Here is a 110,914-nt window from a genome sequence, read left to right on the forward strand (position 1 = left end):
AGCATTCGGCGGTTCGCTTGAACCGTCGAAGGCTCAAGACCTTCGCTTAGGATTAGACCATTCGGCTTCCCGACCTCGGACCTACCTCAGCGCCGAATGGTCTAGTCATCGAAGAGGGGAAGCAGCGTCCTGGGGTCGTCGATGCGGAGCGAACGCCAATCGGCGGCGGAACGCGTGGGGACGATCCGTCACAGGACGGGCTCGAAGGCCTCGCCCCGGCCTCAGCACTCCGGCGCGGCGCTGACGCGGCGGATGGTGACCTGTTCGTCGATGGTGGAGCCGCCGGCGCGTTCGATGCGGCGCTGGTTCAGGCTGATCACGCGGCCGTCGCGGCTGGAGACGACGGCGTCGGTGGTGAAGTCCTGCTGGACGCCGGACGTGCCGCCGACCGCGGCGCGGGTCACGCGCACCGTGCAGCCCGCCTTCAGCACGCGGATGTCGGAGAGCGCGCGGCCAGGCGGGCTCCTGCGATGGTCCACGACCACGTTCGAGCCCAGCGGGGCGGCGCCCTTCGGCTCCATGATCGCCATCAGCCGCACGTCGCCCAGCACCATGTCCTGCGCCGCGTACAGCGGCTCCTGGGCGAAGCGCTGGTGGTAGGTGTTGCGGATCGTGTCCTGCGGCGGCAGCGCCCGGTCGACGCCGGCCAGCACGCGGCTCTTGAACTCGTCCCAGTTGTCCAGGCCCGTCAGCATGCCGTCGCCGCGCAGGCGGAAGTCGAGCGGCGCGCCGATCAGCGCCTTCAGCGCCGTCTCCATGGCCGGGCCGGAGCTGTCGGTGAGGCTGACCTCCTTCAGCGTGTAGCGGAGCCTGAGCGCGTCGGCCGCGACGCCCAGCACCTCCACCTCGAACACCTGGGTGTTGTGCTGGCTGGCCTGCCCGTCCGCGGTCTTCTCGGCGTACTTCGCCTCGCTCCTGAAGCGGTAGACGTCGCCGACGGCGTCGGCGCGCGTGCGCACCTCCACCGTCTCCACCTTGCCGTCCTTGGACGTATCCTGCGCCGCGGCCGGAACCGCGGCGAGGAGGGCGAGTGCGACGAGGGCCCGCTTCACCGGCGGCTCATCGCCCGACGAAGTCGCCGACGCGGCGCTCGGCCACCGAGCGCACGCCCTCGGCGTAGTCCTGCGTCTTGCGCAGCCAGGCCTGCTCGGCGGCTTCCTTGTCGGTCTGGGCGCGCACGGCGGCCGCCAGGTCCGCGCGCAGGGTCTTGCGCGTGGAGACCAGCGCCAGCGGCGCGTTCTCGGCGATCTCCCTCGCCAGCGTCAGGGCCGCGGCGCGCAGCGCCTCCAGAGGCACGACCTCGTCGACCAGGCCCCAGGCCAGGGCGTCGTCGGCCTTCACCCGGCGCGCAGTCAGGAACATCAGCTCGGCCTTCGAGGGGCCGATCAGGCGCGGCAGGGTGTGGGTGAGGCCGAATCCGGGGTGGAAGCCCAGCTTCACGAAGTTGGCCGCGAACTTGGCGTCGGGCGAGGCGATCCGGAAGTCGGCGACGACCACCAGCCCCAGGCCCGCGCCCACCGCCGCGCCCTGCACCGCCGCCACGATCGGCTTCTGCGCCGAGAACAGCCGCACCGCCTGGTCGTAGAGCGGGTTCACCGACCCCAGCCCCCCCTCGCCCTCGGTCCGCACCAGGTCGGCGCCGGCGCAGAAGTTCTTGCCTTCCGCCTGCAGCACCGAGCAGCGCACGCCGGGCTCGGCGTCGATGGCGTCGAACGCGTCGGCCAGGTCCTTCATGAAGTCGACCGACACGTGGTTGTGCGGCGGCCGGTCGATGGTCACCACGGCGACGTGGCCGTCGACCGCGATCTGAACGTGATCGCCGAATTGTGTCTGCATCATCGTCTCGTCCCCAACAGGTTCCTGGCCACGACCCACTTATGCACCTCGCTGGGGCCGTCGTAGATCCGCATCGTCCGCAGCTTCGCCTGCATGAGCTGCAGCGGGATTTCCTTGGTCATGCCCATGGCGCCGAACGCCTGCATGGCGCGGTCGACCGTCTCATAGGCCATCTCGGTGGCGAACCACTTGATCATGCTGATCTCGGAGCGGACGTCGCGGCCGTTGTCCAGCTTCCAGGCGCAGTCGTAGGTCATCAGCCGCGCCGCGTGGATCTTGGTCGCCGCCTCGGCCACCCAGAACTGGATCGCCTGGCGCTCGCTGAGCGGCACGCCGAACGTCTTCCGCTGCGGCGCGTAGTCGATGACCATGTCCAGCGCCCGCTGCGCCATGCCCACCGACCAGGCCGCCATCTGGATGCGCCGCGTGCCCAGCCGCGTCTGCATCGGCGCGAAGCCCGCGCCCTCCTGGCCCAGCAGCTTCCAGCCCTCGACCCGGCAGTCCTCCAGCGCCACCTCGTAGGTGTAGGCCCCGCCCACCATCGGGATGCGCCGCAGCACGTTGAACCCCGGCGTCCCCTTGTCGACCAGGAACGCCGTGATCCCGCCCCGCGCCCGCTTCTCGGGGTCGGTCACCGCCATCAGGATGGTGAAGTCGGCGTCGGCCGCCCGCGAAATCCAGATCTTCCGGCCGTTGATCACCCAGTCGTCGCCGTCGCGCACGGCCCGCGTGGTCATGCCGGCGGGGTCCGACCCCGCGCCGGGCTCGGAGATGCCGATCGCCGAGACGGTCTTGCCGGCGACGTAGGGGGCCAGGTAGGCGGCCCGCTGACGCTCGTCCACCGTCTGCATCAGCATGCGCAGGTTGGGCGAATCCGGCGGCAGGGTGTAGGGCGTGACGCAGCGGCCGATCTCCTCCTCGACGCCGACCATGGCCAGCATCGGCAGGTCCGAGCCGCCCACGTCCTGCGGCGCGTCCAGGCCGAACAGGCCCAGCTCGTGCGCCTTGGCGTCGAGGCGGGCGTGGTCCTCGGGCCCGATGCCCAGGCCCTTGCCCTCGGCCTCGCGCTGCATGACGCCGGCTTCCAGCGGCATCAGCTCGTCCTTCACGAACCTCGCGACGAGGTCCTTGAGCATGCGGTGCTCTTCGGCGAGCTCGAAGTGCATGGCGTTCCCTCTTGGTCTTGCGGCCATTGAACAGGCCCGCGCGAACGGATACTAGGCCTTCCGGCATTCGCCCATATGTGGATGGAATTTCCACATATGTGTTTTCTGAGCCATCGACGGGGAAGCAGGTGACCGACAGCGCGGTCAAGTCGGCGAAGCGGGCGCTGGAGATCCTGGAGGTCTTCGCGCGCCATCGCCGGCCGCTGGCGCTGAAGGAGATCCTGGACGAGCTGGGCTATCCCACCTCGTCCGGCTCGGCGCTGCTGAAGTCGCTCGTCCAGCTCGGCTACCTCGACTACGACCGCGAGCGGCGGACCTACTTCCCCACCATGCGCATCTCGGTGCTGGGCGCCTGGGTGCCGCAGGCGCTGTTCGGCGACGGCCAGCTCCTGCCGGCGCTGGAGGGCCTGGCCGCCCGCACCGGCGAGACGGTGATCCTGGCGGTGCAGAGCGACCTGCATGCGCAGTACGTCCACCTGATCCATTCCGCCGAGCCGCTGCAGGCCAGGGTCCAGCCCGGCACGCTGAGGCCCCTGGCGCGCTCGGGCCTCGGCCTCGTGCTGCTCTCCGGCAAGACCGACGCCGAGATCGAGCGCCTGCGCCGGCGCATCAACGCCGCGGGCGAGAGCGGCGGCCAGAGCCGCGAGGAGCTGATGAGCCGCGTGGGCGAGGTGCGCGCCCGCGGCTACGCCTTCTCCAGGCACGCCATCTCGCCCGGCGTCGGCATCATCGGCGCGGCGCTGCCCAAGGGCCCGTTCGGGCGGATGAGCGCCGTGGGCGTCGCCGGCGCCGTGCCCCGGCTGGAAGACAGGGAAGACGCGATCGTTGCCGAACTTCGGGCCACGGTCCAAAGGCTCGAACAGGCGTAAGGGAGGAAGCGGGATGACCAACACCATGGGCGCGAAGGCCACGGGACCGCTCGCCGGAATCCGCATCCTGGACCTCACCAGCGTGGTGAACGGCGCCTACGGCACCCAGATCCTCGCCGACCAGGGCGCCGACGTGATCAAGCTGGAGGACCCCGGCTCGGGCCGCGGCGACGGCGGCGACATCATGCGCTGGGCCGGCCACCTGCCCGAGGGCGCGCCGCGCGGCATGGGCCCCATCTTCCTCAACATCAACCGCAACAAGCGCTCGATCCTGCTCGACCTGAAGAAGGAGAGCGCCAGGCGGGCGCTCGCGAAGATCATCCGCTCCTGCGACGTGGTCGCCTCGTCCATCCGCTACGAAGGCATGAAGCGCCTGGGCCTCGCCTACGAGGACGTGGCCGCCATCAAGCCCGACATCGTCTTCGTCCACGCCGCCGGCTACGGCTCGGACGGCCCCTACGCCGGCGAGCCGGCCTACGACGACCTGATCCAGTCGGCCTCGGGCTGCGCCGACCTGCTGCCCCGCACCGACGGCGACCCGACCCCGCGCATCCTGCCCACCCTGGTGGCCGACAAGGTCTCGGGCCTCTTCCTGTCGCAGGCGGTCACCGCGGCCCTGCTGCACAAGGCGCGCACCGGCGAGGGCCAGTTCGTGGAAGTGCCGATGTTCGAGTGCGTGACCAGCTTCCTGCTCGTCGAGCACCTCTACGACCACACCTTCGACCCGCCGACCGGCCAGTGGGGCTACCAGCGGGTGGTCAACCCCAACCGCAAGCCCTTCGCCACCAAGGACGGCTACATCGGCCTCCTGCCCTACACCGACAGGCAGTGGGACCAGTTCTTCGACGCCGCCGGCTTCGGCGAGGCCGTGAAGTCCGACCCCCGCTTCGCCGACTACGCCACCCGCGCCAGGCACACCCGCGAGCTCTACGGCATGATCGAGCAGGCCGCCGCCACCAAGACCACCCAGGAGTGGCTGGACATCCTCAAGCCCCTGTCGATCCCGGTGGTGAAGACCAACACCCTGGACGACCTCGACGACGACCCGCACCTCAAGGCCGTCGGCTTCTTCCAGCCCTTCACCCACCCGGAGCTCGGGACCTACCGGCTGATGAAGCCCCCGGTGAAGTTCTCCAAGTCCCCCAGCAACCTGCGCCGCCACCCGCCCAGGCTGGGCGAACAGACCGACGAGATCCTGGCCGAGTTCGGCATCGCGGCCGAGGAGGCTTAGCGGCCGCCGTCGCCCAGGATGATGAAGGGCGCCCAGAAGCGCGGGTGGAGCTGGGCGCGGCCGGGCGGCGCGGCCAGGTAGGCGCGCTGGGCCTCGGCGAGGGCGGCGGCGGGTCCGGCCGCATCGGGGCCGGCGAGGCGCGCGAAGAGGCCGGAGACGACCGTCGCGCCGGTCTCGGAATTCACCGGCCACAGCGTGCCCATCACCCCGCGTACGCCCGCCTGGGCGAAGGCCGAGCTGAGCGCCGGCAGGTCCTGGGCGAGGCGGGTGAACTCCAGGTTCGCCGTGTTGCAGGCCGACAGCGCCACGAAGTCGGCCGGAAGCTGCAGGTCGGCGATCTCGGAGGCCGTGAGGAAGCCGTCGCCCCCCTCGCCGGGCGTCAGCACCAGGGCCGGTTCGTCCACCCCTTCGACCTCGCCGCGCATGACGCCATGGGTGGCGAACGACACGAGGCGCGCGCCGGGCGCCAGCGCCTCGCGCACGCGGGCCTCGGTCGCCTCCGCGCCGGTCAGGACCTGCGCCGTGCGGAACGGGCGGGCCGAGGCGGCCAGCTCCGTCGCCGTCTCCGGCAGCGGGCCCAGGCCCGCCTTGCGCACCGCCGCGGCGGCGGGACCGTCGAGCACGGGGTCGCCCACGCCCAGGAAGTCGCGGTCCGGCGGGCGGGACCGCGCCGTGCGCGCGGCGACGAGCGCGCTGGCCGAGCCCGCATAGCTGACGGCGTGCGCGCGCACGAACCACTCGGCGGCCGCCAGGTCCCAGCCCTCGCCCCGCCGCGGCGGCTCGCGCGGCAGCAGCGCGGCCAGCGGCAGGCCGCCCACGCTGACCAGCGGCGAGAGCCAGGTCACCCGGTCGCCGCGCTTCAGGCAGGGCTCGAACGGCCGCAGGAACACGTCGTAGAGCCGCACGGCCGCCGCGACCGGGAACTGGCTGTCGGCCGCCTCGTCCGGCGCATGCGTGGCCGACAGCGCGGCTTCGATCAGCCGCGCATCCAGGCTGACGCGGCTCGTGTCGGGCCGGGCCGTGACGAGCGTCATCCCCTCGCGCCGGACGCAGGCGTAGAGAAGCTCGCCCCCCACCGGCACGTAGGCCAGCGCGGCCTCGTCGGCGGCAAGCACGCCGCGCAGCTTCTGCAGCGTCACGAGGTTGGCGCCGGAGGTGGCGAGGCCGGCCTTGGCCAGCGCCGCGTCCGACGCCGCGAGCCGGGCGTTCAGGCCGCCCAGCTCCGCGAGGCGACCCGCGTCATAGGTGAAGGGCCGCGGCGCGCCGCCCGCCGCGCCCGCCGACCCGCCACGCCGGATCATCTCCGCGATCGACGCCTGCTCCTGCCGGTCCCGCCGGGCGCGCAGGCGCAGGCCGTCGTGGGCCAGCCGGCGCAGGGCCGGGTCGCGGGCCGAGGCGAGCAGCGTCATCGCGTCGGCGTCGAAGCCCGGACCGGCGCGGCCCGCGAGCTGGACGAGCGCGAAGGTCGTCTCCGGGTCGCCGCCCTGGCGCGCGGCCGGGATCAGCGACAGGCCGATCAGCAGGCGGTCGAGGACGCCCGGCCGGTACCACGACCCCGCCGGCCCGCCGTTGATCGCCGAAGCGGCGGCGCGGACCCGCCCGCCGAGCCGGACGAGCGCCGCGGCCTTCTCCGGGCCCGGCTGACGCGCCAGGGCCGCGCCGGCCAGCCGGTAGGCGTCGACGGCTGCGGCCTCGGCGGCGTCCGGCTCGAACCCCAGGGGGCCGCCCAGCGCCTGGGCCGCCACGGCGTCGGGCGTGCGCGCCCGCTGCGCCGCAACGGCGCGGGCCGCGAGGTAGGCGACCTCGTCCAGGCCGGCGGGCGCGCGGCCCGGCGTCCGGTAGAGCGCGGCCATCGGATGGTCGGCCAGCGCGCGCAGCCCGCAGTCGGGCGCGTCGCGGCAGAGCGCCGCCTTCATCCCGAGCGCCCAGCCCCGGACCCGGTCGCGCGTGTCGGGATCGAGCTCCAGCGTCGCCAGCCCGGCGAGCACCGCGTCCGTCTCCCGCGCTGCGCCCTCGCCGTCGTCCACCGCCTCGAGCAGGTCGGCCGCCGTCCGGTGGAGCAGCAGCGCCTCCGGCGTCCGGGCCGGCAGGGCGGCCGTGATGAACGCGGCGCTCGCCGCATAGAGCCCGTGCGCGCGCTCGTAGGCGCCCAGCTCGACGAGGATCGCCAGCACGTCCGCCAGCACCGTCGCCACCTCATAGGCCGCCGGCTCGGGTGCCTCCAGCGCGCCCACGATGGCCAGCACCTCGCCCGCGGCGCGCTCGGCCTCTTCGCGTGAGCCGGCGGCCCGCAGGATCTCGGCCCGGAGCGCGCGGCGGCGCAGCCAGGCCACGCCCGTCGCGGGCGTGTCCGCCGCCCACAGCCTGTCGGCCAGCGCCTCGTCCAGCGCCGCCTTCGACCCGATGGCCAGGCGCGTGGCGTTGACGTGGTAGTCGACCTCCAGCGCCCGCCGCAGCCGCTGCGCCGGGTCCGGCGACGGGACCACGGCGTCCACATAGGCCTGTGCATGCTCGGCGAGGCAGGCGTTCGCCCGCATCCGGCGGCAGATCTCCAGCAGGCTCGCCAGCGCCCGCGCCCGCGCCGCCGGGTCGTCGCGCGCCGCCTCGGCGAGGGCGATGAGCTGCGCGCGGGCCTTCAGGCCCTGGCCGTCGAAGAACAGCCGCGCCGCCGCGCCGATCTGCGCGTCGGGCGTGGCCGCACGCGCCGGCGCGACCCCGCCGAGAAACAGGCTTGCCGCGACTCCCAGCCCCGCTAGGCTTCGCAGCCGAAGTCCGGAGGGGAAGCCCAAGGCCATGAAATGGCTCCGAATCGCCGCGCTGACGGCCAGCTTGGCCATGCCATCATATGCCGCCGCCGCACCGCCGGAAGCCTACCTCGGCCAGCCGGCCGCCCATACGAAGGGTCCGCGCAAGCCGATGAAGCCCGCCGTCGCGCCGTCGGTCGCCGCCGGCGCGGCCGCCGCCCGCTCGGGCGCCGCGGTGAAGCGCTACGGCCAGGCGCTCGCCGGCCTCAGGCCCGACGCCCGGGCCGCCACGCGCGGCGCGGCCGAGACGCGGGTCTATGAACAGGCCTCGTCGTCGGTGGTGCTGGTGGTGACGCCCGATGGCCTGGGCTCGGGCGTGGTGGTGGGCGCCGACGGCCTGATCGTCACCAACCTCCACGTGACCGGCGACTTCGAGAGCGTCGGCGTCGTCTACAAGCCCGCCCAGGAAGGCGCCTCGGTCAAGGACGCCGAGGTCCACAAGGCCAGGGTGCTGCGCGTCGACGAAGTGACCGACCTGGCGCTGGTGAAGGTCGACGCCCTGCCGGAGGGCGTGAGGCCGCTGGCCCTGGGCGGCGTCGAGGCGGTGAGGATCGGCGCCGACGTCCACGCCATCGGCCACCCGACGGGCGAGGCCTGGACCTACACCCGCGGCATCGTCAGCCAGGTGCGCCGCGACTACGCCTGGACCGCGACGGGCGACCGCTACGAGCACAAGGCGACCGTCATCCAGACCCAGACGCCCATCAACCCGGGCAACTCCGGCGGCCCCCTGCTGAACGAGAAGCTGGAGGTGGTCGGCATCAACAGCTTCAAGTCGGGCGGCGAGGGCCTGAACTTCGCGGTCTCCGCTGACGACGTGAGGGCCCTGCTGGCGGCCAAGGAGGATCGCCTGGCCAGGACGCGTTCGAACGCGCCGGGCGGCGTCTGCAAGCCGGCCGAGATCGACAGCCGCCCGTCCAGGGACCCGGTGGGCGTCGAATACCTGATGGACTCCGACTGTGACGACGCCGGCGACTTCACCATCGTCATCCCGACCAGCAGGCGCGAGGCGGTGATGACCCTCATCGACGCCGACCGCGACGGCCGGATCGACACCGTCCTGCTCGACAGGAACCGCGACGGCTCGCCCGAGATCGGCCTCTACGACACCGACGGCGACGGCAAGTTCGACCTGCAGGGCACGTTCCGCAAAGGCGAGGACGAACCCTACAAGTGGGAGAAGATCAAAGGCTGAGGCGCTGGACGTGCGGCCCCGCGCGCGGATCACTCCGCGGCCCGCCTGACCCGGCGCGAAGCGCCCTTTTCGAACCACCAAGTTCACCAAGGGCACGAAGTCCCGCCGCGAGGCCTGGCCGGGCCGGCGCGCCTTGGTGAACTTGGTGTCGTTGGTGGTTCATCCTGCTGCGGCTTCGCCGCTGACAGCGCCGGCATGTAGGGGGGCTTCGGCGGCCGCCTGCCGAAACGTCACAGCAGCGTTCCCTTGAGGATGACGAGGGCGACGCTGAAGTAGATCACGAGGCCCGTGACATCCACCAGCGTCGCGACGAATGGCGCCGAGGCGCTCGCGGGGTCGAAGCCGAGTCGCTTCAGGACGAAGGGCAGCATGGACCCCGACAGCGAGCCGAAGGTCACGATGCCCACCAGGCCGACGCCGACGGTGAGCGCGATCAGCGGCCAGTGCGGGCCGTAGTCGTAGATCCCCGCGACCTGCCACGCCGCGATCCGGGCCATCCCGACCGCGCCCAGGATGGCGCCCAGCGTCAGGCCGGTTGGGATCTCGCGGATCGCCACCCGCCACCAGTCGCGCAGCCGCAGTTGCCCCAGCGCCAGCGCCCGGATCAGCAGCGACGTCGCCTGGGACCCCGAGTTCCCCCCCGAGCTCATGATCAGCGGGATGAACAGCGTCAGCACGACCGCCTTGGCGAGCTCGTCCTCGAAATGCTGCATGGCGCTGGCCGTCAGCATCTCGCCGATGAAGAGCGCCGCGAGCCAGCCCGCCCGCTTGCGGATCATCCTGCCGAAGGTGATCTGCATGTAGGGCTCGGCGATCCCCTCCACGCCGCCGAACTTCTGCACGTCCTCGGTGCTCTCGGCGACGATGGCGTCGATGACGTCGTCGACCGTGACGATGCCCAGCACCTGGCCGCGATGGTTCAGCACCGGGACCGACAGCAGGTCGTGGATGGAGATGAGCCGCGCGACGTCTTCCCGATCCGTCTCGGGCTCCACGACGATCGGCGCCCGCCCGGGCCCCACCTCGACGATGGGCGTCGCGGGCTCGGCGGCGATGAGCTGGCGCAGGGTCACGATGCGCAACAGCGCGCGCGTCTTCGGTTCGAGCACGTGGATGGCGTAGATGGTCTCGCGCGTGCGCTCGACCTCGCGCAGGTGCCGCAGCGTCGTCTCGGCGGTGTAGGTGGCCGGCACGCTGACGAACTCCGTCGTCATGAGGCTGCCGGCGGTGTCGGGCGGATACGCCAGGAGTTGCTTCAGCCCGGCCGCGGTCTCGAAATCGAGTCGGGTCAGCAGCGCCGTTCGGTCCGCCCCGTCGAGCTCGCGCAACGCCGCGGCCGCGCGGTCGGCGGACATCGCGGCCAGCAGGCCGCCCGACGCCGTGCCGGGAAGTTCGAGAAGCAGCTCGCCGGGCCGGTCGAGTTCGGGCCGGTCGAGGACTTCGACCGCGCGCTCGAACGGCAGGTGCGCGAGCACGCCGGTGGCGCGCTCGAGCGTCTCGTCGTTGAGGCGCGCGACGATGTCCGCGATGTGCTCGCCGACGAGTTCGGCGAACAGCACGGGGTCCGCCGCCGGGACCTTGGGGGTATTCTGCATGGCTCACCTCGTTTCCGCCGGCGCGGCGGACGTGGCGAGCCGACCCGGCCGGGTCAGGCCACGCGCGGCCGCGACGACGCGTACAATCGACTGTGACTGTCGCTGGGCATGGGGTTCATGGGTTCCTGTGACGTCGGCTCGCCGAAACGGTCCGATCGGACGGCGAGATGATCCTCGGGGGCCGGGCTGTCAAGCTGAAGGGCGCCCGTTCCGGCATGCGTTGGCCGTGGACCGCGAAGCGCCCTTCGGGTTGAACCGCGGAATACGCGGAATGACGCGGAAAGAGGGAAGACGGACGACCGTCCCCGGCCTCACCGTCGCGCGGCGGCCCTTCCGCGTATTCCGCGGTTCCATATTCTCGCGGCTTCGCCGCGGACAGCGCCGGCATGTGGTAAGGGCCTCGGCCATGCGGATCGCGGCGGTCGGGACATCGGGGTCGGGGAAGACCAGGTTCGCGCGGACGCTGGCGGCGCGGCTCGGCGTGCGCCACATCGACCTCGACGCGGTGACCTGGCAGCCGGGCTGGACGGCGCTGCACGAGACCGACCCCGCCGAGTTCCTCCGCCGCTGCGCCGAGGCGATGGCGGACGAGGCCTGGGTGAGCTGCGGCAACTACATCACCTCGCGGCCGCCGCTGCTGGCGCGGGCGACCGACCTCGTGTGGCTGGACTATCCGCGGCCGCTGGTGATGGCCCGCGTGATCCGCCGCTCGTTCGCCCGCGCGTGGGGGCGCGAGGAGCTGTGGCCGGGCACGGGCAACCGCGAGGACTTCGCCCGCTGGCTCGACAAGGGCCACCCCATCCGCTGGGCCTGGGACACCTACGACCGCAGGAAGCGCCAGTACGAGGCCCTGTTCGCGGCGCTGGAGGGTTCCGGCATCCGCACCCACCGCGTGACCCGGCCCTGGGAAGCGCAGGCGCTGATCGCGAAGCTGGCGGCGGAACGCTAGCTAGGCCGGCGCGAAGACCGGGACGGGCGGGCCGCCTTCGGTGGGCTGGAACTTCACCTTCACGCGCATGCCGATCCTGAGGCCGTCGGGCGCCACGTCGACGAAGTTGGTGAGGAGCGAGATCCCCTCGTCGAGCGTGACGTAGCCGATGGCGTAGGGGCCGGACGGCGAGCGCCACATGACCGAGTAGGTGTAGATCACGCCGGTCCCGGGGCTCTCCTCCCAGACCGTGCGGTCGGAGTGGCAGTAGGGGCAGATGGCGCGCGGATACCAGTGGGCCTCGCCGCAGGCGGTGCAGCGCTTGATGGTGAAGCGGCCTTCGGCGGCGGCGTCGAAGAAGGGCCTGGTCTCCAGGGAGACGGCGGGCGCCGGGATCGGGCGGGTCATGAGTTCGGACATGGGTTCAGCCCTCCCGTTCCATGATGACCGTCGCCGAGCCGTGGCGGACGCCCAGCGAGCCGCCGGTGCCGTGGGCCAGCGCCAGGTCGCAGTTGGGGACCTGCACCTTGGGGTGGGCCTCGCCGCGGAGCTGGCGGACGGTCTCGATGATCTTGGTGATGCCGCCCCGGTTCGTCGGGTGGTTGTTGCAGAGGCCGCCGCCGTCGGTGTTGAACGGCAGCTTGCCGACGCCGGAGATCAGGGCGCCGTCGGCCACGAACTTCCCGCCCTCGCCCTTCGCGCAGAAGCCCAGGTCCTCCAGGGTCATCAGGACGGTGATGGTGAAGCTGTCGTAGATCGAGGCGTACTTCATGTCGGCGGGCGTGACGCCGGCCTCGGCGAAGGCCTTCGGCCCCGACCAGGCGGCGGCGCAGGTGGTGAGGTCGAGGGCCTTGCCGCCCATGGGCGTCTTCGGCGCCTCGGCCGCGCCCAGCACCTTCACCCTGGGCCGGTTCAGCGACCGGGCCACCTCGGGCGAGGTGACGATGACCGCGCCGCCGCCGTCGGTGACGACGCAGCAGTCCAGCAGGTGCAGCGGATCGGCGATCATGCGGGAGTTCACCACCTGCTCGACGGTGACCACGTCCTTCAGGAAGGCGTGGTCGTTCCACTGGGCGTGGTGGCTGGCGGCGACCTTGATCCAGGCCAGTTGCTCGGAGGTGGTGCCGTACTCGTACATGTGGCGCATGGCGCACATGCCGTAGGTGTTGTGGGTCGAGCCGCCGTAGACGCTCTCGAAGCCCTGCTCGGGCGCGCCGTCGACGAGGCGGCCGTCCTTGGGCGCGCTCCCGCCCGGGATGCCGGGCCGTCCGCCGCCGTTGCGCGGCCGGCCGGCGAGCGTGATCAGCGCCACGTTCACCTTGCCCTCGGCGATGGCCTGGCAGGCGTGGTTCAGGTGGACGAGGTAGGACGAGCCGCCGGTCTCGGTGGTGTCCATGTGGCGGACGTTCCGAAGGCCCATGTAGTCGATCATCGACATGGCCCCGAATCCCGGCGCGTCGCCGGCGCAGAAGTAGGCGTCGACGTCGTCGAACGAGAGCCCGGCGTCCTCCAGCGCCCCCCTGGCGCTTTCGGCGTGGAGCTGCGCGGTCGTCTTGTCCGGGGCGTCGCGCGTCGGATGCTCGAACGCGCCCATCACGTAGGCCTTGCCCTTGATGCTCATGCGCCTCCCCTAAGCCGGCGTCTTCATGGCGGCGATGCGCGCGTCGCGCAACGCCGTGCGGCGCACCTTGCCCGCGTCGTCGCGCACCGCCTCGTCGACGAACTCGTAGCTGCGCGGCTGCTTGTAGGTGACCAGGCGGTCCTTCACGTGGGCCTTCAGGTCGTCGGCGGTGACCTCGCCCCTGGCGTTGACGATTGCGTGGATGCGGCTGCCCAGGTCGTCGTCGGGCAGGCCGATGACTGCGCAGGACTCCACCGCCGGGTGTTCCTGCAGCGCGCTCTCGATCTCGGCCGGATAGACGTTGGAGCCGCCGACCAGGATCATGTCGGTGCGCCGGTCGGCCAGGTAGAGGTAGCCCTCGGCGTCGAACGAACCCAGGTCGCCCAGGCTCTCCCAGCCGCCCTCCAGCGCCTTCGCCGTGGCGCCGACGTATCTGTACGTCTCGGGCGTGCCGGCGGCGCGGCGCATGTAGATCTCGCCCACCTCGCCGGGCGGCAGCTCGGCGCCGTCCTCGCCGCAGACCTTCATCTCGCCGATCGCCACCCTGCCGACCGAGCCGCGGTGGGTGAGCCACTCGGTCCCGGTGATGATGGTGACGGCCTGGGCCTCGGTGCCGGCGTAGAGCTCCATCACCTCGCCCGGCGCGATCCAGTGGATGAAGGCCTCCTTCAGCCAGGCCGGGCACGGCGCGGCCATGTGCCAGAGGATCCCGACGCTGGAGAGGTCGTACTTCGCGCGGACCTCCTCCGGCAGGTGCCAGATGCGGTTCATCATGGTGGGCACGAGGTAGACCCAGTCGGCCCTGCGCGCCTGGATCTCGGCCAGCGTCCCCTCCGGGTCGAAGCGCGGCGTCAGCACCACGTGGCAGCCGCTGGATGTGCCGCTGGTCATCATGCCGAACGGGGCGTTGTGGTAGAGGGGCGCGGGGATCAGCATCGTGCCGCCGGGCGTGATGCGGAAGGCCCCGGTGTCGGCGGGCGTCACCTTCGGCGCCACGGCCGGCTGGCCCGCCAGGATCAGCTTCGGCCGCCCGGTGGAGCCGCCGCTGGTGGGCGCCTTCAGGATCGGCGCGGTGACGTCGGGCAGGTCTGCGTCGTCGCCGCTGAGCGCCTCGAGGTCGGCGATCCTCAGCACCGGCACGTCCAGCACGTGGTCGAAGTCGGCGATCACCACGGGCGAGCCGGCCAGTTCCACGATCGCCGCCAGCTCGGCCTTCGGCAGGCGGAACGACACCGGCTGCGGCGTCGCCCCCAGCTTCCACACGGCGTAGGCGGCGGCGACGAAGCCGGTGGAATTGGGCAGGCCGATGGTGACGAGGTCGCCGTACTTCACGCCCTTGGTCGCCAGCGCGCGGGCGAGGCGGTTCGAGCGGCGGTGCAGCTCGGCGTAGGTCAGCGTCTCCCCGCCGCAGGTGACGGCCGGCGCGTCGCCCCGGGTCGCGGCGAGCTGGGCGAGCTTCGCGCCCAGCGAGATCATTTCGGGAAGGGCTTCGGACATGCGCATGCCTCGGATCGGGAGCTGGGCGCCAGTTGTCCGCATTGGCGCAACGGCAGGCAAGCTTGGCTGGATTTCCGCCGGCCGCGGCTCTTGTCTGTCGCAGCGTCAGCTTCCCACGTGCGGAGCGGCCCAACGATCCGGAGACGGCGAGCGATGATGGACGGCAACGTGGCGGCGGTGTTCGCCGAGCGGCAGCAGGGCACCCTGCCCGGCGAACTGGGGATCGAGTGGGCCGAGGTGGCCAACGGCCGCGCCAGCGGCGGCTTCACCGTCGGGAAGAAGCACATGGCGGCCAACGGCTTCATGCACGCCGCCTCGGTGGTGGCGCTGGTGGACTCGGCCTGCGGCTACGCCTGCGTGGCCTCGCTGCCGGAGGGCGCGAGCGGCTTCACGACGATCGAGATCAAGACCAACTACCTGGGCACGGCCAGGGCGGGCGAACGCGTCACCTGCGAGGCCCGCCTGGTCCACGGCGGCCGCATGACCCAGGTCTGGGACGCCGAGGCCACGAACGAGACCACCGGCAAGGTCGTCGCCGTCTTCCGCTGCACCCAGATGATCCTCTGGCCGCGATAGGCCTCGGAGCCAGGCCGGCCGAGGACGCCGAAGCCCTGCGCCGCGACGCCGCGCTTGCGCGATACCGGCGAGATGAGTAGAACGCCCGCTCGCTCAGCGGGCCCCCTTCGGGGACAGGCCCGCGCCGGCTCTGGAGAGGTGGCAGAGTGGTTGAATGTACCGCACTCGAAATGCGGCGTACGTGAAAGCGTATCGTGGGTTCGAATCCCACCCTCTCCGCCATTCAGGTCCAGCGACCGGTCTCCGGCCGCCGACGCCCTGGGAACCTCCGACATAACCGATAGCTGGGCTCGGACTTCCGTTCCTGACCAGCGGGCGATCGCGCGGTTTCAGTCGTGGATATCGCCCATTTCCCGGCCTCGTCTCCGCCCCCTGGAAGCCGTGACGGAACTGGCCTGATCTCAGGAACAGGGACTTTCCATTTTCCTGGGGCGCGCCGACGGACCCCATAGCTGGAATTTGCGGGAGAATTGCGCCGTAGCGCACCGTAGCAGGCCTCAAGAGGCAGGGACCAAGGTTCATCAGAACAGGGAAGCCAGGGACGGGCGACGCATCGCCACCCGCCACGACCGCACCGCCAGGAACTTCCTCTCTGCCGTGGCTCTCGCCGCAACCCTCAGCTTCCGGGCCAAACTCCATCTAGCCCGCATCGCCATCGCCTGACATCCTCGCCGCGAGTGGGGGGTGAGAGCATGGGACGTATCGCGGTCGGCGAAGCCATCGGCGCCGGGTTCGGGCTGATCCGGCGCGAGCCCCTGACCTTCCTGGCGTGGTGCGCGCTCTACTTCCTGGTCTCCGCCGCGCCGCAGGCGATCGTCTGGCCGCAGATGATGGAGATCTACCGGACGGCGGGGTCGGATCCGGCGGCGGCGCTGGCCACCCCGTCGAGCCTCGGCGCCTACCAGCCGATCGCCATCCTGCTGGGCCTCGCCCTGATGGTCGTGGCGCCCGCCGCGATCTTCCGCAGCGTCCTCTTCCCGGACGAGCGGCGCTTCTTCTATCTGCGGCTGGGCATGCGCGAACTCTGGACGACCGTCGTGTCGGTGGTCGTGGTGCTGGCCTGGCTCGTGGGGTTCCTCGCCTTCCTCATTCCGATCCTCGTCGTCACATTCGGCGCAGCGGCGGTCGGCGGCGCCGGCGGCGCCCTCTTCGCGGGGATCGTGGTCTTCCTGGGCTACGTCGCGGCGATCGTGGGCTCACTCTGGCTCCTCATCCGCCTCTCGCTCGGCCCGGTCATGAGCTTCGCCGAGAACACCTTCCGGCTGACCGAGTCCTGGCGTCTCACGAAGGGACACGCCTGGCGGATCTTCCTCGTGGCGCTCGGCCTCTTCGCCATGGTCGTCCTGCTGGAGGCGGTGCTGTTCGGCGGCGCGTTCGCGGTGTTCGCGTCCGGCAGCCCGAATCCCGCGCGGATCTTCAGCGAGCCCGGGGCGCTGCCCGCGCTGATGTCGCGGATCACCGTGCCGGTGATGCTGGTCGGCTATGCCGTCTTCGCGGTGTTCGGCGTCTGGAGCTACGTGATGGGCGCCGCCGCGTGGGCGAACATCTATCGCCAGCTCAAGCCGGAGCTGGCCGACACCTTCGCCTAGCGGTGCAGCGGCGATTGCCCTTGCATGGGCGCCTGCCTGGCGGCGTTGATGATGAAGGCGATGATCACCGCCACGGCCTCGTAGAGGGCCTCGGGGATCTCGCTGTCCAGCTCGATGGTCGACAGCGCCTCGGCCAGGGCCGGGTTGGCCTCCAGCGGCACGCCGTGCTCGCGGGCGGTGTCGATGATCCGCTGGCCCAGTTCGCCGCGGCCCACGGCCACCACCTTCGGCGCGCCGGGCGCCTCGTAGTGCAGCGCGACCGCCAGCGTGGGCTTCTCGGGCTCGCTCATGAGGTTCGGTCCACCAGGCGGCCGGGCGGGGGCGGCGGCGCGGGCGGCGGGCCGGGCCGGACGGTGACGTCGCCGCCGAGCGTCCCGGCCAGGCCGCCGGCCTGAGCCTGCAGCCAGGCGAAGCTGGCCGCGTCCTCGACCCACAGCACCGCGCCGCAGCGGCCGTCCTTCAGCCGCAGGTGCGCATGCACCGGCCCCAGCGGCGGGATGTCGAGGGCGAAGCGGGCGCGCCAGGTCGGGGCCGGCCGCTCGGCGCTCCCGGTGTCCTCGGGCGCGTCCCGCTCGATCGCGAACTGCGCCACGGCCGCGCCCTGCGGCGTGGCCACGGGCAGCTCGAACATCCAGCGCGCGCCGCCGGCCTCGTCCGGCAGGGAGGCAAGCTGGTGCAGCGCCTGGCGGGCCAGGGCCTGCTCGGTCTCCTCGCGCAGGGTCGCCAGTTGATACTCCGGCGCATCGTCGGCCCTGAGCAGGGCGACCCGCGCCGCCTGGGGCGCGACCGCACCACCCCTCGTGGGCGGCGGAGCGGGCGCCTTGGTGGCGCGCAGGCCGCCCGCGGCGCCGGCCATCACCAGCGCCTGCTGCAGGATCAGCAGCGCCGCTTTCATGTCCCGCGGCGGCGCGTTCGGCGTCTGCGCGAGCTGCGCCTCCAGGAAGAGGCCCGAGCGCGCCACGGCCGCCCTGAGAGCCGCGCCGTCGGGCGGCGCGCCGGTCGAGATCCCGAACCGCACCAGTTGCTGCACCGCCGCCTTGATCGCCGTGGGCAGGGTCCGCGACGCCAGCGCCGGCTCCGCGTCGGCGAGCAGGCCGCCCATCCCGGACTGCCGGATCGCCGCATCGGCCTGCGCCGCCTCCACGGCCCGGACCGTCAGCGGCCGCACCGCGCCCACGACCTGCGACGGCGTGGCGACGGCCGCGGCCGGGTTCACCCCGGCGGCCTGCCCGGTGGCGAGCGGGCTCTGCGGCCCGCCCATCGGCGACGTCGGAGGGACGCTGCTCATGGCCCCAGTCTAGCGCGACCGGGTGAGTCGCGGACCAGCGTTACAGCTCGCGCCGCAGGATCCGGCCGAACTGGTCGGGATCGATGTTGCCGCCCGAGAGCACGAGGCCGACGGTCGTCCCGCCGAAGGTGTCCACCTTGCCGGCCAGCAGCGCCGCGAGGCCCGCCGAACCGCCCGGCTCGACCACCAGCTTCAGCACCGAGAAGGCGTAGCGCACGGCCTCGGCCACCTCGGCGTCGGTCACGACGGCCACGTCGGCCACGTGGCGTTGCAGGATCGGGAAGGTCAGCTCGCCGGGGCAGGGCGTCTCCAGCGCATCGCACAGGGTGCGGTGCGTCGGCGTCATCGGCGTGCGCCGGCCGGCCTGCAGCGACGTCAGCGTGTCGTCGTAGCCCGCGGGCTCGACGCCGATCAGCGCCGTCCCGGGCGAGAGCGCCTTCACCGCCGTCGCGATGCCCGAGAGCAGTCCGCCGCCGCTGGTGGGGCAGACCACCACGTCCAGCGTCGCGCCGCGGGCCTGCGCCTGCCGCACCAGCTCCAGCCCCGCCGTGCCCTGGCCGGCGATGATGTCCGGGTCGTCGAAGGCCGGCACGACGACCGCGCCGCGCTCGGCCGCGATCGCTGCGGCGATCTTCTCGCGGCTCTCGGTCAGGCGGTCGTAGACCTTCACCTCGGCGCCGTAGCCCCTGGTCGCCTCGGCCTTCACCTTGGGCGCATCGGCCGGCATCACGATCAGCGCCGGTATGCCCAGCAGCTTCGCCGCCAGCGCCACGCCCTGGGCGTGGTTGCCCGACGAGAAGGCCACGACGCCGCGCGCCCGCGCCTCGGGCGAGAGCTGGACCAGCCGGTTGTAGGCGCCGCGGAACTTGAACGCGCCGACCCGCTGCAGCGTCTCGGGCTTGATCAGCACGCGCAGGCCCAGCCGCTCGTTCAGCGCCGGGCTCTCGATCAGCGGCGTCTCGACGGCCACGCCCTTGATGCGCCCGGCGGCGGCCTCGATGTCGGCCAGGGTCACGGCCAGGTCGGTCATTTCGCGAACACCATCTCGTCGCGGGCGAAGGCCTTGAACTCCAGCGCGTTGCCCGAGGGATCCAGGAAGAACATCGTCGCCTGCTCGCCCGGCTGGCCCTGGAAGCGGATGTTCGGCTCGATGACGAACGCGGTCCCGGCGGCCTTCAGCTTGTCCGCCAGCGCCGCCCACTGCGGCGGCGTCAGGATCGCGCCGAAGTGGCGGACCGGCACGTCGTGGCCGTCGACGGCGTTGGTGGCGCGATGCCCCGCCTCGTCCGGCGACAAGTGCGCCACGATCTGGTGACCGTAGAAATCGAAGTCGACCCACGCCTCGCTCGACCGCCCCTCCGGGCAGCCCAGCAATCCGCCGTAGAAGGCGCGCGCCTCGGCGAGGTCGCGCACCGGGAACGCCAGATGGAAGCGCGGGATGTCCATGCGCCGCTGGATAGCGCGCATGCCCGCGCGGCGGAACCGCCAGTTGGCTCAAACCTCCCCACGGCTGTCATCCCTGTCTTCGCCTATGGCGAAACCGGGATTGACAGTTGAATTGGGCCTTGCCCGAAATCGGGCACGGGCCTTTCCTGCGCCCGATGCGTGACGCAAATCCACCGCCGATGTCGGATGCGGGCGACCTGGACGATCTCGTGGCCTACGTAGCCCGGTCCAGCGGGCTCGATCCGTCGCAAGCGAGGCGGATCGTCGATGACGTGCTCTCCTACCTGGCCGAAAGCCCGGCCGATTTCGTCCGGCGCCGGCACGCCGCGCTGCTCAGGCTGGGGCGCAGGAACGACGAGATCTACGCGCAGATCGCGGGCGAACTGGCCACGCGCCGCTTCCCCTCGCCCGCCTACTCGATCCGCCAGATCCGCCGGATCATCTACGGCTGAAGGAAAACGCTGATGTGCGGGATCGTGGGATACGTCGGGGCCCGGCCGGCGCTGCCGCTGCTGATGGAAGGCCTGCGCCGCGTGGAATACCGCGGCTACGATTCCGCCGGCGTGGCGGTGGCCGATGCGGGCGCGCTCGGCGTCTGCAAGCGCAGGGGCAAGGTGCGCGAGCTCGACGCCGCCCTGCCGGCGGCGGGCCTGCCCGGGACGACCGGCGTCGCGCATACCCGCTGGGCCACCCACGGCGAGCCCAGCGACGTCAACGCCCACCCGCACACCGACGCGGCCGGCCGCATCGGCGTGGTCCACAACGGCATCATCGAGAACGCCGCCGAGCTGAAGGCGGCGCTCGCCGCCGACGGCGTCGCCTTCCGCTCCGAGACCGACACCGAGGTGCTGGCGCACCTGATCGCGCGCCGGCCCGAGAACCGCCTGGCCGAGGCGGTCCGCGCGGCGCTGCGCCAGGTGAAGGGCGCCTACGGCCTGGTGGTGATCGACGCGGCGCGGCCCGAGGCGATCGTGGCGGCGCGCAACGGCGGGCCGGTGGTGATCGGCGTGGGCGACGGCGAGATGTTCGTGGCCTCGGACGGCGCGGCGCTGATGGGCCACGCCAAGACCGTCGCCCACCTGGACGACGGCGAGATCGCCGAGGTCCGCGCCGACGGCTTCTCGGTGCTGACGCTGGAAGGGACCGAGACCGCGAAGGCCGTCCAGGCGCTGGAGGGCGAGACCACGGGCTTCGACAAGGGCGACTTCAGCCACTTCATGCGCAAGGAGATCGCCGAGCAGCCCGACGCGGTGCGCCGCACCCTGATGGGCCGGCTCGACGCCCGCTTCTCCACCGCCCACCTGGGCGGCATCGAGCTGGCCGCGCGCGAGATGCTGGACATCCGCCGGGTGAAGATCCTGGGCTGCGGCTCGGCCGGCTACGCCGGCGTGCTGGGCGCCCACCTGATCGAGACCCTGGCCCGCATCCCCGCCCACGCCGAGCCGGCGTCCGAGTTCCGCTACCGCAACCCGGTGATCGAGCAGGACACGCTCTACATCGCCGTCAGCCAGTCGGGAGAAACCTTCGACACCCTGGCCGCCATCCAGGAGGTGAAGCGCAAGGGCGGGCGCGTGCTGGGCGTGGTCAACACCGTGGGCTCGACCATCGCGCGCGAGTGCGGCCGCGGCGTCTACCTGCACGCCGGCCCCGAGGTCGCCGTCGTCTCCACCAAGACCTGGACCTCGACGGCGGTGGCCTTCGCCCTGCTGGCCCTGCAACTCGGCCGGGTGCGCGACCTGTCGGCCGCCCACGGCGCGCGCCTGCTGGCCGGCCTCTCGGCCCTGCCGGACCAGATCGCCGGGATCGTGGCCCGCGAGGACGAACTCGCGCCGCTCACCGCCCGGCTGGCGCGGAGCGAGCACGCCTACTTCATCGGCCGCGCCGCCCACTTCGCGGTCGCCATGGAGGGCGCGCTGAAGCTGAAGGAGATCAGCTACCTCCACGCCGAGGCCTACGCCGCTTCCGAGCTGAAGCACGGCCCGCTGGCCCTGATCGCGCCCGAGACGCCGACCGTCGTGCTGCTGCCCGACGACGACCTGCTCTCGAAGAACCTCTCCACCGTCGCCGAGGTGCGCACGCGCCACGGCCCGGTGCTGGCGATCACCCATCCCGGCGTGAAGGCCGAGGGCGTCGAGGCCGCGTTCGCCGTGCCGCGCTCGGAGCCCGAGCTGGCCCCGATCCTGATGAACGTGCCGCTGCAACTGCTGGCCTACCAGGTCGCCCGCGGCCTCGGCCGCGACATCGACCAGCCGCGCAACCTCGCCAAGTCGGTGACGGTGGAATAGGCGCGGGCGCTGCGGCCCGCTAGATTGCGGGCGAAGGAGTCTCCATGAACGCCCCAGCCTTCGTCCCCGGCGGGAAGATCGACGCCGCCAAGACGCTGAAGCCCGTGAAGGTCGCGGTGCTGACCATCTCCGACACCCGCGACGAGGAGAGCGACACCTCCGGCGACCTGCTCGCCGGCCGGGTCAGGGACGCCGGCCACGAGCTGGCCGCCCGGGGCATCGTCAAGGACGACGTCGAGGAGATCCGCGCGCAGATCCTGGCCTGGGTGGCCGAGGGCGTGGAGGCCATCGTCTCCACCGGCGGCACCGGCATCACCGGCCGCGACGTGACGCCCGAGGCCGTGCGGCCGCTGTTCGACAAGGAGCTCGACGGCTTCTCGGTGGTCTTCCACATGGTGAGCTACGCCTCGGTCGGCCTCTCCACGCTCCAGTCCCGCGCGCTGGCCGGCCTCGTGAAGGGCTGCTTCGTCTTCTGCCTGCCGGGCTCGAACGGCGCGGTGAAGGACGGCTGGGACAAGGTGATCTCGGCCCAGCTCGACAGCCGCCACGGCCCCTGCAACATGGTCGAGCTCATGCCGCGCCTGATGGAAGCCTGACGTCGCTTGAGCAAGTTGACCCACATCGACGAGACCGGCCGCGCCCGCATGGTCGACGTCTCGGACAAGGCCGTCACCGCCCGCGAGGCGGCAGCCGAGGGCTTCCTGCGGATGAGCCCGGAGACGCTGACGCTGGCCCTGTCCGGCGAGGGCAGGAAGGGCGACGTCCGCGCCGTGGCCGAGATCGCCGGCGTCATGGCGGCCAAGAAGGCCTCCGACCTGATCCCCATGTGCCACCCGCTGCCGATCTCGCAGGCCGAGGTGCGCGTCGAGGCGGCCGAGGGCGGGCTCGCGGTCACCGCGCGGGTGAAGACCACCGGACAGACCGGCGTGGAGATGGAGGCGCTGACCGCCTGCTCCGTCGCCCTGCTCACCCTCTACGACATGCTGAAGGCGGCCGAGAAGGGCATGGTCATCGAGGCCGTGCGCCTGGTCTCCAAGACCGGCGGCAAGAGCGGGGACTGGTCGCGTTGAAGCTGCTCCCTGTCGACGAGGCCCGCGCCCGGATGCTGGCCGAGGTCTCCGCCCTGCCGTCCGAGACTGTGGCGATCGCCTCGTCGATCGGTCGCGTGCTGGCCGAGGACGTGACCGCCGTACGCGACCAGCCCCCGTTCAACGCTTCGGCGATGGACGGCTGGGCCGTGCGCGCCGCCGACGCGCCGGGCGCCCTGCGGATCGTGGGCGAGAGCGCCGCGGGCCACGCCTACGAGGGTGCGGTCGGCGCGGGCGAGGCGGTGCGGATCTTCACCGGAGCGGCGATCCCGGCCGGCTGCGACGCCATCATGATCCAGGAGGACGCGACCCGCGACGGCGAGACGGTCACCGTGCCGGAGGTGAAGCCGGGCCACCACGTCCGACCCGCCGGCGGCGACTTCGTCCGCGGGCAGGTGCTGCTGGCGCGCGGCCGAAGGATCGACCCCTGGCGGCTGTCGCTCGCCGCCGCCGCGGGCCGGGCCGAGCTGTCGGTGGCGCGCCGACCACGGGTGGCGCTGTTCTCCACCGGCGAGGAGATCGTCGAGGCGCCGGCCGTCCCGGGGCCGTTCCAGATCTACGACTCGGGGTCGCGCGCCCTGGCGGCGCTGGTTCAGGGCTGGGGCGCGGAGGTCAGCCGCGCCAAGCCCGTCCGCGATGACCTCGAGACCACGATCCAGGCCCTGCGCGATGCTGAGGGCGATCTCGTCGTCACAGTCGGCGGCGCCTCAGTTGGCGACCACGACCTGGTCCGCGCAGCGGCCGAGGCGCTGGGGCTCGACCTGAAGGTCGCGAGCGTCAACGTGCGGCCCGGCAAACCCACCTTCTTCGGCGTACTGGGCGACGGCCGCCGCCTGCTGGGCCTGCCCGGCAATCCCGCCTCGGCCCTGGTCTGCGCCGAGCTGTTCCTTCGCCCGCTGATCGCGGCCTTCCAGGGGGCCGATCCCACGCTTCGCACGATCGGAGCGAGGCTCTGCCGGCCGCTGCCGGCGAACGGCTCGCGCGAGCACTGGATGCGAGCGAAGCTCGGCCATGAGGATGGCGCGGTGATGGTCGAACCGTTCGCCGATCAGGATTCTTCGCTGATCGGCGTCTTCTCGGCCTCGAACGCCCTGCTCCGGCGGCCCGCCGATGCGCCGCCGGCCGCAACGGGCGACATCGTCGAGGTGGCGCCGCTCGCCCGAGCGTAGCGGAGCGCGGTGATCTCGCCGATCACCGAGACCGCCACCTCGAACGGCGCCTTGCCGCCCAGGTCGAGCCCGATCGGCGCGTGCAGCCGCGCCAGGGCCGATTCCGGGAGCCCGAAATCCTCCAGTTCGGCGACCCGGCCCGCCAGCCGGCGCCGCGCGCCCAGCAGGCCCACATAGCCCGCAGCCGACGGCAGCGCCGCCTTCAGCGCCTCGCGATCGGTCTCCAGGTCGTGGGTCGCCACCGCCACGTAGGTCCAGGGATCCAGGCCCACCGCCGCCAGCGCCACGGCCGGCTCGTCGCGGCGATAGACGACACCCGCGATCGGCGGCGGCGTCGCCGGCCCCTTCGGCCGCACCAGGGTCGTCTCGAAGCCCGACTTCGCGCCCAGCTCCGCGATGGCCAGCGCGGTCGGGTCGCCGCCCACCACCACCAGCCGCGGCGTCGGCTCGTAGGCCTTCACGACCGCCGCCTTCGGCCAGGGCGACAGGTCGGGCGCGCAGGCCCGCACCTTCCCGTCGCTGACGTAGGTCACCGGCCGTCGCCCGGCCTCGGCCGCCAGCAGTTCGGCCAGCGCGGCGTCGTCGGCGCCGACGCGCTCCAGGAAGATCTCGATCCGCGCCCCGCACAGCAGGCGGATGTCGGGCCAGGGACTGCCCTCGCCGTAGACGAGGCGGCGCGATTCGCCGTCGTTGAGGCATGCCCAGGCGTGCCCGGCCACGTCGCCCTCGACACAGCCCCCGGAAAAATAGCCGGCCAGCACCCCCGGCGCGAACACCATCTGGGCGCCCTCCGGCCGCGGCCCGCCCCCCTCGACGGCGACCAAGGTCGCGAGAACACAGGACTTTTTCTCCGCCACGATGCGGCGCAGGGCCGGGCGCACGTCCTCGTCCATGCCGAACATCGGCCAGTCGGGCAGCGGCTCGCCGGGACCGGGGACGTCAATCAAGCCTGGATACGCCTTCTTAGCTTTCCCGCGACAAAATGATCTCGGACACCGATTTCACCAAGCCTGTCAGCCGAGTTCCCCCGCCCGCATGACCACGTCCCTCAGCAAGCTCGGTCTCGGAACCGCCCAGTTCGGACTGGACCAGCCCCCCGGCGCGCGAGGACGTCCCCGCGAGGCGGAAGCGCGCGACATCCTGTCCACGGCCGGCCGCTCGGGCATGAGCGTGCTGGAGGTGGCCCGCGGCTCGGCCACCGCCGACACCCTGCTGCGCAGCGCGCTGCCGCAGCCGAACCCGTTCCGCGTCACGCTCACCAGCATCCGCCCCGACCGCGGTCCGGACGTCCTCGAAGCCGAGCTTCGCGCCCAGATGACGCGCCTGGGCGTCGAGCGCGTCGACACCGTGATCGCGCCGTCGGCCACGGACCTCCTGTCGCCCCAGGGCCCGGTGCTCTGGAACAAGCTGCGCGAACTGAAGGACGCCGGCGTCTGCCGGCGCATCGGCGTGCCGGTCTACGCCTCGGACGATCCGGTGGGCGTCGCGCGCCGCTTCAAGCCCGACGTGGTGCAGGCCCCGGCCTCGCTGCTCGACCAGCGCCTGCTGATCGACGGCTCGCTCGCCACCATCGCGGAGATGGGCGTCGAGGTACACCTGCGCTCGATCTTCCTGAACGGCGTGCTGTTCCTGCCGCCCGACCGCGCGCCCAGCCACCTGAAGGCCGCCGCCGGCCGCATCAGCCGCGCGCGCCGCCTGATCGCCGAGGGCAAGTCCGACCCGCTGCAGGCCGCCCTGGGCTTCGCGCTCAGCCGCCCCGAAGCGTCGGCCGTGCTGGTCGGCGTGACCTCGGCCGCCGAGATGAGCGCCGTCGTCGCCGCCGCCATGAGCCCGCCGCCCGACCTCGACTGGGACGAAATGGCCATCGACGACCCCGACGCCCTGAGCTGGGCCGCGGCCTAGCCCCACCGCCACGACGCGGCGCCTTCCGATCCAATGAACCGCGGCGTCGGCGCAATTCCGCGTCCTTCCGCGTATTCCGCGGTTCATATGACGATGCCTCCGCTGACGCGGAGGCTAGCCGACCGGCTTCTCGATGCTCGGCTGCGGTTCCGTGAACCAGGCGGCGCCGTCCTGCGTGACGTGGAAATGGTCCTCCAGGCGCACGCCGAAGGCGCCGGGGACCACGATCATCGGCTCGTTCGAGAAGCACATGCCGGGCTGGAGCGGGGTCTTGTCGCCGCGCACCAGGTAGGGCGCCTCGTGGATCGAGAGCCCGATGCCGTGGCCGGTGCGGTGCGGCAGGCCGGGCAGGTCGTAGTCGGGGCCGAAGCCCTCCGCCGCCAGCACGCGCCGCGCCACGGCGTCGATCTCCTCGCACGGCACGCCCGGCCTCACGGCGGCGAAGGCGGCGGCCTGGGCCTTCTTCTCCACGGCCCAGACGCGGGCCATCTCCTGCGTCGGCCGGCCGAAGACGTAGGTGCGGGTGATGTCGGAGTTGTAGCCCTGCACGCGGCAGCCGGTGTCGATCAGCACCAGGTCGCCGTCCTTCAGCGCCTGCTCCCCCGGCACGCCGTGCGGATAGGCCGAGGCGTCGGCGAACTGCACCGCGCAGAACGACGAGCCGTCGTCGGCGCCCAGCGCCCGGTGCGCCTGGTCGATGAAGCGGCGGACCTCGGCGGTCGTGATCCCCTCGCGCAGGATGCGCGCGGCGCGCCGATGGACCTCCAGCGTCATCGCCTTCGCCTGGGACATCAGGGCGAGTTCGGCCGGCGACTTGATCATCCGGCAGCCGTCCACCACCGGCGCCGCGTTCGCCATCGCCACGTCGGGCGCGGCGAGCCTGAGCGCATCGAACATCGCGAACGCCAGCGCCGGGTCGACGGCGAGCGACGTCGCGCCCAGTTCCGTCAGCACCTCGGCCGACAGGGCGTAGGGGCTCTCGTGCTCCTCCCAGAGCCGCAGCGGCGCCGCGATGCCGAGCGAGGCCCTGAGCGAGCCCTCCTCGAACCGCGGGCAGATTATCACCGGGCCGCCCCGCTTCGGCAGGATCATCGCCACCAGGCGCTCGGTGGCGTTCCAGCCGACGCCCGCGAAATAGCGGAGCGACGCGCCGGCCCCAACGATCATCGCGTCCGTGGTCATCAGCGCCTGCGCCTTGGCCAGCCGCGCCTCGCGCTCGGCCCGCGCGATGGGCGCCGCGGGGTGCGGCCAGGGCTTCAGCTCGCCTAATTCGCGGTCCGCACTCGACCCGCCGACGCCGTTCATGCACGCTCCTCCTGCGCTCGGGTGCGTGTATAGGCTGGGGCATGGCCGGGAGTCAGGATTTCGCCGCCGATCCGCGGAACGCGGACCTGCGCATCTACGTGAACGGCGACCTCGTCCCGCGGGCCGAGGCCAAGGTGTCGGTGTTCGACGCCGGCTTCGTGCTGGGCGACGGCGTCTGGGAAGGCCTGCGCCTGCACCACGGCCGCCTGCTGTTCCTGGAGGCGCACCTCGAGCGGCTGTTCCAGGGCCTCCGCGACATCGCGCTCCCCCTCGGCCTGACGCCGGCCGAACTGACCGCCGAGATCCAGCGGACGCTGGACGCCAACGGCATGACGCATGGCGCGCACCTGCGCCTGATGGTGACCCGCGGCGAGAAGGCGGCGGTGAACCAGGACCCGCGCAACTGGCTGGGCAGGCCCACCCTCGTCATCACCGCCGAGTACAAGGCGCCGTCGCCCGCGATCCTGACCAGGGGCCTGGCGCTCGCCACCTCCGAAATCGTCTGCACGCCGCGCGAGATGTTCGACATGCGGCTGAACTCGCACAGCCGGCTGGCCCTGATCCGCGCCCTGCTGGACGCCATCGGCAAGGGCGGCGACGAGGCCCTGATGCTGGATCCCAACGGCTATGTGTCGAGTTGCAATGCAACGAACTTCTTCTGGGTGAAGGACGGCCGGGTGATGACCTCCACCGGCGACTACTGCTTCAACGGCGTGACCCGCGCCAACGTCATCGAGCTGTGCCGCCGGCACGCCATCCCGATCACGCTGGGCGACTTCGAGCTGGCCGACGTGGCCGAGGCGGACGAGGCCTTCGTCACCGGCACCTTCGGCGGCCTCACGCCGGTCAGCAGCATCGACGGCCACCCGCTGGCCGAGGCGCTGCCCGGGCCGATGACCGTGAAGCTGCGGGCGCACTACGAGGCGCTCAAGGACGAGGACGCCCGGGTCGAGGGGGGCGGCGAATGACCATCCGCATCGCCATGTGGTCGGGTCCCCGGAACATCTCCACGGCGATGATGCGCAGCTTCGAGAACCGCTCGGACTGCGAGGTCGTGGACGAGCCGTTCTACGCCGCCTACCTCGCCGGGACGGGCCTCGACCACCCCATGCGCGACGAGGTGCTGGCCGCCCAGCCGCAGGACTGGCGCGCCGTGGTCGTCGAGCTCGACCGCATCGAGGCGCCGCTGGTCTACGAGAAGCAGATGTCCCACCACATGCTGCCCGGCTTCGGGCTGGAGTGGGTGGAAGGCCGGCGCAACGCGTTCCTGATCCGCGACCCTGCCGAGGTGCTGGCCTCCTACGTCCGGAAGCGCGGCGAGGTCACGCTCGACGATATCGGGATCGTGCAGCAGCGGGCGCTGTTCGACCGCGTCGCCGACGAGCTCGGCCGCCCGCCGCCCGTGGTGCGCGGCGCCGACGTGCTGGCCGCGCCGGGCGCCATGATCTGCGCGCTCTGCGACGCCCTCGACATCCCGTTCCGCGAGCCGATGCTGAGCTGGCCCGCCGGCCCGCGCGACACCGACGGCGTGTGGGCGCCCGCCTGGTACGACGCGGTCGAGCGCTCCACCGGCTTCGAGGCGCCGGAGCGGCGGGCCTACCCGCCGCTGCCGGACGACCTGGCGCGGATCGCGGACGCCGCCCGGCCCCACTACGAGGCCCTGGCGGCGCACCGCCTGCGGGTGGTCGAGCCCGCGTCGCTCGCCGTCAGTTTCGGAACCTGACGCCCACGTAGGCGGCGATCCCGGGCTCGCGGTAGCCCAGCACCTCCTCGAACCGCTTGTCGGTGAGGTTCTCGACCCGCGCCGTCACGCTGAGCTGCGCCGTCACGTCGTAGGCGCCGGCGACGTCGGCGGTGACGAAGCCCGGGCGCCGGGCGCGGCTGAAGCCGTCGCGGGCGGTGTCGGCCTGACTGGACTCGCCCCGCACCGTGACCGAGGCCGACCACGGCCCCTCGTCCCAGAACACCGCCGCCGAGCCCGAGTGGTCGGGCACGCGCAGCAGGCTGCGGTCGGTCGAACGGTCGATGGCGTCGGTCCAGGCGTAGGCCAGCTTCACCCGCAGGCTCTCGCTGACCCTGGCGTCGAACTCGGCCTCGAGGCCGTTCGAGCTGGTCTTGGCGATGTTGACGTAGCGGCTGGCGACATAGGCGATCTGGTCGCGGACCAGCAGGCGATAGGCCGTCACCGACGTCGAGATCCGGTCGCTGGCCCAGCCGAGGCGCAGGTCGTAGCCCTCCGCCTTCTCCGGCCGCAGCGGCACGGGCGGCGCGAAGCAGAAGTCGCAGACCACCTGGCTGACCGTCGGCGTCTTGAAGCCGGTGCCCGCCGAGGCGACGGCGTTGAAGCCGAAGCCCAGGTCGACCGCGGCGGCGAGGCGGCCGGTGGTCTTGGCCTCGTAGGCCTCCGGGTCGTCGCGGCGGACGCTGCCGGTCAGGGTCAGGCGCTCCCACTTCGCCTGGCCCACCGCGAAGACGGCGGTGTTCGAGAGGTCGCGGGAGAGGCCGGTGGAGAGGTTGGCGTCGCTCTCCTGCCGCTCGGCGCCGATCACGAACAGGTCGCCCTTCGCCGCCGTCCAGCGGATCACCTGGCGGTCGGCGTCCACGACGGACGGGAACGAACTGATGTTCTTGCGGCGCAGGTCGTAGGCGCTGAAGCTCAGTTCGTGCGTCAGGCCCAGCGCGTCGACCGTGGCGCGGGCGAAGCCCTGCCAGGCGCGGCTCTTGGCGCGGTCGGGCGTGTCCCCCAAGGCGAACGTCGGCGGCGGGAAGCCGTCGATGTCGATGGTGGCGCGGCTGTAGCGCAGGCGCGCGTCCAGCTTCACCTGCTCCGAGACGTTGAAGCGGCCGGAAAGGTTGCCGGTCCACGTCTTGAAGCCGTCCTTCTCGGTCCCCGTGTCGGCCTTGGAGATTCCGTCGGTGCGGAAGGCGGTGACGCTGGCCGACAGCGCATACCGGTCGGCCTTCGTCCCGGCGCCGGCGAACCCGCGCGCCGTGGCGAACGAGCCGCCCTCGGCGGCGACCTCCAGCCCGTCGAGCTCGCGGGTGGTGAAGCTCACCACGCCGCCGATCGCCTCCGAGCCCCAGAGCGAGCCCTGCGGGCCCGAGAGCACCTCCACGCGCTCCAGGTCGCCGGTCTGCAGCGAGGCCGGGTCGTAGTCGCCGTTCGGCGCGCCCGCGTCGCCCACCGGCACGCCGTCGATCAGCACCAGGGTCTTGTCGGGGCCGGCGCCGCGGATGCGGATCGCCGCCACGCCGCCGAACGCGCCGGTGCGCGCGACGCTCACGCCCGGAATGGTCGAGAGCAGGTCGGCGGCGAAGCTCACGTTGCGCGCCTCGATCTCGGCGCGGTCGATCACGTGGGCGCCGGTGATCACCTTGGGGTCGGTCGGCAGGCGCGCGGCGGTGACCACGAGCTCGTCGACGGGGGTTTCGGCATGAGCAGGCAGGGCCGAAAGCGCGGCGAGCGCCGCGGCGGCCGGGAGGCAGGTTCGCATAGGTCAGACTCCATCTTCGGAGTCGCGGCGTCAGAGCTTGGCTCTGCCGGTCGTTGGCCTGGTCCCGGGCCGCGGACGAGCGACGGAAGAAGACGGCAGGTCTCCTGGCTTGCGGGTCGCCGGGCCTCGTCCTCGCCTTCCCGGGATGGCCGCCGCGGCGGTCTTCCCAGTGACGCCCTCCGGGCTTGCCGGAGGATATGGACGCGGCCCTCGCCGCTCACAGTTGCGGGCACAGCCGGGGATTTTCACCCCGGTTCCCTCTTGGCCCCCGTCAGGGGGACCGCCTTCACGCGCCGCCTATTGCTACGGTTCCGCGACGGGGGCAAGGCCGCCGCGCTGTCCCGAAGGCCGCGGAGCGGCGCCGTCCGATTCAGGGAACCGCGGAATACGCGGAAGAACGCGGAAAGCGCCGGCCCTTCTTCTTCCGCGTCCTTCCGCGTATTCCGCGGTTCGAAAACGACCGAGCCTCCGCGGCCGCGAAGGCTCGAAGCGAGGGCTTCTCGGCCTTAGACGAGGTTCGCCTTGTAGAGCGTCGTCAGCTCGGCCCAGGCCTTCTCGGCGCTGGCCTCGTCGTAGACGGCGCTGCCCTTGACGCACCAGCCGTGGTTGGCCGGGTAGACCTCCACCGTCGCCGGCCGCTTCGCCTCGGCGAACGCGGCCTTGAGGATGTCCTTGGAGTCCGGCTGGGCCTTGTCGTCGTTCTGGGCCACGCAGACCAGGTAGGCCGCCTTGGTCTGCGGGATCAGCAGGTGCGGGCTGTCGGGGGTCTTGGTGGTCAGGCCGCCGCCGTGGAAGCTGCCCACCGCGCCGATGCGGCCCGGGACCGCCGCGGCCGTGCGGAACGAGAGCGGGCCGCCCATGCAGTAGCCCTGCACGCCCGCCTTCTTCTTCCTGTTCACCTGCGGCTGGGCGTCGAGGAAGGCGACGTAGGCGACGGCGTCGCGGTCGACGCCCTCGTTGGTCATGGCCCCGCGGTAGCCCATCAGGACCTGCCGGTTCTCGGGCTTGGAGAAGTCGAACTCGGCCGGAACCACCGGCGCCTTCTTCGAGCGATAGAAGGGGTTCGGCACCAGCACGACATAGCCCTGGGCGGCCAGCCTGCGGCCCATCTCACGCATCACCGGGCGCAGGCCGAAGATGTCGGGCCAGATCACCACGGCCGGCCACGTCCCCTTGCCCGACGGATAGATCAGCGCCGAGTCCGACACGCCGTCGGGCGTCTTCACCTCGACGTCCTTCTCCACGACGTCGGCGGCGTAGGCCCCCGTGGCCGCGCCCGCGGCCGCCACCGTCAGCAGGCCGAAGCTGCGCCGGGAAACGGTCGGATCCCTGACCTGGCCAACGTGGATTTCGTCGTCGCACATGGGGAGCCTCCCTGCTCGCTCTGGTCTCTCGCCGCCCAACCCTCACCCGGATTGTTGCGGCCGGATTTCGCGCCGAGCGAACCACACCTGCGCGCCGATTGCACGGCACTCGCGCTATCAGGCGCCCATGACCTCGCCCGATCGGATCGCGCGCGCCGACCGCCTCGTCCCCTACTTCGAGGTCCAGTTGCGGCTGGCGGGCCGGATGGCCGAGCTCACCGGCGCGCCGCTCGGCGAGGTGGCGCTCGGCCACACCAACATCCACCGCCGCCTGGGCCTCGGCGTCTGGCGCGACGGGCCGCCCGCCGCGGGCTGGGCGCCCTACGCCGAGGCGCTCGAGGCGGCCCGCGGCCTCGCCGCCCGGGTGGCGCTGACCCGCGAGGCCTTCGTCGCCGCGCCCGACGAGGTGCTGCCGCATCCCGGCCAGACCGGCTTCGGCTGCTTCGCCCACGATCCGGCGGGCGACGACGGCGTGGTGCGCATCCATTTCCACAACTTCGACACCGACGCCGAGGGCGGCCCGCTGGCGAGCGCCAAGGTCCCGCGCCGCCGCGCCGAGCTCCGCGCCCTGGTCGCCGGCGTCCGCGCGCGGCATCCGCAGGCGCGGACGATCCGCGGCGGCTCCTGGCTCTACAACCTCGAGGCCTACCGCCGCCTCTTCCCGCCGGACTATGTCGCCTCGCGCATCCCGCACCCGCCGCCCATCGGGCTCCGCGGCACGGCCACCTGGGGCCAGGTCATCGACAGCCGCGAGGCGATCCGCCCGCACGTCCGCGACGCCGTGGTCGCGAACCTGCCGGCCATGGACCCGCAGGCGCCCTGGCGGGTCTTCCCCTACCGGATGCTCTCCGTGGAGGCCCCGATCGAGAGCTTCGCCCGCTTCTACGGCGCCTGACGCCGGCCCGGGGGGCGGCGCCCCGGAAGCGCGGCCGGCGTCACCCGGGGCTGCGGGTTGCGCCGGTCGATGCGCCGCAGCTCGGCGAAGGTCGTGTGCGGATGGGTGCGGGTCAGCTCGCGCAGGCGTCCCGCCGCCACCGGCGCGTAGGCCGCCAGCACGCCCACCGAGTCGCCCATGACGTCATGGAGCGACATCTCGCGGCCGACCAGCGCCTGGGCGACCTCGCTCGCCGCGCCGAGGGCCACCATCGCCAGCGCGATGTCCGCCGCCCGCGAGCGCGGCAGCGCCGCCGTGGCCGCCAGCGTCAGGCCGTAGAAGAGCAGCGCGTGCGCCACCGTGTCCGGGAACGGCAGGCCGAGGTCGCCGTAGCGGAACGGCCCGGTCAGCGCGACCACGGCCGCAGCGGCCGCCAGGACGGCGCCGAAGCGGCACGCGTGCGTCAGACGGTGGGGTGTGAGGCGCATCGCATTCTGCTCGGCCGGAACGGGCGCCGAACATGCCCGGTCAGGGTGAAGACCGGTTTGAGAGGCGTGGTTTAGGAAGTCCTGCCGGCGAGCGTGCGGGTGACGCCCAGCGCGATCAGCGCCTGGCCGCCGAAGTAGAGCCCCCAGACCGCCAGCCCCATCGGCAGGATGTCGAGCCCCGGCCGCCCCGTCCGCACGAAGATCAGCAGGTCCGACACCGCGAACATGATCGCGCCCGCCGCCGTCAGCGCCCGCGGGAAGCGGCTCAGCCACGCCGCCGCCGCCATCGCCGAGAGGCCCGCCGCATAGAGGGCGATCAGCCCCGCGCCCGCCCGCTGCGGCGGCAGCAGGTAGGCGATGACCGGGATCGCGACGAGCAGCGCGCCGGCCACGGCCCAGTCCGCCGCGCCGAGGGGCCGGCGGTTCTTCAGGTAGAGGCCGATGGCCGTCAGGTGCCCGGCCAGGAACGCCAGAGCCCCGGTCACCAGGCCGTGGGTCTCCAGCAGCACGTCGCCCAGCGCCCCGAACGCCATCACCACGGCGAGCAGCCAGCCGTCGGCGCCCTTCGCCTGCGAGGCCGCGTAGAGCGCCAGCAGGCCGACGCCCGCGCCCTTCCAGGCGATCCCCGCCGCCGCCGGCAGCGGCAGGAACCACGAGGCGATGTAGCTGACCCCCGCGACCACCGCCGCGATCAGGAGGACGCGGGACAGGGTCATTCGAAGCCCCGCAACTCGCACCACACGTCCATCGGATCGCGGCTGGCGCGCATCGTGTTGATCGGATGCGCTTCGTCCCGATAGCCCAGCGCCATGCCGGAGAAGAGCATGTGGTCGTCCGGCAGGCCCACGAACTTCGCCACCGTCTGCGGATAGCGCGCCCAGTATTCCTGCGGGCAGGTGTCGAGCCCGCGCTCCAGCGCCAGCAGCATCACGTTCTGCATGTACATGCCGAGGTCGGCCCACTGCGGCGGGCCGAGCTTGCGGTCGAGGCAGAAGAAGACGCCGACCGGCGCGCCGAAGAACTCCCCGTTCCTGGCGAGCTGGCGCAGGCGGGCCGGCTTGTCCTCCCGCGGGATGCCGATGGAGGCGTAGAGGTCCTCGCCGTTCTGGTACCGGCGGGTGCGGAACGGGTCCCAGAGGTTCGGCGGATAGACGTCGTACTCCGGCGTTTCGCCGAAGGGGTTCGCCGCAACGGCAGCTTTGAGCTCCGCGAGCGGCTGGCCGGCCAATGCATAGATCCGCCACGGCTGCAGGTTGCCGCCCGACGGCGCGCGCGCCGCGCGCTCCAGGATCTCGGCCACGACGGCGCCGGGCGCCGGGTCGGGCTTGAAGGCGCGGATCGACACCCGCCGCTCGATCGCTTCCGAAACCTGCATCCCTGCTGACCCCCGTAGCCCGACGTTGACCGACTCTGGCAGACTCGCGCCTAGCATCCACACCCTAGGTCAGGACAAGCGGCGTGGCGAAGCAGGGCAGGAAGGGCGGCGGCCTCTGGGGGCTCGTCAAGGCGGTGATCGTCGCGGGGCTGATGATCTTCGTCATCGGCCCGATCATCGTGGTGGCGGTCTACCGCTTCGTCCCGCCGCCGGTCACCTTCCTGATGGTGCAGCGGGTGTTCGAGGGCCATGGGCTGGAGCGCCGATGGGTCCCCATGCGCCGGATCTCGCCCAACCTGGTCCGCGCCGTCATCGCCGCCGAGGACGCGCGCTTCTGCGAGCACCGGGGCTTCGACGTCGAGGCCATCGAGAAGGCCATGGCCGCCAACGCCGCCGGCAAGGCGCTGCGCGGCGGCTCCACCATCAGCCAGCAGACCGCGAAGAACGTCTTCCTGTGGCCGGGCCGCGACTGGGTCCGCAAGGGCCTGGAGGCCTGGTTCACCGTCCTGATCGAGATCGGCTGGGGCAAGGAAAGGATCATGGAGGTCTACCTGAACTCCATCGAGTGGGGCCCGGGCGTCTACGGCGCCGAGATGGCCGCGCAGAGGAACTTCCACGTCCCCGCCAGCCAGCTCACCGTGCAGCAGTCGGCCCGCCTCGCCGCCATCGTGCCCAAGCCGCTGTCGTGGAAGGCCGCCAGGCCCGGGCCGTACATGAAGCGCCGCGCCGGCAGCATCAACCGCAACGCCCGCGCGGTGCGCCGCGAAGGCCTCACCGCCTGTGTCCTCTAGCGGCTGTCCAAGCCGCAGGCTGACGGACGCGCGCCAGAGGATTCCGGTGGATCGGCGACCCTCTCTGCGTGTCTCCGCGATCTCTGCGGTTCATGAATCGGGCGGACGAGCCGCCCACAATCCATATGCGATCGCCCTGCCCGTCAGGGGAGGGGCCAGGGGTGGGGGTGCTCGCCGTTGGTCGCCTCGCCGTCCCGTGCCAAGCTGAGGCCCTGGCGCCGGGGACGGTCATGGATTTCGACGCACTCATCCTGTCGCGGCTGCAGTTCGCGTTCACGATCGCGTTCCACATCATCTTCCCGAGCTTCACGATCGGGCTGGCCAGCTACCTCGCCGTGCTCGAAGGGCTGTGGCTGGTCACGAAGCGCGACGCCTTCAAGACGCTCTACCTCTTCTGGGTGAAGATCTTCGCGATCTCGTTCGGGATGGGCGTCGTCTCGGGCGTGGTGCTGAGCTACCAGCTCGGGACCAACTGGAGCGTCTTCTCCGCGGTCGCGGCGCCGGTGATCGGGCCGCTGCTGGCCTTCGAGGTGCTGGCCGCCTTCTTCCTCGAGGCCTCGTTCCTGGGCGTGATGCTGTTCGGGTGGAAGAAGGTGGGGCCGGGCCTGCACCTGACGGCCACGACGCTGGTCGCGCTCGGCACGCTGATGTCGGCCTTCTGGATCGTCTCGGCCAATAGCTGGATGCAGCACCCGACCGGCTTCGCCCGGTTGCCGGACGGCACGCTCCGCGCCGTCGACTGGGTCCAGGTGATCTTCTCGCCGACGTTCCCGGAGCGGTTCGCCCACATGGTGATGGCGGCCTACCTGACGACCGCCCTGGTGGTCGGCGCCGCCTCGGCGTGGCGGCTGCTGAGGAAAGGCCGTGAGGACGAGTCGGGCCTGGCGCTGCGCATGGCCATCGGCATGTTCGCCATCGTCGCGCCGCTCCAGCTCTTCGTCGGCGACCTCTCGGGCAAGGAGGTCGAGCGGCTGCAGCCCGCCAAGCTCGCCGCCATCGAGGCGTTCTGGGAGACCCGCACCCACCAGCCCTTCCACATCCTGGCCTGGCCCGACCGCGAAGCCGAGGGCAACCGCTTCGAACTCTCCGTCCCGGCCCTGGGCAGCGTCCTCACCGCCGGCTCGGCCTCGGCCGAAGTGAAGGGCCTGAAGGCCTTCGCGCCCGCGGATCGGCCGCCGGTCTTCATCGTCTTCTACGCCTTCCGGATCATGGTCGCGCTCGGCGTGGCGATGATCGGGCTGGGCGCCTGGGGCGCCTGGCTGATGTGGCGGACGCCGGGGCCGGAAGCCAACCGCTGGTTCCTGCGCGCCGCGGTCGCCATGGGGCCGGCGGGCTTCGTGGCCGTGATCTGCGGCTGGATCGTCGCCGAGGTGGGCCGCCAGCCCTACGTCATCTACGGCGTGCTGCGCACCGCCGACGCCGTCTCGCCGGTGGGCGCGGGCCAGGTCTCGGCCTCGCTGCTGGGCTTCATGATCGTCTACGCGGTGATCTTCACCGTCGGCGTCCTCTACATCCTGCGTCTGATCGCCCAGGGCCCCGAGCGCATCGCCGAGGCGCCGCTCGACCCCAACCGCCCGCCCGGCTCCGCCATGGCCGCCGCACCCCGCGAGGCCGGCCGATGAGCCTCGACCTGCCCCTCGTCGCCGCCGGCGTCATCGCGGTCGCCGTGCTGATGTACGTGCTGCTGGACGGGTTCGACCTCGGCATCGGCATCCTCTTCCCGTTCGCGAAGGCCGAGCGCGACCGCGACGTGATGATGGACACGGTCGCCCCCGTCTGGGACGGCAACGAGACCTGGCTGGTGCTGGGCGGCGGCGGGCTCTTCGCGGCCTTCCCGTTCGCCTACGCGGTGCTGATGCCGGCGCTCTACCTGCCGATCGTCGTCATGCTGCTGGCGCTGATCCTGCGCGGCTGCGCCTTCGAGTTCCGCCATCGGGCGCGCGCCCGCGGCAAGGCCTTCTGGACCGCCGCCTTCGCCGGCTCCTCGCTGGTCGCGACGCTGGCGCAGGGCGCGGTGCTGGGCGGCTTCATCCAGGGCGTGAAGCTGAACGGCCGCGCGTTCGGCGGCGGCCCGTTCGACTGGGCCACGCCCTACAGCCTCCTGGTCGCCGTCGGCCTCGTCGCCGGCTACGCGCTGCTGGGCGCCGCCTGGCTGGTCTGGCGCACGGAGGGCGAGTTGCACGGCCAGGCCCGCCGCTGGGCCTGGATCTCGGCCGCGGCCACCGCCGCTCTCCTCGCCGTCGTCAGCCTCGCCACCCTCTTCGTCCACCCGCGCATCGGCGGCCGCTGGGGCTTCCACGGCGACGGCTTCGACATGGCGGCCCTTGCGCCGTTGCTGCCCATCCCGCTCGTGGGCCTCGCCGGCCTGCTCGTCGCCGCCTGGGCGCTGCGAAACCCCGGGCGCCACCACGCCACGCCCTTCATCGGCGCGTGGATCGTCTTCCTGTCGGGCTACGCGGGCCTGGCGGTCAGCTTCTTCCCCGACATCGTGCCTTACGGCCTCAGCTTCCGCGACGCCGCCAACGCCGACAACGCGCTGGCCCTGGTGCTTACGGGCGTGGCGCTCCTCCTGCCGTTCGTCCTGGGCTACACCGTCTGGGTCTACTGGCTGTTCCGCGGCAAGGTCGGGCGCGATGCGGGATATCATTGAACGACCGCCCGAGGCCGACGCGCCCCTGCCGCCGCTCTGGAAGCGGCTCGCCTGGTTCGGCGGCCTCGCGCTCACCGGCGCGCTGTCGTGCGCGGCCATCGCCTACGGGTTGCGGCTGCTCCTGAGATAGGGTCCAAGGCCGGGATGGCCGAACCGCTCTGCCGCCTCTACCTGATCACCCCGCCCAGCCTGGACGACCTGGCCGGCTTCGGCCGCACCCTGGCCCACGCGCTGGACGCCGGCGACGTCGCCGCCCTGCAGATCCGCCTGAAGGACGCGCCCGACGACGTGATCGCCGCCGCCGTCGACGCGCTGTCGCCCATCGCCCAGGCCCGGGGCGTCGCCGTGATCCTCAACGACCGCCCCGATCTCGCCGCCAGGCTCGGCTGCGACGGCGTCCACGTCGGCCAGGGCGACACGCCGCTGAAGGAGGCCCGCCGCATCGTCGGCCCGGACCGCATGGTCGGCGTCACCTGCCACGACAGCCTGCACCTCGCCATGGAAGCGGCCGAGGACGGCGCGGACTACGTGGCCTTCGGCGCCTTCTTCCCGACCGCCACCAAGGACGCGCCCACCCGCGCGGACCCCGAACTGCTCACCGGCTGGCAGGCCGACATGCTGGTCCCCTGCGTCGCCATCGGCGGCATCACCGTCGCCACCGCCCGCGGCCTCGCCAAGGCCGGCGCCGACTTCCTGGCCGTCAGCGCCGGCGTCTGGGCCCACCCGGACGGCCCCGCCGCCGCCGTGAAGGCCTTCAACGCCGAAATGACCGCGGGCGCGGCGGAGCGCTAGCACTTCCTCTCCCACGGGCGCGCAGTGTTCAGACCGGGGACATTGAGGCAGCGCGAAGAAGGGAGAGGAAGGTCAGTCCTCGCGGACGCGCTTCTTGCGGAAGCTGGGGTTCAGCACCTTCTTGCGCAGGCGGATGGACTTGGGCGTCACCTCCACCAGCTCGTCCTCCTCGATGTAGGCGATGGCCTGTTCGAGGGTGGGGCGGCGCGGCGGGGTGAGGCGCACGGCCTCGTCCTTGCCGGAGGCGCGCACGTTGGTGAGCTGCTTGGCCTTCATCGGGTTCACGTCGAGGTCGTCGGACCGCGAGTTCTCGCCGATGATCATGCCCTGGTAGGTCTTCTCGCCGGCGCCGACGAACATGAAGCCGCGCTCTTCCAGGTTCCACAGCGCGTAGGCCGCCGTCTCGCCGTCCGAATTCGAGACCAGCACGCCCTTGCGGCCCGCGTCGATGGGGCCCTTGTAGGGCTCGTAGTGGCTGAAGACGCGGTTCAGCACGCCCGAGCCGCGGGTGTCGGTCAGGAACTCGCCCTGGTAGCCGATCAGCGAGCGCGACGGGCTCATCAGGCTGATGCGGGTCTTGCCGGCGCCTGACGGGCCCATGTCCTTCAGCTCGGCCTTCCGGGCGCTGAGCTTCTCGATGACGATGCCGCTGAACTCCTCGTCGACGTCGATCATGACGTCCTCGATCGGCTCCAGGCGCTCGCCGGTCTCGGGGTCTTCCTGGAACACCACGCGCGGCCGGCTGATGGAGAGCTCGAAGCCTTCGCGGCGCATGCTCTCGATCAGGACGCCCAGTTGCAGCTCGCCGCGGCCGGCCACCTCGAAGGCGTCCTTCTCGGACGTCTCGGTCACGCGGATGGCGACGTTGGCCTCGGCCTCCTTGATGAGGCGCGCGGCGATCACGCGGCTCTGCACCTTGTCGCCCTCGCGGCCCGCGAGCGGGCTGTCGTTGACGCTGACGGTCATGGAGATGGTGGGCGGGTCGATGGGCTGGGCCGGCAGCGCCTCGGTGACCTCCATGGCGCAGAGGGTGTCGGCGACCGTGGCCTTCGAGAGCCCGGCGATGGCGACGATGTCGCCGGCCTCGGCGTCGTCGATCGGCTGGCGCTTCAGGCCGCGGAAGGCCAGGACCTTGGTGATGCGGCCGCGCTCGATCTCCTTGCCGTCGCGGCTGAGCGCGTGGATCGCCATGCCGGGCACGGCCTTGCCGCTCTCGATGCGCCCGGTGAGCAGGCGGCCCAGGAACGGGTCGTTCTCGATCAGCACCGAGAGGATCTGGAAGGGCTCGTCCTTGCGCTGCTCGGCCTTCGGCGGCGGCACGTGGTCGACGATCAGGTCGAACAGCGGCGCCAGGTCGGCGTTGGGCTGGGCGAGGTCCAGCGTGGCCCAGCCGGCCTTGCCCGAGGCGTAGATGTGCGGGAAGTCGAGCTGCTCGTCCGTCGCGCCCATGGCCGCGAAGAGGTCGAAGGCGTCGTTGTGGACGCGGTCGGGGTCGGCGTGGGGGCGGTCGACCTTGTTGAGGCAGAGGATCGGGCGCAGGCCCATCTTCAGCGCCTTGCCCAGCACGAACTTGGTCTGCGGCATGACGCCTTCCTCGGCGTCCACCAGCAGCACGCAGCCGTCCACCATGCCCAGGATCCGCTCCACCTCGCCGCCGAAGTCGGCGTGGCCGGGCGTGTCGATGATGTTGATGCGGGTCTCGCCGGCCTTCCCGTGCCAGAGCACGGAGGTGCATTTGGCCAGGATGGTGATGCCGCGCTCGCGCTCCTGGTCGTTGGAATCCATGGCGCGTTCGACCGTCGCCTCGTTGGCGCGGAAGACGCCCGACTGGGCCAGGAGCTGGTCGACGAGCGTGGTCTTGCCGTGGTCGACGTGGGCGATGATGGCGATGTTGCGGAGCGACATGTGCGGAGGCGGCTTCTCTTGAGGGCGCGCGCTTGTACGGGAAGCCGCGCCGGACCGCTAGGGCGTTGTGCGACGCACCCAAGGCGAGGGCCTGCATGCCGTAACGTGATATTCTGTTTTCGCTTATAAAACAGCGATCCGTCACCCGGGTGCGTCAAAAGATTTCAAGGAACGCCTTGCGCGTTTGTGCGCCGCACACTAGCTTGAGGATGCCCTTTGGGGCGTTTCCTCCCTATGAACTGGCCGCGCCTCGTGCGCGGCTTTTTTTTCGCGTCCCCTCCCCCTCGTGGGGAGGGAAGAGCTAGGTCAGCCCTCTCCGGGCCGCCGCCAGCGCCGCTTCGGCGCGGCTGGTGATGTGGAGCTTCTGGTAGATCACCTTCACGTAGCCGGCGACGGTCTGGGGCTTGAGCCCGATCACGCGCGCGGCCTCCGGGGCCGAGAGGCCCTTGGCGATGAGGGCCAGCACCTCGGTCTCGCGCGCGGACAGCCCTGCGTCGTCCGGCGGCGCGCTGGGCGCCTTGGGCCGCAGCTTCTCCAGCATGCGCCTGGCGATGGACGGGGAGAGGGGCGGTTCGCCCGCGTCGATGCGCTGCAGGCAGGCCGCGACCGCGTCGGGCGCATCCTGCTTCAGGATGTAGCCCTGGGCGCCGGCGGCGAGGCTGTCGAACAGGTGCGTGTCGTCGTCGTAGATGGTGGCCACCACCGACAGCGCCCCGGGCGCGTCGCGGGCGAGGTCGGCCAGGAAGTCGACCCCCGAGCCGTCGGGCAGGCCCAGGTCGACCAGCGCCAGGGCGAGATGGAACGCCGGCGCCTCGACATGGCCCTCCAGCCAGCGCCGCGCGTCGCGGAGCGTGCCGGCGGCGACGACCGCCATGTCGGGAAAGGCGTCGGCGACCACGGCCTCCATCCACTCGCGCGTGTCGGGGCGGTCCTCCACGACGAGGCAGCCGCGCCGCACAGGCGTCGTATCGGATGCGTCGTCGGGGGCCATTACGCGTGCAACCACGGGCTGGAAAACGGGCGAACGATAGCCACGCGTACTGGCGCGGGCCAATGATTCCCTTAATGATCGGCCCGCGCCGTCCTGGACGGCGGCGCGGGGGACGGGAGCGTATGGCCGGGAGTGCGGTCGCGCAGGCTGGCGTGATGCGCCCGGCAGGTTTCGGCGTCACGCCGATCCGCATGCTCGCGTTCGCGCTGGCCGTCGCCGTGGTCGTCATGGGCGGCGCGATCGCCGCGGCCGTGTCCCAGCCCTGGCTCGGCCTCGACCTGCGCTACAATGAGGCCGCCCGCGGCTTCATGGTCGTCGGCTCGGCGGGCCCCTCCGAGGCCATCCCGACCGGCACGGTGATCGTGGCGCTGAGCGCCGGCGGCGAGCGGCTCGTCCCCGCGCGCAAGGACCTGACCGGCACCGTCGACGGCAGCTTCGGGCCCTTCGCCGAGTACCAGGCCTTCATGGCCAAGCAGGGCGTCTACGCCACCATGATGCGCCAGCCGACCATGACGCTGACGGACGACAAGGGCCGCGACTGGACCATACGCCCGGAACAGGGCGGGCGGCCGATAACCTCGCTGGGCATCGACTTCTGGATCGGGATCGTCACGGGCGCCTTCTCGTGGCTGATCGCGGCGGCGATCTTCGCCTTCAGGCCCGGAGAGGCCAGCGCGCACTGGGTCTTCGTCAGCGGCGTCTCGTGCCTGCTCTTCATCCCGATCGGACCGATCTACACCAGCCGCGAACTCGGGCTGCCCGAGACGATGTTCTACATCGTGAACGGCATGAACGCCCTGGGCGGCACGATCTACGCGGCCGCGTTTTCCTGCCTGCTCCTCTACTATCCGCGCAAGCTGGCGCCCCTGTGGGTGGGCTGGGCCATCCTGGCCCTCTACATGGTCTGGTACGCGGCCCAGGCGGTCGGCATGTTCCCGAACCTCACGTTCGCGCGGCGGATCCCGGCCCTGACCGGCGTGGCGGGCGCCGCCGCGCTGTCGGTGGTCCAGTGGATGAAGACAGGGCGCGATCCCGTCGCCCGCGCGGCGCTGGGCTGGTTCCTGGTCACCTGGGTCGTGCTGGCGGTCGTCTTCGTGCTGCTGATCCTGGCGCCGCAGATGTTCGGCGTGGATACGGGCGCGGCCGAGCCCTACGCCTTCCTGCTGTTCCTGCTGACCTTCGTGGGCCTGGCGGTCGGCATCATGCGCTACCGCCTGTTCGAGCTCGGGGCCTGGTGGGCGCGGATCATGGTCTGGATCGGCGCGCTGGTGCTGCTGGCCGGCCTCGACATGGTCTTCCTCGTGGTGCTGCGGTTCTCGTCGGAGGTGTCGCTGTCGCTGGCCCTGCTCGTCTGCGGCATCGCCTGGTTGCCGCTGCGGGGGTTCGTGGCCGAGCGGATGGTCCGGCGCCGCAAGGTGGACGAGCGGGCGACCTTCGAGGGCGTCGTGCAGATCGGCCTGACGCCGCAGGGCGGCGACCAGCTCGCCCAGTGGACCGATGTGCTGAAGGGCCAGTTCGATCCGCTGCAGATCGACATCGCGCCTGCGCCCGCCGACGCGGCGCGGATCGAGGAGGACGGGCTGGCGCTGGTGACGCCGCAGGTCGCGGGACTGCCGTCGCTGAGGCTCGAATACGCCCACGGCGGGCGGACGCTGTTCTCCCCGGCCGACGTGGCGCAGGCCCGGGCGCTCTCCGACATGCTCCGCTTCGTGGTCGAGAGCCGCGACGCCTACGCGCGCGGCGTGACGGTGGAGCGTAAGCGCATCGCCGGCGACATCCACGACAACCTGGGCGCCACGCTGCTCAGCGCGCTGCACAGCCGCGACGGCGAGCGCAAGGACCGCTTCATCCGCGAGACGCTCGCCGACCTGCGCAGCATCGTCACCGAGCCCGCCGGCGACGGCGCGGGCCTGGTCGAGATGATGGCGCGCAGCCGCAAGGAGATGTCCGAGCGCCTGGCCGCCCGCGGGATCGCGCTCTCGTGGCCGCTGGAGGGCGCGCCCGGCGAGGGCGTCGACTCCAGGGTCGCCCAGTCGCTCCGCGCCATGCTGCGCGAGATCACCAACAACATCCTGAAGCACGCCCGGGCCACGTCGGTGAAGGTGGCGCTGGGGGAGGCCGACGGGGCGCTGGTCCTGACCGTGGAAGACGACGGCGTGGGGTTCGACGCGCAGACGGTCACGGCGGGCGCGGGCCTGGGCGGGCTCCGCGAGCGCGCGGCCGGGCACGGCGGCGATGTCGCCTGGTCGACGGGCGAGGGCGGCCACGGGACGCGCGTCACCGTCCGCATCCCGCGCGGTTGAGCCGCCTCAGCTCGCCCGGAGCGCCGACCAGTCGGCCTTGGCCAGGGTCTCGGTCAGGGCCTCGATGTGCGCCTTCAGGGCCGCGAAGCCCGAGGTGGGCGAGAGCGTCGCCTCGTCGAGGTAGAGGCCGCGGTTGATCTCGATCTGCAGGGCGTGGGCGCGCCGGCCCGGCCGGCCGTAGTGCTCTGTGGTGTAGCCGCCGGCGTAGGGCGTGTTTCGCGCCACGCGATAGCCCATGGCCTCCAGCTCGCGCTCGACGCGGCCGGGCAGCAGGCCGGCGCAGGCCGCGCCGAAGCGGTCGCCGAGCACGATGTCGCAGGGCCGGTCGCGGCCCGCGTGCCGCGCCGCCGCCGCCGGCATCGAGTGCCAGTCGATCAGGATCGCGAACCCGTGCGCGCCCTGCGCCTCGGCGAGCAGTTCGGCCAGCGCCGCGTGGTAGGGCCTGTGCGCGCCCTCGATCCGCGCGTGGGCCTCGGCGTAGGTCAGCTTGCGCCGGTAGATCTCCTGGCCTTCCGAGACGACGCGGGCGATGGCGCCCAGGCCCGCCGCCACCCGCGCGGTGCGGCTGCGGGCGAACTCGGGCAGTTCGTCGGCGAACATGTTGGGGTCCAGCTCGAACGGCTCGCGGTTCAGGTCGATGTAGGCGCGGGCGAAGCGGGCGGCGATGACGGTCGCGCCGTGCGCGGGGGCGCCCGCGACCAGGTCGTCGACGAAGGCGTCCTCGGAGCGGCGGATCGAGACCGCGTCCAGCGCCGCGGCGCTCATCATGTCCTCGGGATAGACGCGGCCCGAATGCGGCGAGGCGAACACCAGCGGCGTCGGCGGCGGCTGGCCCTTCGGCGCCGCGCGGAACAGCTCGAACGCCGGGCCGGCCAGATGCGCGGGCGCCAGCTCCTGCGGCGCCTTGGGGTCGATGGCGTTCATCCGGCGCATAGAACGCCGCGCCGGGACATGGGTCAAAGCCCTTCGGCTTTCATGGCGCCTTTACGGGTTGGAAAGTAAGGTGGGCGATCAAGGACGCGTATGCCCATGTCCAGAATCCTGCTCGCCGAAGACGACGACTCCCTGCGCGGCTTCCTGGCCCGCGCGCTCGAACGCGCCGGCCACGAGGTGACTGCGTGCGCCGACGGCGAGGAGGCGGTGACCTTCCTCGACGAGCCGTGGGACCTCCTGCTCACCGACATCGTGATGCCCGGCCTCGACGGGATCGAGGTGGCGCGGCAGGCGGCGGCCAGGCACCCGGGCCTGCGCATCATGTTCATCACCGGCTTCGCCGCGGTGGCGCTGGCGGCCGGCGAGCAGGCCCCCGCGGGGTCGAAGGTGCTCTCCAAGCCCATCCACCTGCGCGAGATCGTCTCGGAAGTGGAGCGGATGATCGCGGCCTGAAGGCCGCGTCTGGCCCCGCTTGCTAAGGGCGCGGCCGGTCTATATATCCCCGCCTTCCCGACGGTACGGACGTGTAGCTCAGCGGGAGAGCACCTCGTTGACATCGAGGGGGTCACAGGTTCAATCCCTGTCACGTCCACCATCGCCCCCTCGGCGGGGCGCCCGCCCGGCAGCCTGGAAGTCCCGCTCAGGCGCCGCCTCTCAGCCAAGCCAAGTTGCATGCCTGCCCGACAGACAGGGCGTGAGCGAATCTCCCTTCCTCCTCGATGGAGGAAGGGCCGGGGATGGTGGTGTACGCAGGACGTCGACGGCTGGGCGCGAGAGGCGTCGACGCCACATGCGCCTGACGAACAAACGCCGCGGCCACACCACCACCCAACCCTCCTCTATCGAGCAGGGCAATCGCATATGGCTTGTGGGCGGCTTGTCCGCCCGATTCATGAACCGCAGAGATCGCGGAGATGCGCAGAGAAGCTCGCGAATCCACGGGAATCCTCTGCGTATCTCCGCGATCTCTGCGGTTCGACTGACGCCTTTCGGCCGCCCGCATCCTGCTCCATCGAGGAGAGCTTTCCGCTGGGCGACCCTGCTCAACTGTCCGGCAGTTCTCCCATGGCGCTCTGCAGGTAGTTCTGCTCGCCCAGGCTCTTCAGCAGGCTGAGCTGGGTTTCGAGGAAGTCGATGTGCTCCTCGGTGTCGCTGAGGATCTTCGCCAGCAGTTCGCGCGACACGAAGTCGCCGACGTTTCGCACAGCTTCACGCCCTCGATCAGCGTGCCGCGGCCGCCGACCTCGACCGACAGGTCCGAAGCCAGGCACTCGCCGACCGCCTCGCCCACCTTCAGCTTGTGCAGGTCCTGCAGGTTGGGCAGGCCGTCGAGGAAGAGGATGCGCTTGATGAGCTTGTCGGCGTGCTTCATCTCGCCGATCGATTCCTCATAGGTGATCTTGCCGAGGCGCCTCAGGCCCCAGTTCTCGTAGATCCTCGCGTGCAGGAAATACTGATTTACCGCGGTCAGCTCATTGGTGAGGACCGCGTTCAGCAGCTTGATGATCGCCTTGTCGCCTTGCATCGCGCGGCCTCCGTCCAATCGCTCGGCACGGGAATGCCTTCCGCAGGCCCGTGATGTCAAAGGCAATGTCTGCGAGTGATTTGCGGTTGCTGAAAAACCCGCAGATTTCTCTGCGAATGATTTTCGATCGCCGGAACGGCCGCCTATTCGGCCGCGAAACGCAGCGCCTCGCGCTCCTCGTCGAGCATCCTGCGCATGTCGCAGACGCAGCGGGCGCACTGGGGGGCCGAATCGCAGGCCTTGAAGATCTCAGCCGGCCGGCCGGCCCCGGCGGCGATCGCCGCACGGACCTGACGCTCACGAATGCCGTTACAGTTGCAGACGTACATGGGCGCGCGAGCGGCTCCTGGCTGGTCCTTCAGATGTAGCTTCCTGCAAATGCGTTTGCAAGTCGTTCGCAACGCCACGGGGGTCGCGCCTCAGTCCCTCGTGCAGCCTCGATATCCGGCCGTGTAGCGGTGGCCGATCATCACCTTGTGCCGGATGACCTCGATGCGATCCCCCACGCGGCACAGGTCGGCGCGGAAGATCCGCACGTTGACCTTCCGCTCTCCGACCTGGACCACGGCCCGCGGGGTCGCGCCGCGTTCATTCTGGACGTAGCCCAGGGACAGCACCTTGCCGTAGGTCGCCTCGGCCGGACCGACATCGAACCACAGCGGCGACAGGACGAGGCCCAGCCCCACGAGGAGACCGACGCCCAGCAGGAGGCCGACGAGGCCGCTGTGCTGCACGCCGGGCGCCGCATTCAGCTTACGAAGCTCGGCCTTCGAGACCTTGCGCGGCTCGTGCATCGGCGGCCCCTCCCGCGCTCAAGATGGGACGCCGCGGAACCCAAGGGAAGAACGGCGACGCTTGATGCGGCTGCGGCCGCCGGCGCCCAAGCCATCACGGCTCGCGCCGCCCTTGACCCGGCAACAGTGTTCCCTCAAACCGTCTCGCCTATGGAATAACCTCCCCCGAAGGATGCTCCCATGCGCGTCGGCGTGCCCCGCGAGATCAAGCCGGACGAGTACCGGGTGGGGCTCACGCCCACCGCGGTGCGCGAGTACGTGGCCCATGGCCACGAGGTGCTGGTGGAGACGGGCGCGGGCGAAGGGGCGGGCTACGCGGACGCGGCCTATGTGCGCGCCGGGGCGGAGATCGTCCCCGACGCCGAGGCGGTGTTCGCGGGCGCGCGGATGATCGTGAAGGTGAAGGAGCCGCAGGCGGTCGAGTGGGCGAGGCTCACCAGGGACCACATCCTCTTCACCTACCTGCACCTGGCGCCCGATCCGGCGCAGACCCAGGGCCTGATCGACTCGGGCTGCGCGGCCGTCGCCTACGAGACGGTGACCGACGACCACGGCGGCCTCCCGCTGCTGGCGCCGATGTCCGAGGTGGCGGGCCGCATCGCGGTCTTCTCGGCCGGCGAGACCCTGCTGAAGCACAACGGCGGCATGGGCCTGCTGATCACCGGCGTGCCGGGCGTGCCCCCGGCGCGGGTGTGCATCCTGGGCGGCGGCGTGGTGGGAGCCAATGCGGCGGTGATGGCGGCGGGCCTGGGCGCCGAGGTGGTGATCCTGGAGCGGTCGATCCCGCGCATGCGCTACATCGACGACATCTTCGCCGGCCGGGTGATCACCCGCTACTCGACCATCGACGCGGTGGAGGACGAGGTCCTGAAGGCCGACGTGGTGATCGGCGCCGTGCTGAGCGCCGGCGCGGCGGCGCCCAAGCTGGTGCGCAAGGCGCACCTGTCGAAGATGAAGCCGGGCTCGGTGCTGGTGGACGTCTCCATCGACCAGGGCGGCTGCTTCGAGACCAGCAAGCCCACCACGCACAAGACCCCGACCTACACGCTCGACGGCGTCGTCCACTACTGCGTGGCCAACATGCCCGGCGCCGCGCCGCGCACCTCCTCGGAAGCGCTGGGCAACGCCACCCTGCCCTTCGGCCTCCAGCTCGCCGACCAGGGCCTGGATGCGCTGAAGAAGAACCGGCACCTGGCCAAGGGCCTGAACGTGCTCCACGGCGACCTCACCCACCCCGCGGTGGCCGAGGCCCTCGGCAAGCCCTTCAAGGACCCCTACGGCGCCTGGGAATAGGCCCCGAGGCTCCGCGCAAGCGGAGGCTCAGTCATTCTGGAACCACGGAATACGCGGAAGAACGCGGAATTTGCGCCGGCGCCTTCCGGCGCAATCCGTGAAATCCGTGGTTTTCCAATTCTCGGGATAGGCGCCGCTTCGCGGCCTCACTCGATCTCCGCGATGCCTGCGGCGCCGTCCTCGTCGCCCCAGGCGACGCGTTTGGCGTCGGGCGAGAGGGCGAGGGCGGTGATCGCGGCGCCCTTCTCGGCCTTCAGCGGGACCATGCGCTCGCCCGACACCTCGGCGGCCCAGACCCGGCCGTCGTCGAGGCCGGCGGCGAGCCAGGGCCGGTCGGCGGCGGTGGCGACGCGGGTCGCCAGCGCCGAGTCGTCGTAGCCGATCTCGATCGCCTGCTGGCCCATCGGCCCGGCCGGGCCCAGGAACGGCCAGCAGACCGCGCCGTTGGCGCCCGACGTCGCCATCAGCTTGCCCTTCGACAGGAACGCCAGGCTGCGCACCTTCGAGGGATAGCCGCCCATCCGCATGTTCTTCTCGTCGGCCACGCGCCAGCCGTGGAGCTGGTTCTCCTGCATCGCGCTCATCAGGAACTTGCCGTCGGGGCTCCAGCAGACGCCGATGTGGCTGCCGGCCCACTTGAGGAACACCGGCTTCTGGTCGGCGATGCGGGCGTACCAGAGGGCGACGCCGCCATAGGTCGCCACCGCGATCCGCCGGCCCTTGGGGTCGAAGGCGACCTCGGCCACCGACTTGTCGTGCGTGAACACGCGGGCGAACGCGGCGTCGGCCGGGTCGCGCACGTGCAGGTCGCGGCCGGCGGAGAAGGCGAACAGCTCCGATTCGTCCGAGGCGGCGAGCGCGTCGATCCAGCGGCCGGGGACCTTGGCGAGCTCGCTCGCGCCCGCCGGCGTCGAGAGGACGACGCGGCCGTCGTCGCCGCCCGTCATGATCCCCTCGCCCTTCGGCGGCAGGCAGGCCGACAGCACGACGCCGTCCGGATGGGCCTCCACGGCCTCCCCGCCCTCGAAGCGGACGGTCCCGTCGCCCAGGGCGAAGGCGGCGCGGCCGGCGCGGTCGAAGAAGGCGGCCGTCACATAGGCGTCGAAGCTCAGCGTCATGGCCGCCCCTGTAGGGCGTCGGCCACCCCGCGGGCAAGCGCATCGCGAGAACGCCGTCCGCCGGATTCACGCTTTACAAGGGCTTGGCGGCTTGCCAATGGTCGCCACGAAGGCGCGGGATACGCGCCCGCAATTGGGTAAGGAACCAGGACGTATGGGCGCTAAGGTTGGCGGAGGGGGCGGCAGCAAGTTCGACCTCGGCCAGAACTCCGACATGAACGTGACGCCCTTCGTGGACGTCATGCTCGTGCTCCTCATCATCTTCATGGTGTCGATCCCGGCCGCGACGGTGTCGATCAAGCTCGACCTGCCGCCGGCGATCCCGCCGCCGCCCGGCACCAAGGTGAAGGAGCCCACGCTGATCAACGTGCAGCGTGGCGGCGCCGTCTTCATCGGCGAGGCCCCGACCTCGCTGGAACGCCTGACCGGCGACCTGACGACGCAGCTCCAGAAGGACGACCCGACCATCCCGCCGACCGAGCAGCGCGTGTACATCCGCGCCGACCGCGACGTGCGCTACGGCGACTTCATGAGCGTCATGAACACGCTGCAGGGCAACGGCTTCTACCAGGTCGCCCTGATCAACGAAGAGCTCTAGGCGCTTCGGACGAGACTGACGGAAGGGCGGCTGGAGCGATCCGGCCGCCCTTTCGCATGGGTCCTCTCCCGTCTTCGCCCGCGCGCCCGGGAGAGGGGAGGTCAGTCGGCCGAGCCGTACTTCACGCTGCAGCCGTAGGGCCGGGTGGCGGCCTGGGCGACGGCGCGGCCGGCCTTCACGTCGGCCAGCGCGGCGGTGACGTAGTTCGTCGCGCCCTTCAGGCTGGACGGATCGGCCGAGGCCTTGTCGTCGATGCCGCCCATGTAGACGAGCTTGCCGGCCTTATCGATGACGTACATGTGCGGCGTGGTCTTGGCGTCGTAGGCGCGGCCGACCACGCCCTTCGGGTCCAGCAGCACGTCGGTCGAATGGGCGCCGGCCTTGGCCTTCCAGGCCTTGGCGCCCGCGCCGTCGAGGTAGCCCTGGAAGCCGGGGGCCGAACTGATGACCGTCAGCCAGACGACGCCGTCGGCGGTCGCCTCCTTCTGCAGGCCCTGCATGTTGCCCGAGTTGTAGTGCTTCTGGACGTAGGGGCAGCCGTTGTTGGTCCACTCGAGGACGACGGTCCGGCCCCTGAACTCGGCGAGCGAGCGGGCCTTGCCGCTGGCGTCGACGGCGGTGAAGGCGGGCGCCGCCTGGCCCAGCACGGGCGCAGTCGCGGCGAAGGCGGGGGTGGCCAGGGGGGCGGCCAGGGCGGCCGTGGCGGCGAGGATCAGAACGCGGCGGTCGAACATCTTTCGGCTCCGTCGTGGGGGGTTTGATCTCTAGCTCCTGCCGGCGGTGTCCAGCGCCTTGACGACGAGGCCCTCGGTCAGGAGCGACGGCAGGATAGCGGGTTCACCCCCCTTCGCGCCATACACGAGGTAGAGCGGCACCCCGGCGCGGCCGAAACGCGCCAGCTCGGCGGCGATGGCGGCGTCGCGCCTGGTCCAGTCGGCCTTGAGGTAGACGGCGTTGTTGCGCTTCAGCGCCTCGGAGACGGCGTTGGTGGAGAGCGCGACGCGGTCGTTCACCTGGCAGCTCACGCACCAGGCGGCGGTGTAGTTCACCAGGACCGGGCGGCCCTCGGCCTGGAGCGCGGCGAGTTTCTCCGGGCTGTAGGCCTCTTCGCTGAGCTCGGCGGCGCCGGAGCCGGCGGCGGGGGCGAGCGCATAGGCCGGCCAGACGGCGCCGCCCACGACCGCGGCGGCGATCAGGACGGTCGCGGCGATCGCGAGACCCACATGGCCCTTGCCCTGGACGTGCTGGCGCTGGGCGGCGCCAGCGATCCAGAGCGCCAGCGCCAGGACGATCGCGGCGGCCAGGATGCGCGGCACGGCGTCGGCGCCGGCCTGCACGGTCAGCACCCAGACGAGCCAGGCGGCGGCGCCGTACATGGGGAAGGCCAGCACCTTCTTGAAGACGTCCATCCAGGGGCCGGGCTTCGGCAGCGCGTTGACCAGCGCCGGGACGAAGGCGACGGCGACGAACGGCGCCGCGAAGCCGATCCCCAGGGCGAGGAACACCGTGAGCGCGGCGGCCGGCGGCTGGCCCAGCGCCCAGCCCAGGGCCGCGCCCATGAAGGGCGCCGTGCAGGGGGCGGCCACGACCACCGCCAGCACGCCGGTGAAGAACGAACCGGCCAGTCCGCCCTTCGACGCCAGGCCCGAGCCCACGCCCTGCAGCGAGGTCCCGATCTCGAAGACGCCGGAGAGGTTCAGCGCGACGGCCAGCATCAGGAGCGCGAGCGCGGCCACGACCGGCGGGTCCTGCAACTGGAAGCCCCAGCCCACGGCCGAGCCGCCCGCCCGCAACGCGATCAGCAGGCCGGCGAGCGCCAGGAAGGTGACCAGCACGCCCGCGCCGAACGCCAGGCCCTGGCGCCGCGCCTCGGCGTGTTCGCCGCCGTGGCCGGCCAGGGAGGCGGCCTTCATGGCCAGCACCGGGAAGACGCAGGGCATCAGGTTGAGGATCAGCCCGCCCACGAGCGCGAAGGCCGCGGCGCCCAGCAGGCCCAGGTTCGCGGCGGCCGCCGGGACGGCGACCCTGGCCGGCGGCGGGCCGAGGCCCGCGGCGGCGGCGGGCAGCGGGCCGGGCGCGGCGGTGACCTCGTAGGCCTTGCCGTCGAGGGCCAGGACGCCGCCGATCGCCTTCGGGCCGCCGGTCTGGAACTCGTAGCCGGGGGTCAGCGTCAGGGTCAGGCCCTCGGGGCCGCGCTCGATCGCCTGCGGCTGGGCGTGGTCGATCACCGTGCCGGAGAACGGGAAGAAGTAGGCGCCGGCGAGGTCCGCGCCCTTGAGGACGGCGCCGGTGATCGCGAGCTTCACGGCCTGGCCCTGCGTCTCGAACGCGCCCGTCAGGCCCGCGGGCTTCGGCGCGTCGGCCAGCACCTTCCGGATCTTCGCGCCCCACTGCGGGTCGAGCGGCGCGGGCGCGGCGGTGACCGGGAGCGCGAGGGTGAGCGTCGCGTCCTCGGGGATGCAGACCTCGGCGCAGACGAGGAACTGGGCCTTGGCGGTCAGCGTCACGGCCTGGCCGGGCGTGGCGTCGGCCGGCGCGGTGACCGTGAGCGGCAGCAGGACCTCGCCCTCGTAGCCGTAGTTCACCAGCGGGCCGATCGGCAGGCGGTGCGGCGTGGGCCAGGTGAAGTCGGAGATGGTCCAGCCGGCGGGCAGCGTCCAGTCGGCGCGGGTCGCCTCGCCCGAGTCGCCGGCGTTGCGCCAATAGGTGTGCCAGCCCTTCCGGATCTGCTGGCGGAGCGCGATGGTGACGCTCTGGCCGGGCGCGACGCCCTGGGCGGCCGGGACCAGCTCGGCCTGGAGGTGGCCGGTGTCGACGGGCGCGGCCGCCGCAGCGTTCGCGAGGAGCAGGGCAGAGAGAAGGCCCAACAGGAACCGCATCGACACCTCAGGATCCGACCTTGCCGGGACTACCGGCGCTATATGGCGCGCGGATGTCCGCCACGCAAAGCGGCTCGACAGCGCGGCCCCGCCCGCCATGATCGGCGAATCCCGCTGGTCTCAGGAGACGCCATTGCCCGCTTCGTTCGACGACATCGAGATCGGCCAGGTGGTCGGCCTGGGGGCGTGCGGCGTCGACGCCGAGGCGCTGAAGGTGTTCGTGGCCGCCTTCACGCCGGGCTGGGCGCCGGACCGCGGCGCGCCCGACGCGATGGTCTACGCGCTCTGGGCGAAGCTGGACGCCGTGGCGGCGACCGACTGGCCGCAGACCAAGCGCCTGGGCGTCGACGCGCTGCGCTGGATGCGCAACCCGCCCGCCGGCGAGCTGCTGCGGGGCCGGATGACGGTGATGGCCAAGGACCCCGTGGGCGACGACAAGGGCATCGTCATCGCCCAGCACGACCTGCTCGACGAGGCGGGCCGGCTGGTTTTCTCGTGCCTGACCCGGAGCGTGTTCACGCGATGATTCCCTCCCCATCAAGGCAGGGCGATCGCATATGGATGCGGGCGGCCGAAAGGCCGTCAGTCGAACCGCAGAGATCGCGGAGATACGCGGAGGATTCCCGTGGATCCACGACCCTCTCTGCGTGTCTCCGCGATCTCTGCGGTTCAAGAATCGGGCGGACGAGCCGCCCACAGGCCATATGCGATTGCCCTCCCCATCAAGGGAGGGACTGGCGCCTTAGTTCATGTTCGCCGGGGCTTCCTGGGCGGCCTTGGTCATGGCCAGCGCGATCAGGCGGTCCCAGCCGACGAGGCTGTGGATGTGGGCGTAGATCTGGCCGAGCGCGCCGTTGTCGCGCAGCTCGATGAACTTGTCGGCCGGAACCTTGTTCAGCTTCTCCTCGGAGACGCCGAAGTACTCGGCGATCTTCTGGGTCTCGCCCTGGGTGCCGTCGGGGTTCGCCGGCGTGAAGGTGGCCTCTTTGGTCTCGAACAGGTCGAGGTCCTTCAGGAGCTGCACGAAGCTCATCGTGCGCTGCCGCTCGACCTCGAAGTTGTTGCAGAAGTCGATGCAGTTCTTCGTGTACTCGGTCGGCTCGCCATTGGCCTCGAAGAAGGCCATGTCGTAGCCCTTGTCGGTGATGAACTCGGCGGCGCGGTCGATGCACAGCACCATCTGCTTGTTCTGGTCGTCGTTGGCGAAGACGAACGGATAGCGGCGCACGTAGGCCGGGATGTAGATGCCGCTCTCGAACGTGCCGTCGTCCTTCACGAACATGTTCTCGCCCGCGTTCAGGCCCATGACCGCGATCGGCAGCTTCTCTTCGCCGACGAAGATAATCGGGCCGGTGACGGCGGCCAGCGGGAACTCGCCCACGGTCAGCGGGATGGCGTGGCCGGCCTTGGCGAAGCCGAACGGGCCGTCCATGCGCTTCACGCCGAGCTTGGAGTGCAGCTCCTTCGCGAGCGGCTCGGGCTTCGAGTAGAACAGCACGTTGCCGGAGAGCTGGCCGGGCGCCTGCGGGGTGGTGGTGGTCATGGGAAACCTTCGGAAAAGAAGTTCGGAATCGCGGCGGTACGGGCGGTCCCCTCGCACGCAAGGTCGCCTCCTCTAGCCGATCCGGCCTCTAGCGGCAAATGCAGGCGGGCGCTTGCGCCTGCGGCGTTCAGCCCTTTCAATCCGTGGCCCCGTGTCCGGGAGACGCCGACGTGATCCGCCCCCTCGCCCTCGCCGCCACCCTCGCGCTGCTCTCCGCCGGCGCCACCACCGCCGACGCGCTGCAGGGCGACGGCAAGGACGCCTCGATGGGGCCGGTCCCGACCCGGCTCGTGGGCTACCTGAAGGACGGCGTGCTGAACGGCGTGGAGATCCTGGGGCCGCCGCCGGCGGCGGACTCCCCGCACGGCCGGGCCGACCGCACGGTGTTCGAGGAGACCCGCGCGCTGGAGGGCACGGCCCGCTGGAAGACGGCGCAGCAGGACAACGACCTCTGGGGCGGCGGCGCGGTGAAGCGGTTCTCCTGCGCCATGGGCGTGGAGCTCTCGGAGAGGACCACGCCGGTGACCTCGCGGATGCTGCATCGGGTCGAGCTGGACGTGCGCACGGTGGGGAGCCCCGCCAAGGCCGCCTACGACCGCAAGCGCCCGCTGATCGGCAACGACGCGCCGCTCTGCGTGCCGCGCGAGGACTGGATGAAGACCAACGCGTCCTATCCGTCGGGCCACGCGATGACGGCCTGGTCGTGGGCGCTGCTGCTGACCGAGCTGAAGCCCGACCGCGCGACGGCGCTGCTGGAGACCGGCAAGGCCGGCGGCGACAGCCGCGTGGTCTGCGGCGTGCATTTCCCGTCCGACGTGGAGGCCGGCCGAACCCTCGGCGCGGCGATGATGGCCCGCCTGCATGCCGATGCGGCGTTCCAGTCCGACCTCAGGAAGGCCAAGCGCGAGATCGCGCGGACGAAGGCTCAGCCCGCGGGGTGCGAGGGGTAGCCTCCTCTCCCCCGAGCGCCACCGGCGCGAAGAGAGGGAGAGGGCAGGGAGAGGGCGGCTCTGAGGTTCGATCCTGGCCGGCGGTCGCCCGACGACTCTCGCTGAACCGCCCGGAGCGGCCCCGGCGGCCTGCGCCGCCCTCTCCCTGCCCTCTCCCTCTCCGCTTCGCGGGGGGAGAGGCGGTGGCTACGGCCGCCTCGCCGCGAACACCACGTGCGGGCGGAGCGGGTGGCCGTCGGGCAGGCCGGTGTGGGTGAAGTCGCGGCTGGGGTCGGGGGCCATGCCGATGCGGCGCATGACGGCCTGGGAGCGGACGTTGGTCGAGGCGGTCCAGGCGAGGATCTCGTCCGTGTCGAGGTTGGCGAAGCCCCAGTCGAGGCAGGCCCGGGCGCCCTCGGTCGCCAGGCCCGTCCCCTGCGCGGCGACGGCGAGGCGCCAGCCCAGTTCGATGGCGACGGGGGCCGGGCCGGTCAGGTTGCGGCGGATGCCGATCATGCCGACCAACCTGCCGTCGGCCCGGGCCTCGGCGGCGTAGAAGCCGAAGCCGTCGGCGGCGACCTGGGCCATCACGCGGTCCACGAAGGCGTCCGACTGCTCGCGGCCGAACGGGCCGCCCAGCCACTCGCCCACGCGCGGGTCGCAGTTGACCTCGGCCATCGCGTCGCGGTCCCGGTCGCGGAACGGCCGCAGGATCAGGCGGTCCGTCTCGATCATGCGGGCCTGGGGCCGGTCAGCGCGCCGTAGAGATCGGTGCGGCGGTCGCGGAAGAAGCCCCAGGCGGCGCGGTGGGTCGCAAGGAAATCGAGGTCGAACTCGGCGGACAGCACGCCCTCGTCCTCGCGGCCCAGCGCGGCCACCAGGTCGCCCCGGTGGTCGGCGATGAAGCTGGAGCCGTAGAACTGCTGGCCGCCGTTCGGGTAGCCGTCCCAGGGCTCGAAGCCGGTGCGGTTGGCGCCCACCACCGGGATCACGTTCGAGACCGCGTGGCCCTGCATCGCGCGCCGCCACGGCGCGGCGGTGTCGAGGGAGGCGTCGTGCGGCTCGGAGCCGATGGCGGTGGGATAGAACAGCACCTCCGCGCCCATCAGCGCCATGGCCCGCGCGCACTCCGGGTACCACTGGTCCCAGCAGATGCCGACGCCGATGCGGCCGAAGCGCGTGTCCCAGACCTTGAAGCCGGTGTCGCCGGGCCGGAAGTAGTACTTCTCCATGTAGCCGGGGCCGTCGGGGATGTGGCTCTTGCGGTAGACGCCCATCAGCGAGCCGTCGGCGTCGGCCATCACCAGGCTGTTGAAGTAGTGCGGGCCCTCGCGCTCGAAGATCGAGATCGGGATCACGACGCCGAGCTCGCCGGCCAGCGGGGCGAGCGCGGTGACGGCCGGGTGCTCGCGCCACGGCCAGGCCGTGGCGAACCAGCGCTCCTCCTGGGCGACGCAGAAATAGGGGCCCTGGAACAGCTCGCTGGGCAGGATCACCTGCGCGCCCTCGGCCGCCGCGGCGCGGACGAAGCCCTCGGTCTTCGCGATGTTGGCGGCCATGTCCTCGCCGTAGGCGGTCTGGATGGCGGCGACCTTGATCGTGCGGGGCATCAGGCCGGCTCCTGCTGGGTGATGCAGTGGAAGGACCCGCCACCGGTGAGGATGGCGATGGACGGCAGGCCGATCACCTCGCGGCCGGGGAAGATCTCCCTGAGCACGCCGACCGCGAAGTCGCCCGGTTGCTTCTCGTAGATCGGCACGATGACGGCCTTGTTGGCGATCAGGAAGTTCATGTGGCTGGCCGGGATGGGGCCAGCCTCCCCGTCGATCCAGCCGGGCGACGGGATGCGGACCACCTTCAGCGGGGTCCCGTCGGCGTCGGTCATGCCGGAGAGGCGCCTGGCGGCGTCGTCATAGGCCTCCGCGTTCGGGTCGCCGCGGCCCCAGGCGACGGGGACGGCCACGGTCGCGGGCGCGACGAAGCGGGCCAGGTTGTCGACGTGGCCGTCCGTGTGGTCGTTGCGCAGGCCCTCGCCCAGCCACAGCACCTTGCGCGCGCCCAGGCTCCGGGCCAGCGCCTCCTCGGCGTCGGCGGTCGTCCAGCCGGGGTTGCGGTTGGGGTTCAGCAGGCACTGGCCGGTGGTCAGCACCGTGCCGCGGCCGTCGTGGTCGACCGCGCCGCCCTCCAGGACGAAGTCGTGGGCGACCAGCGGCGCGCCGGTCATCTCCGCGATCTGGTGGGCGACCGTGTCGTCGTGCTCCAGCTCGTACTTGCCGCCCCAGCCGTTGAAGCGGAACGCCAGCGCCTGGCCGCCGGCGAAGATCGGGCCGGTGTCGCGCAGCCAGATGTCGCCGAAGCGGCCCTGCATCAGGTCGATGCCGTCCACCCCGCCCAGCAGCTTGCGCGCGGCGTGCTCGCCGCCGGGGTGGCCGGTCATCACCCGCACGCGCTCGCCGCCGGGGCCGGCCAGGGCGCGGGCCAGCGCCGCCACCTCTTCCTGCGCGGCTTCGAGATCGTCCTGCCACAGCTCGGCGTGGCTGGGGAAACCCAGCCACATGGCCTTGTGCGGAGCCCACTCGGGCGGAACGACGAAGCTCATCGGCAGGTGTCCCTTCCAGAGGCGTGCGCAGATGGCCCCGACGGACCCCTGCGTCAAGCACGCAACGAAAAGGGCGGCCCGCGAGGGCCGCCCTTCCGCAACTCAGGCCCTGTCGCCCCGCGCCTAGAACTCGGCGTGCAGGGTGGCGATCAGCGTCCGACGATAGCCCGGCTGGCCGAGGGCCGTACCGGTCAGGTTCGTCGAGATGTCGCCCAGGTAGCGCTTGTCGAAGGCGTTCCGCAGGTTCACCTGGAGGTAGGTGTTCTTGATGGTGTCTTCGAACATCCCGAGCTTGCTGATGTTGAACCGCACGTCGAAGTCCACCAGCTCGTAGCCGCGGAACTTCTCGGTGTTGACCAGGTTCGTCCAGCGGTCGCCGACCCACTTCACCTGGGCGCCGAGGCTCAGCCATTCCGCCGGATCGTACTGGACGCGGGCGCTGCCCTGGTTCTTCGGCGTCTCGTACAGCTCCTTGCCCTTGGTCGCGAGGATGCCCGCGGTGGCGTTGCGGATGTCCTGCCTGATCTCCGAGTCGACGTAGGCGTAGGCGAACGTCGCGCTCAGGTAGTCGGTGGGCTTCACGCCGAACTGGGCGTCGAAGCCGCGGAGGCGGACGTCGCCCACGTTCTGCGAGAAGGCGACGCCCGACGGTTCGTCCAGCACGCGTTCGATGCGGTTGTGGAAGTCCGTCTGCCAGACCGCCGCCTGGAAGATCACGAGCGAGCTCTGGTAGCGCAGGCCGAGGTCGTAGGCGTCGGTCTTCTCCGGGCCCGGATCGACCAGGATCTGGTCGTAGAGGTCGTCCGTACGCGGCGCCGAGAGGGTCTTGGCGTAGCTGGCGTACACCGACCAGTTGTCGGTGATGTCGTAGCTGGCGCCGAGGTTCGGCAGGATGGCGTCGTACTTGCGCTTGAACGAGCGCGGGTTGCCATAGCGCAGCGTCGCGTTGGAGTTCAGCGTCGCGGCCGGGAAGGTGACCAGCGGGCGGCCCGTGCCGTCGTCGGTGCCCGCCACCGGCGTCGGCGTCTGGGTGGTGCAGTACGCGTTGAAGGTGTTCTGCTGGTAGCAGTAGTTGTTCAGGTCGCGCTTGAAGAACGGGGCGCGGACGCCGATGTTGACCAGCAGCTTGTCCTCCAGGAACCGGCCCCGGTACTCGGCGGCGACCTGGTTCAGCATCGCGATCGAATAGCGGTCACGCCGGCGCAGGTTGGTGCCGTCGGGCAGGGTGACCTGGTCGCCGTAACCATCCTTGCCACCGAACACATTGGACGGCGTGCCGTCCTGGTCGACGAAGCCGGCGTCGCCGGTCTGGCGGTGCTTGGCGCGGTCGAAGGTGTAGGCGACTCGGACGCTCTGGTTGTCGGCGAACTTCCAGATCAGCGACGAGGTGACGCCGTAGCGGCGGGTGTTCGTCGTGTTCGGGCGGTACAGGTAGACGCGGTCCAGGATGTCGCCGTCGCCGTTCAGGTCGACGCCGGCCGCCGTGGAGTTGCCGCGGAGCTGCGGGTCGTTTTCCGGGAAGACCTGCACGCCGCCGCCGTTGGCCAGCACGTACTGGAACGACGGGTCGACCGTCAGCGTGACGGTGTCGGTCAGGTTCCAGCGCGACAGGCCGCGGATGTTGCCCGTGTTCGACGGGTTGATGTTGAAGTCGTAGTAGCTGGTCGGGCAGGTGAAGGCGCCCGAGTTGTCGACCTGGGCCGAGCCGGCCGCCGCCGTCGGACGCAGGCAGGTCGTGGGCGAGACCAGCGTCGTATCGGGAGCGCCGGCCGCCGTCACGCCCTGGCGCTGGAAGGTCGCCAGGTTGATGCGGTTGATGAAGTTGTTGCGGTTTTCGTTGTAGTTGAAGATCAGGCTGGCTTCGCCGAAGTCGCCGAATTCCTGGTCGATCCGGGCGTTGAACTGCTTCTTCTCGATCTTGCCCCCCGGCTTGATCGGCGAGTTGTGGGGACGGAACAGGTCGTTCTTGGTGTAGAGGCCCGAAATCCACATCTTCGTGCCGAAGGGCCCGATCGCGCCGCTTTCGATGGTGGCGTAGTAGCGCTGGTAGTTGTCGTCGCCGGCGCCGACTTCGGCGCGGACGCCGAACTCGTCACGGGCGCGCTTGGTGATGTAGTTGATGGTGCCGCCGGCGGCCGCCGCGGTGGGGCTGTCCACGTCGGTGGTGCCCAGGTTGACCGTGACGCGCTCGATCAGGTCGGAATCGAGCTGCTGGTTCGGGTAGATGGCGTAGTTGCCGCTGTCGTTCAGCGGAACGCCGTCCTGCAGCAGTGCGATGCGCTGGCTGTCGATGCCGCGGATGACCACGTCGCCGCCGGCCGAGCCGAAGGGGTCGTTGTTGGTGAAGTTGACGCCGGGCAGCAGGTTGATGGTGTCGAGCACCGTCTGGCCGGGCATCTGGCGGCTGATGAACTCTTCCGAGATCCCCACCCGCGACTTCGGCTCCTCGATCGCGACGATCGAACCACCGATGTTCCTCGGACCGTTGGAGCCGGTGACGACCAGCTCTTCGACGATCGCCGTACCGCTGGACTGCGCGAACGCCGCGCCCGAAATCAGCAGGCCCGTGGCCAGCGCCGTCGTCGCGCAGAGCGCGCGGCTCAGTTTCATGTGCATTCAGTAGACCCCTTCCCACAGACCCAACCGACGGGCGCCCCTCCGGAAACCCCTGAGTCTTGGCGGCCCTATAGCGCCAAAAACCCGGCTATGGGTGATGGTTTTGTGACACATCCCAAGAGAGTGTCGCAGTGCGGCTCAAACGCATCAGTCTTTGCCCAATTGGGCGTCAGACTCTAGGGTCCCCGCCCCTGGAGAAAAGGTGAAATGACACCGTTCCCGACCGGCCGCGACGCGGGCAGCGAGACGCGATCGGCGATGCTGCTCGTCCTGGCGCTGACGGTCGCGCGCATGCTCGCGCTCTTCTCGACGCCGCTGGAGCTCTATCCCGACGAAGCCCAGTACTGGCTTTGGTCGCGCACGCTCGACTTCGGCTACTATTCGAAGCCGCCCGTGATCGCCTGGGCCATCTGGGCGACGACGGCGATCGGCGGCGACGCCGAGGCCTGGGTGCGGCTATCGGCCACGCTGTTCCAGGCCGGCGCCGCGCTCACGGTCTTCCTGATCGGGCGTCGGCTCTACGGGGCGCCCACGGGGCTCGCCGCGACGGCGCTCTACGCCCTGATGCCGGGGGTGCAGCTCTCGGCCCTGGTGGCGGCCACCGACGCGCCGCTCCTGATGTTCCTGGGCCTGACGATCCTGGCCTACGTCGAGCTGCTCGAGGCCGAAGGGCGGCGCAGGCCGGGGCTGGCGGCCGCCATGGGCGCGGCGCTGGGGCTGGCGTTCCTGTCGAAGTACGCGGCGGTCTACGCCCTGGTCGGGCTCATCATCCATCTGGCGGTGTCGAGGCGGGCGCGGGCGGCCTGGACGCCGGCGGCGGCGCTGGCGGCCGCGGTCGCGCTCGGCGCGGTGCTCGCGCCCAACCTCGCGTGGAACGCATCGCACCACTTCGCCACCTTCCAGCACACCGCCTCGAACGCCGCCTGGAGCGGGGTGCAGTTGTTCAACCTGGCGGCGCTGGGCGCCTTCGCGGGCTCGCAGTTCGGCGTGTTCGGGCCGATCCCGCTGGGCGCGCTGCTGGCGGGGGTCGCCCTGGCGGCGCGCCGGCGCAAGCTGTCCGAGGCCGACCTGACGCTGCTCTGCTTCGCCCTGCCGCCGCTGCTGATCGTCACGGCCCAGGCGTTCATCAGCCGCGCCAACGCCAACTGGTCGGGGGCGGGCTACCTGGCCGGTTCGATCCTGGCGGCCGCGTGGCTGGTGCGCTGGCGGGCCCGGCGCTGGCTGACGGCGGCGGTGGTCATGCAGGGGGCGGTCGCCGCCTTCTTCCTCGCGGCGGTGATCTCGCCGCCGCTGGCCGACCGCGTGGGCCTGGCCAACGGCCTGAAGCGCGCCCGCGGCTGGAGCCAGACCGCCGACCTGATCCTCGACCGCGCGGCGCGCGAGCCGGGGCTGACCGCCATCGCCGTCAACAACCGCTTCCTGTTCTATGCGACCGCCTATTACGGCCGCGACCGGTTCGCGACGGGCGCGCCGCCTCTGACCGCCTGGCTCCTGATGGGCGCGCCGCGCAACCAGGCCGAGACCGCCGCGCCGCTGACGCCGCGGATCGGCCGGCGGGTGCTGATGGTCAGCTACGAGGGCTGGCGCCGCGACGAGATGGAGGCCGACTTCGCCCGCGCCGCCGGCCTGGAGATCGGCAGCGTCCGGCTGGACCGGAAGCACCGGCGCAAGATCGAGATGTTCGTGGGCGAAGGCTTCGCGCCGAAGCCGCGCGGCCCCGAGGGGCCGGAGCCCGCAGAGCCTTGACTTTCGATGGCGCGGCAGCGCCGTTTCGATTCAACCACGAAGCGCACAAAGACCACGAAGGAGCCAGGATGGGCTGAGCGCGGTGCGCCTCTCGACTCTTCGTGGTCTTCGTGCGCTTCGTGGTTGAAAATAGCGCGCCTGCGGCGCACGGCTGGCGCCCAGGATCGAGTGCGGGCGCCCGGCCGTGGATTGGCCCTAGTGGGCTTCCTTGCCGCCCCACACCGCCCGCAGCGCCTGGGGCCGGCCGCAGCCGATGCGGTAGCGCTCGTAGGCCGCCGGGTTCTTCTTGTAGTAGTCCTGGTGATAGCCCTCGGCGTTGTAGAACGGCGCGGCGTTGCGGGTGGCCACCGTGATCGGGGCGCCCAGTTCCTTGCCGTACTTCGCTTTGGCGGCCTCGGCGACCGCGCGCTCCTCGGCGTTCGCGGTGAACACCGCCAGCTTGTAGGATGGGCCCTTGTCGCAGATCTGGCCGTAGGGGTCGGTCGGGTCGATGTGGTGGTAGTAGCTGTCGACCAGTTGGGCGTAGCTGATCTTCGCGGGATCGTAGGTGACCTTCACCGCCTCCAGGTGGCCGGCGTGGTTCTCATAGGTCGGGCTCGTCGAGGACCCGCCGGAGTAGCCCGAGACGGCGGAGACGACGCCCGGCGTCGTCTCGAACCCCTTCTCCATCGACCAGAAGCAGCCGCCGGCGAAGACCGCGGTCTTCAGGCCCGAAGCGGCGGGCGCGGCGCCGGCGACGAACGCCGCGGCGGCGAGGGTGACGGCAAAAGCCTGGATCTTCATGGGTGACAGGATTCCTCATGCCTCGCCCGGGCGGCAAGCGCCTTCACGGGCAATACGTGAGGAACCCTGCGGCGGCTTCAAGGCCTTCCCCGCCCATCAAGCGAGGGACGTCTCGAACGGGGCCTCGGTCTTGGCCTTCACCTCGTCCAGCGTGACGCCGGGGGCGAGCTGGAGCAGCGTCAGGGGCTTCCGGCCCCGGCCGACGTCGAAGACGGCCAGGTCGGTGACGACCAGGTCGACCACGCCCTGGCCGGTCAGGGGCAGGGTGCAGGCCTTGAGCAGCTTGGGCGCGCCGGTCTTCTCGGTGTGCTCCATGACCACGACCACGCGCTTGACGCCGGCCACCAGGTCCATGGCGCCGCCCATGCCCTTCACCATCTTGCCCGGGACCATCCAGTTGGCGAGGTCGCCGTTGGCGGCCACCTGCATGGCGCCCAGGATGGAGAGGTCGATGTGGCCGCCGCGGATCATCGCGAAGCTGTCGGCCGAGCTGAAGTAGGACGATGACGGCAGCGCGGTGATCGTCTGCTTGCCGGCGTTGATCAGGTCGGCGTCGACCTCGGTCTCGGTGGGGAACGGGCCCATGCCCAGCATCCCGTTCTCGCTCTGCAGCGTCACGTGCATGCCGGCGGGGATGTGGTTGGCCACCAGGGTCGGGATGCCGATGCCCAGGTTCACGTAGAAGCCGTCGCGCAGCTCCAGCGCGGCGCGCGCGGCGATCTCGTCGCGGGTCCAGGCCATCTAAGCGGCTCCTTCCAGCTTGCGGACGGTGCGCTGCTCGATGCGCTTCTCGAACGCGCCCTCGAGCAGGCGATCGACGAAGATGCCCGGCGTGTGGATGTTGTCCGGATCGAGCCTGCCGGTCTCGACCAGGCGTTCGACCTCGGCGACGCAGACCTTGCCGGCGGTCGCCATCATCGGGTTGAAGTTCCGGGCGGTCATCCGGTAGGTCAGGTTGCCCTCGCGGTCGCCCTCGTAGGCCTTCACGATGGCGAGGTCCGCCGTCAGCCCGCGCTCCATCACGTAGAGCTCGCCGTCGAACTCGCGGACCTCCTTGCCCTCGGCCACCAGGGTGCCGACGCCGGTCCTGGTGAAGAAGGCCGGGATGCCCGCGCCGCCGGCGCGGATGCGCTCGGCCAGCGTGCCCTGCGGATTGAACTCCAGCTCCAGCTTGCCGGACAGGTAGAGCTCGGCGAACAGCTTGTTCTCGCCCACGTAGGACGAGATCATCTTCCTGATCTGGCCGCCGGCCAGCAGGATCCCCAGGCCGAAGTCGTCGACCCCGCAGTTGTTGGAGATCACGGTCAGGTCCTTCACGCCCGAGGCGCGGATCGCCGCGATCAGGTTTTCGGGGATGCCGCACAGCCCGAAGCCGCCCGCCATGATGGTCATGCCGTCGAAGAGCAGCCCTTGCAGCGCCTCGACCGCGTCCTTGCGCACCTTGTCAGCCATGCCCGCCTGATACGCCGCAAACCGCCGGTTGAGAATGGCCCGGCGAAAATAATTCATCGGATGATGATTTGAGACAGGAGGCCGGGGTTCGGGTCTAGAGTGGACGCCATGCCCGCCGAGTCCTTCCTCATCCAGGCCCTGGTCTACCTCGCGGCCGGCGTCATCTCGGTGCCGATCGCCAAGCGGCTGGGGCTGGGGTCGGTGCTGGGCTACCTCATCGCAGGCGCGGTCGTGGGGCCGTTCGTGCTCGACCTCGTGGGCGAGGCGGGCGACGTGATGAAGTTCGCCGAGTTCGGCGTGGTGATCCTCTTGTTCCTGATCGGACTGGAGGTGCGGCCCGCGCTGCTGTGGGAGATGCGCCGGTCGATCTTCGGCCTGGGCCTGATGCAGATGCTGTCGAGCGCCCTCGCGATAGGCGCCATTGCCCTCGCCCTGGGCGCCCCGCTGCCGGTGGCGACGGCCGTGGGCCTGATCCTGGCGATGTCGTCCACCGCCATCGTGCTCTCGAACCTGGAGGAGAAGGGGCTGCGGCAAGGGCCGGTGGGGCAGGCGGCGTTCGGGGTGCTGCTGTTCCAGGACCTGGCGGTGATCCCGCTGTTCGCGCTGTTGCCGTTGCTGGCGGCCGGAGGCGCCGCGCCGGCCGGCGCCGTGGCCTCGCCGCACGCGGGCGTCCTGGGCGGCCTGCCCGAATGGCTGCGCGTGCTGGCGACCTTCGGGGCGGTGGCGGTCGTGGTTGTCGGCGGCCGCTACCTGACCCGGCCGATGTTCCGCTTCATCGCCGCGGCGCGCCTGCGCGAGATATTCACCGCCTCGGCTCTGCTTCTGGTGGTGGGCGTCGCGGCGCTGATGGAGGCCGTGGGCCTGTCGCCCGCGCTGGGCGCCTTCCTGGCGGGCGTGGTGCTGGCCGAAAGCGAGTTCCGCCGCGAGCTGGAGACCGACATCGAGCCGTTCCGCGGCCTCTTGCTGGGCCTCTTCTTCATCACCGTGGGGGCGGGCCTGAACTTCGCGCTGATCGCCGAGCGGCCGGTCACCATCGTCTCGCTGACGCTCGCGCTGATGGCGGCGAAGTTCCTGGCGATGGCGGCCGTGGGCGCGGTGATGCGGAAGAACTTCCGCGACTGCGGGACGGTCGCCGTCTCGCTGGCGCAGGGCGGCGAGTTCGCCTTCGTGCTGCTGGCGTTCGTGACCCAGGCGCGGGTGATGACGCCGGAGGAAGCGGCGCTGGCGACGGCGGTGGTGGCGCTCTCGATGGCCCTGACGCCCCTCGCCTTCATCGCCTGGGAGCGGCTGGTGCTGGCGCGCTCGGCGGCGCTGGCCGAGCCCGAGCGGCTGCCGTTCGACACGGACACGCCGGACGCGATCGTCGCGGGTTTCGGGCGCTTCGGGCAGATCGCGACGCGCCTGCTCACCGCCAACGACTTCAAGGTGGTGCTGCTGGACAGCTCGATCGAGCAGATCGACACGCTGCGCCGCTTCGGCTGGCGGGTCCACTACGGCGACGCCGCGCGGCTCGACCTGCTGCGGGCCGCCGGCGCCGACAAGGCCAGGATGCTGCTGGTCGCCATCGACGACAAGGACAAGGCGGTCGAGCTGGTGAAGGCCGCCACCGAGTACTTCCCGAACCTCACCATCATCGCGCGCGCCTTCGACCGGCGGCACGCCTACGAACTGATCCGGGTGGGCGGCGACGAGGTGGTGCGCGAGACCTTCGAGAGCGCGCTGCTGTTCGGCAAGAAGGCGCTGCTGCGCCTGGGCCTCTCGGACCGGCGCGCGGGGCGCGCGGTCAGCCTGTTCCGCGAGCACGACCTGAAGCTCTTCAACAAGCTGGCGCCGGTCTACGGCGAGGAGGAGCAGTACGCGATGGCCGTCCGCGACAGCCGCGAGACCATGGAGAAGCTGCTGGGCGAAGAGATGCGCCGGCTGCGCAAGGAAGAGGCGGAGGAGGCCGACAACGACCGCGCCGCCCGCCGCCGCGCCGAGGCGGGATAGCCGCGGCGGTTGGAGCCGCAATAGGCCGGGTGTAGAACGCGTCCATGAGCCAAGCGCACCAGATCCAGGACCGGATCGAACCCGTCTCCTTCAGCCTTTTCTCGAAGGATTTCGACGCCTTCACCCGGAAGCTGGGCGACAGCTACGCCCGCTGGGGCTTCGCGGTGATCGCCGACCACGGCCTGCCGCAGGACAAGGTCGACGCCGCCATCGCGCAGATGAAGGCCTTCTTCGCCCTGCCCGAGGAGACGAAGAAGAAATACAAGCTCGGCGTCGGCGGGCAGCGCGGCTACACGCCCTTCGGCATCGAGACGGCCAAGGGCGCCACGCACTTCGACCTCAAGGAATTCTGGCACGTGGGCCGCGACCTGCCGCCCGGCCACAAATTCCGCGACCACATGGCCGACAACGTCTGGCCCGACGACGAGCTGCCCGACTTCCACGAGAAGGTGCAGTGGCTCTACGGCGCGCTGGACGCCATGGGGCTGAAGGTGCTGGAGGCGATCTCGTCCTACCTGGGCCTGCCGCGCCACTTCTTCGACGACAAGGTGGACGTCGGGAACTCGATCCTGCGCCTGCTGCACTATCCGCCGGCGCCCACGGACGGCCCGCACATCCGCGCCGGCGCGCACGAGGACATCAACGTCATCACCCTCCTGCTCGGCGCCGAGGAGGCGGGGCTGGAGGTGAAGGACCACGACGGCCGCTGGATCGCGATCAATCCGCCGCCGGGATCGCTGGTCTGCAACATCGGCGACATGCTGCAGCGGCTGGTGAACCACAAGCTGCCGTCGACGACCCACCGGGTGGTGAACCCGGCCCCCGAGCGGCGCGGCTTCCCGCGCTACTCGACGCCGTTCTTCCTGCACTTCAACTCGGACTACCTGATCGAGACCCTGCCGCAGACGATCGACGCGGCCCATCCGAACCGGTACCCGGAGCCGATCACGGCGGACGGCTACCTCCAGGAGCGGCTGAAGGAGATCAAGCTGGCGTAGCTTCCCTCCCTTAATGGGGAGGGACAGACCGCGAAGCGGTCAGGGTGGGGCAGTAGGGTGCGAAAACTCAGAGGTTGGGGTTAGCCCAGGCTTCCCCACCCTGCTCGCCGTCGGCGAGCTGTCCCTCCCCATTAAGGGAGGGAAGGGCCTCTCAGCTCACCACCCGCACTGCTGGCCCTTGTTCTGCTTCACGAGCCAGCCTTCCAGTGGCTTGAAGTATTCCACGACGGCGCTGGCGTCGGCGCGGCTTTCGCCGGTGAACAGCTTCAGCGTTTCCGGCCACGGCTGGCTCTGCCCCGCCTGGAGCATGGCGTTGAGCTTCTCGCCCACCGCCTTCTGGCCGTAGATCGAGCAGCGGTGCAGGGGTCCCTTCCAGCCGGCTTGCGCGCAGGCGGCGCGCTGGAACTGGAACTCGTAGACGTGGGCCATGAAGTAGCGGGCGTAGGGGACGCCGGCGGCCACGTGGTACTTCGCGCCGGGGTCGAAGGCGTCGGCGGGGCGCGGGCCGGGCGGGACGATGCCCTGGTACTGCAGCTTCAGCTTCCACCAGGCCTCGTTGTAGTGCGCCGGATCGACCGAGCCGTCGAACACCTGCCAGCGCCATTTGTCGACCATCAGGCCGAACGGCATGAAGGCGATCTTGTCGAGCGCCATCTTCAGCAGGAACGGGATGTCCTCGGCCTCGCCCGGCACGGTGTCGATCAGGCCGATCTGCTTCAGGTAGGTGGGGGTGAAGGCCGAGAGGCCGACGAAGTCGCCGATGGCCTCGTGGAAGCCGTCGTTCGCGCCGTTCTTGAACAGGAAGTCCTGCCCGGCGTAGGCGCGCTGGTAGAAGTTGTGGCCGAGCTCGTGGTGGACGGTCTGGAAGTCGTCGGCGTTCACCTTCGTACACATCTTGATGCGGATGTCGTTCTTGTCGTCGAGGTCCCAGGCCGAGGCGTGGCAGACGACCTCGCGGTCGCGCGGGCGGACGATCAGCGAGCGCTCCCAGAACGTCTGCGGCAGGGGATCGAGGCCCAGCGAGGTGTAGAAGCCCTCGCCGGTCTTCACCATCTTCACCGCGTCGTAGCCCTTGTCCGCGAGCAGCTTGTCGAGGCTGTAGCTGCTGGCGACGCCCCTGGGCTGGACCACGTCGTAGATCGAGCCCCAGCGCTGGGCCCACATGTTGCCCAGCAGGTCGGCGCGGATCGGCCCCTTCTTCGGCTGCACGGCGTCGCCGTACGTCTCGTTGAGCCGCGTGCGGACGTAGCAGTGCAACTGCCTGTAGAACGGCTCCACCTGCTTCCAGAGGCGGTCCTCCTCCGCGGCGAAGGCGTCGGGCTCCATGTCGTAGCCGGAGCGCCAGAGCGCGCCGGTGTCCTTGAAGCCCATGCCCCTGGAGCCCTCGTTCAGCAGGGCGGCGAGCCTGGCGTAGTCGGGCTTCATGACCGGGGCGACCGAGTGCCAGCCCTCCCAGACGGCCTTCAGCGCGGCCGGGTCGCGGCTCTGCGCCAGCACGTCCTCGGCGTCGTTGAGCGTCAGCGTCCTGCCGCCGTACCGGAACTTGCCGGTGGAGTAGATGCTGTCGAGCTTGGTCGCGAGGCCCGCCACCTCGGCGGCCGCGCCCGGGCGGTCGGGCGCGGGCAGCGACAGGTAGAGCTTGAGCAGCTTCAGCTTGCGCGCCGTGGCCGCGTCGGTGGCCACGCCGTCGAACGTCGCGGCCTCCTTGGCGAGCTTCGTGACGAGCTCCTTCTGTTCGCCGTTCACCTTGGCCTCGATCCACTGGCTGTCCTCGGTGATGAAGTTGGCGCGGATCCACTGGGCGCGGTTGGCGTACTCGTTCATCGCCGCGAGCCGGGTTTCGGCGCGCTCGATGAAGGCCTTGGCGTCCGCCGGCGTGGGCGCCTGGGCGGCGGCCGGTCCGGCGGTCCAAAGCAGGGCGGCCGCGCTGGCGGCCAGAAGCATTGATTTCATTGTTGTTTCCGAGCGATTCCTGGTCCGCGCCCTGAGCGCGGCGTGTAGCCCATGCAACGCCGGCAAAACCTTCGTCGTCAAGCGCCCGGCGCCCATTGACGGCGGCCCTGCTCAGCGGGTCCCATCGTTCGCGTAGCTGGTTCCCGGAGGGTGTCATGTCGGTCGGCGGCGGGTCGGATTCCGAAGGCTCGGCGCCGTCCTGGCGCGACCGCGTGCTCGGCGTGTTCCGGCGCCAGACATCGCTCGCCGTGGCGGGCTTCGTGGCGCTGGCCGCGTTCGGCGGCGGCGTGGCCGCGACTGTCGCAGTGAACGGTTTCGGCGCCCGGCCGGCCGCCGTGCAGGGCGATGCGTCGGCCGGGCCGTCCTGGGCCTTCTTCGGCAAGCCGCGCGGGGCCGACGCGCGACGCCGCGGCGTGCCCAGGCCTGCGGGCTTCGCCGTCTGGACCTCGCGCTTCGACGTGGCCGGCGACGAGCCGCGCGCCTGCATCCGCATGAGCCGGCCGCTGGATGCGGCGCGGCCCTACGGGGACTACGTCACCGTCTCGCCGGCGCTGGCGACGCGGCCCGCCGTGACCGTGACGGGCGACGAGCTCTGCGTGGGCGGCATCGGCTTCGTGGACCGCACCGTGACCCTGCTGAAGGGGCTGCCCGGCGCCGGCGACGCGAAGCTCGACCGCAACGTCGAGGTGGCCTTCGCCGCCAGCGAGAAGCCGCCCTACGTGGGCTTCGCCGGCCTGGGCGTGATCCTGCCGCGCGAGGACGCCGACGGCGTGGGCCTCGAGACGATCAACGTCAGCCGCCTGCACATCGAGGTGTGGCGCGTCGTCGACCGCAACCTGGTGCGCAAGTCGATCAGCGCGCCCGATCCGACCGGCGAGGGCGAGTACGCCGACACCTATGGCGAAGACACGCCGCGCGGCGAAGGCCGGCTGATCTGGAAGGGCGACGTGGCGGTGCGCGGCCGGCCGGGCGAGCGGGTGACCACCGTCTTCCCGCTGGGCGCGGTGCTGAAGGAGATGCAGCCGGGTGGCTACGTCATCAAGGCCAAGGACGCCTCGGGCCCGCGCGGCCTGAAGCGCGACGACGACGAGGACGGCTATGACGACGACCCGCCCGCCCAGGCGCGGCGCTGGGTGATGTTCACCGACATGGCGCTGACCGCCTACCAGGGCTCGGAGGGGCTCGACGTGGTGGTGCGGTCGCTGAAGTCGGCCAGGACGCTCTCGAACCTGCGCGTGGCGCTGGTGGCCGGCAACGGCGAGGACCTGGCCGAGACCCGCTCGGACGCCTCGGGCCGGGCGCGGTTCGACAAGCCGCTCCTGGAGGGCAAGGCCGCCGAACACGCCAGGATGGTGATGGTCTATGGCCCGCAGGGCGACCTGGCCGTCCTCGACCTCGACCGCGCGCCGGTCGACCTGTCGCGCGAAGGGATCGGCGGGCGAAACGACAACGGCGGCGGCGCCGGCCCGGTCGACGCCTACCTCTACGCCGACCGCGGGGTCTACCGGCCCGGCGAGACGGTGCGCCTGAACGCCCTGCTGCGCGACCGCGAGGCGCGCGCGGTCAAGGCGCGCAAGGGCTACATCGTCGTGCGCCGGCCCTCGGGCGTGGAGCTGATCCGCTACGGGTTCGAGAAGACGCCCTACGGCTCGGCCGCCGCCAGCGTGGTGCTGCCCAGGAGCGCGCCGCGCGGCCGCTGGCGCGCGACCGTCGAGATCGACGGCGTCGAGCAACCGGCGGGCGAACTCGCCTTCGCCGTCGAGGACTTCGCGCCGCAGCGGCTGGAGGTGACGGCCAAGGGCGACGAGCAGGTCCCCCTGCGCGGCGACGAGATCCGGGCGATCGCCGTCTCGGCGCGGTTCCTCTACGGCGCGGCGGGCGCGGGCCTGCAGACCCAGGGCGAGGCGCGGCTGCGCGTCGACCGCGATCCCTTCCCGCAGTTCAAGGGCTACCAGTGGGGCGACCAGCGGACGCCCTTCGACGAGCAGTTCCTGGACCTGGAGACCACGGTCACCGACGGCGAGGGCCGGGCGGTGGTGCATCTGTCGTCGGCCGCGGCGCAGGGGACGACCCAGCCGCTGGAGGCCGCCGTGGTCGCCTCGGTGTTCGAGCCGGGCGGGCGGCCGGTGCGCGAGGGTGTGACCTTCAAGGTGCGCCCGGCGGCCTACTACCTGGGCGCCAGGATCGACCAGGGCGTGGCCTCCGGCGGGACCGATCCGGTGGTCAGCGCCGACGTCATCGCCGTCGATCCCTACGGGCGGCAGCGCGCGCAGGGCGGGGTGACCTACACCCTGATCAAGGAGGCCTGGACCTACGACTGGTTCCAGCAGGACGGCCGCTGGCAGTGGCGCAGGTCCAGCCGCGACGTGGCGGTGCAGCGCGGGACGCTGAACATCCCGGCCAAGGGCGGCGCGAAGATCCAGCGGCGGCTGGGCTGGGGCGACTATCGCCTGGAGATGCAGGGGCCGGGCGGCGCGGTCAGCGTCATCCGCTTCGCCTCGGGCTGGGGCGAGCCGGCGAAGGACGTCGATGCGCCCGACCTCGTGCGCGTAAGCGCGGGCGTCAAGGCCTACAGGCAGGGCGACACGGTCGAGATCACCCTGAAGCCGCCCTATGCCGGCGAGGCGCAGATCGCCGTCGCCACCGACCGGATCGTCGACTTCAAGAGCGTGTCGATGAGCGCCGCGGGCGGGACGGTGCGGCTGAAGTCGACCGCGGCCTGGGGCGGCGGCGCCTACGTCCTGGTGAGCGTGATCCAGCCGCGCGACGCGGTGAGCTCGCCGAAGCCGGGCCGGGCGCTGGGCGTCGTCTACGTGCCGCTGGACCCCAAGGACCGGAAGCTGGCGGTGGATATCGGCACGCCGACGAAACAGCATTCGAAGGCGAAGCTGGACGTGCCGCTGACCATCAAGGGCCAGCCGATCGGCTCGAAGGTGCGCGTCACCGTGGCCGCGGTGGACGAGGGGATTCTCAGGCTCACCAAGTTCCAGAGCCCCGATCCGGTGAAATGGTACTTCGGCAAGCGGGCGCTGCGCGTCGACCTGCGCGACGACTACGGCCGCCTGCTGGACCCCAACCTGGGCGCGCCGGCCAACGTCAACTTCGGCGCCGACGAGATCGGCGGCGAGGGGCTGACGACCACGCCGATCCGCACCGTGGCCCTGTGGTCGGGCGTGGTGGAGACCGACCGCCTGGGCCGCGCGACCATCCGCCTGCCGGCGCCCGACCTGAACGGCGAGCTGCGGCTGATGGTGGTGGCCTGGACCGACGACGCGGTGGGCGGCGCCTCGAAGCCGCTGACCGTGCGCGAGCCCGTGGTGGCCGAGCTGAACCTGCCGCGGTTCATGGCCCCGGGCGACCGGGCGCTGGCGACGCTGGAGCTGCACAACCTCGAAGGCCGGCCGGGCGACTATACGGCCAGCATCGCGGGCAAGGGCGGGTTCCTGGCGAACCTCACGCGCCTCTTCCGCCTGCCGCTGGGCCAGCGCACGACCGAGCGCGTGGCGTTCGACGCGCCGCGGCGCGCGGGCGTCGGCGCGGTCAGCTTCCGCGTCACCGGCCCGGGCTTCACGACCGCCCGCGACCTGCCGATCCAGAGCCGGCTGGGCTGGGGCCGCGTCACCCGCACGACGACGACGCTGCAGCAGCCGGGCGAGGCCTATACGCCCGCCGCCGCGCTGATGGCGGGGCTGGCGGCCGGCGACGTGACGATGCAGGTGAGCTACTCGCCGTTCCGCGGCTTCGACCCGGCGCCGATCGCGGCCTCGCTGTCGCGCTATCCCTACGGCTGCACCGAGCAGCTCGTGTCGGGCGCCTATCCGCTGCTCTACGGCGCCGAGATCGACCCGAAGCTGAAGCGTGCGACGCCGGCGCTGAACACGGCGGTCGGCAAGCTGCTCGACCGCCAGAGCCTCGATGGGGCCTTCGGCCTCTGGAGCGTCGGCGACGGCGAGGCCGACCCGTGGATCGGCGCCTACGCCACCGACTTCCTGGTCGAGGCAAGGAAGCTGGGCGCGCCCGTGCCGCAGGCGGCGATGGACCGGGCGCTCTCGGCCATGCGCGAGGTCTCCAAGCCCGACGGCTATGCGAGCCTTTCCTACCGCATGGACTACCCCGGCTGGTGGGCCTCGACGCCCGAGCAGTCGGAGAAGGAGACGCGGGTGATGCGCCGGCGCGCCTCGGCCTATGCGCTCTACGTGCTGGCCAAGGCCGGCCGGGGCGACCTCGCCCGCCTGCGCTGGTGGAACGACGTGCAGATGAAGGACGAGGCCTCGCCGCTGGCCCGCGCCCAGGTGGCGACGGGCCTGGCGCTGATGGGCGACCGGGCCCGCGCCCGCGCCGCCTTCCGCGAGGCCGCCGCCGTGCTCGGCTACAAGGAGCGCTGGGACTGGTACCAGAGCCCGCTGCGCGACCTCGCCGGCGTCATCGCCCTGGCCTACGAGGCCGGCGAGCCCGGGATCGCGCGGTCGCTCCAGGCGCGCCTGGAGAACGCAGTGAAGGACCCCGACGCCCTGAACACCCAGGAGCAGGCGCGCCTGCTGCAGGCGGCGCACTTCATGCTGGCCGCTTCGGGCCGCCCGGCGATCCAGGCGAGCGGCGTCACCCAGATGCCCTCGGCGGGCGGCGCGCCGCGCTGGTCGGTCGGGCGGCTGGTCGACGCGCGGTTCGTGAACGCCGGCAAGGGCGGCGTCTGGCGGACGGTCACCGTCACCGGCGCGCCGATCGCGGCGCCGGCGCCCGCGTCCAACGGCCTCTCGGTGTCGAAGACGCTGTTCACCCTGCGCGGCCAGCCCGTGGACCCCGCGGCGGTGCGCCAGGGCGACCGGATCGTCGTGCGCATCGCCGGCCGCTCGCAGCAGGCCCGCGGCCTGCCGCTGGTGGTGGACGACGCCCTGCCGGCGGGCTTCGAGATCGAGACCGTGCTGGGACCCGACGACGCCAAGAGCGGCCCCTTCCCGTTCCTCGGCAAGCTGACGACGGCGTCGGCGCAGGAGGCGCGCGACGACCGCTACGTCGCCGCCGCCCAGGTGGCGGGGAACGGCGAGTTCGCCTTCGCCTACGTCGCCCGCGCGGTGACCCCCGGCGACTTCCTGCTGCCCGGCGTCGAGGCCCGCGACATGTACCGCCCCGGCGTCGCCGCCCGCACCGCGCCGCGCCGCACCTCGATCGCGCCGGGGGCGTAGTGCGACGGGTCAGCGTCCTGCGCGCCGCAGGCGCCCTGTTGCACCGCAGAGGGCGCGGAGGGTTTCCCGGAGGACGCAGAGGCGCACTGCCCTCCGCGACCTCTGCGCACGCCTCTGCGACCTCTGCGGTTGAAGACGGCGCTGGCGCGCCGACGACGGTTCGCCGGCTCGTGTTCGGCCTTCTTGGGCTGATGGCCTTCCAGACGGCCGTGGCGGCGGCGGACATCGCCTTGCCGCCGGACCTGACGCGGGCGGCGCGGTCGTCGCCGGTGGTGCTGGATCGGCGGGGCGCGTGGCTGCGGGCGCTGCCGGTGGAGGACGGGCGGTGGCGGCTGCGGGCGGACCTCGCGCGGACCGACCCGGAGTTCCTGCGCCGCGTGGTGGCGGCCGAGGACGCGCGGTTCTGGGTCCATCCCGGCGTCGACCCCGCGGCGCTGGCGCGGGCGGTGGGCTCGGCGGTGGCGCGGGGGCATGCGACGTCGGGCGCCTCGACGATCACCATGCAGACCGCGCGCCTGCTGGAGCCGCGGCCGCGGACGGTCGGCTCGAAGCTGATCGAGATGCTGCGGGCATTGCAACTGGAGGCCCGGTTCTCCAAGCGCGAGATCCTGGCGATGTACCTGACGCTCGCGCCGTACGGCGGGAACCTGGAGGGCGTGCGGGCGGCCAGCCTCTCGTATTTCGGCCACGAGCCCGAGGGGCTGACCGACGCCGAGCAGGCGCTGCTGATCGCGCTGCCGCAATCGCCCGAGGCGCGGCGGCCCGACCGGCGGCCAGCGGCGGCGAAGGCCACGCGCGACGCGGTGCTCGCGCGGTTCGTGCGGATGGGTCGACTGTCGGCGTCGACGGCGAAGGAGGCGAGCGCCGATCCGCTGCCGGGCCGCAGCGCCTTCCCGGCCCGCGCCTGGCATGCGGCGGGCGAGCTGGCGGCGGCCGCGCCGACGCTGACGCCGACCGTGGTCTCGACGCTGGACGCCCGGCTGCAAGCGCGGCTGGAGGCGCTGGCGGCCGAGACGGCGCGGGCCGAGGGCGGCTCGACCACGGCGGCGATCCTGGTGGTGGAGATCGACGGGCGGGCGGTGCGCGGGGCCGTGGGCTCGTCCGGGCGCGACACCCAGGGCGGCTGGATCGACATGACCCGCGCGCGCCGCTCGCCCGGTTCGGCGCTGAAGCCCTTCATCTACGCCTTCGCCTTCGAGGAGGGGATCGCCGCGCCCGACACCCAGATCGACGACGCCCGCGTGCGGTTCGCCGACTACCAGCCCGAGAACTTCGACCGCACCTTCCACGGCAAGGTCACCGCGCGCGAGGCGCTGACCCAGTCGCTGAACGTGCCGGCGGTGGCGACCCTGGCGAGCGTGGGGCCGGAAGCGTTCGAGGCGCGGCTGAGCGCCGCCGGCGTCATCCTGGAGCGACCGCGCGCCGAGACCCGCGCGCCGGGCCTGGCGCTGGCGCTGGGCGGCGTGGGGATCAGCCTGCGGGACCTGGCGGTGCTCTATGCGGCGCTGGGCGACGGCGGGGTCGCCAAGCCGCTGGCGTGGACCGAGCGGGACGCCGCTCGCGAGCGGCGCGAGGCCGGCCGGCGGCTGGTCCGCGCCGAGGCCGCGCGGCAGGTGATCGACATCCTGCGCGAGACGCCGCCGCCGGCCGGCGCCGGCCCCGCGGCGCTGCTGCGCGGGCGGCCGGCGATGGCGTTCAAGACCGGCACCTCCTACGGCTTCCGCGACGCGCTGGCGGCGGGCGTGGTCGGCGGCTATGCGGTGGTGGTCTGGACGGGGCGGCCCGACGGCGGCGCGCGGGGCGGCGTCACCGGCCGGGACTCCGCGCTGCCGCTGCTGTTCCAGGCCGCCGACGCGATCCAGGCCGCGCCCGCCGCGCCGCAGCCCATCGCGCCGCGCTCGGCCCCGCCGGCGCTGCGGACGCTGGAGGCGGCCGGCGAAGGTCCGAAACTGATCTTCCCGCCCGACGGCGCGGCGGTGCAGGTCGACGGCTACGGCCCCGGCGCGCGCGGCCTCTCGCTGGCCGCCAGCGGGGCGCGGCTCTCCTGGTACGTGGACGGGACGCCGGTGACGCCCGACCCCCTGAGCGGCCGCCCGATCTGGCGCCCGCCCGGCCCGGGCTTCTACCAGGTCACGGTCGTGGATTCCGAAGGCCGCCGCGCCCAGGCCCGGGTGCGGGTGAAGGGCGGCTAGCGGTCGGCCGCGCGGGCGAAGTTCTGCGCCGGTACGTCCATGGTGCGCATCAGCAGGCACGGCCGCGGGCGCCGGTCGATCTCGCGCACCGGAATGCGGCTGCCGGTGATGAGGATCCTCTCGGGCTTCTGACGCTCGCCCAGGTCGCCCACGTCGCTCACGTAGTAGGGCGCGGGGCGGCAGCGGATCGGCGCGCGCTGGTCCACGTCGCGGACGGGCGGGTTGACGGCCGAGGGCGGCGCCGGCGCGGGCAGGGCGGGCGCGCTGGTGGCGAACAGGAGCAGGGCGGCCAGCGCGCTCATCGCGTCCCACCGAGCAGGCAACCCTGCGCCATCGGCATCTCGATCAGCTTCCTGACCCGGTCGTCCGGGTCCGCGCGGTAGAGCAGCGTCGGTTCCGTCTTCACCTGCAGGCGTCCGGCGTCCTTGCAGACGGCCATCGGCTTCGCCGTCTCCATGGCGAGCAGAACGGATTTCGCGGCAGGTTGCGGGGCCGGACGCTCGGCGGGCGCCAGGGCCAGAACGGCGGCGGCGATCGTGACGAGCATTGCGGCCTCCCATTACGCAACATCGCCAAGCTGCCACCGGTCGCGACGATCGCCAAATTACGCTTCGGTCACCTATCGCGGCGGGTTCGTTCAGCCGATGACGAACCGCAGCCAGGCGACGCCGCCGTCCTCGCCCGCCTCGGTGCAGCGGAAGCCCTCGCGGACGTAGAAGGCCTGGGCGCCCAGGTTCGCCGTCTGGCACTTCAGCGAGAGCCGCCCGCCTGCCGCCGCGATCACATGGTCCAGCAACGCCTTGCCGACGCCCCGGCCGCGCGGCTCGACATAGAGCGAATGCAGGAAGGCCTGCGGGCGGTAGAGGGCGGCTAGGCCCACGATGCGGCCCGCCTCGACGGCGACGAAGACGTCCTCCTCCCGCGCGGCCTTCAGGAAGTCCTCGGCGCTGTGCCGGTCCCGCGGAATCCAGGTGAAGGTGTCGGAGAGGACGCGCACGTAGAGGTCCGCGCAGGCCGGAAGCTCGTCCGGCCGCGCCCGGCGTACGCTGGGGACAGGCGTCAGGCCTGCATCGTCCAACCTTCGACCCCCATCGCGGCCTGCCTGAGCGCCTCCGAGCGGGTTGGGTGCGGGTGGCAGGTGCGGGCCACGTCCTCGGACGCGGCGCGGAACTCCATCGCCACGCAGTATTCGCCGATCATCTCGGAGACCGAAGGGCCGATCAGGTGGGCCCCCAGCACCTCGTCGGTCGCCGCGTCGGCCAGCACCTTCACGAAGCCGTCGGTCTCGTGGTTGATCCTGGCGCGGCTGTTGGCGGTGAAGGGGAACCTGCCGGCCTTGTAGGCGCGGCCCTCGGCCTTCAGCTCCTCCTCGGTCTTCCCGACCCAGGCGACCTCCGGATAGGTGTAGACCACGCTCGGGATGATCCCGTAGTTCACGTGGCCGGCCTTGCCCGCGATCGTCTCGATGCAGGCCACCGCCTCCTCCTCGGCCTTGTGCGCCAGCATCGGGCCGTGGGTGACGTCGCCGATCGCCCAGACGCCGGGCGCCGAGGTCTTCCAGTGGTCGGTCTCGATGAAGCCGCGCTTGTCGGGCGTGATCCCCACGCTCTCCAGGCCCAGGCCGTCGGTGTAGGGCCTGCGGCCGATCGCCAGCAGGACGTAGTCGGCCTCGATCGTCTCGGCCGCGCCGCCGGCGACGGGCTCGCAGGTCAGGCTGACGCCCTTCTTCGAGGCTTTCGCGCCCGTCACCTTCGCGCCCAGCTTGAAGTCCATGCCCTGCTTGGCCAGCGCGCGCTGGAACGCCTTGGCGACCTCGGCGTCCATGCCGGGGGTGATGCGGTCGAGGAACTCCACCACCGTGACCTTGGCCCCCAGCCTGCGCCAGACCGACCCCAGCTCCAGGCCGATGATCCCTGCGCCGATCACCACGAGGTGGCCGGGGACTTCCGGCAGCGAGAGCGCGCCGGTGGAGTCCAGGATGCGCCTGTTGTCGACCTCGACACCCGGCAGGCCCGACGGCAGCGAGCCGGTGGCGATGACGATGTCCTTGGCGGCGAGGCTCGCGACCGCGCCGTCCGCGCCCGTCACCTCGACCTTGCCCGGGCCGGCGATCTTCCCTGCGCCCTGGTAGCGGTCGACCTTGTTCTTCTTGAACAGGAACTCGATGCCCTTGGTGAGCTGGCCCACCGACTCGGCCTTCTGCGCCTGCATCTGCTTCAGGTTCAGCTTGGGCGCGACGTCGATGCCGATGCCGGCGAAGTCCCTGGTCGCCAGTTCGTAGAGCTCGGAGGCGTGCAGCAGCGCCTTCGACGGCATGCAGCCCACGTTGAGGCACGTGCCGCCCAGCGTGCCGCCGCCGTCGATCCCCTTGTCGACGCAGGCGACCCTGAGGCCGAGCTGGCCCGCGCGGATCGCCGCGTTGTAGCCGCCGGGGCCGCCCCCGATGATGACGACGTCGTAGGTGGTGTCAGCCATGGTCCGTCCTGGATTTGGGGGCGCAAACTAGGCTGGAAGAGTTACAGGTCAACCGCCCGTCGCCACGAGCAAGCCAGATGCGCCGACGGTGGTCTCCGTCAGCGCGGCGGCGGCCGATATTGCAGGCCTCCCGCGATAGCCTTCACCTGGCCGGGATCGGACCAGTCCTGGATCTTCAGGCCCTCGACCTCCCAGAAATCCCGTACATTTGCCGTGATGACGGTCCAGCCGCGCGCCAAGGCCTGCCCCGCGATCATCAGGTCGTAGGCCGGCAGTCGCCGACCAAGCCGCTCGCGGTCGGCGCGAAGTCGCCCTGTTGCGAGCGCATCCTCCCATGACCAGCTCTCTACGCGGAACGGTTCGAGAATGGCGCCGAACAGCTCGAGCTGATGCGCCGGCCGCGCGCTCGCATGAGCTCCGAACGCCAATTTCTGCGCCACGATCGTGGACACGATCAGGTCCTCGCCGCGCGCCTGGGCCGCGCGCATTCGCGAGCGGATATGCGCCCGGTCGCTCCGCATCAGATCAATGAGGACATTGCTGTCGAAGCTAAGGGTCAAAACGAATCTTCGGCGGCGGCGTCGGCGGATCGTAGGGCGGGTCCGGGAACGGCTCACCGGCGGCTTCCGCCAGTTCGTCGATCTTGGCCCAGAACGCCTTCCAGTCCCGCTCCACCGGTTCCAGGATCACCCGGTCGCCATCCTTGCGGATGCGGACCTCGGACCCGTCGAAGCGGAACGCCTTCGGCAGGCGCACGGCCTGGCTGCCGCCGTGGGTGAAGAGTTTCGCGGTCTTGTGCTCACCCATGACGGCGCTCCGTATCTACATGACGTAGATACGCTCGAACGACGCCGGTTTCAACCGGATCAGACGTCCAGCAGCAGGCGCTGCGGGTCCTCGATGGCTTCCTTGACGTGGACCAGGAAGGTCACGGCGCCCTTCCCGTCGACGATGCGGTGATCGTAGCTGAGGGCGAGGTACATCATCGGCCGCACAACGATCTGGCCGTTCACGACCATCGGCCGCTCCTGGATCTTGTGCATGCCCAGGATACCCGACTGCGGGGGATTGAGGATCGGCGTCGACATCAGCGAGCCGTAGATGCCGCCGTTCGAGATGGTGAAGGTGCCGCCCTGCAGGTCCTCCATCGAGAGGGTCCCGTCGCGGGCCTTCTTGCCCAGGTTCCCGATCTCCTTCTCGATGTCGGCCAGGCTCATGGCGTCGGCGTCGCGGACGACCGGCGTCACCAGGCCCTTCTCGGTGCCGACGGCGACCGAGATGTCGTAGTGGTTCTTGTAGATGATGTCCGTGCCGTCGATCTCGGCGTTGACGTCCGGCGTCTGCTTCAGCGCGTGGGTCACCGCCTTCACGAAGAAGGACATGAAGCCGAGCTTCACGCCGTGCTTCTTCTCGAAGACGTCCTTGTACTGGTTGCGCAGCGCCATGACGCCCGACATGTCCACCTCGTTGAAGGTGGTCAGCATCGCGGCGGCGTTCTGGGCCTCCTTCAGCCGGCGCGCGATGGTCTGGCGCAGGCGGGTCATCTTCACGCGTTCTTCGCGCTCGTGGATGGCGCGCGGCGCGGCGGGGGCCGGCGCGGGGGCCGGGGCCTTGGCGCGGGCCTCCAGCGCGGCCAGCGCGTCGCCCTTGGTCACCCGGCGGTCCTTGCCGGTTCCGGCGATGGACGAGGGGTCGAGGTTGTTCTCGGCCGCCACGCGCTGGGCCGAGGGCGCGAGCACCTTCTCCGCGGCGGCGGGCTTGGCGGCCGGCGCGGGCGCCGGCTTCGGCGGGGCGTCAGCCTTGGGCGCCGCGGCCTTGGGGGCGGGTGCGGCCGCGCCGGCGCTGATCTTGCCCAGCACCGTGCCGGGCTCGACCGTGGCGCCTTCCTCGGCGCTGATCTCGCTCAGCACGCCGTCGGCCGGGGCGGCGACCTCGAGCGAGACCTTGTCCGTCTCCAGCTCCACCAGGATCTCGTCTTTGCGGACCGCCTCCCCCGCCTTCTTGGTCCAGCGGGCGACCGTCGCTTCGGTGACGGATTCGCCCAGCGCCGGGGTCATGATGTCGGCCATCGGGGGGTAGAGCTCCTAAAAGGTTCGGGTCTCGCAACAGGTCGGCGAGCGGTCTTCTACGCGAAGGCTTCCGTAAGGAAAGTCTCGAGTTCCTTCATGTGCCGGGCCATCAGGCCGGCGGCGGTCGACGCCGAGGCCGGGCGGCCCACGTAGCGGGCGCGCTTGGCCTTCACGTTCATCCGCTCCAGCGTCAGCTCCAGCCACGGGTCGACGAACATCCAGCCGCCCATGTTCTTCGGCTCTTCCTGGCACCAGACCAGCTCGGCGTTCCTGAACCGCTTCAGCTCGCCCGACAGCGACTTCAGCGGCCAGGGATAGAACTGCTCCAGGCGCAGGATGTAGACGTCGTCGCGGCCGGTCTTGGCGCGCTGTTCGACGAGGTCGAAGTAGACCTTGCCCGAGCACAGGATGACGCGGCTTATCTTGTCGTCCGCCTCGAGCGCGATCCCGCCCACGTCGCAGCCGGCCTCGGCGCCGTCGATCATGACGCGGTGGAAGCCGGTGCCGCTCACCATGTCGGCGATGTTCGAGACCGCCCGCTTGTGACGCAGCAGCGACTTGGGCGTCATCACCACCAGCGGCTTGCGGTACTCGCGCAGGAGCTGGCGGCGCAGGACGTGGAAATAGTTGGCCGGGGTCGTGCAGTTGACCACCTGCATGTTGTCTTCCGCACAGAGCTGCAGGAAGCGCTCCAGGCGGGCCGACGAGTGCTCGGGGCCCTGGCCCTCGTAGCCGTGCGGCAGTAGCATCACGAGGCCGCTCATCCGCAGCCACTTGCGTTCGCCCGAGCTGATGAACTGGTCGATCACCACCTGGGCGCCGTTCACGAAGTCGCCGAACTGGCCTTCCCACATGGTCAGCGTGTCGGGGTCGGTCAGCGAGAAGCCGTACTCGAAGCCCAGCACCGCCTCTTCCGACAGCGCCGAATCCAGCACCTCGAAGTGCGCCTGGTCCGGGCTCAGGTGGCGGAGCGGGAAGTAGACCTCCTCGGTCTTCTGGTCGACGACGCCCGAATGGCGCTGGCTGAACGTGCCGCGCACGCTGTCCTGGCCCGAAAGGCGCACCGGATAGCCCTGGTCCAGCAGGCTGGCGAAGGCCAGTTGCTCACCGGTCGCCCAGTCGATGCCCTGGCCGGTCTCGATCGCCTCCCGGCGGCCCGCGATGACGCGCTCCACGGTCTTGTGGACGGCGATCCGCTCGGGGATCGTCGTCATCTTGCGGCCCAGGTCGACGAGCTTCTGCTTGGCGACCCCCGTGGCGTAGCGCTCGTCGCCCGAGGCCAGCTTCACGCTCGACCACTTGCCGTCCAGCCAGTCGGCCTTGTTGGCGTGGTAGGCCTTGCCGGCGTCGAACTCGGCGTCGAGGAACTGGTCGAACTCCCTGATCCAGCCGTCGACGTCGGCCTGCGTGCAGACGCCCTCGCCGATCAGGCGCTGCGCGTAGAGGTCGCGCACCGTGGGGTGGTCCTTGATCTTCGCGTACATCAGGGGCTGGGTCATCGTGGGGTCGTCGCCCTCGTTGTGACCGAACCGCCGGTAGCAGAACATGTCGATGACCACGTCCTTGCCGAAGAGCTGGCGGTACTCCGTGCCCACCTTGGCGGCGAAGGTCACGGCCTCGGGGTCGTCGCCGTTGACGTGGAAGATCGGAGGCTCGACGGCCAGCGCCACGTCGGTCGGATAGGGCGACGAACGGCTGTTCTTCGGGCTGGTCGTGAAGCCGATCTGGTTGTTGACGACGAAGTGCATCGTCCCGCCCACGCCATAGCCGCGCAGGCCCGAGAGCGCGAAGCACTCCGAGACCACGCCCTGGCCCGCGAAGGCCGCGTCGCCGTGCAGCAGCAGCGGCATCACGTGGCCGCGGCCCGAGCTGGGCGTCTCGCGCAGCGTGAAGGCCTGCTTGGCCCGCGCCTTGCCGATCACCACCGGGTTCACGATCTCGAGGTGCGAGGGGTTGGCGGTCAGCGACAGGTGGACGCTGTTGCCGTCGAACTCGCGGTCCGAGCTGGCGCCCAGGTGGTACTTCACGTCGCCCGAGCCCTCGACGTCGCTGGGCAGCGACGAGCCGCCCTGGAACTCGTGGAAGATCACATGGTACGGCTTGCCCATCACGGCGGCGAGCACGTTCAGGCGGCCGCGGTGCGGCATGCCGATGACGATGTCCTTCACCCCCATCGCGCCGCCGCGCTTGATGATCTGCTCCAGCGCCGGGACCATGGATTCGCCGCCGTCGAGGCCGAAGCGCTTGGTGCCGGGGAAGCGGCGGTGGAGGAAGCCCTCGAACCCCTGCGTCTCGATCAGCTTCTTCAGGATCGCGACCTTGCCCTCGCGGGTGAAGACGATCTCCTTGTCGCGGCCCTCGATGCGCTCCTGCAGCCAGGCCTTCTCCTTGGGGTCGGAGATGTGCATGTACTGCACGCCGACGTTGCCGCAGTAGGTGCGGCGCACGATCGCCAGGATCTCGCGGATCGAGGCGGTCTCCAGGCCCAGCACGTAGTCCAGGAAGATCGGGCGGTCGAAGTCGGCCTCGGCGAAGCCGTAGGTGGCCGGATCCAGCTCCGACGCGTCGCCCGGCGTGGTGGCGAGGCCCAGGGGGTCCAGGTTGGCCTTCAGATGGCCGCGCATCCGGTAGGCGCGGATCATCATGATGGCGCGCAGGGAATCGAGGGTGGCGGCGCGGACCTCGTCGACCGAGGCCTCCGGCTTGCGGCCCTCGATCGCCTTGCCGATCTTGGCCTCGACGGCGGGCCAGAGCCCGTCGATGGCGCTCATCCAGTCGGGGCGCGCGGCCGGCGCGGCGGGCCGGGTCCAGACCGGCTGGGTCGTGGCGCGCTTCACCGCGTCGGCGCCGTCCGCCAGCGAGGCGAAGAACGCGGCCCACGAGGGCTCCACCGACTTCGGGTCGTTCGCCCACTTCGCGTAGAGGTCCTCCACGAAGGCCGCGTTGCCGCCGTAGAGGAAAGAGGTCTCGGCCAGAGCGTCGTTGATCAGGCCTGCGTCGTCCGCCATTTCGCTTCGCCTTTCGGCGCCTTCGCTTCCGCGGGCGGGCCACGGACTTCAGAGAAGGAGCCGAGCGCGGACCGCCCAATACCGATGTCGCGGCGTCAGCCGCCTTTGAGAACCTCGACCAGGGTCGTGCCCAGGGCCGCCGGAGAGGGAGAGACGCGGATGCCCGCGGCTTCCATCGCGGCGATCTTGTCCTCGGCTCCGCCCTTGCCGCCCGAGATGATCGCGCCCGCGTGACCCATGCGCCGCCCGGGCGGCGCGGTGCGTCCCGCGATGAAGCCCACCATGGGCTTCTTGTTTGGTGAATTCTTGATGAATTCGGCCGCATCTTCCTCGGCCGAGCCGCCGATCTCGCCGATCATGATGATCGACTCCGTCTCGGGGTCCTTCAGGAACATGTCGAGCACGTCGATGAACTCGGTGCCCTTCACGGGGTCGCCGCCGATGCCCACGGCCGTCGTCTGGCCGAGGCCCGCCTGTGAGGTCTGGAACACGGCCTCGTAGGTAAGCGTGCCCGACCGGGAAACAACACCCACGCTGCCCGGCTTGAAGATGTTGCCGGGCATGATGCCGATCTTGCAGGCATTCGGCGTCAGCACGCCCGGGCAGTTGGGCCCGATCAGCCTGGATTTCGAGCCCGAGAGCGAGCGCTTCACCTTGACCATGTCGGCCACCGGGATGCCCTCGGTGATGCAGACGATCAGCGGGATCTCGGCGTCGATCGCCTCCAGGATCGAATCCGCGGCGAAGGCCGGCGGCACGTAGATCACCGAGGCGTCGGCGCCGGTCTGCCTCACCGCCTCGCCGACCGTGTCGAACACGGGCAGGCCGATGTGGGTCGTGCCGCCTTTTCCGGGGGTCACGCCGCCGACCATCTTCGTGCCATAGGCGATGGCCTGCTCGGAGTGGAACGTCCCCTGGGCGCCGGTGAGGCCCTGGCAGATGACGCGGGTGTCTTTACCGATGAGGATGGACATGCTTGCTCGTTCTTGTCGCGTCTGTCGGGCTCTTGAGGACGTAGAGGCGCGGCCTAGCCGCCCCGGACCGCCTTCACGATCTTCTCGGCGCCGTCGGCCAGGTCGTTCGCGGCGATCACGTTGAGACCGCTCTCGTTGATGATCTGCTTGCCGAGCTCGGCGTTGGTGCCTTCCAGGCGAACCACCAGCGGGACCTTCAGGCCCACCTGCTTCACCGCGCCGATGACGCCGTTGGCCATCACGTCGCAGCGGGCGATGCCGCCGAAGATGTTGACCAGGATGCCCTTCACGTTGGGGTCGGCCATGATGATCTTGAAGGCCGCCGTCACCTTGGCCTCGTCGGCGCCGCCGCCCACGTCCAGGAAGTTCGCCGGCTCGGCGCCGTAGAGCTTGATGATGTCCATGGTGGCCATGGCCAGGCCGGCGCCGTTGACCATGCAGCCGATCTCGCCGTCGAGGGCGATGTAGCTGAGGTCGTACTTGTGGGCCTCGATCTCCTTGGCGTCCTCCTCCGTCTCGTCGCGGAGCGCCTGGATGTCCTTGTGGCGGAAGAGGGCGTTGGAATCGAAGCTGATCTTGGCGTCGAGCACCCGCAGGTGATCGTCGCCCGTGACGATCAGCGGGTTGATCTCCAGCATGCTCATGTCCTTGGCCACGAAGGCCTCGTAGAGCTGCGAGAGGAGCGTGGCCGCTTCCTTGGCGAGGCCGCCGGTCAGGCCCAGGGCCTTCGACAGCGTGCGGGCGTGGTGGGCCCAGACGCCGGTCGCCGGGTCGATGGAGAAGGTGGCGATCTTCTCGGGCGTCTCGTGCGCCACGTCCTCGATGCTCATGCCGCCTTCGGTCGAGGCGACGACCGACACGCGGCTCGTCTCGCGGTCGACCAGCAGCGAGAGGTAGAGCTCCTTTTTGATGTCGGCGCCTTCCTCGATGTAGAGGCGGTTGACCTGCTTGCCCTTGGGCCCGGTCTGCACCGTCACCAGCACGCGGCCCAGCATCTCGGCGGCGTTGGCCTTCACGTCGTCCACCGACTTCACCACCCGGACGCCGCCCTTGGCGTCGGGGCCGAGGCCTTCGAAGCGGCCCTTGCCGCGGCCGCCCGCGTGGATCTGGCTCTTCACCACATAGACCGGGCCGCCCAGCTTCCGGGCGGCTTCGGCCGCCTCGTCCGCCGTGAAGGCGGGGAACCCGCGCGGGACCGCGACGCCGAACTCCGCGAGGACGGCTTTGGCTTGGTGTTCGTGGATGTTCATGAGGCCTTGGGGCGGCTGGCTCGCCCCTGTGGCGAGTGACGCGGCTTATAGGAACTGCGCCTTGCGATGACAACCGCGTGAGGCCGCGAAAAGCCGCCCGCCGCGCACGAAGCTCCCCCGAGGTCAGGTTCGCCGGCGCGCGACGGGCGCAAGTGGGGAACGCCGTGCTTTGGGCGGCGTCCCCGCGGGCTAGCCGAAGAACATCGTCCACATCGTCCGGCCGGGCAGGAACGCGATCGCGAGGTTGATCGCGAAGCCGCCGTAGAAGAGGCCCATCATCCGCCGGCGGTGGGCGACGACGGCGTGGCGCCTGGCGGCCATCACGCCCAGCGGCAGGATGATCAGGACCCAGGCCGTGAACAGGTGCAGCCACGACCACGCGCCGTGGTTCAGGCTGGTGATGAAGAGGGTCGCGCCCGCCGTCGCCGCCACCAGCCCGACCCAGGCCCAGCCGGCCACGCGGTGGAACGTCCGGCCCTTGCGTACGGTCATCAGCACCGCGCCCAGCACCAGCGCCGCCAGCGCGGTCGCCAGGTGGATCCGGATCGCCGGCGACAGATTGTCCAGCAACGCGAAGTCGGGCGCGTGCAGCCGGGCCTGTCCGGCGATCCGGACCACCGCCGCGCCGAACGGCCCCAGCGCCGCGGCGATCACGCCGGCCACGGCCACCACGCCCAGCGCCAGGCGCGCGCCGAAACCGATGGTCCGGGAGACGGGCGGCGTTTGCGAAATCGACGACATATTCTATCTCCGGATCGGTGGGCGGCGCCGTGGCGCGCCGCCGTTCGATCGGGATGTGCGGCGTTGCGGATCGGGGTGCGAGCGCAGATGCGTCGGCAGGCAGCGCCGGTTCGCGAACGACCGCCGTCCGCCGTTCACGTATCGTGAGCGGCGCATGAAGGACCTGTTGCGGCGTTTCACGCCCTACGACGAGACGGGCGGCTATCTGCGCGGGCTCGCGATCGCGCTGGCGGCGGCCGCCTTCCTGACCTTCGCCGGCGCGTTCGGCACCGGCGACGCGCCCTTCGGCGTTCGGGCCGCCTACTGGCTGACGCTGATGGTGGTCGGTTACGTCTTCGGCTCGTTCATCGCCCGCTTCTTCTTCCGCGACGAGCGCCGGCGAGGCTGGCCCACCTGGTTGCGGGTCATCACCGCATCGCTGCTGATGGCGATCCCCTTCACGGCGTTGGTCAGCGTCGGCTCGGGCCTCTTCTTCGGGTCGCGGATGCTGTTGTCGACCCTGCCGGTGCTGTTCGTCCCCGTGCTTTCGGTCTGCCTGGCGCTGACCGCCATCAACATGATCGTCGAGACCCGCCGCACGGCGATCACCCACGCCTCGCCGCAGCCGCCGAAGTTCCTGGAACGCCTGCCGCTGAAGCTGCGGGGCGCCGAGGTCTGGGCCGTGGAGGCCGAGGACCACTACCTGCGCCTGCACACCTCCAAGGGCCAGGACCTGATCCTGATGCGCCTCGCCGACGCCGTGGCCGAGCTCGAGGGCATCGAGGGCGCCCAGGTCCACCGCTCGTGGTGGGTGGCCCGCGACGCCATCGCCGACGCGAAACGCGGCGACGGACGCGCCACGCTGACGCTCAGGGACGGCGCCGAGGTCCCGGTCAGCCGCACCTACGCCGGCCTCCTGCGCGAGCGCGGCTGGATCTAGGCTACGGAGTCGATGAGACGTCCTGTCCCGCCGCGGGGGCTTGGCGCCGAACGCGTTTTGGCCTCAATCTGCGGTTGGGAGAGAGTTCGGGGTTGGGGCTTTCCGGGCGCCGTTCACACGCCCGATCCCGACCCTGCGCGTCGAGGGACCCGAGAGTACGAAGGGTCGTCCGATGACGCAGGACCAGTTGACCGTCGAGCCCCATGGGGACGAGGCGCCGCCGCGACCGCGCGGGCCGGGCGCGCTCGTGTTCGGCGGCATCGTCGTCGCCTGTGCGGCCGGCGTGGGGCTGGGCCTCTGGGCGCGCCCGACCGGTCCGGCGCGGGCCGCCGAGACGCCCGCCGAGATCGCCCAGGCCGCGCCCGCCGCCCTGGAGGTGGTCATCGACGACGCGCCCGCGCCCATCGGCCCGTTGCTCGAGGTGCTGCCGGACCGCGACGCCGGGACCATCGCCAGCCCCGCGCCGGACGTCATCGTCCCGCACCGCGCCGCCTCGGGCCTCGTGAAGGTCGACGCGCCGGTGTCGGCCGCCCTGATCGCGCCGTCGGCGGTCGCACCGGCCGCCCAGCGCGAAGTCGCGCTGGAGGTCGCGCCGCCCAAGATCCGGAAGGCCGACGCCGACGAGGCGGCCGCCAGGAAAGCCGCCCTCGCCAAGGCCAGGCTCGCCGACGCCCGCGCCGCGGAGGCCAGGGCGAAGAAGGCCGAGATCGCCGCCCGCGAGGCGAAGGCCGAGAAGGCCCGTGCGGTGAAGCTCGCCCAGGCCGAGAAGGCGCGGAAGGCGAAGGCCGAGACGGTCCGGCTGGCCGAACTGGAGGCGCGCAAGGAAGCCGCCGCCAGGGAGAAACGCCGCCTCGCGAACCTCGCCAAGGCCGCGCCGGGCAAGCCCAAGGCCGAGGTCGGGCAGTTCGCCGACGCCAGGCCCAAGGCGTCGAAGACGGCCAGGCCCGCCGCGAAGACCACGCTCCCGTCCCGCGTCGAGACCGCCCGGCGCGCCCCGGCGCCCAAGCGCGTCACGCCCCACGGCGAAGGCCCGGTGCGCGTCGCCCGCGCCGACCCCTGCGCCTCGCGCGATGCGGGCGAGGCCGCGGTCTGCGCCGACCCGCGCCTCTCGGCCCGCGAGCGCCAGTTGCAGCAGGCCTACCGCAACGCCGAGGCGGCCGGCGTCCCGGCCTCGGCGCTCCGCGCCCAGCAGGCCCGCTGGGCCCAGGCCCGCGCCGCCGCCGCCCGCGAAGCGCCCTGGGCCGTGGAGGACGTCTACATCGCGCGCATCTCGGAGCTGAAGGACCAGACGCGCGACGCCCGCGAGAACTGACGCCTGAATGCGTTCGGGGCCCCTCGATCGCTCGAGAGGCCCCGCCGCAAACCCTGGACCGGTCCGAGCCGCGCTTAGGCCAGCATGTCCTTCACGGTGTCGCGCTCGCCCAGCAGTTCGTCGTTGGTGATCTTGATCTTCGACCTGGCGAAGTCGTCCATCTCGTAGCTGTCGATCACTTCGAACGCGCCCGGCGCCGTGGTCTTCACCGGCATGCCGGCCCACACGTTGGGGTCGAAGCCGTAGCGGCCTTCCGACTTCACGGCCACCGAGTGGATGGCGCCCGGCGTCACGAGGTCGCGCACGTGGTCGATCAGGGCGCCTGCGGCCGAGGCCGCCGAACTGGCGCCGCGCGCCTCGATGATCGCCGCGCCGCGCTTGCCCACCGCCGGCAGGTACTCGTTGTCGAGCCAGGCGCGGTCGGTGATCACGTCGGTCACGGCCTTGCCGCCGATCTTGGCGTGGGTGAAGTCGGCGAACATCGTCGGGCTGTGGTTGCCGTAGATGAAGAGGTCCGAAACCTCGGTGACCTGCACGCCGGCCTTCTTGGCCAGTTGGTTGCGGCCGCGGTTCTCGTCCAGGCGCACCATGGCGGTGAAGCGGTCGGCGGTCAGGCGCCTGGCCTGGCTGGCGGCGATCATGCAGTTGGTGTTGCAGGGGTTGCCCACCACCGCGATGCGGGCGTCGTCGGCGGCCACCTTGTCGATCGACTGGCCCTGGGCGATGAAAATCTTGCCGTTGTCCTTCAGCAGGTCGGCGCGCTCCATGCCGGGGCCGCGGGGCTTGGAGCCCACCAGCAGGCACCAGTTGGCGTCCTTGAAGGCCACGTCGGCGTCGCCGGTCAGCACCATGTCCTGGAGCAGCGGGAAGGCGCAGTCCTCCAGCTCCATCGCCACGCCCTTCAGCGCCTTCTGCGGGCCTTCGACCGGGATCTCCAGCAGTTGCAGGATCACCGGCTGGTCCGGGCCCAGCATCGCGCCGGACGCGATCCGGAACAGCAGGGCGTAACCGATGTTGCCGGCCGCGCCGGTGACCGCCACGCGAATAGGCTTCTTCGCCATGGGTGCTGCTCCTTCGTTTCGATGTGCGCGGACCCGTTAGCCCGTTGACGTGACCGCTGCAATGCCGCACGCGCCGAGGGCGATGTTCGAGCTGCATCCCGCCTTCCCGCCGACCTCCGAAGCCGTGGGCGACCTGGCCCTCTGTCACGTCCGGCTCCAGGCCGACGCCCGCTATGCGTGGCTGGTGCTGATCCCGCGGATCGCCGGCGCCCGCGAGATCGAGGACCTCGCCGGCAACGACCGCGCCGCGCTCATGGAAGAGATCGTCCGCGCCGGCGAAGCCGTCCGCGCGGTCGCCGCCGCGCTCGGCCGCCCGGTCGAGAAGCTGAACGTCGGCGCGCTCGGCAACATCACCCCGCAACTCCACATCCACGTCGTCGGCCGCCGCCCCGACGACGCGGCCTGGCCGGGGCCGGTGTGGGGCGCGGGCGCTGCGGAAGCGTACACACCAGCCCAGCTCGCGATCGCCATCGCCACGGCGCGCACGGCGCTTTCCCTCCCTTGATGGGGAGGGACAGGCCGCGAAGCGGCCAGGGTGAGGCAGCAAAGGCCGGAACGCCGGCGTCCAGGGACCAGCTAATCCCGCCGCTCACCGCTTGAACCCGGCCGCCTCACCCTGCTCGCCTCCGGCGAGCGGTCCCTCCCCATCAAGGGAGGGAAGGTTACGGCGCCCTTCGCGTCAGCGTCGCCGCCTCGGTGCGCCCGGCCTCCGTCAGCTCGCCGGTCCAGCGGTCTCCCGCCGGACGCAGCACGGCCACGGTGCCGTCGCCGAAGCGGAACGTCACGTCGGCGCCGACCCGGTCGAGGACGTCGATGAAGCCCGAGCCCTCCAGCGCGCCGGCCCGGCGCAGGTCGCGCCAGGCGCCCTCGACCACGCCGTTCCGGTCGATGAGCTGCAGCGCATAGACGTCACGCCCGCCGGCCGACAGCGTCCAGCCGCCGTCCATCGGGCCCTGGAACCCCCGCGCCGAGGCGGCCGAGGCCTTCAGGCGGCTGTCGTAGGCCAGGTCCGCCGGTGAGGGCGGCGCGTCGGGATTCCGGCCCGTCTCGTCGACGTAGACCGGCCGGGTCAGCATCGGCGCCCGCGGCCGCGCATAGCTGCGGACCGCGGGAACCGGATCGGGATCGACGCGGCTGTTCCCGGCCGCGGCCGTGTCCGGCTCCTCCGGATCGACCGCGCGCTGGCGCAACAGCTCGCCGATCGGATCCGCGGCGGGCGCGGCCGTCTGGGCAGGCGCCGGCGTCGCCGCCAACGCGACCGCCAGACCCGCAATCAGCCCCCCCGTCAGCCTCATGCCGTTTCCCGCGCCGCGATGGCCTCCGCCACCCCGATGAGACGCCGAGCCTGATCGAAATGCAGCCGTTCGACCATCCGCCCGTCCACCTTCAGCACGCCCTTGCCGGCCGCCTCGGGCGCCTCGAAGGCCGCCACCACCGTCCGCGCCCAGGCCACCGCCGCCGGATCGGGCGAGAAGGCGGCGTTGGCGGCCTCCACCTGACTCGGGTGGATCAGCGTCTTGCCGTCGAAGCCCAGTTCGGCGGCCTGCGCGCACTGCCGCGCCAGCCCTTCGGTGTCGGCGATCTCGTTGAACACGCCGTCCAGGATCGCGATCCCGTGCGCCCGGGCCGCCATCACCGACAAGGTGAGCGCGGTCATCAGCGGCGCCCGCTCGACGGTGAGCCCGCAGCGCATCTCCTTGGCGAGGTCGTTCGTGCCCATCACCCAGGCCGCGACGCCCTCGTTCACGGACTCCGCGCCCAGCGCATCCAGCCGGAACACCGCCGCGCAGGTCTCGATCATCGCCCAGAGCGCGACGCCCTCGGGCAGCCGCGTCCGCGCCGCCGCGAAGTCCGCCGGCGCCGAGACCTTCGGGACCAGCACCGCGCCGGGCCGCGCCGCGCCCACGGCGTCCAGGTCGTCGGCGCCCCACGGGGTGTCGAGCCCGTTCACCCGCACCACCAGTTCGCGCCCGCCGAAGCCGCCGGCCTCCACCGCCGCCACGGCGCCGGCCCGCGCCTCGGCCTTGGCGTCGGGCGCGACGGCGTCCTCCAGGTCGAGGATCACCACGTCGCACGGCAGCGTCCGGGCCTTCTCGATCGCCCGCGCATTGGACGCCGGCAGGTAGAGCGCGCTGCGGCGGGGCTGGGCGGCGATCATGTGTGGACTGTGGCTCCCCGCCCCTTGGCGACGCCCGACTCTTAGCGTCTAGGATGGGCTCATGGCCACACGCCCGATCCGCTATGACGCCGGCGCCAGGAACGTGCTGGGCCTGGAGCTGGTCCCCTGCTCGCTCGACCCGGTCACCGGCTTCTTCCGCAACGGCTGCTGCGAGACCGGCCCGCACGACGTGGGCATGCATACGGTCTGCGCCGTGATGACCGCCGAGTTCCTCGCGTTCTCGGCCCGCATGGGCAACGACCTGTCGACGCCCCGCCCCGACCTCGGCTTCCCCGGCCTCAATCCCGGCGACCGCTGGTGCCTCTGCGCGCCGCGCTGGAAGGAGGCCCTCGACGCCGGCGCCGCCCCGCGGATCGTGCTGGAGGCCACGCACGAGGAGACGCTGGCGATCGTGCCCCTGGGCGTCCTCAAGGACCACGCCGCCGAGGCGTAGGCTACCCCAGCCCGTACTTCGCTTCGAGGCGGTAGTAGGAGCCGTCGCCGCCCTGGTGGCTGGAGTAGAGGCCGAAGCTGTCGATCCCGATGGGCGGGCTCCTGAGCAGGTTGTTCGCCTGGATCCAGGCCGCCACCTCGGCCGGATCGGGCCGGCGCAGGTAGGCCAGCGTCACGTGGGGCTTGTAGTTGTGCTTTTCGGGCTTCAGGCCCGCGCGCCGGGCCGCCGTCTCGCAGGCCTCGGCCAGCCGCCGCAGTTCGGCGTTCTCCGCCACGCCCGCCCAGACCGCGTCGATGCCGTCGCCGTTGTCGAACGCGCCGGCGCCGCTGAGCTCGATCTCCAGCGCGTGGCCGCGGATCTGCACCAGCTCGGCGTCCAGGTCGCGCGCCACGTCCTCGCGGATGTCGCCGTAGAACCGCAGCGTGACGTGCAGCGCCTCCAGCGGCCGCCAGCGCGCGCCGTCGATGCCGGTCTGGCGCGGCTGGAGGGCCCGTCCGATGTCGGCGGGTATGGATAAAGCGGCGAAGAGGCGGATCATTTCACACGCGTCATAGCAGGGGCCTTGCTTACGACACCCGGCAAAACGATATTTGAGGCGCGTCCGATTTGCGACGTGCAACGAAGGGCCTAGCTCAGATGAGCGACTTCAACCGCGGCTACGCGCGCTCGATCCCGGCGGATCGCGCCGACATGTCGGTGGACGCGGGCCTCCGCAGCTTCATGCTCGGCGTCTACAACAAGGTGGCGCTGGGTCTCCTGGTGTCGGCCGTGCTGGCCTACATCACCGGTCAGGTGGAGCCCGTCCAGCGGCTGCTGTACCAGGTGACGGCCGATGGCCGCCTCGCCGGCTACACCATCCTGGGCTACGTCGTGGCCTTCGGTCCGCTCGCCGTGATCCTGTTCGGCGCGTTCGGCATGAAGAACGCCACGCCGCGCACGTCGGGCATCTACTACTGGACGATCGTCGCCCTGCTGGGCGCGAGCCTGGGCGCGATCACGCTGCTCTACACGGGCGCGTCGATCTTCCAGACGTTCCTGATCACGGCCACGGCGTTCGGCGGCCTCAGCCTGGTGGGCTACACCACCAAGCGGGACCTCGGGCCGATGGGCAGCTTCCTGATCATCGGCGTCATCGGCCTGATGATCGCCAGCATCGTGAACATCTTCCTGGGCAGCGGCATGCTGGCCTTCATCGTCAACGTGGTGGGCGTGCTCGTGTTCGCGGGCCTGATCGCCTATGACACCCAGCGCCTGAAGATGACCTACTACGAGCTGGGCGGGGACCAGACGGCCATGGGCGTGGCCACCAACTACGGCGCGCTCAGCCTCTACCTCGACTTCATCAACCTGTTCATGTTCCTGCTCCGCCTCTTCGGCGACCGCCGCTAGGTCCCGGACCGGAACCGAAACGCGAAGCCCCGGCGGGCGACCGCCGGGGTTTTTCGCGGGCGGGCCATCGTCTAGCGTGGCCGGCGATGTTCGACAGCTACATCGCCTACCATGCGAAGACGCGCCCGCGGGCCCTGGCCCTGGTGACGCCGCGCCGCCGCGCGACCTACGCCGAGCTGGACGCCGACATCGACCGCTTCGCCGGCGGCCTGCAGGCCCTGGGGATCGGCCCCGGGCGCGGCATCGTCGCGGTCGACGCGACCAGCACCTACCACCACCACCTGCTGATCCTGGCCCTCGCCCGGCTCGGCGTGGCCTCGACACCGCGGGAGGACGCCGGCGCCGACCTCGTGCTCACCCAGCGCGAGCCGCGCGGCGACGGCCGCCAGGCCGTGCGCCTCGACGCCGCCTGGACCGCGCGGACCGAGGCCGCTCCGCCGACGCCCGTCCCGACCGCTCCGCGCGACCCCGACTCCATCGCCCGCGTGATGCTCTCGTCCGGCACGACCAGCACGCCCAAGCGCATCCCGCTCACCTGGCGCCGCGTCGCCGCCAACGGCCTGAACGGCCTCTCGGTCTACGGCGCCGACCGCCTGGGCCCGTGGATCATCCGCACGGGCGTCGATTCCGGCATCGGCTACATGATGGCGAGCCTGGCCTGGACCGCCGGCGCCGGCGTCGCGGCCGACTTCGGCGCCGCCGACATCCCGGGCCTGATGGAGCGTCACCACCCGGGCGTCCTGGGCCTGACGCCGATCCAGCTCCGCGACCTGCTGGGCAACCTGCCGCGCGGCTTCGAACTCAAATCCGGCTGGCGGATCGTCGTCGGCGGCGGCGTGCTGCCGGCGTCGGTGGCCCGCGAGGCGCGCATGCGGCTCAGCCCCGACATCGCGATCGTCTACGGCTCGACGGAGTCCGGCCGCGCCACCGCCGGGCCCGCCGCCCGTCTCGACCGTGACGCGGGCTTCGCCGGCTGGGCCCTGCCGGGCGTCGAGATCGACATCGTCGGGCCCGACGGCGCGACCCTGCCCGACGGCGAGGCCGGCGAACTGCGCATCCGCAGCGACCGCCTGGCGGAAGGCTACCTGGGCGATGCGGCCGCCAGCGCGCAGGTCTTCCGCGATGGCTGGTACTACTCGGGCGACCTGGCGCGGCGGTTGCCCGACGGCGCCTACGTCATCGACGGGCGCATCGACGAGCGCATGAACATCGGCGGCGTGAAGGTGATGCCGAACCTGCTGGAGGACGCGGCGCTCGCCTGCCCCGGCGTACACGACGCCGCCGCCTTCGCGCTTCCCGACAGGCGCGGCCAGGACGAGCTGTGGATCGCCGTCGTGGCCTTGCAGGAGATCACCCGCGAGACCCTGATGACCTACCTGGCGAAGTGCCCGCAGCGCCTGCCCGCCGTGCGGATCGCCTGGAGCGAGGCGATCCCGCGCAACGCCATGGGCAAGATCGAGCGAACGGTCCTGCGCGAGCAGGTCCAGGCCGCGCTCGCCGCCGGGCAGGCCTGAGCCCGGTGTCGACCGCCTACCTCGCCTATCACGCCCGCGCCCGGCCCAGGGCGCTCGCCCTGATCGTTCCGGGACGCCGGGTCACCTACGCCGAGCTCGACGCCGACGTGAACCGCTACGCCCGCGGCCTCGCCGAGCTCGGCGTCGGGCCGGACAGCGGCTGCGTGGCGGTCGAGGCCTCCAACCGCTACCGCCAGGGGGTGATCATGCTGGCCCTGGACCGTCTCGGGGCCGCCGGGACGCCCTGGGCCGACCCGCGCGCCGACCTTCGCATCAGCCCGCGCCAGCGCGAAGGTCCGACGCGGCGGCTCCTCATCTCTGCGGGCTGGACGGCCGCCGTCGAGGCCGCCGCACCCGATCCGGTGGCGCCGGCGCCGCGCGACCCCGACGCCATCGGCCGCGTCCAGCTGACGTCGGGCAGCACGGGCCAGGCGCGCCGCGTGGGCCGAAGCTGGCGCGTGCTGGAGGGCCGCGCCGCCGAGGCCGTGGCGCTCTTCGGCCTCGACCGGTCCGGGCCCTGGATCGTCCGGACAGGCCTCGAGAGCGGCCTCGGCCAGGCGCTCGCGGCCGGCGCGTGGAGCATCGGCGCGCCCGTCGCCTCCGACCTCGGGCCTCGCGAGGTCGCCGAGCTGATGGAGACCGACGCCGACGGCCTCCTCGGCCTGACCCCACTGCAGCTACGCGAGCTTCTGGCCGCCCTGCCGGACGGCCACCCGGGGGCGCCGAGCTACAGGGTGCTCGCCACGGGCGGAGCCCTCGCGCCGGCGACGGCCCGCGAGGCGCGCCTGCGCCTGTCGCCCGACCTGCACATCGTCTACGGCGCGTCGGAGAGTGGCCGCGTCGCCGTGGGCCCGGCGAGCCGCCTGGAGGCCGATCCGGGGTTCGTCGGCTGGCCCGCGCCCGGCGTGACCGTCGATATCGTCGATGAGGCGGGCGCGCCCGTGCCGCATGGCGAACTGGGCGAGGTGCGCGCCTGCGGCCCGGCCAGCGCCGCGCGCTACCTCGACGATGACGAGGCGACGCCGACCCGTTTCCGTGAGGGCGCCGTTCATACCGGCGACCTGGGCCGCTTCCTGCCGGACGGCGCGCTCGCGCTCGAAGGCCGCGCCGACGACCGGCTCGACGTCGGCGGCGTGAAGGTCTGGCCGGCGCCGATCGAGGCTGCCGCCCTGGAACATCCCGCGGTGCGCGACGCCGCGTGCTTTGCCGTGCCCGGCGAGGCGGGCGGCGACGAGGTCTGGCTGGCCCTGGTGGCCGACGAAGAGATCGACCGCCAGGACATGGGGCGATACCTGCGCGAGCGGGGCGTGAAGCTGCCGGTCATGCGCTTCGCCTGGAGCCAGACCCTGCCCCGTGGCGAAGGCGGCAAGATCGACCGCATGGCGCTGCGCGCCCAGACCATGGCCGCCCTCAACCGCGGCGGCGATTAGTCGACGACCGAGAAGCGGGTCTTGTCGAAGAAGCGGAGCACCTGCTCCAGGTCGTGGCCGCGCCGCAGGATGTGGCCGCCCTGGCCCAGGATCGCCCAGGCGCCCTGCCGCCTGGCCAGCGCCGGGCGCTTCTCGATGCGGTAGAGCGGCGCCTCGGCCGTGCGGCGGAAGACGGAGAAGACGGCGCTGTCGTGCAGGGCGTCCATCCCGTAGTCGCGCCATTCGCCGGCGGCGACCATGCGCCCGTAGAGTCGGAGGAGGCGCTCGAGCTCGCGCCGTTCGAAGAAGACGCCGGCCCCGCGCGGGGACGCCTGACTCGGATCGAGTGACATCGGTGTCGAGCTTGGATGAAGTTTTCGAGTCCTTCCACCCCTAATCGGCCACCACGGCTTGTGCCCGGACGCCGTGAAATGACCTTATTTCGGTCCAGCGCCCGCCCGATACGCCTCCGATATTCCTATCGTCGGTTGGCCCTGAAGACGGCCGGTCCCGGATCCTGAACAGCCCCCCCAGCCCCCCTGGATCGGCAGTCTGGCCAACCGACACTCTAGAAAAACGACGAGCCCGCCCGGTCACTCTCCAGCCAGGCGGGCTTTCGTTTTTCGGGCCCTGTCAGGACTTGGGCTGGGCGAGGCCGAGCACGCGGCCGCCGCGGGGCTGCTGGACCACGATCACGGTCTTGAGCCCGTCGTCGGTCGCCGTGGGGATCCGGTAGGCCTGCGGCCGGCCCCGCCACGGGCCCAGGCGCTCCATCTGCCGCACCACGTTCTTCTGCACCACGGTCTCGCCGCGGTTGTCGCCGGCGCGCACCTGCACTTCGGCCCGCGGCTCGTAGCGGATCAGCCAGACGTCGGCGCCCCCCTTGCCGGCGTGGCCCGAACCCACGTCGACCCGGCGCGGGCCCACGAAGCGGATGTCGGGCGGATCACGCGGCGCGGCGGCGGCCGCGCGGACCAGGCGGTCGACCTCGGCGGTCTTCAGGCCCTGCGCCTGTTCGCGCCCTTCGATGACGATCTGTGGCGTATAGGGCTCGCGCAGCTTCAGCCGCGTGACGTAGGCCTTCTGCCGCTCGGTGAACTCGGGCCTGGCGAAGGTGTCGGTCCAGCCGAGGTAGTCCCAGTAGTCCACCGAGAAGGTGAGCGCGAGCACGCCCGGCCGCTCGGCCAGCTTGGCGAAATAGGGGTTGGCGTCCGTGCAGGAGGCGCAGCCCTGCGCCGTGAACAGCTCCACGAGAACGGGGGGCTTTGCCGCCGCCGCGCCGACCGGCCAGGCGAGCAGGATCAGGCTGAAGAGCGCGGCCTTCCGCATTGCTTCCGACTTAAGGAAGGTTCCGGGGGCTGGCAATCTCAAGAAGGCGTGAGATCGAGCGCCGCCGTGGCTAGAGTGGGCGGATGTTCTTCCAGGTTCCGCCTGCACCGCCGCCGCCGCAACCGCCCGAGGTGGTCCGCACCGAGTCGGCCTACCTGCGCGTGGCGCGCAAGGACGTGCCGCTCCTGATCACCCGCGAGAAGGCCGCGGCGAAGGAGCCGGGCGAGAAGGCGCTGATCCGCTACCAGTTGTTCGTCCGCACCGACATCGAGGCGCGGCAGAACCCGGCGACGCCGGACGAACCGCCGCCGCCCGTCCACTGCCAGTGGGTGGTGACCAGCTATCTGGAGCGCGAACCCTGCTTCGAGAGCATCACCGGCAAGCTGGCGTGCGCCGAGAGCTACACCGTGCGCCTGGACGACATCGAGCGCGGGAACGAGGTCCTCCCGCCGACGGAGGAGGCGAGCGCCTGCGCGCTGACCCGGCCGGGCGTCGCCGCCGCCCAGACCGGCCTCGGCGCGATCATCGAGGCCACGGCCGACCAGCGCTTCGCCGACGACCTCGAACGCCGCCTGCGCCCCGCCTACACGCGCACGGGCCTGAAGGCCGTGATCCGGCCGCTGAAGTAGAGCGCGCCGCAGGCGCCGGATTCGATCAACCGCGGGTCTCTTCCCTAGTCTTCGTCGCTGCCGATGGGCATGCCGGGCGGCGCTTCGGGGCGGCGCTTCGGCTGGGCCAGGACGCGGACCAGCTCCTCCTTGTCCGTGAGCAGGGCGGCCAGCGTCAGGCGGTGGGCGCGGTCGGACGGGTCGGCGCCGGGGGCGGCCTTGAGGCGGGTGGCGAGGTCGGCGAGGCGCTGGCCGATCTCGGCCCTGGCGGCCGGCGACACGTCGGGGCGCCGCGCCGTGGCCGCCAGCTCCAGCGCCGTGCGCACCTGCACCCGCCGCGCGATCTCCGCCATGCGGCCGGATGCCGGAGCGAAGGCCTGGGCGAGCAGCCGGTCGACCACTTCGCCCACGCCCGGCTGGGCCGCGTCGCGCCGGTGCTGGTCGGTGAGCCGCGCCAGGCGATCCGGGGCCAGCAGGGCGTCCAGCACCATGCCGGCGCCCACGTCGGCGGCGGCCAGGCTGTCGAACACCGGCCCGCCCGCGCCGTCGAACACCTCGATCTGGTACTGCCGGTCGGTGTCGCCCGACTGGCCCGACGACAGGTACGGGATCAGCGTCTCGGGGGTGTCCAGCGCCTCCGGCGTCATGGCGGCCAGCAGGCCGCTCAGCGCCGCGCGCTGCTGGTCGGCCGGGACCACCCTGGCCACCGCCGCCGGATCGCCCTTCACCGCGTAGCTGAAGTCGACGCCGCCCAATAGTTTGGCCGCGGCCTCCAACTGGTAGCGATGGAGCAGGTAGATCGGCGCGTACTTGCGCTTCAGCGCCTGGGCCGCCTCGCCGGGCCTGAGCGCCTGCGGGCCGAACGCGGCGATCGCGGCCTTGCGCACCGCCAGCACGCGGGCGAACTCGGCCACCGGGTCGGCGCCGTCGTCCCAGATGGCCGCGTGCGGCTGGCCCGTGCCGACGCCACGGGCGTCCTGGTCGGTGACGTAGCGCAGCGTGGCCTGGGCCTTGGCCGCCTTCGCCACGGGGTCGCCCTCGCCGTACAGCCAGTCGACGATGAAGCGGTCCCAGGCGCCGACGCCGACCCCGTAGGCGTCGCTGAGGTCGATCCTGCCGTCGGTCAGCTTCACCCGCGGCGCGGGGTAGTCCATCACCGAGGCGCGGTCCTGGCTGGAGGCCGCGAAGTTGTGCGCGAAGCCCAGGCTGTGCCCGACCTCGTGCGCCGCGAGCTGGCGAAGCCGCGCCAGCGACACCTGGATCGGATCGTTCGGCCCGCCCCTGCCGCTCTCGTCCGCGCCGACCAGGCCTTCGAAGATCAGCATGTCCTGGCGCACGCGCAGCGAGCCCAGCAGCACCGAGCCCTTGACGATCTCGCCCGTGCGCGGATCGGCGACGATCTGGCCGTAGGACCAGCCGCGGGTGGCGCGGTTCACCCAGTTGATGACGTTGTAGCGGACGTCCAGCGGGTCGGCGCCCTCGGGCATGATCTCGACGCGGTAGGCATCCTTGTAGCCGGCCGCCTCGAAGGCCTTGGCCCACCACTGGGCGCCCTCCTGCAACGCGGTGCGCACCGGCTCGGGCGCGGCGCGGTCCACGTAGAAGACGATGGGCTTCTTCACCGTCGAGACGGCGGCGCCCGGATCGGTCTTCTCCAGCCGGAAGCGGCGCGCCCAGCGCTGGACGATGTCGCGGTCCAGCGGGGCGGCGTAGTCCATCACCAGCGCGTCGAAGGCGCCCGAGCGCGGATCGAATTCGCGCGGGACGAAACCCGGCCCGGGCAGCTTCACCAGGCTGTGGCGCACCACCAGCGTGATCGCCTTCGGGTCGGGGGCGATGTTGCGGGTCTCGGGGCCGGGCGTGTCGGAGGCGAAGGTCTGGATCGCCTCGAACTCGACGTTCTCGGGGAACACCTTCACCGCCGCCGGGTCGGCCAGGGTGAGGTCCGCCACCGGCTTGTAGCCCTGCTCGCCGGCCTGCTTCATCGCGTCGGCGACGCCGATCACGTCGCGGGTCAGGAAGGAAGAGACGTCGATCACGAGGCCGCCGTCCGGCAGCGCCTGCTCGATCCTGCCCGACCACACGACCGAGCTCACGAAGGCCTCGCGGGCGGCGGCCTGCTCGGCGGCGGGGGCGCCGGCGGCGCGGAAACGGGGGTTCTCGAACTCGGCCAGGACGCGCCCGCCCACGCGCCGGAACGCCAGCACCTGGGTGTCGCCCAGCCGCGCGCGGTCGAGCCCGACGGGCGCCGAGCCCAGGCCAGTCTTCAGCGCGGTGACATAGAGGTAGCGCCCCGCCACGCCGTCCGCGCCGGGCGCCGGCAGCGCCAGCAGGATCCGCCCCTTGGCCGCGTCGACGTAGACCGGGACCAGCCCGTCCTGGCGGCTGAGGCCCGCGGTCGCTTCCGGCGGCCCGGGCGGGGCCTTGGCGGCCAGGGCCGGCGCCGACCACGACAGCGCCGCGCTCGCGGCGGCGGCCAACCAGATACGCTTCACGTGCAATCCCCCGAACGGTCCGGCGGGCAGCCTAGCGGGGCGTCCGGGCGGCATCCAGTCGCCAACGCCGGCCGCGCGCCGAAGGCCTGCAAAGCTCCGTCAAACGGGCGCCACAGGCTCACGCGAGGGTGATGCCCTGACGTTGCGAGCGTCCCTTGACGTAAACGGAAAGGGGCGTAGGTTGGTTATCAACGATAAGTCGAGGGAGGTGGAATATGCCAACGGACCTGCGTCGTCCGCTGCGGAGCTACACGATCCGTCAGTTGTGCCTCGAGTTCAAATGCACCCCGCGCGCCCTGCGCTTCTATGAGGACAAGGGCCTGCTGAACCCCGCGCGCGACGGGATGAACCGCGTCTACTCCTACAAGGACCGGGCCCGGCTGCAGCTCATCCTGCGCGGCAAGCGCGTGGGCCTGTCGCTCTCGGAGATCGGCGAGATCCTCGACCTGTACGAAGCCGACGAGTCCGGCGTGCAGCAGGCCGCCAAGAGCCTGCGCAAGTTCAAGGAGCGCATCGTCGCCCTCGAGCAGCAGAAGAAGGACATCGACGAGGCCATCGCCCAGCTCGAGGCCGGCATCGCCGACATGGAAAAGCGCCTGACCGCCACGCGCCCCGACCTGCTGCCCCGCGCCGAGGCCTACGACCAGACCATGCGCCGCCAGCTCGACGGCGCGGACGCGTAGGGTTCGCCTCCACCACGCGTTGTCCTCCCGGTTTCGCCGGGATGAGCGGTGAAAGATGACCATCGGCAACGAAGACGACCTGGAGAAGCTGAAGGCGGCGGGCCGGGTGGTGGCGCGGACGCTGAAGGCCATGGGCGAGGCGCTGGAGCCGGGCATCACGACGCGGGAGCTGGACGAGCTGGGCCGCCGGATGCTGGAGGCCGGGGGCGCGCGTTCGGCGCCGCAGCTCACCTACGGCTTCCCGGGCGCGACCTGCATCTCGGTGGGCCCGGACGTGGCGCACGGCATCCCGGACGACACCCGCGTCCAGGCCGGCGACCTGATCAACATCGACGTCTCGGCCGATCTGGACGGCGTCTTCGCCGACACCGGCGCCTCGTTCGCCGTGCCGCCGGCGCATCCGCGGGTCGAACGCCTGTGCCGCGACGGCCGCCGCGCGCTCTGGACCGGCATCCGCGCCGTGCGCCCCGGCGCCTCGCTGGGCGCGCCCGGCCGCGACATCGAGGCCTTCGCGCGCCGCAACGGCTATTCGCTGGTCAGGAACCTCGCGAGCCACGGCGTCGGCGCCTCGCTGCACGAGGAGCCGAAGGAGATCCCCACCTGGGCCGACCGCTCCGAGCGGCGCACCATCACCGAGGGCCTGGTCTTCACCCTGGAGCCGTTCCTGAGCCTGGGCGCCGACTGGGTCGAGGAGAGCCGCGACGACGGCTGGACGCTGGCCCCGCCCGGCCGCGAGCCCACGGTGCAGTACGAGCACACCCTCGTGGCCACCCGCCGCGGGCCGGTGGTGGTGACCCTGGCGGACTGATCTCCTCTCCCCCCGAGCGAATGCGAGAGAGGGGAGAGGAAGTCAGGTTGACAGCCCCAGCCCCTTCCACTATCCACCGCCGCTCGATTTTCGACCGGAGCTTTCCTCGTGAAGCGCACTTTCCAACCCTCTCGCCTGGTGCGTGCGCGCCGTCACGGCTTCCGTCTGCGCATGTCGACGAAGAACGGCCAGAAGATCCTGGCCCGCCGTCGCGCCAAGGGCCGCAAGCGCCTGAGCGCCTAGGCCCGGCCCACGGTAAGGTGTCCGGGTGTCGGACGCCGCTCCCTCGATCCAGCGACTGAAGAAGCGCAGCGAGTTCCTCGCCTGCGCCCAGGCCCCCTCGTGCGCGAAGGGGGCCGTCGTCGTCCAGGCGCGCCCGCGCGGCGACGACGACCCGACCGTGCGGGTCGGCTTCACCGCCACCCGGCGCATCGGCGGCGCGGTGCAGCGCAACCGCGCCAAGCGGCGCATGCGAGAGGCCGCCCGCGCCATCCTGCCCGACCACGCCACGCCCGGCGTCGACTATGTGATCATCGCCCGCGGCGGTGTGACCACCCGCCCCTGGTCCCGTTTGCTTGACGATGTGAAAAGCGCGCTGGTAAGGCTCGCCGCCGACCGGCCGGCGCCCCACATCTGACGGGCCCGCCCCATCCCTCGACGGACCCGCGTCTCCCCAATGCAAGACGAGAACAACCGCAACACGATCATCTTCGTCGTGTGCGCGTTCCTGATCCTGATGGCCTACCAGTTCCTGGTCATCGAACCGGCGAACCAGAAGAAGGCCGCCGAGGCCAAGGCGAAGGCGGCGACCGCCCAGACCGCGCCCGCCAACCGGCCCGCCGTTCCGCTGGGCCCGCAGGTCGTGAGCCGCGACCAGGCCGTGGCCGCCGCGCCGCGGGTGCCGATCGCGACGCCGGCGCTCAAGGGCTCGCTCTCGCTGCGCGGCGCGCGCATCGACGACATCTACCTGGTGCAGTACCGCGAGAAGCTGCCCAAGACCTCGCCGCCGGTCGAGCTGCTGCGGCCCGAGGGCACGCCGTACGCCTGGTTCGCCAGCACCGGCTGGGCCGGCGCCAACATCGCGGGCCTGCCCGGCGACCAGACCGTCTGGACGCTGGCGTCGGGCTCGGTGCTGGCGCCCGGCAAGCCCGTCACGCTGACCTACGCCAACGGCCAGGGGCTGACGTTTACGCGGATGATCGCGGTGGACGACAAGTACATGTTCACCGTCACCGACACCGTGGCCAACACCAGCGGCGCACCGGTGACGCTGGCGCCCTTCGGCTCGATCCAGCGCCGCGGCGTGCCGGAAGGCCTCGGCCGCAGCTCCGTCGTCCATGAGGGCGGCATGGGCTGGCTGGACGGCAAGCGCCGGCCGATCAAGTACGCCAAGTGGCAGAAGGACGGCGGCGGCCCGGCCTATGACTCCCTGGGCGGCTGGATCGGCATCACCGACCACTACTGGCTGGCCGCCCTGATCCCGGCCCAGAACGAGCAGATCCGCGGCCAGTACCGCCTGACCAGGGCCCCGGACCTCAACATCCTCGACGCCAACTACGTGGGCCCCGCGCGGACCATCCAGTCCGGCGCGCAGGTGTCGCACACCGTCCACGTCTTCGCCGGCGCCAAGCAGGTGCAGGTGCTGAAGGACTACCAGGAGAGCCTGGGAGTCCGGAACCTCGACGAGGCCGTCGACTGGGGCATGCTCTGGTTCCTGACCCGGCCGGTCTATCAGTTCCTCAGCTTCATCTTCCAGCACGTCGGCAACTTCGGCGTCGCCATCCTGGTGCTCACCGTCGTGGTGCGGCTCGTCCTCTTCCCGCTTGCGAACAAGCAGTACGAGTCGATGACCAAGATGAAGAAGGTGCAGCCGGCGATGGAGGAGCTGCGCAAGACGTTCAAGGACGACCCGCAGAAGCAGCAGCAGGAACTGCTCGCGCTCTACCAGCGCGAGAAGGTGAACCCGCTGGCCGGCTGCCTGCCGCTGCTCCTGACGATCCCGGTCTTCTTCGCGCTCTTCAAGGTGCTGCAGATCTCCATCGAGATGCGGCACGCGCCCTTCTACGGCTTCATCAAGGACCTGTCGGCGCCCGACCCGACGACCATCTTCAACCTGTTCGGCCTGATCCCGTGGGATCCGGGCACGGCGCCGCTGATCGGCAGCCTGCTGGCCTACGGCACGCCGCCCGGCTTCCTGCACATCGGGGTGATGGCGATCCTCTACGGGATCACCACCTGGCTCACCACGGCCATGAGCCCGCCGGCGCCCGACCCGACGCAGCAGCGGATCTTCCAGCTCATGCCGATCCTCTTCACCTTCATCATGGCGCAGTTCCCGATCGGCCTGCTGCTCTACTACACGTGGTCGAACATCCTGACGGCCCTGCAGCAGTACGTGATCATGCGCCGCTTCAAGGTGGATAACCCGATCGACCGGCTCATCGCCAAGCTGACCGGCCAGGGCGCGGCGGTCGGGTGAGCGGGGCCGAGACCCCTTACGACGACGAGACGCTGGAGGCGGCGCGGGTCTTCTTCGCCCATCCGGTGACCTTCCTGATGGGCGCGGTCTCGATCCCGGGATTGCCGCCCGCCGACCTGCCGGAAGTGGCCTTCGCCGGCCGCTCGAACGTGGGCAAGAGCTCGCTGATCAACGCCGTCACCGGCCGCACCCACCTGGCGCGCGCCTCGACGGCGCCGGGGCGCACGCGGGAGGTCAACTTCTTCGTCGCCGACGACCGGATGCGGCTGGTCGACCTGCCCGGCTACGGCTTCGCCAAGGTGAGCCGCGGCGAGAAGAACAAGTTCCAGAACCTCGGGCGGTCCTACCTGCGCGGCCGCCCCAACCTGAAGCGCGCCTACCTGCTGATCGACAGCCGCCACGGGCTGAAGGAGGTCGACAGGGAGGCGATGGACGCCTTCGACATCTCGGCCGTCAGCTACCAGATCGTGCTGACCAAGACCGACAAGCTGCGCAGCCAGCGCGACGTCGAACAGGTGGTCGCCGAGACGCTCCGCAAGATCGCCAAACGCCCCGCCGCCTTCCCCCGCGTGCTGGCCACCAGCGCCGAGAAGGGCGCCGGCATCCCCGAACTCCGCGCCGAGATCCTGGCGGCCTGCGAACTCGCGGGCGGACATGGCTGACACGGCCGACGCCGAGCGGCTGGCGGCCCGCGGCGTCGAACAGCTACGACAGGGCCGGGGCGACGCGGCGCTGGCGAGCTTCGAACAGGCGCTGAAGCTGGCGCCCGGACATCCGGTCTCGGTACGGAACCTGGGCGTCCTGCTGGCCGAGCGGGGCCGCCACGCCGACGCGCTGGCCCTGGCCGACGCGACCCTTAAGCGCCAGCCCGAGCATGCCGAGGCCCTGCTGCTGCGCGCGGAGGCGCTGGCCGGCCTCGCGGACCACGCGGCCGCCGAGCCCGCCTATGCCGCCGCGCTGGCGGCCGGCGCGCCCGCCCACGACGTCGAGGCGCAGCGGGCGCTGACGCTGGTGGCGCTGGGCCGCCACGAGGCGGCGCTGGCGGCGCTCGACCGCGCGGTCGCGCTGAAGCCCGACGCGCCGCTGGCGCGCCACCGGCGTGGGATCGTGCGGCTGCAACTGGGCGACTTCGGCGGCTGGGCCGACTACGAGGCCCGCTTCGGCATCCGCCGCTTCCCGGAGACGGCCGGCGCGCAAGTCACGGCGGCTCTGTCGGGCGCGCTGACGACGTCGCCCTCTGCCGACGCCCTGGCGGGGCGGCGCGTCCTGCTGCTGGGCGAGCAGGGCATCGGCGACCAGGTGATGTTCGCCGGCATGATCCCCGACCTCCAGGCGGTGGCGGCGTCGGTCACCTGCGTGTGCGAGCCGCGGCTCGTGCGCCTGTTCCGCGCGGCCTTCCCCGGCGCGTCCTTCGCCGGCCCGGCCGAGGCGCAGGTGCGCCGCTCGGGGATCGACCGGGTGGTGGCGATGGGCAGCCTGGGCTCGGCGTTCCGGCGCACGCGGGCGGACTTCCCCGGCCGCCCCTACCTGACCCCATCGGACGCGGCGCGGGCGCGCTGGGCCGAACGGCTGGGACCGAGGACGACGCGGCTTCGCGTCGGCGTCTCCTGGCGCGGCGGCCTGCCCAACACCCGCCGCGACCAGCGCTCGCTGGCCCTGGAGCAGCTCGCGCCGGTGCTCGGCCTCCCGGACTGCGAGGTCGTCAGCCTGCAGTACGGCGACGCCGCGGCCGAGATCGCCGCTGCCAACGCGAGCCTGTCCCGCCCCATCCGCGCCTTCGCGGCGACCGACCTCAACGACTTCGACGACCTGGCGGGCCTGGTCTCGAACCTGGACCTGGTGGTGTCGGTGCAGACCGCGCTGGTCCACCTCGCAGGCGGACTGGGCCGGCCCTGCCTGACGCTCGTCCCGTTCAACGCCGAATGGCGCTACATGGCGGCCGGCGAGACGATGCCGTGGTACGGCTCGGTCCGCCTCCTGCGCCAGGCCGGGCCGGGCGCCTGGGGGCCGGTGATCGAAGCCGCCGCCGCCGCGGTGGCGGCCCGGCTGGAGACCTGACCGCTTGCCGTCCTTCGCGCCGCTCGACATCTACATCGGCTACGACCGCCAGGAGGTGGCCGCCTACCACGTGCTGGCGCAGAGCCTGCTGGAGCGGAGCTCACGGCCGGTGCGGCTCACGCCCGTCACGCTCTCCAGCCTCGCGCCCGTCTTCGATCGGCCGGCCGTCTCGGCCCAGTCGACCGACTTCTCGTTCTCGCGGTTCCTGACGCCCTATCTCTCCGGCTACCAGGGCTGGTCGCTGTTCATGGACTGCGACATGCTCGCCCGCGCCGACATCGCCGAGCTGTTCGCGCTCTGCGACGACCGCTACGCCGTCATGGTCTGCCAGCATGACTATGCGCCCCGCGACGCGGTGAAGTTCCTCGGCCACGTGCAGGCGCCGTACCCCATGAAGAACTGGTCCAGCGTCATGCTGATGAACAACGCCCGCTGCCGCGCGCTGACGCCCGAATACGTCAACACGGCCTCCGGGCTGGAGCTGCACCAGTTCAAGTGGCTGGAGAGCGAGGACCTGATCGGACCGCTGCCGCTGGAGTGGAACTGGCTGGTCGGCGAGTACGACCACAACCCGGCCGCCCGGATCGCGCACTTCACGCGCGGCGGGCCCTATTTCCCCGACTACGCCGATTGCGACTATGCCGACGAGTGGCGCGCGGCGCTCGCACGGACGACGTTCGTGCAGGGTCGGCGCTAGGCGCTAGCCCTCCGCGGCGTCAGCCGGCTAAGTGGCGGGCGAGCTTCAGGGACCCGCCATGATCGACACCGCCACCCGCCCCGTCTTCGACGAAGATCTGAACCTGTTCCGCGACCAGGTGCGGAAGTTCTACGACAAGGCGCTGACGCCCAACCTCGACCGTTGGGAGCAGGACGGGATCATCGGGCGCGACTTCTGGCTGGCCTGCGGCGAGGCGGGCATCCTCTGCCCCGGCGTGCCGGCCGAGTACGGCGGGCTGGGCCTCGACTTCCGCTACAACACCGTGATCAGCGAGGAGCTGTTCTACGCGGGCAGTTCGGCCGGCATCACGCTGCAGAGCGACATCGTCGCCGACTACATCGCCAACTACGGCTCCGAGGAGCAGAAGCTCCAGTGGCTGCCGAAGATGGTCTCGGGCGAGGCCATCACCGCCATCGCCATGACCGAGCCGGGCGCCGGCTCCGACCTGCAGGGCGTGCGCACCACCGCGATCCGCGACGGCAACGAGTACGTCGTCAACGGCTCGAAGATCTACATCACCAACGGGCAGAACGCCGACCTCGTCATCGTGGTCGCCAAGACCGACCCGAACGCCCGCTCCAAGGGCATCTCGCTGATCCTGGTGGAGGCGACGCGCGACGGCTTCAAGCGCGGCCGCAACCTCGACAAGATCGGCCAGCATTCGGCCGACACCTCGGAGCTGTTCTTCGAGGACGTCCGCGTGCCGATCACCAACTGCCTGGGCGAGGAAGGCAAGGGCTTCGCCTACCTGATGAACCAGCTCCCGCAGGAGCGGCTGGGCATCGCGCTGCAGGCGCAGGCGGCCGCCCAGCGGGCCTTCGACGAGGGCGTGAAGTTCACCAAGGAGCGCAAGGCGTTCGGGCAGACCGTCTTCGACTTCCAGAACACGCGGTTCACCCTGGCGGGCCTGAAGGCCAAGATGCAGGCCGGCTGGGCGCACCTCGACTGGGCCATCGCGCGGCACCTGGAGGGCAAGCTGACGGCGGCGGAAGCCTCGGCCGCCAAGCTGTTCCACACCGAGCTCCAGTGGGAGGTCTGCGACGCCGCCCTGCAACTGCACGGTGGCGCGGGCTACATGAACGAGTACCCGATCGCCCGGCTCTGGCGCGACGCCCGCGTGCAGCGGATCTACGGCGGCACCAGCGAGATCATGAAGGAAGTCGTCGCGCGAACGATTTGACGCGGCTGTGTGCGGAACCCGACGCAACAAGCGGAGCCGTAAAGCGTTCTGATGGGGTCCAGGCACGGGGATTCCAGCGATGACCGCATCCTTATTCATCCCGACCGACGACGGCGCGAGCCACATGGTCTCGAGGCGCGCCAACCGGCTGCTGGGCGCGCTCTCGGCGCGCGACTTCGAGGTGCTGGCGCCGCACCTGGAGAAGATCGACCTGCCGCGCGGGCGCGTCCTGTTCGAGCCGGGCGACGACGTCACGACCACCTATTTCCCATGCTTCCGCACC

The 110,914-nt window shown here is 71.5% G+C and carries 102 protein-coding genes, 2 tRNA genes, 2 pseudogenes and 1 riboswitch (1 of these 107 cut by a window edge); of the genes and pseudogenes, 51 read left to right on the forward strand and 55 right to left on the reverse strand.

Translation table 11 applies throughout. From position 1 onward, the window contains the following. Positions 1–221 precede the first annotated feature (221 nt). From KF737_RS10040 to KF737_RS10050, 3 genes are read right to left on the reverse strand one after another with little or no spacing between them, the layout of a single operon-like run. The gene (locus KF737_RS10040; RefSeq protein ID WP_296453949.1) at positions 222–1,052 is read right to left on the reverse strand and encodes a hypothetical protein; all 831 of its coding nucleotides are present in this window, start codon (positions 1,050–1,052) and stop codon (positions 222–224) included. A 7-nt stretch (positions 1,053–1,059) separates the two neighbouring features. Beyond that, positions 1,060–1,839 carry an enoyl-CoA hydratase/isomerase family protein gene (locus KF737_RS10045; RefSeq protein ID WP_296453952.1) on the reverse strand — a complete coding sequence of 260 codons (780 nt, stop codon included), beginning with the start codon at positions 1,837–1,839 and terminating at the stop codon, positions 1,060–1,062. Continuing rightward, positions 1,836–3,002, reverse strand: a complete 1,167-nt coding sequence (locus KF737_RS10050) for an acyl-CoA dehydrogenase family protein (protein ID WP_296453955.1) — start codon at positions 3,000–3,002, stop codon at positions 1,836–1,838. Before KF737_RS10050 ends, KF737_RS10045 begins: the two co-directional genes overlap by 4 nt. Positions 3,003–3,130: 128 nt before the next feature. On the opposite strand from KF737_RS10050, the gene KF737_RS10055 reads away from it, so the two are divergent. Both KF737_RS10055 and KF737_RS10060 read left to right on the forward strand, forming a co-directional pair. Continuing rightward, the gene (locus KF737_RS10055; RefSeq protein WP_296453958.1) at positions 3,131–3,871 is read left to right on the forward strand and encodes an IclR family transcriptional regulator; all 741 of its coding nucleotides are present in this window, start codon (positions 3,131–3,133) and stop codon (positions 3,869–3,871) included. Positions 3,872–3,884: 13 nt separating this feature from the next. Then, a complete protein-coding gene (locus KF737_RS10060) occupies positions 3,885–5,102 on the forward strand; it encodes a CaiB/BaiF CoA-transferase family protein (protein WP_296453961.1) in 1,218 nt (405 codons plus the stop codon). On the opposite strand, the gene KF737_RS10065 is transcribed toward KF737_RS10060, so the two are convergent. Then, positions 5,099–7,897 carry a CHAT domain-containing protein gene (locus KF737_RS10065; protein ID WP_296453964.1) on the reverse strand — a complete coding sequence of 933 codons (2,799 nt, stop codon included), beginning with the start codon at positions 7,895–7,897 and terminating at the stop codon, positions 5,099–5,101. The two genes, KF737_RS10060 and KF737_RS10065, sit on opposite strands and share 4 nt — an antisense overlap. Here KF737_RS10065 and KF737_RS10070 point away from each other — a divergent pair. After that, positions 7,896–9,101, forward strand: coding sequence for a trypsin-like peptidase domain-containing protein (locus KF737_RS10070; RefSeq protein WP_296453967.1), 1,206 nt, complete (start codon positions 7,896–7,898; stop codon positions 9,099–9,101). The two genes, KF737_RS10065 and KF737_RS10070, sit on opposite strands and share 2 nt — an antisense overlap. Positions 9,102–9,331: 230 nt before the next feature. On the opposite strand, the gene mgtE is transcribed toward KF737_RS10070, so the two are convergent. Further along, positions 9,332–10,696 (reverse strand): magnesium transporter, encoded by a 1,365-nt coding sequence (gene mgtE, locus KF737_RS10075; RefSeq protein ID WP_296453970.1) that lies wholly within the window; start codon positions 10,694–10,696, stop codon positions 9,332–9,334. 406 nt (positions 10,697–11,102) lie between these two features. On the opposite strand from mgtE, the gene KF737_RS10080 reads away from it, so the two are divergent. Further along, positions 11,103–11,645: a hypothetical protein gene (locus KF737_RS10080; RefSeq protein ID WP_296453973.1), complete on the forward strand. Its 543-nt coding sequence runs from the start codon at positions 11,103–11,105 to the stop codon at positions 11,643–11,645. On the opposite strand, the gene KF737_RS10085 is transcribed toward KF737_RS10080, so the two are convergent. From KF737_RS10085 to KF737_RS10095, 3 genes are read right to left on the reverse strand one after another with little or no spacing between them, the layout of a single operon-like run. Continuing rightward, entirely contained in the window at positions 11,646–12,044 is a 399-nt protein-coding gene (locus KF737_RS10085; RefSeq protein WP_296453976.1) for a Zn-ribbon domain-containing OB-fold protein, read from the reverse strand. It abuts the gene before it with no gap. A 4-nt stretch (positions 12,045–12,048) separates the two neighbouring features. Beyond that, on the reverse strand, positions 12,049–13,245 hold the full coding sequence (locus tag KF737_RS10090) for a thiolase domain-containing protein (protein WP_296453980.1): 1,197 nt from the start codon (positions 13,243–13,245) through the stop codon (positions 12,049–12,051). A gap of 9 nt (positions 13,246–13,254) precedes the next feature. Next, positions 13,255–14,742: an AMP-binding protein gene (locus tag KF737_RS10095; protein WP_296453985.1), complete on the reverse strand. Its 1,488-nt coding sequence runs from the start codon at positions 14,740–14,742 to the stop codon at positions 13,255–13,257. Positions 14,743–14,895: 153 nt separating this feature from the next. On the opposite strand from KF737_RS10095, the gene KF737_RS10100 reads away from it, so the two are divergent. The 3 genes from KF737_RS10100 to KF737_RS10110 all read left to right on the forward strand — a co-directional run bounded on the left by KF737_RS10100 (position 14,896) and on the right by KF737_RS10110 (position 16,907). Further along, the gene (locus KF737_RS10100) at positions 14,896–15,318 is read left to right on the forward strand and encodes a PaaI family thioesterase (RefSeq protein ID WP_296453988.1); all 423 of its coding nucleotides are present in this window, start codon (positions 14,896–14,898) and stop codon (positions 15,316–15,318) included. A 132-nt stretch (positions 15,319–15,450) separates the two neighbouring features. Further along, positions 15,451–15,540: transfer RNA gene (locus KF737_RS10105), tRNA-Ser, on the forward strand. A gap of 470 nt (positions 15,541–16,010) precedes the next feature. Further along, positions 16,011–16,907, forward strand: a complete 897-nt coding sequence (locus KF737_RS10110; RefSeq protein ID WP_296453991.1) for a hypothetical protein — start codon at positions 16,011–16,013, stop codon at positions 16,905–16,907. On the opposite strand, the gene KF737_RS10115 is transcribed toward KF737_RS10110, so the two are convergent. From KF737_RS10115 to KF737_RS10130, 4 genes are read right to left on the reverse strand one after another with little or no spacing between them, the layout of a single operon-like run. Next, positions 16,904–17,197, reverse strand: coding sequence for an EscU/YscU/HrcU family type III secretion system export apparatus switch protein (locus tag KF737_RS10115; RefSeq protein ID WP_296453993.1), 294 nt, complete (start codon positions 17,195–17,197; stop codon positions 16,904–16,906). The genes KF737_RS10110 and KF737_RS10115 overlap by 4 nt on opposite strands. Then, entirely contained in the window at positions 17,194–18,195 is a 1,002-nt protein-coding gene (locus KF737_RS10120) for a flagellar hook-length control protein FliK (protein WP_296453997.1), read from the reverse strand. The genes KF737_RS10115 and KF737_RS10120 overlap by 4 nt, the downstream gene beginning before the upstream one ends. A 40-nt stretch (positions 18,196–18,235) precedes the next feature. Further along, positions 18,236–19,225: a threonine/serine dehydratase gene (locus KF737_RS10125; RefSeq protein ID WP_296454000.1), complete on the reverse strand. Its 990-nt coding sequence runs from the start codon at positions 19,223–19,225 to the stop codon at positions 18,236–18,238. Then, positions 19,222–19,641 carry a VOC family protein gene (locus KF737_RS10130; RefSeq protein WP_296454003.1) on the reverse strand — a complete coding sequence of 140 codons (420 nt, stop codon included), beginning with the start codon at positions 19,639–19,641 and terminating at the stop codon, positions 19,222–19,224. Before KF737_RS10130 ends, KF737_RS10125 begins: the two co-directional genes overlap by 4 nt. A gap of 155 nt (positions 19,642–19,796) precedes the next feature. On the opposite strand from KF737_RS10130, the gene KF737_RS10135 reads away from it, so the two are divergent. Genes KF737_RS10135 through glp form a run of 5 tightly spaced genes read left to right on the forward strand, consistent with a single transcriptional unit; the run spans position 19,797 to position 24,183 of the window. Beyond that, positions 19,797–20,093 (forward strand): hypothetical protein, encoded by a 297-nt coding sequence (locus KF737_RS10135; protein WP_296454005.1) that lies wholly within the window; start codon positions 19,797–19,799, stop codon positions 20,091–20,093. A gap of 12 nt (positions 20,094–20,105) precedes the next feature. Further along, on the forward strand, positions 20,106–21,926 hold the full coding sequence (gene glmS / locus KF737_RS10140) for a glutamine--fructose-6-phosphate transaminase (isomerizing) (RefSeq protein ID WP_296454008.1): 1,821 nt from the start codon (positions 20,106–20,108) through the stop codon (positions 21,924–21,926). Positions 21,927–21,970: 44 nt separating this feature from the next. Then, positions 21,971–22,522 carry a molybdenum cofactor biosynthesis protein B gene (gene moaB, locus KF737_RS10145; protein WP_296454011.1) on the forward strand — a complete coding sequence of 184 codons (552 nt, stop codon included), beginning with the start codon at positions 21,971–21,973 and terminating at the stop codon, positions 22,520–22,522. A 6-nt stretch (positions 22,523–22,528) separates the two neighbouring features. Continuing rightward, complete coding sequence (moaC, locus tag KF737_RS10150; RefSeq protein WP_296454014.1) at positions 22,529–22,996, forward strand: cyclic pyranopterin monophosphate synthase MoaC; 468 nt, start codon at positions 22,529–22,531, stop codon at positions 22,994–22,996. Continuing rightward, positions 22,993–24,183, forward strand: a complete 1,191-nt coding sequence (gene glp, locus KF737_RS10155) for a gephyrin-like molybdotransferase Glp (protein WP_296454016.1) — start codon at positions 22,993–22,995, stop codon at positions 24,181–24,183. Before moaC ends, glp begins: the two co-directional genes overlap by 4 nt. A 23-nt stretch (positions 24,184–24,206) precedes the next feature. Here glp and KF737_RS10160 read toward each other — a convergent pair. After that, a pseudogene (locus tag KF737_RS10160) lies at positions 24,207–25,085 on the reverse strand (XdhC family protein); the annotation flags it as partial. 133 nt (positions 25,086–25,218) lie between these two features. On the opposite strand from KF737_RS10160, the gene KF737_RS10165 reads away from it, so the two are divergent. Continuing rightward, on the forward strand, positions 25,219–26,085 hold the full coding sequence (locus tag KF737_RS10165; RefSeq protein WP_296454019.1) for a bifunctional regulator KidO: 867 nt from the start codon (positions 25,219–25,221) through the stop codon (positions 26,083–26,085). Between the two features lie 114 nt (positions 26,086–26,199). Here KF737_RS10165 and KF737_RS10170 read toward each other — a convergent pair whose 3' ends face one another. Then, on the reverse strand, positions 26,200–27,390 hold the full coding sequence (locus KF737_RS10170; RefSeq protein ID WP_296454022.1) for a Xaa-Pro peptidase family protein: 1,191 nt from the start codon (positions 27,388–27,390) through the stop codon (positions 26,200–26,202). A gap of 41 nt (positions 27,391–27,431) precedes the next feature. On the opposite strand from KF737_RS10170, the gene KF737_RS10175 reads away from it, so the two are divergent. Together KF737_RS10175 and KF737_RS10180 are read left to right on the forward strand one after the other, a co-directional pair. Beyond that, positions 27,432–28,358, forward strand: coding sequence for an aminotransferase class IV (locus tag KF737_RS10175; RefSeq protein ID WP_296454024.1), 927 nt, complete (start codon positions 27,432–27,434; stop codon positions 28,356–28,358). Further along, positions 28,355–29,113, forward strand: a complete 759-nt coding sequence (locus tag KF737_RS10180) for a hypothetical protein (protein ID WP_296454026.1) — start codon at positions 28,355–28,357, stop codon at positions 29,111–29,113. Before KF737_RS10175 ends, KF737_RS10180 begins: the two co-directional genes overlap by 4 nt. Here KF737_RS10180 and KF737_RS10185 read toward each other — a convergent pair. Beyond that, a complete protein-coding gene (locus KF737_RS10185; RefSeq protein WP_296454029.1) occupies positions 29,097–30,884 on the reverse strand; it encodes a TonB-dependent siderophore receptor in 1,788 nt (595 codons plus the stop codon). The two genes, KF737_RS10180 and KF737_RS10185, sit on opposite strands and share 17 nt — an antisense overlap. Positions 30,885–30,960: 76 nt before the next feature. Then, positions 30,961–31,184: riboswitch (cobalamin riboswitch) on the reverse strand. A 206-nt stretch (positions 31,185–31,390) separates the two neighbouring features. Then, a complete protein-coding gene (locus KF737_RS10190) occupies positions 31,391–32,248 on the reverse strand; it encodes a dienelactone hydrolase family protein (protein WP_296454031.1) in 858 nt (285 codons plus the stop codon). A 127-nt stretch (positions 32,249–32,375) separates the two neighbouring features. On the opposite strand from KF737_RS10190, the gene KF737_RS10195 reads away from it, so the two are divergent. Next, positions 32,376–33,143, forward strand: a complete 768-nt coding sequence (locus KF737_RS10195) for a hypothetical protein (protein ID WP_296454032.1) — start codon at positions 32,376–32,378, stop codon at positions 33,141–33,143. Here the strand turns inward: KF737_RS10195 and KF737_RS10200 are convergent. The 3 genes from KF737_RS10200 to KF737_RS10210 all read right to left on the reverse strand — a co-directional run bounded on the left by KF737_RS10200 (position 33,131) and on the right by KF737_RS10210 (position 34,985). Then, positions 33,131–33,610, reverse strand: a complete 480-nt coding sequence (locus KF737_RS10200; protein ID WP_296454034.1) for a hypothetical protein — start codon at positions 33,608–33,610, stop codon at positions 33,131–33,133. The genes KF737_RS10195 and KF737_RS10200 overlap by 13 nt on opposite strands. A 71-nt stretch (positions 33,611–33,681) precedes the next feature. Beyond that, positions 33,682–34,326 carry a lysoplasmalogenase family protein gene (locus KF737_RS10205; RefSeq protein WP_296454036.1) on the reverse strand — a complete coding sequence of 215 codons (645 nt, stop codon included), beginning with the start codon at positions 34,324–34,326 and terminating at the stop codon, positions 33,682–33,684. Next, positions 34,323–34,985 (reverse strand): nitroreductase, encoded by a 663-nt coding sequence (locus KF737_RS10210; protein WP_296454038.1) that lies wholly within the window; start codon positions 34,983–34,985, stop codon positions 34,323–34,325. Before KF737_RS10210 ends, KF737_RS10205 begins: the two co-directional genes overlap by 4 nt. An 83-nt stretch (positions 34,986–35,068) precedes the next feature. Between KF737_RS10210 and mtgA the strand changes: the two genes are divergently transcribed. The 5 genes from mtgA to thiE all read left to right on the forward strand — a co-directional run bounded on the left by mtgA (position 35,069) and on the right by thiE (position 39,218). Then, positions 35,069–35,776 carry a monofunctional biosynthetic peptidoglycan transglycosylase gene (gene mtgA / locus KF737_RS10215; protein WP_296454039.1) on the forward strand — a complete coding sequence of 236 codons (708 nt, stop codon included), beginning with the start codon at positions 35,069–35,071 and terminating at the stop codon, positions 35,774–35,776. A 230-nt stretch (positions 35,777–36,006) separates the two neighbouring features. Beyond that, positions 36,007–37,398, forward strand: coding sequence for a cytochrome ubiquinol oxidase subunit I (locus KF737_RS10220; RefSeq protein ID WP_296454042.1), 1,392 nt, complete (start codon positions 36,007–36,009; stop codon positions 37,396–37,398). Then, positions 37,395–38,426 (forward strand): cytochrome d ubiquinol oxidase subunit II, encoded by a 1,032-nt coding sequence (gene cydB, locus KF737_RS10225; RefSeq protein ID WP_296454044.1) that lies wholly within the window; start codon positions 37,395–37,397, stop codon positions 38,424–38,426. Before KF737_RS10220 ends, cydB begins: the two co-directional genes overlap by 4 nt. Then, positions 38,410–38,556 carry a DUF2474 domain-containing protein gene (locus KF737_RS10230; protein WP_296454046.1) on the forward strand — a complete coding sequence of 49 codons (147 nt, stop codon included), beginning with the start codon at positions 38,410–38,412 and terminating at the stop codon, positions 38,554–38,556. The genes cydB and KF737_RS10230 overlap by 17 nt, the downstream gene beginning before the upstream one ends. Before the next feature lie 14 nt (positions 38,557–38,570). Next, positions 38,571–39,218, forward strand: a complete 648-nt coding sequence (gene thiE, locus KF737_RS10235; RefSeq protein ID WP_296454048.1) for a thiamine phosphate synthase — start codon at positions 38,571–38,573, stop codon at positions 39,216–39,218. A gap of 72 nt (positions 39,219–39,290) precedes the next feature. Here thiE and typA read toward each other — a convergent pair whose 3' ends face one another. Then, positions 39,291–41,123, reverse strand: a complete 1,833-nt coding sequence (gene typA / locus KF737_RS10240) for a translational GTPase TypA (protein WP_296454050.1) — start codon at positions 41,121–41,123, stop codon at positions 39,291–39,293. 301 nt (positions 41,124–41,424) lie between these two features. Then, positions 41,425–42,114: a response regulator transcription factor gene (locus KF737_RS10245; RefSeq protein WP_296454052.1), complete on the reverse strand. Its 690-nt coding sequence runs from the start codon at positions 42,112–42,114 to the stop codon at positions 41,425–41,427. Between the two features lie 155 nt (positions 42,115–42,269). Between KF737_RS10245 and KF737_RS10250 the strand changes: the two genes are divergently transcribed. Continuing rightward, on the forward strand, positions 42,270–44,417 hold the full coding sequence (locus KF737_RS10250) for an ATP-binding protein (RefSeq protein ID WP_296454054.1): 2,148 nt from the start codon (positions 42,270–42,272) through the stop codon (positions 44,415–44,417). Positions 44,418–44,423: 6 nt separating this feature from the next. On the opposite strand, the gene KF737_RS10255 is transcribed toward KF737_RS10250, so the two are convergent. Then, complete coding sequence (locus KF737_RS10255; protein ID WP_296454056.1) at positions 44,424–45,341, reverse strand: N-formylglutamate amidohydrolase; 918 nt, start codon at positions 45,339–45,341, stop codon at positions 44,424–44,426. A 105-nt stretch (positions 45,342–45,446) separates the two neighbouring features. On the opposite strand from KF737_RS10255, the gene cpdR reads away from it, so the two are divergent. Both cpdR and KF737_RS10265 read left to right on the forward strand, forming a co-directional pair. After that, complete coding sequence (cpdR, locus tag KF737_RS10260; protein ID WP_296454058.1) at positions 45,447–45,803, forward strand: cell cycle two-component system response regulator CpdR; 357 nt, start codon at positions 45,447–45,449, stop codon at positions 45,801–45,803. Between the two features lie 67 nt (positions 45,804–45,870). Next, a tRNA-Val gene (locus KF737_RS10265) sits at positions 45,871–45,945 on the forward strand. A gap of 448 nt (positions 45,946–46,393) precedes the next feature. Here KF737_RS10265 and bfr read toward each other — a convergent pair. The 3 genes and pseudogenes from bfr to KF737_RS10280 form a co-directional block, all read right to left on the reverse strand. Continuing rightward, a pseudogene (gene bfr / locus KF737_RS10270) lies at positions 46,394–46,875 on the reverse strand (bacterioferritin). A 143-nt stretch (positions 46,876–47,018) separates the two neighbouring features. Beyond that, the gene (locus KF737_RS10275) at positions 47,019–47,204 is read right to left on the reverse strand and encodes a (2Fe-2S)-binding protein (protein ID WP_296454060.1); all 186 of its coding nucleotides are present in this window, start codon (positions 47,202–47,204) and stop codon (positions 47,019–47,021) included. 90 nt (positions 47,205–47,294) lie between these two features. After that, entirely contained in the window at positions 47,295–47,669 is a 375-nt protein-coding gene (locus tag KF737_RS10280; protein ID WP_296454062.1) for a hypothetical protein, read from the reverse strand. 180 nt (positions 47,670–47,849) lie between these two features. Between KF737_RS10280 and ald the strand changes: the two genes are divergently transcribed. Beyond that, on the forward strand, positions 47,850–48,962 hold the full coding sequence (gene ald / locus KF737_RS10285) for an alanine dehydrogenase (RefSeq protein ID WP_296454064.1): 1,113 nt from the start codon (positions 47,850–47,852) through the stop codon (positions 48,960–48,962). A 146-nt stretch (positions 48,963–49,108) separates the two neighbouring features. Here ald and KF737_RS10290 read toward each other — a convergent pair whose 3' ends face one another. Further along, positions 49,109–50,080 carry a WD40 repeat domain-containing protein gene (locus KF737_RS10290; RefSeq protein WP_296454066.1) on the reverse strand — a complete coding sequence of 324 codons (972 nt, stop codon included), beginning with the start codon at positions 50,078–50,080 and terminating at the stop codon, positions 49,109–49,111. Between the two features lie 154 nt (positions 50,081–50,234). On the opposite strand from KF737_RS10290, the gene KF737_RS10295 reads away from it, so the two are divergent. Then, complete coding sequence (locus KF737_RS10295) at positions 50,235–50,678, forward strand: biopolymer transporter ExbD (protein ID WP_296454068.1); 444 nt, start codon at positions 50,235–50,237, stop codon at positions 50,676–50,678. Positions 50,679–50,779: 101 nt separating this feature from the next. Here KF737_RS10295 and KF737_RS10300 read toward each other — a convergent pair whose 3' ends face one another. Together KF737_RS10300 and KF737_RS10305 are read right to left on the reverse strand one after the other, a co-directional pair. Next, positions 50,780–51,412: a redoxin domain-containing protein gene (locus KF737_RS10300; protein ID WP_296454070.1), complete on the reverse strand. Its 633-nt coding sequence runs from the start codon at positions 51,410–51,412 to the stop codon at positions 50,780–50,782. Between the two features lie 30 nt (positions 51,413–51,442). Then, positions 51,443–53,557 (reverse strand): protein-disulfide reductase DsbD, encoded by a 2,115-nt coding sequence (locus KF737_RS10305; protein ID WP_296454072.1) that lies wholly within the window; start codon positions 53,555–53,557, stop codon positions 51,443–51,445. Positions 53,558–53,690: 133 nt separating this feature from the next. Here KF737_RS10305 and KF737_RS10310 point away from each other — a divergent pair, with 133 nt between their 5' ends. Then, the gene (locus KF737_RS10310) at positions 53,691–54,083 is read left to right on the forward strand and encodes an acyl dehydratase (RefSeq protein ID WP_296454073.1); all 393 of its coding nucleotides are present in this window, start codon (positions 53,691–53,693) and stop codon (positions 54,081–54,083) included. Positions 54,084–54,299: 216 nt separating this feature from the next. Here KF737_RS10310 and KF737_RS10315 read toward each other — a convergent pair whose 3' ends face one another. Next, positions 54,300–55,100: a SapC family protein gene (locus KF737_RS10315; protein WP_296454075.1), complete on the reverse strand. Its 801-nt coding sequence runs from the start codon at positions 55,098–55,100 to the stop codon at positions 54,300–54,302. A gap of 170 nt (positions 55,101–55,270) precedes the next feature. Between KF737_RS10315 and KF737_RS10320 the strand changes: the two genes are divergently transcribed. After that, entirely contained in the window at positions 55,271–56,050 is a 780-nt protein-coding gene (locus tag KF737_RS10320) for a phosphatase PAP2 family protein (protein WP_296454076.1), read from the forward strand. Between the two features lie 186 nt (positions 56,051–56,236). On the opposite strand, the gene KF737_RS10325 is transcribed toward KF737_RS10320, so the two are convergent. From KF737_RS10325 to KF737_RS10340, 4 genes are all read right to left on the reverse strand, one after another. After that, a complete protein-coding gene (locus tag KF737_RS10325; RefSeq protein WP_296454078.1) occupies positions 56,237–56,764 on the reverse strand; it encodes a GNAT family N-acetyltransferase in 528 nt (175 codons plus the stop codon). Next, positions 56,761–57,639, reverse strand: a complete 879-nt coding sequence (gene aguB, locus KF737_RS10330) for an N-carbamoylputrescine amidase (protein WP_296454080.1) — start codon at positions 57,637–57,639, stop codon at positions 56,761–56,763. Before aguB ends, KF737_RS10325 begins: the two co-directional genes overlap by 4 nt. Next, positions 57,639–58,628, reverse strand: a complete 990-nt coding sequence (locus KF737_RS10335; RefSeq protein WP_296454082.1) for an agmatine deiminase family protein — start codon at positions 58,626–58,628, stop codon at positions 57,639–57,641. Before KF737_RS10335 ends, aguB begins: the two co-directional genes overlap by 1 nt. Before the next feature lie 123 nt (positions 58,629–58,751). Next, entirely contained in the window at positions 58,752–61,244 is a 2,493-nt protein-coding gene (locus tag KF737_RS10340) for a TonB-dependent receptor (protein ID WP_296454083.1), read from the reverse strand. A 207-nt stretch (positions 61,245–61,451) separates the two neighbouring features. On the opposite strand from KF737_RS10340, the gene KF737_RS10345 reads away from it, so the two are divergent. After that, positions 61,452–62,990: a glycosyltransferase family 39 protein gene (locus KF737_RS10345; protein WP_296454085.1), complete on the forward strand. Its 1,539-nt coding sequence runs from the start codon at positions 61,452–61,454 to the stop codon at positions 62,988–62,990. Between the two features lie 195 nt (positions 62,991–63,185). On the opposite strand, the gene msrA is transcribed toward KF737_RS10345, so the two are convergent. The 3 genes from msrA to KF737_RS10360 form a co-directional block, all read right to left on the reverse strand. Next, positions 63,186–63,773 carry a peptide-methionine (S)-S-oxide reductase MsrA gene (msrA, locus tag KF737_RS10350; protein ID WP_296454087.1) on the reverse strand — a complete coding sequence of 196 codons (588 nt, stop codon included), beginning with the start codon at positions 63,771–63,773 and terminating at the stop codon, positions 63,186–63,188. A 96-nt stretch (positions 63,774–63,869) separates the two neighbouring features. After that, positions 63,870–64,514 (reverse strand): 3-oxoacid CoA-transferase subunit B, encoded by a 645-nt coding sequence (locus KF737_RS10355; protein ID WP_296454089.1) that lies wholly within the window; start codon positions 64,512–64,514, stop codon positions 63,870–63,872. Further along, the gene (locus KF737_RS10360) at positions 64,515–65,225 is read right to left on the reverse strand and encodes a CoA transferase subunit A (protein ID WP_296454091.1); all 711 of its coding nucleotides are present in this window, start codon (positions 65,223–65,225) and stop codon (positions 64,515–64,517) included. 108 nt (positions 65,226–65,333) lie between these two features. On the opposite strand from KF737_RS10360, the gene KF737_RS10365 reads away from it, so the two are divergent. Together KF737_RS10365 and KF737_RS10370 are read left to right on the forward strand one after the other, a co-directional pair. Beyond that, positions 65,334–67,214 (forward strand): monovalent cation:proton antiporter-2 (CPA2) family protein, encoded by a 1,881-nt coding sequence (locus KF737_RS10365; protein WP_296454092.1) that lies wholly within the window; start codon positions 65,334–65,336, stop codon positions 67,212–67,214. Between the two features lie 44 nt (positions 67,215–67,258). Then, positions 67,259–68,212, forward strand: a complete 954-nt coding sequence (locus KF737_RS10370; protein ID WP_296454093.1) for a 2-oxoglutarate and iron-dependent oxygenase domain-containing protein — start codon at positions 67,259–67,261, stop codon at positions 68,210–68,212. Positions 68,213–68,368: 156 nt separating this feature from the next. On the opposite strand, the gene KF737_RS10375 is transcribed toward KF737_RS10370, so the two are convergent. Next, positions 68,369–70,165 (reverse strand): M2 family metallopeptidase, encoded by a 1,797-nt coding sequence (locus tag KF737_RS10375; protein WP_296454095.1) that lies wholly within the window; start codon positions 70,163–70,165, stop codon positions 68,369–68,371. Positions 70,166–70,320: 155 nt separating this feature from the next. Here KF737_RS10375 and KF737_RS10380 point away from each other — a divergent pair, with 155 nt between their 5' ends. Further along, positions 70,321–75,348, forward strand: a complete 5,028-nt coding sequence (locus KF737_RS10380) for an alpha-2-macroglobulin (protein WP_296454097.1) — start codon at positions 70,321–70,323, stop codon at positions 75,346–75,348. Positions 75,349–75,539: 191 nt separating this feature from the next. Then, positions 75,540–77,540, forward strand: a complete 2,001-nt coding sequence (gene pbpC, locus KF737_RS10385) for a penicillin-binding protein 1C (protein ID WP_296454099.1) — start codon at positions 75,540–75,542, stop codon at positions 77,538–77,540. Here the strand turns inward: pbpC and KF737_RS10390 are convergent. The 11 genes from KF737_RS10390 to KF737_RS10440 all read right to left on the reverse strand — a co-directional run bounded on the left by KF737_RS10390 (position 77,537) and on the right by KF737_RS10440 (position 88,057). Continuing rightward, positions 77,537–77,842 (reverse strand): hypothetical protein, encoded by a 306-nt coding sequence (locus KF737_RS10390; RefSeq protein ID WP_296454102.1) that lies wholly within the window; start codon positions 77,840–77,842, stop codon positions 77,537–77,539. The genes pbpC and KF737_RS10390 overlap by 4 nt on opposite strands. Further along, the gene (locus tag KF737_RS10395) at positions 77,839–78,087 is read right to left on the reverse strand and encodes a hypothetical protein (RefSeq protein WP_296454104.1); all 249 of its coding nucleotides are present in this window, start codon (positions 78,085–78,087) and stop codon (positions 77,839–77,841) included. Before KF737_RS10395 ends, KF737_RS10390 begins: the two co-directional genes overlap by 4 nt. Positions 78,088–78,177: 90 nt before the next feature. After that, positions 78,178–78,618 (reverse strand): GNAT family N-acetyltransferase, encoded by a 441-nt coding sequence (locus tag KF737_RS10400; RefSeq protein WP_296454106.1) that lies wholly within the window; start codon positions 78,616–78,618, stop codon positions 78,178–78,180. Continuing rightward, on the reverse strand, positions 78,600–80,015 hold the full coding sequence (gene lpdA, locus KF737_RS10405; protein ID WP_296454108.1) for a dihydrolipoyl dehydrogenase: 1,416 nt from the start codon (positions 80,013–80,015) through the stop codon (positions 78,600–78,602). The genes KF737_RS10400 and lpdA overlap by 19 nt, the downstream gene beginning before the upstream one ends. 98 nt (positions 80,016–80,113) lie before the next feature. Then, positions 80,114–80,575: a PIN domain-containing protein gene (locus KF737_RS10410; RefSeq protein WP_296454110.1), complete on the reverse strand. Its 462-nt coding sequence runs from the start codon at positions 80,573–80,575 to the stop codon at positions 80,114–80,116. Further along, positions 80,565–80,822, reverse strand: coding sequence for an antitoxin (locus tag KF737_RS10415; RefSeq protein WP_296454114.1), 258 nt, complete (start codon positions 80,820–80,822; stop codon positions 80,565–80,567). Before KF737_RS10415 ends, KF737_RS10410 begins: the two co-directional genes overlap by 11 nt. Positions 80,823–80,881: 59 nt before the next feature. Then, positions 80,882–82,084 carry a 2-oxoglutarate dehydrogenase complex dihydrolipoyllysine-residue succinyltransferase gene (gene odhB, locus KF737_RS10420; RefSeq protein WP_296454118.1) on the reverse strand — a complete coding sequence of 401 codons (1,203 nt, stop codon included), beginning with the start codon at positions 82,082–82,084 and terminating at the stop codon, positions 80,882–80,884. Between the two features lie 56 nt (positions 82,085–82,140). Beyond that, positions 82,141–85,092 carry a 2-oxoglutarate dehydrogenase E1 component gene (locus tag KF737_RS10425; RefSeq protein ID WP_296454120.1) on the reverse strand — a complete coding sequence of 984 codons (2,952 nt, stop codon included), beginning with the start codon at positions 85,090–85,092 and terminating at the stop codon, positions 82,141–82,143. A gap of 95 nt (positions 85,093–85,187) precedes the next feature. Next, the gene (sucD, locus tag KF737_RS10430; protein WP_296454122.1) at positions 85,188–86,066 is read right to left on the reverse strand and encodes a succinate--CoA ligase subunit alpha; all 879 of its coding nucleotides are present in this window, start codon (positions 86,064–86,066) and stop codon (positions 85,188–85,190) included. A 53-nt stretch (positions 86,067–86,119) separates the two neighbouring features. Continuing rightward, the gene (gene sucC / locus KF737_RS10435; RefSeq protein WP_296454124.1) at positions 86,120–87,316 is read right to left on the reverse strand and encodes an ADP-forming succinate--CoA ligase subunit beta; all 1,197 of its coding nucleotides are present in this window, start codon (positions 87,314–87,316) and stop codon (positions 86,120–86,122) included. Positions 87,317–87,505: 189 nt separating this feature from the next. Then, the gene (locus tag KF737_RS10440) at positions 87,506–88,057 is read right to left on the reverse strand and encodes a hypothetical protein (protein WP_296454126.1); all 552 of its coding nucleotides are present in this window, start codon (positions 88,055–88,057) and stop codon (positions 87,506–87,508) included. A 154-nt stretch (positions 88,058–88,211) separates the two neighbouring features. Here KF737_RS10440 and KF737_RS10445 point away from each other — a divergent pair, with 154 nt between their 5' ends. Both KF737_RS10445 and KF737_RS10450 read left to right on the forward strand, forming a co-directional pair. Then, positions 88,212–88,976: a LytTR family DNA-binding domain-containing protein gene (locus KF737_RS10445; RefSeq protein ID WP_296454127.1), complete on the forward strand. Its 765-nt coding sequence runs from the start codon at positions 88,212–88,214 to the stop codon at positions 88,974–88,976. Between the two features lie 172 nt (positions 88,977–89,148). Beyond that, positions 89,149–90,288: a hypothetical protein gene (locus KF737_RS10450; protein WP_296454129.1), complete on the forward strand. Its 1,140-nt coding sequence runs from the start codon at positions 89,149–89,151 to the stop codon at positions 90,286–90,288. 74 nt (positions 90,289–90,362) lie between these two features. Here KF737_RS10450 and KF737_RS10455 read toward each other — a convergent pair whose 3' ends face one another. After that, complete coding sequence (locus tag KF737_RS10455) at positions 90,363–91,349, reverse strand: malate dehydrogenase (RefSeq protein WP_296454131.1); 987 nt, start codon at positions 91,347–91,349, stop codon at positions 90,363–90,365. A gap of 82 nt (positions 91,350–91,431) precedes the next feature. Between KF737_RS10455 and KF737_RS10460 the strand changes: the two genes are divergently transcribed. Then, positions 91,432–91,854, forward strand: coding sequence for an HIT domain-containing protein (locus KF737_RS10460; protein ID WP_296454202.1), 423 nt, complete (start codon positions 91,432–91,434; stop codon positions 91,852–91,854). Between the two features lie 157 nt (positions 91,855–92,011). Here the strand turns inward: KF737_RS10460 and KF737_RS10465 are convergent, their stop codons facing one another. Both KF737_RS10465 and KF737_RS10470 read right to left on the reverse strand, forming a co-directional pair. Beyond that, positions 92,012–92,644: a hypothetical protein gene (locus tag KF737_RS10465; protein WP_296454133.1), complete on the reverse strand. Its 633-nt coding sequence runs from the start codon at positions 92,642–92,644 to the stop codon at positions 92,012–92,014. Then, positions 92,641–93,507 carry a CoA ester lyase gene (locus KF737_RS10470; protein ID WP_296454135.1) on the reverse strand — a complete coding sequence of 289 codons (867 nt, stop codon included), beginning with the start codon at positions 93,505–93,507 and terminating at the stop codon, positions 92,641–92,643. The genes KF737_RS10465 and KF737_RS10470 overlap by 4 nt, the downstream gene beginning before the upstream one ends. Before the next feature lie 61 nt (positions 93,508–93,568). Between KF737_RS10470 and KF737_RS10475 the strand changes: the two genes are divergently transcribed. After that, a complete protein-coding gene (locus KF737_RS10475; protein WP_296454136.1) occupies positions 93,569–93,961 on the forward strand; it encodes a DUF2237 domain-containing protein in 393 nt (130 codons plus the stop codon). A 1-nt stretch (position 93,962) separates the two neighbouring features. On the opposite strand, the gene thpR is transcribed toward KF737_RS10475, so the two are convergent. Continuing rightward, positions 93,963–94,499, reverse strand: coding sequence for an RNA 2',3'-cyclic phosphodiesterase (gene thpR / locus KF737_RS10480; protein WP_296454138.1), 537 nt, complete (start codon positions 94,497–94,499; stop codon positions 93,963–93,965). Between the two features lie 98 nt (positions 94,500–94,597). On the opposite strand from thpR, the gene KF737_RS10485 reads away from it, so the two are divergent. The 3 genes from KF737_RS10485 to KF737_RS10495 all read left to right on the forward strand — a co-directional run bounded on the left by KF737_RS10485 (position 94,598) and on the right by KF737_RS10495 (position 98,294). Beyond that, positions 94,598–95,350 carry a Bax inhibitor-1/YccA family protein gene (locus KF737_RS10485; RefSeq protein WP_296454140.1) on the forward strand — a complete coding sequence of 251 codons (753 nt, stop codon included), beginning with the start codon at positions 94,598–94,600 and terminating at the stop codon, positions 95,348–95,350. A gap of 86 nt (positions 95,351–95,436) precedes the next feature. After that, positions 95,437–96,864, forward strand: a complete 1,428-nt coding sequence (locus KF737_RS10490; RefSeq protein WP_296454142.1) for a class I adenylate-forming enzyme family protein — start codon at positions 95,437–95,439, stop codon at positions 96,862–96,864. A gap of 5 nt (positions 96,865–96,869) precedes the next feature. Next, positions 96,870–98,294, forward strand: a complete 1,425-nt coding sequence (locus KF737_RS10495) for a class I adenylate-forming enzyme family protein (protein ID WP_296454144.1) — start codon at positions 96,870–96,872, stop codon at positions 98,292–98,294. Here the strand turns inward: KF737_RS10495 and KF737_RS10500 are convergent. Both KF737_RS10500 and KF737_RS10505 read right to left on the reverse strand, forming a co-directional pair. After that, the gene (locus KF737_RS10500; RefSeq protein WP_296454145.1) at positions 98,291–98,626 is read right to left on the reverse strand and encodes a DUF2794 domain-containing protein; all 336 of its coding nucleotides are present in this window, start codon (positions 98,624–98,626) and stop codon (positions 98,291–98,293) included. The two genes, KF737_RS10495 and KF737_RS10500, sit on opposite strands and share 4 nt — an antisense overlap. Positions 98,627–98,906: 280 nt before the next feature. Beyond that, positions 98,907–99,602 carry a thioredoxin family protein gene (locus KF737_RS10505; protein WP_296454147.1) on the reverse strand — a complete coding sequence of 232 codons (696 nt, stop codon included), beginning with the start codon at positions 99,600–99,602 and terminating at the stop codon, positions 98,907–98,909. 83 nt (positions 99,603–99,685) lie between these two features. Here KF737_RS10505 and KF737_RS10510 point away from each other — a divergent pair, with 83 nt between their 5' ends. Beyond that, complete coding sequence (locus KF737_RS10510; protein WP_296454150.1) at positions 99,686–100,231, forward strand: hypothetical protein; 546 nt, start codon at positions 99,686–99,688, stop codon at positions 100,229–100,231. 44 nt (positions 100,232–100,275) lie between these two features. On the opposite strand, the gene KF737_RS10515 is transcribed toward KF737_RS10510, so the two are convergent. After that, positions 100,276–102,705, reverse strand: coding sequence for a zinc-dependent metalloprotease (locus tag KF737_RS10515; RefSeq protein ID WP_296454152.1), 2,430 nt, complete (start codon positions 102,703–102,705; stop codon positions 100,276–100,278). A gap of 215 nt (positions 102,706–102,920) precedes the next feature. Here KF737_RS10515 and KF737_RS10520 point away from each other — a divergent pair, with 215 nt between their 5' ends. The 10 genes from KF737_RS10520 to KF737_RS10565 form a co-directional block, all read left to right on the forward strand. Continuing rightward, on the forward strand, positions 102,921–103,388 hold the full coding sequence (locus KF737_RS10520) for a MerR family DNA-binding transcriptional regulator (RefSeq protein WP_296454154.1): 468 nt from the start codon (positions 102,921–102,923) through the stop codon (positions 103,386–103,388). Positions 103,389–103,443: 55 nt separating this feature from the next. Further along, the gene (gene map, locus KF737_RS10525) at positions 103,444–104,196 is read left to right on the forward strand and encodes a type I methionyl aminopeptidase (protein WP_296454156.1); all 753 of its coding nucleotides are present in this window, start codon (positions 103,444–103,446) and stop codon (positions 104,194–104,196) included. 108 nt (positions 104,197–104,304) lie between these two features. Continuing rightward, positions 104,305–104,439, forward strand: coding sequence for a 50S ribosomal protein L34 (rpmH, locus tag KF737_RS10530; RefSeq protein ID WP_068877158.1), 135 nt, complete (start codon positions 104,305–104,307; stop codon positions 104,437–104,439). Positions 104,440–104,464: 25 nt separating this feature from the next. Next, positions 104,465–104,833, forward strand: a complete 369-nt coding sequence (rnpA, locus tag KF737_RS10535) for a ribonuclease P protein component (RefSeq protein ID WP_296454158.1) — start codon at positions 104,465–104,467, stop codon at positions 104,831–104,833. Positions 104,834–104,872: 39 nt separating this feature from the next. Beyond that, complete coding sequence (gene yidC, locus KF737_RS10540) at positions 104,873–106,675, forward strand: membrane protein insertase YidC (RefSeq protein WP_296454160.1); 1,803 nt, start codon at positions 104,873–104,875, stop codon at positions 106,673–106,675. Positions 106,676–106,752: 77 nt separating this feature from the next. Continuing rightward, on the forward strand, positions 106,753–107,337 hold the full coding sequence (yihA, locus tag KF737_RS10545; protein WP_296454204.1) for a ribosome biogenesis GTP-binding protein YihA/YsxC: 585 nt from the start codon (positions 106,753–106,755) through the stop codon (positions 107,335–107,337). Next, positions 107,330–108,733: a tetratricopeptide repeat protein gene (locus KF737_RS10550; protein ID WP_296454162.1), complete on the forward strand. Its 1,404-nt coding sequence runs from the start codon at positions 107,330–107,332 to the stop codon at positions 108,731–108,733. The genes yihA and KF737_RS10550 overlap by 8 nt, the downstream gene beginning before the upstream one ends. 4 nt (positions 108,734–108,737) lie before the next feature. After that, a complete protein-coding gene (locus KF737_RS10555) occupies positions 108,738–109,430 on the forward strand; it encodes a hypothetical protein (RefSeq protein WP_296454165.1) in 693 nt (230 codons plus the stop codon). Positions 109,431–109,488: 58 nt separating this feature from the next. Continuing rightward, positions 109,489–110,631 (forward strand): acyl-CoA dehydrogenase family protein, encoded by a 1,143-nt coding sequence (locus KF737_RS10560; protein ID WP_296454167.1) that lies wholly within the window; start codon positions 109,489–109,491, stop codon positions 110,629–110,631. A gap of 79 nt (positions 110,632–110,710) precedes the next feature. Then, on the forward strand, positions 110,711–110,914 hold the start of the coding sequence (locus KF737_RS10565; protein WP_296454169.1) for a Crp/Fnr family transcriptional regulator. Its footprint extends 552 nt past the window's final position; the window shows 204 of its 756 coding nt (coding positions 1–204); its start codon is at positions 110,711–110,713; the stop codon falls past the right edge of the window.

Origin of the sequence: Phenylobacterium sp. (assembly GCF_019636135.1) — a bacterium.
Classification (GTDB): Bacteria; Pseudomonadota; Alphaproteobacteria; order Caulobacterales; family Caulobacteraceae; genus Phenylobacterium.

Excerpts from the sequence above, each read along its gene's own strand:
- KF737_RS10045 (WP_296453952.1), bottom strand. The coding sequence starts at position 1,839 with ATGATGCAGACACAATTCGGCGATCACGTTCAGATCGCGGTCGACGGC.
- KF737_RS10050 (WP_296453955.1), bottom strand. The coding sequence starts at position 3,002 with ATGCACTTCGAGCTCGCCGAAGAGCACCGCATGCTCAAGGACCTCGTC.
- KF737_RS10060 (WP_296453961.1), top strand. The coding sequence starts at position 3,885 with ATGACCAACACCATGGGCGCGAAGGCCACGGGACCGCTCGCCGGAATC.
- KF737_RS10070 (WP_296453967.1), top strand. The coding sequence starts at position 7,896 with ATGAAATGGCTCCGAATCGCCGCGCTGACGGCCAGCTTGGCCATGCCA.
- KF737_RS10065 (WP_296453964.1), bottom strand. The coding sequence starts at position 7,897 with ATGGCCTTGGGCTTCCCCTCCGGACTTCGGCTGCGAAGCCTAGCGGGG.
- mgtE (WP_296453970.1), bottom strand. The coding sequence starts at position 10,696 with ATGCAGAATACCCCCAAGGTCCCGGCGGCGGACCCCGTGCTGTTCGCC.
- KF737_RS10080 (WP_296453973.1), top strand. The coding sequence starts at position 11,103 with ATGCGGATCGCGGCGGTCGGGACATCGGGGTCGGGGAAGACCAGGTTC.
- KF737_RS10085 (WP_296453976.1), bottom strand. The coding sequence starts at position 12,044 with ATGTCCGAACTCATGACCCGCCCGATCCCGGCGCCCGCCGTCTCCCTG.
- KF737_RS10090 (WP_296453980.1), bottom strand. The coding sequence starts at position 13,245 with ATGAGCATCAAGGGCAAGGCCTACGTGATGGGCGCGTTCGAGCATCCG.
- KF737_RS10095 (WP_296453985.1), bottom strand. The coding sequence starts at position 14,742 with ATGTCCGAAGCCCTTCCCGAAATGATCTCGCTGGGCGCGAAGCTCGCC.
- KF737_RS10100 (WP_296453988.1), top strand. The coding sequence starts at position 14,896 with ATGATGGACGGCAACGTGGCGGCGGTGTTCGCCGAGCGGCAGCAGGGC.
- KF737_RS10110 (WP_296453991.1), top strand. The coding sequence starts at position 16,011 with ATGGGACGTATCGCGGTCGGCGAAGCCATCGGCGCCGGGTTCGGGCTG.
- KF737_RS10115 (WP_296453993.1), bottom strand. The coding sequence starts at position 17,197 with ATGAGCGAGCCCGAGAAGCCCACGCTGGCGGTCGCGCTGCACTACGAG.
- KF737_RS10120 (WP_296453997.1), bottom strand. The coding sequence starts at position 18,195 with ATGAGCAGCGTCCCTCCGACGTCGCCGATGGGCGGGCCGCAGAGCCCG.
- KF737_RS10125 (WP_296454000.1), bottom strand. The coding sequence starts at position 19,225 with ATGACCGACCTGGCCGTGACCCTGGCCGACATCGAGGCCGCCGCCGGG.
- KF737_RS10130 (WP_296454003.1), bottom strand. The coding sequence starts at position 19,641 with ATGGACATCCCGCGCTTCCATCTGGCGTTCCCGGTGCGCGACCTCGCC.
- KF737_RS10135 (WP_296454005.1), top strand. The coding sequence starts at position 19,797 with ATGCGTGACGCAAATCCACCGCCGATGTCGGATGCGGGCGACCTGGAC.
- glmS (WP_296454008.1), top strand. The coding sequence starts at position 20,106 with ATGTGCGGGATCGTGGGATACGTCGGGGCCCGGCCGGCGCTGCCGCTG.
- moaB (WP_296454011.1), top strand. The coding sequence starts at position 21,971 with ATGAACGCCCCAGCCTTCGTCCCCGGCGGGAAGATCGACGCCGCCAAG.
- KF737_RS10165 (WP_296454019.1), top strand. The coding sequence starts at position 25,219 with ATGACCACGTCCCTCAGCAAGCTCGGTCTCGGAACCGCCCAGTTCGGA.
- KF737_RS10170 (WP_296454022.1), bottom strand. The coding sequence starts at position 27,390 with ATGAACGGCGTCGGCGGGTCGAGTGCGGACCGCGAATTAGGCGAGCTG.
- KF737_RS10175 (WP_296454024.1), top strand. The coding sequence starts at position 27,432 with ATGGCCGGGAGTCAGGATTTCGCCGCCGATCCGCGGAACGCGGACCTG.
- KF737_RS10180 (WP_296454026.1), top strand. The coding sequence starts at position 28,355 with ATGACCATCCGCATCGCCATGTGGTCGGGTCCCCGGAACATCTCCACG.
- KF737_RS10185 (WP_296454029.1), bottom strand. The coding sequence starts at position 30,884 with ATGCGAACCTGCCTCCCGGCCGCCGCGGCGCTCGCCGCGCTTTCGGCC.
- KF737_RS10190 (WP_296454031.1), bottom strand. The coding sequence starts at position 32,248 with ATGTGCGACGACGAAATCCACGTTGGCCAGGTCAGGGATCCGACCGTT.
- KF737_RS10195 (WP_296454032.1), top strand. The coding sequence starts at position 32,376 with ATGACCTCGCCCGATCGGATCGCGCGCGCCGACCGCCTCGTCCCCTAC.
- KF737_RS10200 (WP_296454034.1), bottom strand. The coding sequence starts at position 33,610 with ATGCGCCTCACACCCCACCGTCTGACGCACGCGTGCCGCTTCGGCGCC.
- KF737_RS10205 (WP_296454036.1), bottom strand. The coding sequence starts at position 34,326 with ATGACCCTGTCCCGCGTCCTCCTGATCGCGGCGGTGGTCGCGGGGGTC.
- KF737_RS10210 (WP_296454038.1), bottom strand. The coding sequence starts at position 34,985 with ATGCAGGTTTCGGAAGCGATCGAGCGGCGGGTGTCGATCCGCGCCTTC.
- KF737_RS10220 (WP_296454042.1), top strand. The coding sequence starts at position 36,007 with ATGGATTTCGACGCACTCATCCTGTCGCGGCTGCAGTTCGCGTTCACG.
- cydB (WP_296454044.1), top strand. The coding sequence starts at position 37,395 with ATGAGCCTCGACCTGCCCCTCGTCGCCGCCGGCGTCATCGCGGTCGCC.
- KF737_RS10230 (WP_296454046.1), top strand. The coding sequence starts at position 38,410 with ATGCGGGATATCATTGAACGACCGCCCGAGGCCGACGCGCCCCTGCCG.
- thiE (WP_296454048.1), top strand. The coding sequence starts at position 38,571 with ATGGCCGAACCGCTCTGCCGCCTCTACCTGATCACCCCGCCCAGCCTG.
- typA (WP_296454050.1), bottom strand. The coding sequence starts at position 41,123 with ATGTCGCTCCGCAACATCGCCATCATCGCCCACGTCGACCACGGCAAG.
- KF737_RS10245 (WP_296454052.1), bottom strand. The coding sequence starts at position 42,114 with ATGGCCCCCGACGACGCATCCGATACGACGCCTGTGCGGCGCGGCTGC.
- KF737_RS10250 (WP_296454054.1), top strand. The coding sequence starts at position 42,270 with ATGCGCCCGGCAGGTTTCGGCGTCACGCCGATCCGCATGCTCGCGTTC.
- KF737_RS10255 (WP_296454056.1), bottom strand. The coding sequence starts at position 45,341 with ATGAACGCCATCGACCCCAAGGCGCCGCAGGAGCTGGCGCCCGCGCAT.
- cpdR (WP_296454058.1), top strand. The coding sequence starts at position 45,447 with ATGTCCAGAATCCTGCTCGCCGAAGACGACGACTCCCTGCGCGGCTTC.
- KF737_RS10275 (WP_296454060.1), bottom strand. The coding sequence starts at position 47,204 with ATGTACGTCTGCAACTGTAACGGCATTCGTGAGCGTCAGGTCCGTGCG.
- KF737_RS10280 (WP_296454062.1), bottom strand. The coding sequence starts at position 47,669 with ATGCACGAGCCGCGCAAGGTCTCGAAGGCCGAGCTTCGTAAGCTGAAT.
- ald (WP_296454064.1), top strand. The coding sequence starts at position 47,850 with ATGCGCGTCGGCGTGCCCCGCGAGATCAAGCCGGACGAGTACCGGGTG.
- KF737_RS10290 (WP_296454066.1), bottom strand. The coding sequence starts at position 50,080 with ATGACGCTGAGCTTCGACGCCTATGTGACGGCCGCCTTCTTCGACCGC.
- KF737_RS10295 (WP_296454068.1), top strand. The coding sequence starts at position 50,235 with ATGGGCGCTAAGGTTGGCGGAGGGGGCGGCAGCAAGTTCGACCTCGGC.
- KF737_RS10300 (WP_296454070.1), bottom strand. The coding sequence starts at position 51,412 with ATGTTCGACCGCCGCGTTCTGATCCTCGCCGCCACGGCCGCCCTGGCC.
- KF737_RS10305 (WP_296454072.1), bottom strand. The coding sequence starts at position 53,557 with ATGCGGTTCCTGTTGGGCCTTCTCTCTGCCCTGCTCCTCGCGAACGCT.
- KF737_RS10315 (WP_296454075.1), bottom strand. The coding sequence starts at position 55,100 with ATGACCACCACCACCCCGCAGGCGCCCGGCCAGCTCTCCGGCAACGTG.
- KF737_RS10325 (WP_296454078.1), bottom strand. The coding sequence starts at position 56,764 with ATGATCGAGACGGACCGCCTGATCCTGCGGCCGTTCCGCGACCGGGAC.
- aguB (WP_296454080.1), bottom strand. The coding sequence starts at position 57,639 with ATGCCCCGCACGATCAAGGTCGCCGCCATCCAGACCGCCTACGGCGAG.
- KF737_RS10335 (WP_296454082.1), bottom strand. The coding sequence starts at position 58,628 with ATGAGCTTCGTCGTTCCGCCCGAGTGGGCTCCGCACAAGGCCATGTGG.
- KF737_RS10340 (WP_296454083.1), bottom strand. The coding sequence starts at position 61,244 with ATGCACATGAAACTGAGCCGCGCGCTCTGCGCGACGACGGCGCTGGCC.
- KF737_RS10345 (WP_296454085.1), top strand. The coding sequence starts at position 61,452 with ATGACACCGTTCCCGACCGGCCGCGACGCGGGCAGCGAGACGCGATCG.
- msrA (WP_296454087.1), bottom strand. The coding sequence starts at position 63,773 with ATGAAGATCCAGGCTTTTGCCGTCACCCTCGCCGCCGCGGCGTTCGTC.
- KF737_RS10355 (WP_296454089.1), bottom strand. The coding sequence starts at position 64,514 with ATGGCCTGGACCCGCGACGAGATCGCCGCGCGCGCCGCGCTGGAGCTG.
- KF737_RS10360 (WP_296454091.1), bottom strand. The coding sequence starts at position 65,225 with ATGGCTGACAAGGTGCGCAAGGACGCGGTCGAGGCGCTGCAAGGGCTG.
- KF737_RS10365 (WP_296454092.1), top strand. The coding sequence starts at position 65,334 with ATGCCCGCCGAGTCCTTCCTCATCCAGGCCCTGGTCTACCTCGCGGCC.
- KF737_RS10370 (WP_296454093.1), top strand. The coding sequence starts at position 67,259 with ATGAGCCAAGCGCACCAGATCCAGGACCGGATCGAACCCGTCTCCTTC.
- KF737_RS10375 (WP_296454095.1), bottom strand. The coding sequence starts at position 70,165 with ATGAAATCAATGCTTCTGGCCGCCAGCGCGGCCGCCCTGCTTTGGACC.
- KF737_RS10380 (WP_296454097.1), top strand. The coding sequence starts at position 70,321 with ATGTCGGTCGGCGGCGGGTCGGATTCCGAAGGCTCGGCGCCGTCCTGG.
- pbpC (WP_296454099.1), top strand. The coding sequence starts at position 75,540 with ATGGCCTTCCAGACGGCCGTGGCGGCGGCGGACATCGCCTTGCCGCCG.
- KF737_RS10390 (WP_296454102.1), bottom strand. The coding sequence starts at position 77,842 with ATGAGCGCGCTGGCCGCCCTGCTCCTGTTCGCCACCAGCGCGCCCGCC.
- KF737_RS10395 (WP_296454104.1), bottom strand. The coding sequence starts at position 78,087 with ATGCTCGTCACGATCGCCGCCGCCGTTCTGGCCCTGGCGCCCGCCGAG.
- lpdA (WP_296454108.1), bottom strand. The coding sequence starts at position 80,015 with ATGGCTGACACCACCTACGACGTCGTCATCATCGGGGGCGGCCCCGGC.
- KF737_RS10415 (WP_296454114.1), bottom strand. The coding sequence starts at position 80,822 with ATGGGTGAGCACAAGACCGCGAAACTCTTCACCCACGGCGGCAGCCAG.
- odhB (WP_296454118.1), bottom strand. The coding sequence starts at position 82,084 with ATGGCCGACATCATGACCCCGGCGCTGGGCGAATCCGTCACCGAAGCG.
- KF737_RS10425 (WP_296454120.1), bottom strand. The coding sequence starts at position 85,092 with ATGGCGGACGACGCAGGCCTGATCAACGACGCTCTGGCCGAGACCTCT.
- sucD (WP_296454122.1), bottom strand. The coding sequence starts at position 86,066 with ATGTCCATCCTCATCGGTAAAGACACCCGCGTCATCTGCCAGGGCCTC.
- sucC (WP_296454124.1), bottom strand. The coding sequence starts at position 87,316 with ATGAACATCCACGAACACCAAGCCAAAGCCGTCCTCGCGGAGTTCGGC.
- KF737_RS10440 (WP_296454126.1), bottom strand. The coding sequence starts at position 88,057 with ATGTCGTCGATTTCGCAAACGCCGCCCGTCTCCCGGACCATCGGTTTC.
- KF737_RS10445 (WP_296454127.1), top strand. The coding sequence starts at position 88,212 with ATGAAGGACCTGTTGCGGCGTTTCACGCCCTACGACGAGACGGGCGGC.
- KF737_RS10450 (WP_296454129.1), top strand. The coding sequence starts at position 89,149 with ATGACGCAGGACCAGTTGACCGTCGAGCCCCATGGGGACGAGGCGCCG.
- KF737_RS10455 (WP_296454131.1), bottom strand. The coding sequence starts at position 91,349 with ATGGCGAAGAAGCCTATTCGCGTGGCGGTCACCGGCGCGGCCGGCAAC.
- KF737_RS10460 (WP_296454202.1), top strand. The coding sequence starts at position 91,432 with ATGTTCGAGCTGCATCCCGCCTTCCCGCCGACCTCCGAAGCCGTGGGC.
- KF737_RS10465 (WP_296454133.1), bottom strand. The coding sequence starts at position 92,644 with ATGAGGCTGACGGGGGGGCTGATTGCGGGTCTGGCGGTCGCGTTGGCG.
- KF737_RS10470 (WP_296454135.1), bottom strand. The coding sequence starts at position 93,507 with ATGATCGCCGCCCAGCCCCGCCGCAGCGCGCTCTACCTGCCGGCGTCC.
- KF737_RS10475 (WP_296454136.1), top strand. The coding sequence starts at position 93,569 with ATGGCCACACGCCCGATCCGCTATGACGCCGGCGCCAGGAACGTGCTG.
- thpR (WP_296454138.1), bottom strand. The coding sequence starts at position 94,499 with ATGATCCGCCTCTTCGCCGCTTTATCCATACCCGCCGACATCGGACGG.
- KF737_RS10485 (WP_296454140.1), top strand. The coding sequence starts at position 94,598 with ATGAGCGACTTCAACCGCGGCTACGCGCGCTCGATCCCGGCGGATCGC.
- KF737_RS10490 (WP_296454142.1), top strand. The coding sequence starts at position 95,437 with ATGTTCGACAGCTACATCGCCTACCATGCGAAGACGCGCCCGCGGGCC.
- KF737_RS10500 (WP_296454145.1), bottom strand. The coding sequence starts at position 98,626 with ATGTCACTCGATCCGAGTCAGGCGTCCCCGCGCGGGGCCGGCGTCTTC.
- KF737_RS10505 (WP_296454147.1), bottom strand. The coding sequence starts at position 99,602 with ATGCGGAAGGCCGCGCTCTTCAGCCTGATCCTGCTCGCCTGGCCGGTC.
- KF737_RS10510 (WP_296454150.1), top strand. The coding sequence starts at position 99,686 with ATGTTCTTCCAGGTTCCGCCTGCACCGCCGCCGCCGCAACCGCCCGAG.
- KF737_RS10520 (WP_296454154.1), top strand. The coding sequence starts at position 102,921 with ATGCCAACGGACCTGCGTCGTCCGCTGCGGAGCTACACGATCCGTCAG.
- map (WP_296454156.1), top strand. The coding sequence starts at position 103,444 with ATGACCATCGGCAACGAAGACGACCTGGAGAAGCTGAAGGCGGCGGGC.
- yidC (WP_296454160.1), top strand. The coding sequence starts at position 104,873 with ATGCAAGACGAGAACAACCGCAACACGATCATCTTCGTCGTGTGCGCG.
- yihA (WP_296454204.1), top strand. The coding sequence starts at position 106,753 with ATGGGCGCGGTCTCGATCCCGGGATTGCCGCCCGCCGACCTGCCGGAA.
- KF737_RS10550 (WP_296454162.1), top strand. The coding sequence starts at position 107,330 with ATGGCTGACACGGCCGACGCCGAGCGGCTGGCGGCCCGCGGCGTCGAA.
- KF737_RS10560 (WP_296454167.1), top strand. The coding sequence starts at position 109,489 with ATGATCGACACCGCCACCCGCCCCGTCTTCGACGAAGATCTGAACCTG.